The following is a 115,343-nucleotide window of genomic DNA, read 5'->3' as shown; positions in this document are numbered from 1 at the left end:
CGTAATTGAGCAACGCAGGGATGGCCCGCTTGATCATCAGAGGGACGAGCACGCGCTGCCATGTAACAAATGAGCTCAGATTAAGCGCGACACACGCGTCGCGCAGTTCAGAGGGGATCGTGATGAGACTGCCTCGGTAAACCTCCGAGCAGTACGCGGCGTAGACGACCCCCAATACGGCGATGCCAATCGGTATTGCCGGAAGAGTGATTCCCACTTCCGGGAGCACATAGAAGGCGAAATACAACAGTACCAATGTTGGCACACCACGGAAGAGTTCGAGCCAGAAACGAACGAAGGCCCTGCCGAACGTGGTACTTACACTCTCCAAGATCGCAAGCAGCAACCCTCCAACTAGAGCAATCGCCGAAGCCGCAAGGGTCACCAGGACGGTGTACCAGACACCCAACATGAGATCTGGCAGGATCTGCAGAACGAAGCTCCAATCCCACGTCATCGAGCAGCTCCAACCGCACCACTTGCCGCGGATGTGACCTGAACAGGCAAGCGCGCAGCACGCAAGGCGCGGTTCAGCGGGAGGATCCGCTCAAGCGCATGAAAAGCCGCACCACAAAGCAGGGTCAGAATCCAGTACAGGAATGCAAGCAAGCAATAAACAGCGACCGTGTCGTACGTTTGCCCGCGAATGTAGTTGCCGACATAGAGTACGTCCTGGACACCGATGAAGCTCACGATCGCGGTCCATTTGACCATGCTCCTCGCCAGACTGCCGAAAGCGGGCACGATTTGCGCGAGCGCCTGCGGCAGAACAACCTTCTTGAAACCCTGCAGTTTGCTCATCCCAAGCGCGTGACACGCATCGGTCTGCCCACGATGCACGGCCTCTATGCCAGAACGAACGATCTCAGCCCCATACACGGCTCCATCGAGCGCCAGCACAAGGATCGCCGCTGTCAGTGGGCTCAAATGCGGCATCCCCGGCAGGAGCGGAAGCGCATAGAATACCCAGAACAGCAGAATTAAGGCAGAAGGAGCGCGAATGCATTCGATGAAGAGCATCGAAGCCACTCGTATCGCCGCCACTTCCGAGAGCCTGAGCGCACCGAGAGCGAGCGCACCAAATGCGGCACCGAGGATGATGCATACCGATATCCATACGGTGACCCACAGGCCCTGCGCGAGTACAGGCCAATACTCAAAAACGGCCTTCACTGCGGGCGCTCCCTACTCGCAGACCGGGAATACGTCACTGGCCTTGCTGAACCTTGAGAGTAGCTTTGCGACAGCCTCCCCGTTGGACAGGCCGTACTTCGCGTAAAGCTTCTGTATCGTGCCACTCCCGATCAACACGTCGAGTTGCTTGTTGTAGGCGTCGCGGAATCCCATGTTCTCTTTGCGGAACGTGAATGCATATGCCTCCACAGGCGAGCTCTCGTCAACGATTATCTCGATACCCTTCTCCGCCGGATTCTTGATATTGAATTGATTAGCGATAAAGGCGTCGGCCCGACCACCTACGACCGTCGCGATACCAGCCTGAACGTCAGGGACGGTAACGATTTGCTCGGGCTTGACACCCTGCTTCAGCGCATAGGCTTGATAGGGAGTCGGCACTATCGCCGCCAGCTTGATGTCAGGTCGGCGCGCAGCCTCCGCGACGCTTGTCAGGCGCTTCGGATTTCCGGGCAGGACGTGCAGCCCGAGCTGACCAGCGGCATAGGGAGCCGAAAACAACGCGACTTTGCAGCGAGCCTCCGTAATCGCAAGTCCAGCGCCTACGTAGTCGAATTGACCGGCCTGCAGTCCCGGCATCATAGCATCCCATTGCGTGAGCACCGGCGTAAGCGCCGGCAGGTTCATTGCATGAAGCACCATGTTCTGCAGTTCAATGCTGGCTCCAGTCGCCTCTCCGCTCGGAGACACGATCATGTAAGGGGGGAGCGAGGAAATCGCCACCGTCACCTTTCCGGTTTTACGGATCGAAGAAAGAAGAGGATCTTCGGTTTGCGCAAACGCGGCGAACGAATAGCTGGAAAATGTAAGCAACAGGACAGACAGCGAGAGCTTGAAGGTCGTATGCAACATGTCTCCTCCGTTGATATTTCATCAATTGTTGATCTCAATTTCTGCATTGCAGACTGGAGCTAGGCCAATACCAATTTCGGCGATATCTATACCAGATTGGAATTGCATCGCCTGATTTACAGGTTGAATATCACTCCTCTTGTCAACATCTGACTCAACATTCCCGTTCCTGAGGCGAGCGCCATTCTAGATTGATGTCGCCTGAGTTCTAGCGGCTGCCCTAGGGATCTTGCTGACCAAAGATGTCTCCGCATGGAGTTACTTCCAGCATTGATAGTGGTCTTTGACGTTGCGAAGGCTGGACCTTGGGGTAGCAGACTCGCGCTGGCGGCTTGTCTGGACGGTTCCGAGTTTGGGCAAGGAGACTCTTCGCGCCGTTGGTCGGAGCGACCGCGTGTTCGGCCCGGTTGCGCAGTTCAAAGGACCGCTGGCGACAATGCTCTCCGCGGATCAGATCCCGAACAAGTGCACCCGAAGATGCTATCGCCCTTTGGTTTGGGCCAGATCGCGTGGGCATGCATGAAGTGCCGTCCGTGCTCCAACCGTTAGGTCACACCGAATTTTGGGTGTAACCTCGTCTCGTCATTCGGCCAAACAATCGAGCGAGTCTAGGTTGGTGATCAGCGCCAGGGATCTGTGCATAGCGGATTAGCGACGAGCACGCGGCTGTGAACAGGCTGGGTAAATACCGATCACCTTGGCTGATATTGCCAAGTTATGTCCTTGCCAGCGCTTGAGTTCTGCTTCAGGCCGAGAAGTCTCGTTCCGATCGGGAGACCTTGGGACCCGCGATGCTGCGACTAGCGCTGTTGCCAGCAGCGTTTTTCAGAAGTTGCCGCGATACCTGCAGTGAGGAACGTGCGACTCTGCATCATGTCACGCACGTCTCGCGAGCTTCTAGGAATAGATGAATTGAAAATCTAACGCGCCAGAATCGTTCCAGTCTTCACAGCACGAGCCTTTCGGATCACCAAATCCGCGACCGCGAGATCCGCAATCGCGAAACCCCGGAAGCTGAACAAGGCCCTACTTAGCGTATGCGGACTGGGGCGCGATGAAACGGAAGCGACATGTGCAAGATCGTCCTGGAACTTTATGGATCCGATGGGGCGTTCCGATTCATCCAGAGGCGATACGGTTTGTTTCAAAGAATCCGTAACGAGCTTATCGAATGCGCTGAAGGAGTCAGGGTACCAAGTTCATCCGGATTCGACAGACGAAGCAAATGACGGCGACGGTAACAATCGAGCGTCTAGGAATGGCTTCGAATCAGGCAAACGCGGAGCCATGGACACAACGATCTCGCTCTGACTAACTAGCGTACCAGGATCGTTCACGATCATCGAATTCAGTCCCTTTTTCGACGCCGCAATTGCAACCCTCTCGGCCGATGTGGCGCTCCGACTCAGGAGATAGATCCTGCGCAGCGACGGAAAAAGGTCAACAAACGCATCGAGGTGGCTAAGCGCCTGTGCACCGCATCCGACAAATCCAATGGTTGTCTGGGCCGCAGGCGCGAGATAGTTGGCTGCCGCAGCCGACATCGCCGCCGTCCTTATCAGCGTGATCCAATTCCCATCGAGATCCGCGATGGGAATCCCTGTCTTGCAATCACTTGCACAAATTAGAGCGTTGATTGCATAGGTACCAGGCTTGCCTTGAATCGGGTCACTCCGACCCACTTGACTGTGGCGATACCCCGGACCTCTGATGCCGAGGGCATGGACTGAAAGACGTGGCCCAGCCTCATTTCGATGCTCACTTTAGGCAAGCTGATATTCCGGCCAGCCGCGTTGTCACGGAATGCAGCGAGGACCGCCTCACGCGCTTCCGAGGCGAGATGTTGAGGTCCTGGATATTTGCTGTCGACAGGTAAAGCAGCTCGGAAGACATTAATGACCCTTTCACATAGGGGATGGCTCGCGGCCCGCTCCAACAAAAGCAATGCGTTCGTTCGCCTTGGATATCGCGACTAATACGGACGCCGCTACGCATGACCTCGGCGCCGTACGAGCTCCACCGACGCCGATAAGAGCCGCTGTGAGCGAACTCAGTTGGAGAACCGGAGCGCCGGGTCCACGTATCGGCTCAATGGGGGGCATTAACGTTGCTCGTATCGCTGAGTTTTGGACAGTCTCAGTGGGCAAAGAACGGCCGCCGAATGCTGCACCGAAGATAATGCCCACCCTAACCTGCCCCATAGGCCCTGCGCGAGCAACCCAGTGCTCCAGAAGGCCTTCACCGCGCCCTTTCGTCACTCGTATCTCAGCGCAAGAGATCTCCTTCCTTTACTATTGATAAAATTGTGATGGATTGCCGCCCATCCGCCCGGACAGTTCCGACCCGGCGTGATTGACGGCCCCGCTAGCCTAGTAAGCCTTGGTCACGCACCGCGCGAAGGGCTCCTTCGGCCTGCTCGAAGAATAAGCTATGCACCTCGTCAGTGTGCGCAATGGACACGTAGAGCTTGGTAGGCCCGAAGAACACCCCGCGCCTGGTCATCTCGGTCGCAAAGTGGTCCAGGGCGGCGCGTGGCGCCGCAGCAAGAGCCGCGACGCTGTCGATCGATCGCTCCGTGAATACCACTTGTTGAGCGGCCGGAGGGCCGATCGTCTGTAGGGGGATTGAAAGCCTGTGGGCGATTTCATGCAAGCCAACGGCCACGGCTTCACCCGCTTTTTTGAGTAGTGCAGGAACCCCCAAATCCTCGACCACGGCAAGGGTAGCAAGGCCTGCCGCACAACCTAGTGGATTGCCATTCAGCGTACCACTCACCATGGCCGTCCGGCCATCCTTGCGACGGCCACTGATCGCGAGTTCCAGAATATCGGCCCTCCCCGCTACGGCGGCCAGCGGCGTTCCGCCGCCCAGGATCTTACCCAAAGCGCAAAGGTCTGGCGTTACGCCGAAGTGTTCCTGAGCGCCCCCAAGCGCAAGCCGGAATCCGGTCACCACCTCGTCGAACACAAGCAGGGCGCCTATGCTATCTGCCAGCTCCCGCAGGCCTTCGAGGAAGCCCGGCGCAGGCATCAACGCCCGCTGAACCGGCTCTACAATGATCGCAGCAATCTCGTGCGCGACGGGCTCAACAATTAGCCGAGTCCGCTCGATATCATTGTAAGTCGCGAGGACGACCGTCTCACTAATCTCGGGCGGAATACCCGCCGATTCGGCCACTGGACGCTGATCATTGCAACAAGATTCGGCGCGACGCTTTTGCTGACCGTAGTCACTATGTCCGTGAAAGCCGCCATCGAATTTCAATACCTTGGTGCGTCGGGTGAAAGCTCTAGCCAATCGTAGGGCGTAAAAATTTGCTTCCGATCCATCGCTGCAAAATCGCACCAGCTCGGCGCAGGGCACCAACCGACAGATCTTGGCGGCGAGCTCTTGAGCCCGCTCGTGTACAAGAAAATAATGCGTTCCCCTGGTAGCCTGCTCGGTGATCGCCGATACGACGTTGGGATGCGCGTGCCCGAGCACCATCGGGCCCGCCCCCATTACGTAATCGGCGTACCGCCGCCCGTCGGACGACCAGAGCCATGGCCCGCTGCTGCGCGCAACGGTGAACGCCACCTCGTCAGTTAACTTGAACATCCCGAGACAGTTGCCAGCCAGATATCCCCTATTCGCAGCAATTTTCATTGGTTTCCGCCCTTAATGATCTGGATTTGATATAATATAAAATCTGCTCACGCAACCTTCTTTTCTTTTTCTGATGTATGACTCGATGGCTTTACCCGGGGATCACCTTGAAGGCGCGAAATGCGTCGCCGCATTAGAACGCAACATCGACAACACCGTCTTAAAGATCAACCTAAAAGGGTCAGTTGCACTGCATGAAACGGCGAGGAAACTTGAGCGAGTTAGGTATCCATAGTTTTGCTCGTGCCTAAGACCTCTGCAGCACATGCACATAACAGACTGCACCGGTGCCAATCATGTGCGCCAAACCGATTCTTCGTACGCCGGCACCAACTTCGCGGCGCAGCTGCATCGTCAGTTCGGCAATCTGGCCGATATCAGTAGGCCCCTCCGGATGGCGCATGGCAATCAGACCACCCGAGGCACTGACGCCAACTGTCCGCCCATATGAACGCCCTTTGTTGAGCTAGTGGATAGCACTGCCCCTGCCAGACGCCCATCGCCCGGATGCACTGCAATTCTTCGATGATCAATGCATCGGCGATCTCAAGGGTATCCACGTTCGCGCTTCGAGTCCCGCCTGCCGCCGCGCATCCGAGAAAGTGCCTTTCGTGATTTTAAACGTCGGTAGCTGAGTGCAATCCCGCCGTTCGCCGGAGGGGTCGATCCTGCGACACGCTTAGAGCGTCCTGCGTCAATACCAAGACGCTTGATGGCCTCTTCGGACCGACGATCACGGCTGCCGCGCCTTAGCCGATCAGGCAGTACTGCAGTTTAGCTAGATTGCCGGACATCGGTTTGCCGCTCAGAATCTCGCTGAGCGACGCTTCTGCTAACGATGTGCATTTGGATTCAGTGAGCCGTTGCGATCGTTTTTGACCGCGACCGTGGCGATATCTTCTGGATTGAACCCGCGTTTGTAAGACCATTTCGTTTGTCAGGAGCGCAAATGAGTAAACTAGGAGATCGCGATCATGCAGAACGAGCACGGGGCGGCCATCGGCCTCGATGCCCGTGGCCTGAAAGATCGCCAGGCTCGGACCTTGGCGCTGTCTGCCGACGCCGGCGACGATGTAGGTCAATGAAGGCATCCTGTCTCCTACGTGCGCCGTCACCCTACCTCTTCACGCGGTCAGAAGGGCGATCTGGCCCGCTGCTACAAGCCGGGCGCCAGTAACCCCTTGCAATTTTGCAACGGTCATTCCCTCGACCATCTCGCATATCTGAAGGCCCCAAGGTGTCACGTCGATGACGGCGAGGTTTGTGAAAATTCGCTTGACCACGCGCGGTGCAGTTAACGGCAGCCTGCAATCGGTGACGATGCGGGGATTCCCTTCCTTCGTCGTGTGTTCCATGATCACCCAGATCGATCGGGCTCCCACTGCAAGATCCATTGCTCCACCAATGCCTGGTAGCGCCGCGGCGTCGCCGGTAGACCAGTTTGCAAGATCTCCGGACTCCGAGGTTTCGTAGGCGCCCAGCACCGAATAATCCAAGTGCCCGCCACGCATGATCATGAAGCTCAATGCGGAATCGAAGTAAGAACCACCACTAAGCAGAGTGATCGGCTCCTTTTCCGGCGTTAACAAGATTCCAGTCTTCTTTGCCTTCGGCAGGCGCTGGGCCGATGTTGAGAATTCCGTTCTCGCTGTGGAGAAGCACCTCCCCGTCTACCGGAATGTAATTGGCGATCAAGGTGGGCAGTCCGATGCCGAGATTGACAAACGAGCCCTCCGGAATTTCGCGTGCGACACGGCGAGCCATCTCGGTTCGGGACAACGGCTTCATGCGGGCGCTCCTGCTTTCACGCGCGTTTGACGAAAATACCTGGCGTAATGATTTGCTCCGGATCCAGTCCGCCAATCGCGACGATTTCGTCGACCTCAGCGACCGTAACGCGCGCAGCCGTTGCCATGACCGGTGGAAGTTCCGTGCCGACTTATCGTACGTGAGATTCCCGTAGCGGTCGGCCTTCAACGCGCGCAACAGTGCGAAATCGCCGCCGAGGGGCAGCTCGAAGACGTATTCCTTGCCGTTGATTGTCCGAGATTCCTTGTTCGCTCCAACCTCGGTACCTACTGAAGTCGGCGTGAAAAATCCTCCGAGACCCGCTCCCGCGCACCGGATTCTCGATGAATGTCCCTGAGGTATCAATTCGAGCGCTACTTTGCCGCGTCGGTGTAGTTCGGCGACATCGGAGTTTGCCTTGGAACGAGGGAACGAACAGATTACTTTGGCTACTCGGTTCTCGCGAAGAAGCCATGCGATGTCGTCGTTTGAGGATCCCGCATTGTTCGAAACGAGTACGAGGTCCTTCGCCCCGGTGTCGAGCACCGCCTTAATAAGTCCAAGCGGAACGCCCGCTCCGCCGAAGCCGCCGACGAGTATGGTTGCACCATCGCACATGCCAGACACGGCTTCAGAATAGGATTGTACGCAACGATCAAGCATCTATAGTGCTTGCGGCAATGGAACGCCAAGCTCTGCCCGCGAGGGGGCAGATAAAAGAAATAGACAACGCAACAGGCCGGGAAACGAGGCCGGGCGCGACATAGGGCGGGAAATGCACGAGAGCATACGGCTGCAAGTCAGACAACCGCAGCCCAGTGATTGCGCTAACGGCTCCGATACTCCCAATCCACAAGTATCAAACGGGTGGTGAAGCAGCCCGATGTCGACTTCACCGGCATCAGGCAGCCGCTGCTGTTCGGACGTGCCCGCTTCAGAGATGTTCACCTGTACGTTTTCACGACGCAATCTGTTTACGACATCAAGAAGCTCGCTCCGGGACGTCTCAGGTGGTAGAGCAATCCGCAGACATCTTAACTGGCTTGATAAAACCCTACGCGCCACGTTCACCACGGAATCGAACGCTTGCACGGCAGCGCGGGCTTGCGGCAATAAGCTTTGACCCGCCGCAGTGAGCGCCACCTTCTTGCTTGAGCGGTTGAACAGTCGAACGCCGAGTTCTCGCTCCATGTCGGCGATCCGCTTTGAAAGCGGTGGCTGGCTCATGTGCAAGTCGCGGGCTGCCTTTGCGAAGCTCAGCGCCTCTGCCACAGTAACGAAGTAGCGCAGATTCCGAATGTCCATCCGTCGCCCCCTACAGAAGGTTTGGACAAGTCGGTATCTGGCGTGCAGGCGGCCGACCTTGCATGGTTTAACCAGCCCCGGTTACATCTCATTGGTCGGATGATGCACGTTCATCCCATTGATGTGCATCTTTAGTCGGTTCGATGATACAGCCCCGCCTAATAGGCATCGCTACTCTGGAAGAGCTGCCGACCTCTCGTTGAGGACCAGCGGTTGCCCTCCGCGAAGTTCTTGAGTACGTTCTACGTCAATGCTGCGCCCGTCCTGCGAAATAGCAACGGCATACTCCTGCTCGGCTGAGCCAACACTCACGATGCCGTCGCGCGCGTCGCGTAAGACGCTTAACGGGTGGCGCGCTTTCGGATCGCCAAATCCACCACCACCCGGTGAGAGGGCGTGATACGTCGCCGGCCCGTATTGCTCGAGGCCGTATTTGGGGGGGTGGATGATCCTGCCTTCGGCCAACGAAATTACCATTTCTCCCCCTGCGCCCGCTTTGCCTCCGGCAATGCCGAACCCCGACGGCGCCCCCACACCCTCGCTGCAGAAGGCATAGTCTGCCGGCGTGAGGATCTCGACCTCGTAGTCACATCCCGCTCCGCCGCGAAAGCGCCCAGGACCGGCGCTGTCACAGCGCAACTCTTGGCGGCGGAAGCGGACAGGATAGAGATGCTCGTAGGTTTCGAGGTTTGGTAACGTGATCCCGCCCAGCGTGACGGTGCCGCCGATCAGGTGGAAGCCGTCTCGGCCTTCAATTGCGCCGCCGGCCGGGGCTGCGGGCCACTGATACATGACGTACCGGGCGCCGCTGGGGCGCACGCCAGCCGTGATGGAACGCACCCCCTTGGACCAGCCGGCAGTAGCGCGTTCAGGCAAGGCTTGTCCCAGCGCGTTCCAGATTGCTTGCACGATCTCGTGTCCCGGGAAATTCGTGTTCATCGTCATGGGCGCGGGCGGTCGCGCGTTCACCAATGTACCCTCGGGCAATCTGATCTCGACACGGCGGAACGTTCCTTCATTCTTAGGGAGGTCGGGCTCAAAGAATGAAGCCAGCCCCATGTATACCGCCGACGTACTGTTGGCGATCGAGCTATTTTTGAAACCCCGTATTTGAGGTGACGTCCCATCGAAGTCGACGATCAGGTCGGACTGACCAACCGTCAGCATCATGGCGATACGAGCCTCAATGGGTTGGAAGCAGTCGTGGTCAATCGGTATCTCAACTCTCCAGCTACCCTTCGGAAGACGAGAAAGACAGCTTTGGAAGCGCCTGTCCGCGTACGCCAGAACGCTCTCGAAGAATCCATCCGCAAGATCCGCAAGACCTGCCCCCGCCTCCTGAGCCAATAGCGCAACGCGTTCCGCACCGATTCGGGTCGAGCCAATCATAGCACGTAGATCTCCGTCGACTGCTTCGGGCAGACGCGTATTAAGGAGCAGGAGACGCCACAGGTCCTCGCGCGCGCGCCCGGCTTCGATTAGTTTTAGAACCGGCAGTCGGATACCCTCATGAAAAATCTCAGTGGCAAGGGGGTTGTAAGTGCCGGCCGCGCCGCCGCCGATATCCACCTGATGCGCCCGATTGCACGTGAAGGCTAAAAGCTTGCCCCTCACGAATACGGGCTGGGCGATGACCCAGTCGGGCAAATGATTGCCACCTGCCGTATACGGGTCGCTCAGCACGAACACATCTTCCGGCGCGATCTCGTCCTTGAAATCACGCAGAATCGCTCGAACGGCGAAACCGCCCCCGCCAGTATGCATAGGTATGCCGTCCGCTTGGCTCACCAAATATCCGTTGGCGTCGGTAATGAAGCAGGAGAAGTCGTGACTTTGGCTGAAGATTGGCGAGCGGGCGGTGCGCATCATCACCCATCCCATCTGATGCGTGATGTGATCTAGGCGATTCTGCACCATGGCGAGCGCCACGGGGTCTAACGGGAAATTCATATGACAGCTCCGATGGTGACCAGGAAATCGTCTGCCGCGTTCACTTCGACTATGTCCTTGGAAGCAACAAAGCCGGTAGTCGTGCGTTCTTCGATCAACAGTGGCCCCTGCAGTTTGCAACCGGGTCGTAGGTCCACTCCGTCGTACACTGGGACATCGCCCCAGCCGCATGTCGCATCAATCCACATTCGACGCCTTTGTTTGGGAATTGGACGGTCTTGCTGTGCTGCCCGACCGGCTGACCGTGACCACTCGACGATCCCACGCGCGACGACGCGGAGCGTCGTGATCTCAAGGCGGCCGTGGGGCTGGATATGGCCAAAGAGGCGTTGATGCTCAGCTTCAAAGGCCTGCCGCGCCGCAGATACGTCGAAGCAGTTTGCTGTCAACGCGACGCGTACAGACCATTGCTGATCCTCATAACGCAGATCAATCTCTCGCTGAGTCGAGCCACTATTTCCAAAGCCTTGTCGTATCAGCGCTGCGCGAGCTTTAGCTTCAAGCAGCGCAAATCCCCCGTCAATTGCCAGGTAATCCACCTTGTCGAGATCAGCTGCAAACACTTGCAAATAGTCCTGACGCACATCAGATTGCAGCGTACCCATGGCGCAAAAGGCGCCCGCTGCGCGCGGTAACAACGCCTGTTTGCATCCAAGGGCGCGCGCGACGGCGGCGCCATGCATCGGGCCAGCGCCGCCGGCAGCAACCAATGTGAAGTGCGCCGGGTTATGCCCGCGCTCGATGCTTAGTCTCTCGACCGCATGCAGCAGGTTCTGCTCTAGCAGACGGACCACGCCGGCTGCCGCCCCTTCAACGGAGAGGCCCAGCGGTCGCGCTAGCTTGGTCTCTACGGCCCGCCACGCCAGATCGCGGTCGAGCGTAACTGCGCCTCCGGCCAGTGGCCCTTCTCGCAAACGTCCGAGGACCAACAGCGCATCCGTGACTGTGGGATCCTGACCGCCCAATCCGTACGCCGCTGGCCCCGGCTGCGCGCCAGCCCCCCGTGGGCCGACATTCAACAACCCTGCTGAATCGACGCCCGCGATAGTACCCCCGCCGGCGCCGACCGTATGGATCTCGACAGACGGCACTGTGAGATGATAGCCATCGATCACTAGCCGATCGCTCACAGGCACTTCGCCATTCGCCATCACCATCACATCGCAACTCGTCCCGCCGATCTCCATCGAAATGAAGTTGGCAGGCCCGCCGGAAGCCATACATCCGTTGAGAGCGCCGACAGCCGCTGCCGGTCCGGACAAGACCAGCATCACAGGGCGATTAGCGACTTCGGCTACCGAGACAGCACCACCGTTGCTTTGCAACATGAGCAACGAACGCGGCAGGCCGAGCTCGCGGAGTCGCTCGTCGAGTGCTCTCAGATATGTTGCGACTTTTGGCGCGATGTATGCATTCACAACGGCAGTCGAGCCGCGCTCATACTCACCCATCGTAGGCATGATTTCACTCGAGAGCGAAATCCAATCGCTATGCCAATTCCTTGCAAGCACCTCTTGGGTTTCGCGCTCGTGTTTGCCATCAAGAAAGCTGTTGAACAAACACACAGCAATCGATTCGATTCCTTCTTCATCGAATAGCGCGGAGGCCATCACCACATCCTCAATCACGAGTGGCGAAAGTTCCGCACCGTCTGCGGCGATGCGCCCGCGGACGGGCTGCCGCAGATAGCGCGGCACCAACACTTCCGGGAAAGGCGCTCGGGTGTCCCATTGATTCTGGCGCATACCTCGGCGGATCTCCAACGAATCGCGAAACCCCTGTGTGGTCAACATCCCGACCCGCGCTCCCTTCTTCTCCAGTATTATGTTGGTAGCGACTGTCGAGCCGTGCACGAATAGCGAGCAGCCGCGCAACAGGGCCGCGAGCGGCAGAGCGAGCTCTTTTGCTGCCAGCTGCAGGACATTCAGCACGCCCTCGCTCGGATCAGCAGTTATCGAGGGCGCTTTGAAGATGCGCACAAAACCCGCTGAGTCGCGCAATACCATGTCAGTGAACGTGCCGCCGACGTCTATGCCTATACGCCAGGGGGCCACCAAAGGTGTAAGGTTACTGGTCATCACTAGAGGAGAAGGGTTACCGGTCATGCTCGCCCTACGATTTGATATTTTATCAAATTTATTCATCTGACGCGCTTGAGTCAAGCTGCCCCGCGCTCTCGCACGCAAGCTGATTGGCGCCGAAATCACACCATCTGGAAGCGGGCGCTGCGCCTATTTCCGCCGCCTGTGGCTTTGCCGTCCGTTCCGAGGAGATCGGCTCGCACGCACGCGGATCGAATTGCTCGGCCGCAGAGCGGATGGTCAAAGACCTATTTGCTGAGGCTTGGAGCATTGCATCTGCAATGCTCGTCCGCGGACGGTAGCGCGGCCAGTGACGGCCCTTGTTAGGTCATCTTGAGCGGATGGCTGACCGAGCTTATTCGGCGTGAGCGACGTTCTGAGGGCGCCAATTCCAGGGCATGAGTTCGTGGATGCGCTTGGCGGGATGATCCGGCAGGCGGGCCAGCAGGTCGGCGAGCTAGCCTGGGGACCGATGTCGTTGGGCTTGGCGATGGCGATGAGGCTGTAGATGGCAACCGCACGCCGGCCGCCCTCATCGGAGCCGGCGAAGATCCAATTTCTTCTGTCCACGGCGACCCGCCCGAAGCTCGCGCTCGGCGGGATTGTTCGGCATGCAAAGCCGTCCGTCATCAAGGAAGCGGCTAAATGCATCCCAGCGGCTGAGGCATTAACTGATGATGAGGGGGCGGCTACGCTCCTGGCGCACACGCAAACGCTACTGCGCAGTAAGACAGTTGATCTCGCGCTCGATGGCGAACAGGACATCGAGGCGCTTGACCGCCTCGGCCGCGATCGACGCCTTGCTGAGCCGCGCGAGATCAAAGAATTTGCGCCTGCCGTGCGCCCAGCACGCGGCTTCCATGATTAGGCTGCTCTTGCGATTGGCCTCGTAGAGCCTGCCAAAGCCGGCGTAAGCGTCGGCTTTGCATCAGTCCCGGTATAGCCCTCCAGATGCTGCTCCGGATGCGCACCGCCACGATAGGGCGAGAAGAACACGGCCCCCGCCGGCGAATTGGACGGTCGTCGCGCACGTAGGTCCAGAGCTGGCCGATCCGGGTCTTGCCTGGCCAGGACCGGCACCGTGGGGTGAGTAGACCGGAGGGATTTCACCTCCAGCCTCTCGCAGAACCGGGCGTGAGACTCTCGCCTCACCGCGCTTGCTGCCATCGCCAAGTCCAATGCACAAAGAACCTGCGGTTCTCACGCGCGATCTTCTCCAGGAAGAGACGCGCGCGTCCTAAATCGGTGATGGAAGCGCTTGTACTTTCGCTTCAGCCAAATAGCTAACGTCTGGTTGATGTAGCGTGCCGAGGGATAAAGCGCTGAGCGGGTGTATTGCCCATAATAAGCGATCCACACTCTAATCGTCCGGTTTAGCTCGCGAGCAATATCGTCCAGCGTCACCTCGGTTCGCCTGCGAAGTTTCAAGCCCGGACCGTCGTCTGCATGGGTTCAGCGCTGGTTTGCTGACCGCTGGGGTGAACCCACAGAACATCTTCTGCGAATGCGGCGCCAGGACCGATCGTGCCCGGAAGCAATAGCCGAGAAAGACAAACATGACCGACTCGCTTTTGCTTTGGCGTCGATCATCCTTGCAGTAGACGATACTCGTCTTCGTAGGATGCAATTCCCCGCGGCACTCCGCCAGCCGAGCCTGGAGCGCTTCGCGAACACTTTGCGCCTTCATCTCATTCCGACAATGTACCAACCCCGTCATCCGCATACCGACGCCACCTGAGATCAGGGAACACCCGTGCCATCCAGAGATCAAAAGCATAGTGCATGAAGAGGTTGGCGAGGATCGGGCTCACTACGCCCCCCTTGTGGGGTACCGCGGCTTCGCTCAATACGTTCCATCCTCTTGCACCATCGGCGCTGTCAGCCATCGTTCGATGTAGAGCAGCGCCCCTGCGCACGTTACATGTTTCCGCGCGGCCCGCAGCAAGAGCTCGTGGTCGATATTGTCGAACAATCCCTTGATGTCGAACTCCAGAACCCAATCGTACTTCCAGCACCGCTGTCGCGTGAACCCCTACCGCATCAAGATTCGATCTGCCGTGTCTGTAGCCATAGGACTCTGCCAGAAAGACTGCGTCGAGAGCCGGCTCAATAAGTTGCTTAACAACCGTCTGTGCCACGCAGTCTCCCACAGTGGGCACCCCGAGGATCCTTTGGCCCGCACTCTTCTTTGGAATGGACACGGCGCGAACAAGGGGGTGAGAAGTAAGCGCCTGAGCTCATTCGCTTCCAAATCTTGTAGAGATTGCTCTTCAAGTCGGATTCGAACTGCTCAATCGTCACTCCGTCGACACCGGCTGCGCCATCATTGGATCGCACCTGCAGATATGCTTCGTACACCTCATCTCTTGTCGATACTGAACGGTGTGCTAGGCTGATTCACTGTCGTCCTCCTGTTGTCAGTTGCGACGGTGGCCAGCCCACCTGATCCGGTCCCTTCGCTCCGGCCCCATTACCCGCCTTCGCGCTATTACGGACCGGTCCGTCCCAGTGCTCCGCGTAGGTAATCCGCCTCGCGGTCTTCTCCGCTTGTCCTTCTCCCTTTCCATCGGAGCGACTGGTTCCTGCAGTTCCGCGGCAGCGCCCTCATCCGATTCACGGACCCTCAACGCCGGTCGCCGCCCGCCCGGTCATCAGCCTTCCGGCGGGCTCATCCCAGAGGGACGACACACCTCTGGTTTTGACGACGATTTCCACGTCACAGCGGTTCATCGGCGGGTTCATTTTCATTCGTCTCTCGGACGCGTATCCGTTCGGGTATCCCCGACCGTTAGCTTCAACAATCACGACCGCGCCCCTTAAGCGAAGCCGCTTGAAGTGATTTGAGACCTACTCCTGAAAGTGGATCCCGAGGGGCCTACCCTCATCGCTGCCACAGCTTGTGCGCACAGATTGTCCGATCATTTCGATCGTCCTTTCTGTGCGCTTCTACAGCACACACTGTCATCCGCGTGGATGCGCTCTGCGGCGGAGACGTGTCCCTGGATAACATCTACCAGCGGCATCCGGATTGCCGCAGTTGCCCACCCAGTCCGCGAGCGTCGATACGTCGAGGCCGATGCCTTCGCGCTAGTGAACGTCGCTCTGACGATCGAGCGGCAGGTGCAGGCCGTGCTTGGCAAACAGAACATAGGCCAGCAGCTTGGGCCCTGCACGCCCGCGCGCAATCGGATGCGAGGGGGCCGGCGGCCGGGTGATCGCTTCGCAAGCTCGGCAGACTAGCTTCTCGCGCACTTGCTGGATCACCTTCCACTGGCTCGGAATGAGTTCCAGCGTCTCGGTCACGTCCTCGCCGATCTTGCGCAATCGACTGTCGCTGCAGCATGGGCAGGCCACCGGCACCGGATAGACAATGCGCTCCCGCGGCAAATGCTCCGGCAGCGACCGACGGGCTGGCTTGCGGCGCTAGAACGATGGTACTGCAATCTTCTCGGCTGCCATCTGTGCCGCAGTCTCAGCTTGCGCCGCGTTCTCATCCAGGTCGGCGAGCTGTAGCTAGAGCTGGTCCAGCAATGCGCCCCGCTCGGAGGAACAGTCCGAACTGCTCGTGCCGCAGCTTCTTGATCGTGAGGTTGAGCTTCTCGATCAGCAGTGTCCGCGCCTGAGCTTTCGCCTCCGCGGACAATCGGGCGGCTCGCTCGGAGCGCAGCATCGCCTTCAGCGTGGTCACACCTCGGGGAGAGAAAATCGGTGCCCATCGTCGACGAGAGACTCACAAGTCGCGCGGCTCTGTCCGAACCGCTGGTCGAGCGGTCGATTCAAATCACAGCGGTCAGCCGGCCGCCTCGTGTGTTGCGGCATTCGCCAGTCGCGCGGCCTTCAGCGTCGCCGCGTCGACCGTGCCTGAGATCCGCATCCGCTTCCCGGCCGCAAACTCGATCTCGATCGTGCGGGCGCCGGCCGGCACGACCGGGCCAGGCGTCGGCCTCGATCCCGCGACCACCATCACCGGTACGAAGCCCGTTTGATGGGCAGCAGCCTTTGACTCGGGGCGAATCGACCATGAGCGCGAAACGCCCTGCATCCCTGTGGCAAGGTGGCGGCGTGCGTCGTCGAAACGGAGGTTCCCATGTCAGGAGTTGGCAGCCGCAGCGACTTGATCTCACCCGACTGCTGCAGCGCCTTTCGGTCCAGCTTGAAGCGCCCACGTATGCTGGCGACCACGAAGTCGAAGCGGTCGACCTCGTCCGGATGGTCCAGCGAGCCGTTCGCCAGGATGTCGGACTCGATGCCCTTAAGGACTCGGAAGTCCATGCCGAATTTCCTGGTTGGATCTTGCGAAACACATGTTTCAGGTACATGGCTCGAGCGTTTCAGGAGCCGTGATCTTCCTCAAGCGGCTGCGACGAGATCAGAAACTCAACTTTTTGGCTACCCCGCCGGCCTCTACGGTTGCCATGTAAGCCTGCGCGAGCAGCCATCATTCCGGGCGAGAGATCGCAAAATTGGGAGTCAGGTTCACCGCATTGCACCGGCTTACGTCAAGTTTGTGAAGCCGCAAAAGAACGACGCAGCGATGCGGAAGCGATCTGTGAAGCCGCACAGCGGCCAGCATGCGTTTCGGAGCGGTAAAAACAGAAGAGCAACAGGCAGCGTCTCTAGTATTTCGCGCTTGCGATCTACTGGTTCGCCAACAAACCCAAATCATCAATGCAAGACGAGGCCATCTGGCTGAGTTCGGGATCGTCGCCGCAAAGGGCTCTGTCACGTCGCCAAACCTACTGGATAGGATAGCAGATACCCCGCAATGGCTTGTCGACCGGTTGCAGTCCCTAGATGAGAAGATCGCCCATTTAGACTAAGAACTCGCATATCGTGTTAAAGCGGAACGGAAGCCAAGCGATTGATGACCATTCCCAAGATAGGGGCAGCGCTTGTTGCGTTAGCCCCGACTGCTCAGGCCTTCAAGAAGGGCCGCGACTTTGCAGCTTGGCTCGGTCTAACACCGCTGCAGCGCTCAACTGGGGGAAAGCAGCTGGTGAGATCTCTCCAATGGGTGAGCGAACATTACGTAGATTACTGACCATCGGCGCAAGTGCTGCGGTGCGATGAGAAAAGTGCAAGGGCTCTTCCAACTCATGGCTCATGAACATGGTGTATCGTGAGCCACCCATGCTGATGACGGTGGCGCTTGCCAACAATATGTCGCGCATAGTCTGCGCATTTAGGCAAGAGGCGGAACGTATCGAGCTCCGGCTATGGCGGGCTAGCTTCACCACTGCCGGCGATGCGAGAGGATCGAATGGAGAGTATGGCGCAACGGTGGTCAGACACGGGATCGGGAAAACCAGGTTATGGACACGCGCCCCGAGCAGTGCCTCACTGAATTCAGCCCGCTCCGCGAACTCCCATACGGGCCGGCGGCACATAGTGGCCGCATCAGAGGCCGGACACATGTCAGCACCCGACCGCGATCCTTGCTCATTCGAAAGATCCTCCTTGCATCATAGGGGGCGTCCACACATGTCCATAAGAACGGTTCTCAACAACAGGCCTCACTCGGCAAGGCGGCCTTCATCGGGCTTCACCGAGCGGATACCGCGGACGATTCGGAGCTATAGTTGATAACGGCGTGATGATTGTTGCTTCCATCTTGGGATGATCTCGTCAGCATAGCCGAACCACAGGCCTTCACTGCGCAGCAATTGTCTTCGTGCGCGCCGTACGACTCAGAGTCTAGTAGGTCAGTTTTAACCAATAGCCCCGATCGGAGATTAGTCGCTGCTCGAAATCATCATATCGATCGAGCGCCCGTTCGTTGACCAGTCGATCAATTTGATACTATATCGATATTTGACGATTTTTGGATGTGCCTGATGAAGATGAAGATGCCGTCCACCAAGGCGGATTATGTCTACGACGCGCTGAGGAATGGGATCCTGGAAGGAAGGCTCGCTCCTGGCACGCGATTGCGCCTTGCTGAACTGGCCTCTCGCTACGAAACCAGCATGCTGCCGGTTCGAGAGGCGCTCTTTATGCTCCGCCGCGACGGGCTTGTAGTTATCGAGAGCCACAAGGGGGCAACCGTTACCAGCGTATCGCTCAAGGAGCTGTACGACGTTGTCGTAACGGGGACTTACCTTCAAATGCTCGCATTCACTGAAGCGGTTCCGCATCACACAGAGCGCACGATCTCGATGTTGACTGCGCTGCACGAGAAGATGAAAAGGACGAATGTCGGCAGCAAATACAGTGAGTTGAACGATGAGTTCGATCGGCTGCTTCGGGCACCCTGCGGGAACGAGTTTCTTAATAAGAAACTTGACGAGATCGCGGCCCACTTCTTTAGGCGCCAATCAAGATCAATTTTCGAGATGCGGCCCGAGCGGAGGACAGGCTGCAACAAAACGCACGAAGCCATGCTCGATGCTTTGAAGGCAAGGTCGGCATCCAAGTTCAAGAAAGCAGTTGAGACACATCGCAACGAAGCGATTCGGGTATGGCGAGAAGTTGTCGCTGAGGCAGAAGGTTCGGCAGAAGGTCATCCGTGAAAGAGCGTATTCATCATAGGTGCGGCAGCTTCCGCAACGGCCAATTCGCTATTCAAGGCTGTTAAGGGGCAGCTCGACTGCTGACGTCGGCGCAACCAGCCCGCCAACGTGATCAGAGGCGCAAAACTCTCGTTCTGAGTGGTCCAAACTTTGTCTCGTCGCAAACGACTCCGAGACTCCAACCGCAGTGGATGAAAGTTCGGTGGCAGGTCAAACAATGTGTCGACGTAGTTACCCTTTCCCACAATCTCCCCAATGGCTTTTCCAAACGGCGCACTCCCTTCATATAATCGCCGTATATGGTCGCGTCGTTAACATCGGGAAGTCGGCCCCAACATTTGAAATTGCTTCGGTCTATTACACCCCTGGTTCCCAATGACATTACATAGTGACCCTTCGACTCGTCAGAAATGACGCCGATCGCGTTACCCTGCTGCCATAAGCATGATCAAGGCATCCTCCGGCCTCGGCATGGGCGTATCAACCACCACAATTTGCATCGCTTTCTCTGGATCCACATGGCCGTTCTCGGCGTCTTTCCAAGCATACATGTGCTTCGGCACATGACCCATTGGTGGACTTTTCCCAATTTCGTAAAGATCCATTGCGACATTTTCCTCGGCGCAGCTCGTGACGACCGGATAATGGGAGCTGTGCTGATCGATTCCAGTCATATTTATCTCGCTGCAACTGAAGAAGAAGGAGGTGCGACAACGAATTAGCCGTGTCGACGGGACGCCAGCCCGTGAGCTCGGGCGCTATCCCGACTTTACCACCCCTGCCGTAGGATTTTGCAGTCGACTGCTCATTGCTGTGCGCACCCTCAAGTTCGACGCCCCGAAAAGTTTGCTCCTAACATGCCTGCCGCCTTCGGTAGCTGCGCGAAGAGTGTAGTTGGTCTGGAAGACCCGACAATGTCACGAGATCCGGAGCACGCGAATACACCAGAGAAGATTGGCAGCGCGTGCCATCAGATCCGAGCTCTCCACTCGGCGCCTTCCATCTCAAAGATCAACCCGCGTAAGGATGTACCGCTGATTGCATCTTGGGCACCTCACATCCTTGCTCCGATTCATCGTATCGCACGGTGTTCCTGCTCCCATGGAATGTGCATGGTTACGTCTCCGACATGAGGCCTGAGCTGCCGGCTCGAGAGGGACTCTTATGTTGAATTGCGTTCAACCTATGCGAGTGCGTGGAACAGAAAGATTGTACATCCTTTATAAGAACTCTTCAACAAGAGAACTGCATCTATTATGAGAATTGTATAGTTGTATCGGCTTTGACAATCGATAAACTAAGGGCCTGCGGGGGTCAGCCCGCAGTTTTCATGTTTGCTGGGGCAGCGCTCCGCAGCAGAAACAATAACATCCCACTCACACGAGATGCACATGACAGCACTGAATGTCTACACGAGGGAAAGCGTCCTTGTGGCGCAGTTCAACCGCGAGAAGTCCGTGAACCCGCTAAATCGAGAGCTTGAGCGATCCATCGTGGAAGCTTGTCGATTGGCTCAGGATGATCCCACCGTAAGAGCAATGGTCCTTACTGGCGGATTGCACCGGTCCTTTTGCGTGGGCGACGATTTCAACGAGGCAAGCGAAATTAAAACGGTGACGGAAGTTGAGGAGCTGATAGATCGTATAATAGGGCTTTACATCGCGGTTCTCGGCGTAACAAAGCCTACCATTGCTGGGATTGATGGATATGCTATAGGCGCGGGGCTCGATATGGCGCTTTGCTGCGACTGGCGTGTGGGAACGCCGATGACAAAGGCTCTCGCCTCGGAGCTCAAGCATGGTCTGGCTTGTCCAATCGGCGCCTACATGCTGGAGAAGTCGCTTGGGCGCGCGGCCATGACGGACATTATCTTCGGCTGCGAAGTCGTCCCTGTTGAGTGGGCTGCAGAACACAAGCTTTTTAATGAGGTTGTTGAGCCGGAGAACGTCGTCGAGAAGGCTGTTTCGCGAGCTGCGGTCCTTGGCGCCTATCCTGAAGTCACTTATCAACGGACCAAGGAATTTGTGAACCGTTCGTTCATTGCGGGGCTGCGGGACCTTGGACCCACCGCGAAAATTGTCAATTTGGCGGGTTTCCTGGGCAGCTCCGCCCAAGCCCATTTTGCACAAGTATTGCAATGATCGGCGGGAGCTCGGAAGATAAGCGTACCGGCAGTCCAACAAATGTGATGACGGCGCGTATGGTCTTATGCAGTCCGTGCAGCGCAAGCCGAACAACCTACTCCCGTGGCGGAAACCTAATGCGCATCCATGAATGCTTGTTTCGGCGCGGTGCAGATTGTCTCCGATCGCAGGTCCCTCTGGAAGCGAAGTGACAAGTAAGATGAACTCAAAATTGAGCCTGAGGAAAGGCCCGCCTGGGGTGGCTCGAACAAAGATGCTGGGGCTGAGCTGATCAGAGTAGCCCGGCTTTCCACTTCTCCACCCAGTTGAAGTAGAAGGTCGGTCTGCACGGGTTCATCTAGCCCGCCTTTAGCCCTCTGTTCGCTCGCGCGCCTAGCACATCTATGACCTTCATGGCCCGCGGATATGATCAAACTTGAACCTCCTCCGAACGAGTGGACGCCTGTAGTAGCCTCTGAGAGCCCGAAGGTGTCGAATGGAAGTGCGTCAACGTCGGTCGTTCACGGACGACTACAAGCGCCAGGCCGTTGAACTGGTCGTATCGAGCGGTCGATCGATCGGTCGATCGCCAAGGAGCTCGGTCTGTGCGACTCGGTGCTGCGACGCTGGGTCGATAAACTCCGGCAGGAGCCGGCATCGGCGGCGTGGCGCCCCACCACGCAGGCGACGCCGGTGTTGGTGGACCAGGCTTCGGAGATCGCTCGGCTGTGCCAGGAGCACGAGCGGCTGCGCATTGAGCGCGACATTTTAAAGAACTGTCCAGCACAGTGGCGCACCTGTGGGGCGAAGAAACAGCCTTTTGCTATGCTTGGCGGCTGGGAGGTAGCGGCGGTTCGATTATTGTAGGCGCAATCCCCGTTAAAAACATGGTCCATGGGTGCGTGCGAACTTGAGAGTAGTGACGTCGCCCTGGCGACGATCCCGATTAGGAAGATGACAATTGGCATAGCCCAGACCCTCCTGCTCATCATTGAATGGAGGATTGCGATGCCGAGGACGGCCGGCAACCGTCCGGAACTGAGGCCGGTCAACGTCGGGACCGCCGCCATCGACATCGGATCAACGATGCACATGGCTGCGGTGAACCCCGCTTGCACCGACGTGCCTGTGCGCCCTTTCGGCACATTCACGCGAGACCTGCATGAGCTGGCAGACTGGTTTAAAGCGTGCAGCGACGAGCGTCGCGATGGAATCCACCGGGGTCTATTGGATCCCGGTCTACGAGTTCCTAGAGCAGCGCGGGTTTGAGGTAATTCTGGTCAATGCGCGGTACGCCAAGAACGTGCCCGGGCGCAAGACCGATGTCAGTGATGCCGCGTGGTTGCGCGAGCTTCATCCCTATGGCCTGTTACGCGGCAGCTTCCGACCTGATGCCGAGATCGCAACCATGCGCGCGTATCTGCGCCAGCGGGAGGGCTGGTGGAATATGCCGCGGCCCATATCCGGCATTTGGAGAAGGCCCTGATGGAGATGAATCGCAGCTCCATCATGTGGTCGCGGATATCACGGGCGCAACTGGCATGCGGATTATCCGAGCCGTTGTTGCACGCGAGCGGAATCCCGAGGTCTTGGCAACCTGTCGAGACGTGCGATGCCATTCATCCATCGCGACGACCGCGCGGCACTGGTGGGCAACGACCGGTACGAACATGTCTTCGCGCCGCCGCAGAATGGCTTCGTCGAGAGTTTCAACGGCTGGATGCGCGATGAGCTACTCAACGAGACTCTGTTCTTCGATCTCGATGACGCCCGCGCCAAGATCGCCAATTGGGTCGCCGACTACAATCTCCAGCGTCCCCACTCGTCGCTGAAATACCTGACCCCCGCGGCCTACGCCGCCCACCTCACCGCAACGGACGATCGGCTGCGCAACCCCGACCAGCTCCGCCGATCGTCCGTTGCTCCACCCGCGCCACTTGGCGTACAAAACCCCGAGGCTCTAACTGCCGCTGGATGAAAATTCAGTGGCAGGTCAGTCGTCGGCATCTTCCCCAATGAGGACGCCATCGTCCGTCTCATCGGGGCAATCCTGCTCGAGCAGAACGACGAATGGGCCGTCCAACGTGCCCGCTACATGACGCTGGAAACCATCGCGCCATTGAGCGATGATCCCGCCGTCAGCCTCACGGCTATCGCCAGCACCAGCCCGGCTCTCGCCGGCGAACGTGGTGACCCGCCAGCTACACCACGCCAGGGGACACGATCTCGGCATAGCCGCACTGCCATTTCATATTCTGGCGCGGATGGCAGGTGAAGGCGAACTCAAGGCGTCTTCTATCCGAGCTGCGAGTGTGGTCGTGCATCGTTGCTATCGGTCCCGCCAGCATCCGAGCGCAACGCGCGGGTAGAGCGAACTTCAACCTGATTGGAGCCGTGCGGCAAGGTCATTCGCGATCGAAAGTTGACTCTGCTGTTTCGGCGGCGGCACGCATTCCGCCAAGGCGACGTTTCTTGACCGGTGGCGGCGCAATGCTTTGAAAGGCTGCCTGCTTTGCCCAAGCCGGTCACATCAGGTCAGACCGCTTTGGGCCAAGGAAGACTGCCACCTGCCGGCAATCGCGTTGCATCCTCCATAACGGCCCCACTATGAATAATCTGCGTGCCACCGCGCAGTTCTGGTCGCCCCTACGTCTCAATCGTCCGAAATCAAGGAGGACGGCCGCCCAAATGGCACATAAGCAACGCCGAGTCACAGAAACTACCAAGAATAGTAGGTTTGCTGTTCCCAATTCTCAAGTAAGAAAGTGGAATTAATTCGGCCCGACACCTCGTGCAACAGAAGCCATGACACCTCGGTCAGCTGCGTTCCATGGGCGAGGAAACGGAGCTACCCTATGTCGGGTGGCGCTAACCTGATAACGAAGCATGAAACCCTTTATTTCACATCGCGGCTCCATCGCCCTGGATCTTACGCCATTCAACTACCCGGGCGCGAAGCAGACCATCAACTTCGGGTACGGTCTGCCGGACCCAGTGACGTTTGGAGAACTGGTGTGGCCGGACGCATTTAAGCAAGGGACCGGAATCGGTGCGACCGATCTGCCGCAATATACAGATGTGCTGGGCTTGCCCGAGCTCGTTGCCGAGCTCGCACTGCGTTACGGCGTGCGGCACGACCAGGTTATCGTTACTGCAGGAGCTTCACAGGCTATACAATTGCTGGCCGAGCTTTCGATCGATCCGGGTGACGTCGTGTTGACCGAAGATCCGTCCTACTTGGGCGCGCTGCGCACGTTTTCGCTAACGGGTGCTACCGTACTCCAGCTGAGTATGAGCGCAGACGGAGTCGATCTCAACGAGCTCGAAGCAATATTACAGAGTAACTTCCGCGTGAAGCTGTTCTACACCACGCCAGCATTTCATAACCCGACTGGGCGCGAGTTATCGCGGGCTCACATGGAACGAGTAGCGGCGTTGCTAGCCGACCACGGTCTGCCCTTGCTCCAGGATCTTGTGTATGCGGAGTTGCCGTATAACGAAGACGTTGACTGGTTGGCGCCGGGTAAGAATGTGATCAATATACATAGCGTCTCCAACATTGCGGGGCCGGGATTGCGAGTAGGCTGGATCCTTGCAGAGCCGGACATCATCAAAAGACTTGCACGGCTTAAACACGACGGCGGCGTAAGTCCCATTGTCAGCAACATCGTATTGGGGCTTTTGCAATCTCGCGATCTTCATCAGCACATCAATCGCTTGCGCCAGCACTATCGTGACAAGCGAGATACTATGCATATCCTATTGCAGGGCAGCCGCATTTGCGAACAAGAATATATCGTACCCAGCGGCGGTTTCTCGTTTTGGGTACGGCTGGCCGCGGGCACTGACGCCGAGACTTTCATTACGGCCGCGCGCGAACTTCATGATGTTCACCTTATACATGGTCGCAATTATGGCCCGCGAAGTGGCGGTCATCTACGCTTGTGTTTTAGTTATCTCCCTAAATCTTCGCTGGAACAGGGCCTGGCACGATTGGACCATTTGCATGCTGAGCTCTGCAATCAAAGCCGCCTGCTTGCTCCGAAGGTTGAGGATCCAGATAACGACATAGGCGGATTTTCTGTCTAACTCCAAGGCGATGTCGCCTCGCTTAGTGATTGCCTGAAGTATCGAGTTGATGAGTGCGGACAACCACGGCGGCGCACCCTCATTCGGACCAGAGCGGGCCATGAAGAAATAGTACACCGTCGGTGACCCAGCCTGAAATTCGCTGTTCGTTGGTCGGATCCGCTACGATTCTCCCTTCAACCTGCAGCGAATGTAGAGGCGCCGATCGCGCACTTATGTCGGCAAATTTGGCCATAACCGCCTTACGACATCGCCACCCCGTCGATATGCGTAGCAGCTATCGATCAAGCCGGGGCGAGGAGCCTCATCGAACGTTCCTTTATCGTACAGGAAAGGCAAGATTGTCTGGAACGTCACCGTCCCAATAGGCCCTAGGAGCTCAGCGAGGTGAATGCAGCTCGCACTTTGGCCGACGCGTTCTTTTACTTTCTTTTTCCAACCGGGCCCTATCGCAAGGCCGACGAGCTGAGCGAAGGCGGCAGTTGCCTTCGAGCAAACCGGATAGGGATTCTTGTCGCTTGCAACGTCAATCGCACAGATCTTAAAGCTGCTGTCGAGCGTCAGCCGCAACGACATATCGTGCACGGGCTCGCCGGGAAGCACCTGTCCACCCCAAGGATTCGTGTATGTGTTCGTCTTTGCGTCGACTAAGTGAGCCTCGATGTCCCAGAGTTGATCGTAACGAACATAGCCAAACACTTCTATAGTGCGGCGATGAAGGACTTTTCGTTCGGCAGGGGAAGAAAGCGCCATGTAATGCCTAACTCCATGAGAATGTAGCGACAGGGTAACTGTGTGCCGGTCGACTGCAATTTGCAAGCTCAAAATTCTCAATATGGATGTCTTTTTAAAATGATATAATCTCTAAATAGGTGTATAAAGCGCGACAAGCGAGGCACGACCATCGCAGATGCACGAGGCCGATTTGGGGGCAGCATGGCTATTGTAGAAAAGGAAGCTCGAGACGCGGTTCTTGTCGCGAGCTTCAATCATGTTAACGCCCATAACCCGATGAGTCTTGAGCTTGAAAGCGCCATTCGCTCAGCGTGTCGGGAGACACAGGACAATCCTGCGATACGGGCGTTAGTGTTGACTGGAGGCAACAACCGATCCTTTTGCGCGGGGGGTGATTTTAGCGAAGTGAGCCAGCTTTCCGGACACGCGATGGTCGAGGCATATCTTGATCGGATGATCGATTTCTATTCAACGATACTCAACGTCACGAAGCCGACTGTTGCCGCAGTCGGCGGATACGCAATAGGCGTCGGTTTTCAGATCGCTCTATGCTGCGACTGGCGCATCGGATCGCAGGAAACTAAGCTGGTGATGTGGGAATTAAAGCATGGAATTGCTTGTATAATCGGCGGCTATATGCTCGAGAACTTCCTGCACCGAGCGGCGATGTCCGACATCATTTATGGAAGCGAGGCCGTTCCAACTTCCTGGGCGCTGAATCACAAACTACTTCATGAGATAACTGATGGAAGAAGCCTTGTGGAGACGGCTGTTGCTCGAGCACAGATACTCAGCGAATTTCCCGAAACCACTTTTCGGCGAACAAAAGAATCTATTAATCAAGCCTTGATCACTGGTTTGCGCGACATAGCGCTGGAGGCGAAAGACGCACATGTTGCCGGCGTTGCAAGCAGGGCCGCACAACATCACTTCAAACGTGTCCTACGCGAATAGCCGATGTCGAGGTCGTCGTAACGCATTGCACGGGCAATGTGATGGCTGGCTGCCCCCATCTCTATCGTCTAGCTTTTGATCTCGATAATCTTGCGACCAATGAAACAATGTCCGCTCGAGCATCCTCATCCTTGATCTGTACGAAAGCCGTGATAAGCTGAAGGGCTTGCTTCGCGAGCTTGCTCTTTTGTGCGCCGACTATTGCGGAAACATCCGGAACTGGCAACGCACTTCGGTACGATTCACGACTATCGACGTCAAAAAAAACGGAGATCGGTGTGTTCAGGGCGCGGGAAATTTCATAGAGCCGACTGGCTGGGACTCTACTTGTGCCATTCTCGTGCTTCTGAAGCTGTTGAAAAACGATATCCAGTCTACTCGCAAGCTCCTTCTGGCTGAGGCCCATTCGCTTTCGCTGGCTTCGAATGCGTTCCCCAATCTTAGCGTCAAGATCGTTATATGTCACTCTGAGTCCAGCCCTTTGCTTCCTGTAGCGACAATTAGCATTTGCAAGTAATTTGTTCAATCGATCCTCTGGTGCATGGAGTGATGGAAGAAGCGCCTGGCCGACTCCAGCGATCTTCCCTGAGGCCACTTGGCCTATACAGAGCGATTTTTCTGATGCGGCCCCTGCGGCCTCCGACGTCATCCGCCAGTACTGGATGCCGATTGCGCTACGCGCGCGCCCGCTGACCCATGGCACGTACCCGCGAAGGTGAGATGCTCCCCGTCGACAAAGAGCGAGGAAGTCGCCATCCCAGATCTCCATCGCTGCGCTCCGGCAGCGGCCGGCAAAGATTTGACGAAGCCGGCCATCAGCTGGTCGCCGCGATCAGCTGGGCAGCCGCGCCAGATTGCAGGCGGCGGCAGCAAAGTAAAGGCCCATGCGACGTGGTCACCGCTACGGACTGGTCACCTCTTGCGCCGCGACTAACTCGATCGTATCCGCTCCGCATCGGAGTCCGGCCCGGCCGGCTGGCAAGATGCCGAGGTGGCGGCGGCGAGTCTTCCGGATAAACGTTTGCAACGTCGTTTACGGCGGCTGCTGGAGCAGCTTTGCTGCGCCCGTCCCGGCGGCGTGCGGCGATTGGGCTGCGACGAAGGCGGCCTATAGATTTTTAGACAATCCGCGCGTCACCGGACACGGCGTCATGGCGGGATATTTCGCTGCGACTGCAGCGCGTTTCAAAGCCGGGGATATGTGCCGAACGACAGGATGATCGCGCCGAGCGTGTCGCGCTGGCAAGATCCAGCTCGATGTGCTCAATCAATGATCGGCGTACGAGACCGCCCTGCTCCCGTGCCAAGTTCTCGGCAAATTCCTGAACTCGGCTGCGATGCCGTTGAAAGAACGAGCAGAAGAAGCTCTCTCTGCTCCCTTCGGTGCGCGGCTCTGACGAGCTCAGAAGCGGACTGCAATGAGCACCATTCGGGATCAGTGATTCAACACGCATTGCAAAAATGAGCGCGTGCGATCGGAACAAGGATTGCTGAAGATCTTGTCTGGTGAGCCCTGTTCGATGATCCGCCCGGCGTCGAAGAAGGCTATGCGGTCGGAGATCTCGCGTGCGAATCGCATTTCATGCGTGGCCACCAGCAGAGTTACGTTCGTCTCTCGTGCAACACTTCGCACGACGGCGAGAACTTCTCCGGCGAGCGCAGGGTCGAGCGCCGAGGTAATTTCATCGAGCAGGAGTATCTCAGGCTTCAAAATTAGCGCTCTCGCGATCGCAATGCGCTGTTGTTGTCCGCCAGAAAGCTGGGCGGGATACGCATGCACCTTGTCTTGGAGGCCCACCATCTGAAGATATTCAAGCGCGCTCTTGCCAGCCTGCTCCTTGGACTGACCCAACACAGTCGTTGGCGCCAAGATCAGGTTCTCGAGCACAGTTAGATGCGGAAACAGATTGAACTGCTGGAAGACCATGCCGCAGCGGTGATGGATTTGCGCCTGTCGCGAGCCCAAGAGCGGTTTGCGCGCTGGATCGAAGATGATGCTGTCACCGAAAACACGAATATCGCCAGCGGTGGGTTTCTCTAAAGTCATCGCCAAGCGCAGCACAGTTGTCTTTCCTGAACCGCTCGGGCCGATAAGCGAGACTTTTTCGCCTGGTCGCACCTGCAGATCGAGATCGACAAGCACTCGGTGATCACCGAACAATTTCGAGACTTTCTCAAATTCAATCGCCCAAACGGGATCTTGCGATTTAGGAGCGGATGCATGCGCCGGCCTCGCGCCGGCGGCAGCCTCGGGTGCGTAAGATCCTGTGTGGCTAAAATCCAGGCTGCTAGACATACATGTCCTTGAATCGGGAAAGGAGGTACAGAAATGGCAAATTCAGGCCCAAGTAGATGACGCCCGCTAGCGTGAAGGGCTCAAGATAGCGGAAGTTTTCGTAGCCGATCACGTTAGCCTGGCCCATCAGCACCGGCACCCCGATCGCGAAAAGTACTGCGGTTTCCCGGAACAAGCCGAGTACGTAATTGAGCAGAGCGGGCATAGCCCGTTTAATCATCACCGGAACGAGCACGCGCCGCCAAGTAACCTGCGGGCTCAAATTGAGCGCCACACATGCGTCGCGCAGTTCTGATGGAATTGTGATCAGGCTGCCTCGGTAAACCTCCGAGCAATACGCCGCGTAGACGACTCCTAATACGACGATGCCAATGGGCATTGCCGGAACAGTAATTCCCACCTGGGGTAGGGCGTAGAACGCGAAATAAAGTAGCACGAGAGTGGGCACACCTTGGAAGAGCTCGAGCCCGAAACGCACGAAAAATCTTCCAAATTTGGTACTCACGCTCTCCAGGATTGCAAGCAGAAGGCCCCCTACTAGCGCGATCGCCGAGCTCGCAAGCGTCACAAGGACGGTGTACCAAACGCCCTCCATGAGGCTCGGCAGGATCTTCAAGACAAAGCTCCAATCCCATGTCATTGGGGGACTCTTGCATGAGCATACACGTCGGCTGCTGGCTGAACCGATAGGCGCGCGGTTCGCAACGCGCGGTTCAGCGGAAGTACCTGCTCAAGTGCACGAAAGGCAACGCCGCAAAGAACGGTTAGGATCCAGTAGACGGCGGCAAGCAGGCAAAAGACAGTGATCGAATCGTACGTTTGGCCGCGAATGTAGTTCGCGACATAGAGCAAGTCCTGCACCCCTATAAAGCTCACAATCGCGGTCCACTTGACCATGCTCCTCGCCAGACTGCTAAAAGCCGGAACGATTTGCGAGAGCGCTTGTGGCAGGACCACCTTCGTGAAACTCTGCAATTTGCTCAGCCCAAGTGCATGACACGCATCAGTTTGTCCGCGGTGCACAGCCTCTATGCCAGAACGGACGATCTCGGCGCCGTACACGGCTCCATCGAGCGCCAGCACGAGGATCGCGGCCGCAAGGGGGCTAAGACGGGGCATCCCCGGCAACAGCGGTAGCGCGTAGAACATCCAGAACAGAAGTACCACGGCCGAAGGCGCGCGAACGAATTCGATGAACAGCGTTGATGCCACTCGTGTTGCTGGCGCATCAGAAAGCCTCAGGGCGCCGAGGACGACGCCACCGAGTGCTGCGCCGAAGATGATGCATATCGATACCCATACGGTGACACACAAGCCTTGCGCGAGTACAGGCCAGTACTCCAGAACAACCTTCATCGCAGCTGCCCCTTACTCGCAGCCTGGCACGACATCACTGGCCTTGGTGAATTTGACGAGCAACTGGGCCATCGCTTTTCCGTTGGGAATTCCGTACTTCTCGTAGAGCTTCTCGAACGTTCCATCTCTGATCAACGGGATCATATGCTCGTTGATTGCGTCGCGGAACGCCTTGTCTTCTTTGCGGAACGCCATACTCGCTCCATCGACCGGCGACTCCTTATCGACGATCACTTCGACGCCTTTCTGCTCCGGATTGGGGATGGTGAATTGGCCAGCGACAAACGCGTCGGCCCGCCCGCCGGTGACCGTCGCGATGCCAGCCTGATTGTCAGGGACGCGCAAAAGCTGCTCGGTCCTGACTAGTCGCTTTAGTACGTAAGCTTCCTGAGACGACCCTGTTATTACGGCTAACCTGACGCCTGGGCGGCCCGCAATCTCCGCGATGCTCGTCAAATGGCTCGGATTTTCGGGTTGAACAAACAAACCGGTTTGAGCCGCGTAATATGGCACCGAAAACAGCACGATTTTGCAGCGTTCTTCCGTGATGGTGAGGCCCGAGCCAAGGTAGTCGATCTGATGGGCCTGCAATGCGGGGATCATCGCACTCCAGTCCGTGAGGACCGGCGTAAGCGCGGGCACCCCCATGACTTTCAGCACCATATTCTGCAGCTCAATGTTGCTACCCGCAACTTCTCCGCTTGGCGACACGACTATGTATGGAGGTAGCGACGCCACCGCCACCTTGACCAGGCCGCCCTCGCGGATCGAGGCGAGAATAGGGTTCTCCGATTGGACAAAGGTCGGAAGCGAATAAATGGCCACCGTGAGCAGCAGAACCAGCAACGAAAGTTTTGATGCCGCTCGCATAAGGCCGCCTTGCTTTTCCAGGAAGGAGATCATCTATCTGCTTTCATGCCTAGCAAACGATCTTTCTCAAGAGATAATTCTCAATTGGAATGATGATGCGCAACCCACCAATTCTGCCAGTCGACAGTTCTTCTGGTCGCTGAACGGGATAGGGCTAAGTTGAATCGATTTGGGATTCCCAAATCAGTGGTTTCTGATTCACCATTCTGGCTGGATTAGAGGCCAGCATGGATGGGCAAGCCTTACTCACTGGATCTTCGTAAGCGTGTGGTGGCCGCGATCAAGGGCGATGTCCCGCAATCAGGCGACCAAACAGTTCGGAGTGACGATCAGCACGGCAATCGGCTGGATGCAGCGTGTTGAGGAGACCGGCAGTTCCCCACGGCCGCTAGAAGACCATGACTTTCCCGGCGGCCCCGCGCCATGACCGGATCGACGCGCCATGGAGGGGCCGATCGATGGCGTGAGCTTTCGCACCTATGTCGTGAAGGTTGTTCTGCCCGTCCTTCAACCCGGCGATATCGTAGTCCTGGGTAACCTCGGCAGCCATAGGAGCAACGCAGTTCGCCAGCTCAACCGTTCGGTCGGCGCCAGCTCTTCTTCCTGACAAAATACTCACCCGACCTGAGCCCGATCGCACAGGTCTTTGCCAAGCTCAAGCACCTCCTCGGCAAAGCTACCACGCGAACGTTCAATCGGGTTTGCGCCGCGATCAGCCTTGCACTCGATGCCTTCACCTCCGAGGATTGCGCTAACTACCTCAAAAATTTAGGCTATCGAACCTAATGCCATCACGCTTTAGCGGCCGGTCTTGAGACGGTCCCCGTAACGAGCAACGTACCCTTGGAAGGTCTCAGACTCATGGAGGCAGCGAACACAGAGGAATACAGGCGGGGGAGCCGAGCAGATTTTCAGCGCATAGTCGATGTGGCAAGCACGTTTCACTTCGCTCACCATAGAGCTATCAAGGACAGTATCATCCGATGCTCCATCATGATTGTCCCTTCGATAGCTACGCCCTCCAGGAGGCGGTTGAGCGAGCGCGGTGCATCCACCATCGTGCTTTGCACCGTCTGTCTTTATCGTTGAGCCAATGTGAGTGCTATGAACTGCAAGTCTGTGAACTGAACCGATCTTCTCGCGCGAATAGCAATTGCGGATTGTCCTGGCCGACGACGCCAAAGGCTGCTTGACGTCGGGCTCAGGCAACCTCAAACAGACCGGCAGCCACCATTCAACCTACGACGCACATCGCTACCACGACATATTTCGTTCGGCGATAATTGCCTTCGAACAGAGCATCTCATACCAGTCGCGGCTTGCCATAGGGATGGTCGACTGAGATACTTCCGCCATCGACGTTGTAGATGCTTGGGCCGAGCGCGAGGTAGTCTCGGCAATGAAGAGCCTAGCAGGCAAAAGCCTGCCGATGTCATCAGTCTTCAGCCCATGGAATTTTAACAGCTTCGGAACGGCGTAGATGGGACCTATTCCCACTCTTCCGGAGGCATCCGGCCACTGCGATGCGGCGGTAAATTCCGAGCGGCTGTATGCCGCGCCTCTCGGCCGCCTATCGGTCCATTACAACGCATGCTGAGGCGCCATCGGAAAGCTGGGTCGCATTACCACGTGCGATGACTGCCCCTCCACCAAAGATGCCTCGTCGCAATGTCTCGAACGTCGTGTCCGGCCTGTTTCGTCTTGCATAACGGCCTTGTCGAGCACTGGCCCCTTTATACCATCGCTTCCGCTCCTAAAGGACATATTCTCACCTTCGGCATCAATTCAAGCCGCCCGGGTTGGGCTATTTTGAATACCTTAGACGCTCTACATACGCCGTCACTCCGCGAAGCGTTCGCGCAGTTTCACTTTCGAGAACTTGCCTGTGGACGCTCGCGGTACGGCGTCGATGAACTCGTAACGATCGGGCAACTGCCACTTCGCGAAGTTGCGCGCGAGCAGATACTGATCCAACTCCTTTGTGTCCACCTGCTTGCCGCCCCTGAGCACGATGCAGGCGAGCGGTCTCTCGTTCCATTTCTCGTCGGGGATCGCGATTACCGCAGCTTCGGCGACTGCCGGATGCTCCATCAGTACAGTCTCGAGGTCCGCCGAACTGATCCACTCGCCTCCCGATTTGATGAGGTCTTTGGTCCGGTCGGTGATACGCACGAAGCCGAGCGGGTCAACCGAGGCAACATCTCCCGTGCGTAGCCAGCCGTCCCCGGTGAACTTGTCACCGGTGACGGGTAGCTCGTGGTAGGATCCCGTGATGAAGGGTCCCCGTACCTGGATCTCGCCGACGCTCTTCCCGTCCCACGGCTGCTCGCCTTGCTCGCCCCAAAGTCGCAGATCAACAAGCGGCACGGGTACGCCGGCCATGGCAGCGCGCCGGTACTTCTCGTCGGCACCGGCGGCGCGCAATTCGGCCCGACCATACGATCTGGTGCAAACCGGTGAAGTCTCGGTCATGCCCCATCCTTGATCCAGCCACACGCCGCGCTCGTCGTAAGCGCGGATCAGAGACTCGGGCACCGCAGCGCCGCCTGTCATTGCGTGCATTGCCTTCGGCAACTTCCATCGGCCCCGGTCAGGTGAGGCTTCGGATTGCGCCGCATCGAATGTCTGCATTAACGTCATCCAGATCGTCGGCACACCGACGGCCAACGTGGGCGATTCGAGCTGCATCAGATCGAGAAGGTCATCGGCATGCAAATGCGGCCCAGGGAACACGAGCTTCGCGCCCGCGTTCACTGCGCCGTAAGGAATTCCCCAGGCGTTTACGTGGAACATCGGCGTGATTGGCAACACAACGTCTGTGCTACGCAGACCCCAGAAATCGCCGAGGCTCGCGACGAGCGTGTGCAGGATCGTCGAACGGTGGGAATACACGACGCCTTTCGGGCGGCCTGTCGTACCAGACGTGTAGCACATCCCGACTGGATCGGCTTCATGGTGGGCGGAGTACTCGAAACCGTCAGGGTCCGCGCGCTCCACGAGCGCATCGTAGTCGTGCATTTCGGCCGAGACCGGCGCGCCGGAGAATGGAAACACGATCACGTGTTCGAAGTGATGCAAGTGCGCGAACTGCTTGTACAAGGGCAGCAGGACGTCATCGACGATCAGGAAGCGATCGTTGGCGTTGCCCGCGATCCAGCCGATCTCGCCGGGCGCCAGGCGCAGGTTGAGCGTATGCATCACCCCGCCCGCCGCGGGGATGCCGAAGTAGCACTCCAGGTGAGCATGGTGATTCCAGCAGAGCGACGCGACGCGGTCACCTTTCTCCAGACCAAGCCCCCGCAGCGCCGACGCGAGCGAGCGCGTGCGTCGGTAGAAGTCGCCATAAGTGTGGCGGCGAAGGCTTTTGTCGGGCATGCGCGAGACGATCTCGTTTCCGGCGAAGATTTTTCCTGCGCGCTCCAGCAGATGGTTGAGCGAGAGCGGCACATCCATCATGGTGCTTTGCAATGTCTGTCTCCCTTCTGGTCAACCAAACTGCGGTGGTACGACACGTTAGACGCTATGCCCCCGCGCGCCGCTGCCCGAACGACTCATCGGAGGTGCGAGTCCATCGCAGCCTTCGACGCAGGCACTCAGCTGAGGGAATCGGCGACATTGCGCACATTGGTGCTGGCGTGGCAGAAGCGGCTCGCATTCCTGCTGATGATATGATCGCGATTTGATGTTCCCGCTACTATCACCTTTCAGAGTGATCGCTGGAGTCCTGGACCCATTCGAAATTTGAAATTCCATATCGGGCGCCTCAGGCGATTTCGAACAGGCCGGCAGCTCCCATGCCGCCTCCGACGCACATCGCTACCACCACATACTTTGCACCGCGCCGCTTGCCCTCGATGAGGGCATGGCCCGCCAGTCGCGCCCCGGTCATGCCATAGGGATGCCCGATTGAGATGCTTCCTCCATTGACATTGTAGATGGCGGGGTCGATCCCAAGATGGTCCCGGCAGTAAAGAGCCTGGCAAGCAAAAGCCTCATTGAGCTCCCACAGCCCGATATCGTCAATTTTTAGCCCATGGAGCTTTAACAGCTTCGGTATCGCGTAGATCGGACCAATCCCCATCTCTTCCGGAGGACACCCGGCGACCGCGATGCCCCGGTAGATTCCGAGCGTCTGTATGCCTCGCTTCTCGGCGAGCGATCGCTCCATCACTACGCAGGCTGAGGCGCCGTCGGAAAGCTGGCTTGCATTACCAGGCGTGACGACTCCCCCCTCCATCACTGGCTTAAGTCCTTGTAATGTCTCGAACGTCGTATCCGGCCGATTTCCTTCGTCCGCAGCGAGAGTGACCGTCATGTAGCTTGTCTGACCTGTCGCCTTGTCCTTCACCGCCATCGTGGTCGTGAGAGGAACGATTTCCTCATCCAGTCGCCCGGCTTCCTGGGCTGCCGCAGTACGCTGTTGGGACCGCAGGGCGTACTGATCCTGGGCCTCGCGGCTGATTTCGTATTTTTTCGAGATGAATTCGGCGGTCTGCAACATGGGCATGTACGCGTGGGCTGCCTGCGCCGCTACGGCCTCATCCTGCGTGCGGCCCGACCATTGGTAGTACTCGTTCTGAACGGCTGAGATGTTCTCGACGCCGCCAGCAACCGTGACACTCATGCCATCAACCATAACCTGTTTGGCCGCCGTCGCGATCGCCATCAGCCCGGACGAGCATTGTCGATCGATGGTCTGGGCCGAAACTTCCGCAGGAAGGCCCGCGGCGATTACGCCGAGGCGAGCAACATTCATGCTCGAGGTGCCCGCGGCAAGACAACATCCCATCACAGCGTCTTCGACCTCCGCTCCATCGATTTTCCCCCGGGCGACTGCGTGTCGGATCGCGTGGCCGAGAAGCGTTGGCGACTTGACGTTATTGAAAGCGCCTTTGAAAGCGCGCCCGATCGGGGTTCGTGCGGTGGAAACGATGACTGCTTCGCGCATCATGGGGTATCCTGTCGATGGGGATTGGGTTTCAGGTCGATGGCCGCTTCATCATCTGGTCCATCCGCCTATGCGCTGACCGGTGACTACAAGCGATTTGAGAAGGTTGCTTGGCGTCCAGTAGCCGAACTGGTTTCCTCGTACGCGACCGTAATGCTCGAGCGTGCTCTCGATTTCAGACAGTCCGATCTGGTCCGCCATAAACATCGGCCCGCCGCGGTAATCGGGAAAGCCGTATCCGGCGGTCCACACAATGTCGATATCACCAGGCCGGTACGAGATCCCCTCGTCAAGAATTTGGATGCCCTCATTGATGAGAGTGTACATCAGCCGCTGGATGATTTCCTGATCCGTGATGACGCCGCGGCGCGCAATTCCATGCTCCCGTGCCAGATCCGCGCATATGTCCGCGACAAGCGGATCGGGCAGCGGGGTGCGGCCCTCATACCGGTAATAGCCGGCTTGGGTCTTCTGACCATGACGTCCCAGCTCGAAGAGCCTGCGCACCACCACTCGGTAGCTCGGATCCGGCGGTAACGCGCCTGCTTCGTACTGGCCGATGACGACCTTTGCGCCGATATCCACGCCGGACAGGTCGGACATCCGGCAAGGCCCCATTGCCATACCCAGAGATTCAACAGCGCTGTCTATCTGTCCGGGATGCGCGCCTTCGAGCAACAGGAATTCTGTCTCGCGCATGTAAGGTTCGAGCATTCGATTTCCGATGAAACCATAACAGACGCCCGACACCACCGGGACCTTTCCGATGCGGCGCGCGACCTGCATTGCCGTCACCAGCACATCGGGAGCCGTCCTGGCGCCGCGTACCACTTCCAGCAGGCGCATCACGTTTGCGGGACTGAAGAAGTGCATGCCGACCACGTCCGCTGGCCGGCCGGTTGCCTCTGCCAGGACGTCGAGATCGAGTGTCGAGGTGTTCGTCGCGATGATTGCGCCGGTCCTGCACACCTGCCCCAGACGTGCGCAGACGTCCTTCTTGATCTGCAAGTTCTCGAATACGGCTTCAATGACCAGGTCACAGCTCGCCAGCGAGGCGTAGTCCAGTGATCCGGTCAACAGACCCATCCGTTTCTCGACCTGCTCGCTGTTCAGCTTGCCCTTTGCAGCGCTCGTCTCATAATTCCTGCGGACAAGCGAGAGGCCGCGTCTCAGCGCGTCGTCGCTGGTTTCGACGATCACAACGGGAATGCCGGCGTTGGCGAAGTTCATGGCAATGCCGCCGCCCATGGTGCCGGCGCCCACGATCCCTACACTGTTCGGCCCCCGGGCAACATCACCCTTGAGGCTCGGGATGCGCGCTGCAGCGCGTTCAGCAAAGAACAAATGGCGAAGCGCTCGCGAGGTACTGCTCAAACGCAGTTGATCGAACTCGCGGGCCTCCACCCTCTCACCTTCTTCGAACGGCAGATTCACGGCTGCCTCAACAGCACGCACGATTGCGCCGAGCGCCGGATAGGCCGGCTTTTTTGCCGCCGTGGCTGCTGCTTCCGCCAGGGCCTGCGTCGTCGCTGCGTCGATCGCAATTTTCAAGCCGCTCGAGCGCCGCAACGGCGCCTTCGCCTCGACCAGGCGTTCGGCCGCTGCTATACCGAGCGCAAGCGGCTCTCCTTCCGCGATCTCATTGATGATGCCTGCGGCGAGCGCATCATTTGCGGAGACCGACTGGCCGGTAAGGATCAGACTGAGCGCGAGCGACACTCCGGACAGACGAGGAAGACGCTGCGTGCCCTGGGAGCCGGGGAGCAGGCCCAGCCTGACTTCCGGCATGCCGAACCGCGTGTCCGGCAGCGCCAGACGATAGTGGCAGGCCATCGCAAGTTCCAGTCCACCGCCCAGGACCGTCCCATGCAGCGTCGCAACAACCAGGCGTGGGGACGTATCCAGCCGCGTAAGCAGCGAACTGAATGGCCGAGTATCAAACTCCGGAGACTCAAAGCTGGCGATGTCTCCGCCTGCAACGAAAGTGCGTCCTTCGCAATGAATGACGAGTGCTTTCGCTTGGGCATCGGTCTCAAAGGCGGCGAGCGCTTCACGCAGGCCTGCCACAACTTCGGGCGAGATGGCGTTGACTGGCGGATTGGAGATGATCACCAGCCCGATGCCATTACGGTTCTCATAGCTGACGGGGTTTACGGACATTCTCTCACTTGTTCTGTTGGATTCTGTACAGGTCATCAAAGGCGAGCTTCCGGCATCGGATCGCCCGAAAATTCAGATCGCGGCAGGTATGATCTTGCTGGCGCGTCGCGACGGAGGAAGGCATGAGCCCGAAGCAGCGGTCGTAACCCCGAGCTGCTGCTCTGGTCCTGGCCAAGGCCGCTGAGCTCTACGGGGGTAGCCGCACCTCGGTCTCCGCTTCGGACACGAGGCGGCAGTCGCTCGTGAGGCGCTGCGTTACGACGACGGTAGAGCTGCGGAATTGCGTCACTTCACCTTCCACGCGCAGCGTCTCGCCCGCGAAGGCCATCGCCTTCATCCTGAACGACAGTCGCGCGACGAAGGCTCGCGGTCCGGCCCAATCCATGATGGCACGCGCGAACAGTGCACCGAAAGTCTGCCCGTCAATGACGACATTCGGTAGTTTCATGGCACGGGCGAACTCGATATCGTAGTGGACGCGGTGCCAGTCCCAGGTGGCGGCGCCATAGGCCATGAGGTCGACCGTCGTGAAGGTCTTCTCCAGTGCCGGTAGCGGCTCGCCCGGCTGGACCATCGCCACGCTCCTGGTCGGCCTGATCATGCTTTTCCAATCGGCTGGTAGACGACCGTCTCGCGGTTGATGGCTACCGTCTCGCCCGTTGCGTCCCTGTAACGGGCAACAGAACTGACGAACAGCTGCGGGCCGCCACGTGAAGAAGCGCGTTCCACGATGTCTTCCAGCGCCCAGGTAACCGAGATGCGATCTTCCGGCAGAATCGTCCGCATGAATTCATAGTCGTTGCCGGCACGGATCATGCGGCAGCCTGTGATCGGCAGATGCCACTCGTGTCCGATGTAACCATTCGTCTCTGGCCTCTGGTGGGAGTATTGGCAGGTCTCGCAGACGAGCGTCGGCGGCGCGATCACGGACGGATGGCCAGCCTCCCGCGCGTAAGCGTCGTCGAGGTAGAGCGGGTTCTCGTCACCCAGCGCGAGGACGAAGTAGCGAATCAAGGCACGGCCGAGCTCCTCGCGAGCCGGATAATGGACTTCGCGACCGATCCAGTCCTTGAGTTCGTCGGTGAGCAGCGCCATCACTCAGTCCAGAACGGCAAGGGCATCGACATCGATCTGCATGCCCGGATGCAACAGTGCCTCGCTGATGATGCCGGTGGAGGCGGGAGGCGGCTCCTGGAGCATCCTCGAGCGCACGCCGGCGACGTCGCGATAACGCCCGAGCGAAGCTGGCGTCACGTACTCGATCGTCTTGATCAGGTGGCGAGGTTCGCCTCCGGCGGTCCGGACCAGCTGGAGTACCTTGTCGTAGATGCATTCGGCCTGGGCCACAACGTCCGCTTGGTGCAGAACACGCCCGCTCGTCGGATCAAGCGAGCCCTGGCCCGACATATAGAGCAGATTTCCAGCTCGCACGGCCGGGCTGCAAGCTAGGTCGTCGTAGCGCTTCCAGCCTGGGTTCACCGCCACCGGCATATCGCGAGTGGCGATGAAATCGCACTGAACGATCGCTTTCGGATGGAGCAGCCGCGGCATTACGATGTCCACGGCTGCGGGAAACACAGGGCCGAGCCGCTCGTGCCGCACCCGCACCGCGCGCTCATAGCCAGGTAACCCGCGCGGCGTGATATACGTGGCGACCTTCACTACCCGATCAGGGCCAAGCCCCAGCGCTGCAAGCATGCGCACGGCACGATCGTACACTGCGTTGGTCTGGGCTACGAGATCGCCGGCGCCCACAATGTTGCCCTGCCCGTCCACAGGCTGGATCGACGGCAGGAAGACGGCGCCCGGGGCAGCACCAGGTGCGGACGCCGCCGTCACTTCGATCTCGATGAAGGCGTCCGGCCTGAGCAGGCTCTTCACCGGGACGGTATCGATTACGGGCTGATATGCGCCGAACAACTCCCGCCGCACGGCCGCCGCTTCTGCATAGCGCTCGATGCCCTCGGACCGCACGTACTCGACGATCCTGGCCACATCGCCGTATCCGAGGCCACCGGCTTCCAGGATGGCCGCCACCTTGGCGTAGACTGCGCGTACCTGTTCGGCCATTCCGCCTCGCACGACCATGCGCCTGGTTGCTGGCTCGAACTCGGAAGCCGTATGGCCGGACAGATACGTCCCCGCCGACGTCTTCAGCCCGAGGGAGAAGGAGTAGCGCTTGTAGTCATACCAAGGGAAGCGATCCGGATGTATGGGCGTAATCGTCATGATATCGTCCAACTCTTCCGTGCTGTCGCCGAAGCCGGCACTCAGTAGCTTCGGGGGAGTCCCAAACGCTCCCCGATGAAGTTGCGGACCATCTCGTTGGAAATCGGGCTGAACGGCCCGAGACGCGCATCACGGAACAGGCGCTCCATTGGCGACTCCTCGACCATTCCGAAGCCGCCCAGCACACGCATGCAGCGGTCGGTGGCGCGCACCGCGACCTCGCTTGCCGCGAGCTTGGCCATCGCGGCCTCCATCGCGCATTCGCGCCCGTTGCTTTGCAGCCAGGCAGCCTTCGCGGTGAGCAAGCGGATCTGCTCGAGCTCGGAGGCAGTGTCGGCCAGCGGATGCTGCAGCGCCTGGTAAGCACCTATCGGCCGCCCGAAAGCGGTGCGGTCCTTCGCGTACTGCAACGCCAGGTCCAGCGCGGCAGCGGTGATGCCGACGTACATTGCCGCGCACAGAATGCGCTCCTCGTCCAGCGAGCGCAGGAGCGTGTGCCATCCACGGCCCCGTTCTCCGACCACCGCATCGGCCGGCGCACGGGCATCATCCAGGAACACTTCACAGGTACAGGCGGCGCGCTGGCCCATAAGCTCGAGGCGACGCACCTGTACCCCCTCCTGATGCCGCGGCGTCAGCACCAGCGACAATCCGCGCGAGCGCTTCGCGCCCTCGGCGGGATCGGTGCGGCACAGCACCAGAATTGCGTCGGCATCATCTGCAAGGGAAGTGTAGAGCTTCTGGCCGCGCACCAGCCACTCGTCCCCAACCAGCGTGGCGCGTGTCTTCAGTCCAAGGACGTCGGTCCCTCCACCCGGCTCGGTCATCCCGAAGCTCATCAGGAATTCGCCGGCGGCAAGCCTGGGCAAGAGCTCCGACTGCTGCTTTTCCGTGCCGGATTCGCGCAATACCCTGGCGGTCATCGAAATGAGCAACCAGTCGGTGGCCAGCGACGGGAAGAACCGTGCGATCTCCTCGCACAGGATCGCACCGGTCATCACGTCCGCGCCACTGCCACCGTATTCCGTCGGGACTGACAGCCCGGGCCAGCCGAGCTGGGCGAGACGCTTCCAGAGATCGCGCGGGATGCACCGGGAACGATCCATCGCTCTGATCTTCGGCTCCTGAAGCTCCCGATTGAAGAAATCGCGCACGCTGTCGCGCAGGGCCTCATGCTCGGAGACGCTTTCGAAGTTCATCGCCGGCCCCGAAGCAGAAATTCCTGTGCCGTCATTTCCATTGCGCTTCCCTTCGATCCGGCCGAAGCCGCCTTGACAAGCCGTTCCGTTTTTCGGAATGATATACCGATATACGGTATAGATGCACGTCCGGGCCATGAAAGTCAAGCGATGCTTCGTTTGCTTCGGAGATAGAAAAATGGATTCGCAAAGTTTCCCCGGAGGTCCGGCAGGACCACTCGAGCGGTACATGCAAATTCTCGAGGTGCTCGCAGCCTTCCCGGGTTCACTTACTCTGGCCGATGTCGCCGCCCTGCTCGGGCTGCCGAAGACCACGGCGCATCGCCTGCTGAGAGGTCTAGCTCGCTCCGGACTTGCCAAAAGGGGGAGGAAATCGTCCTTACGACTTGGCGAACGGCTGATGAGGCTGCTTCACGCTTCCGCCGACGACGGCTGGCTGAGGTCACTTGCAAGGCCTCATCTTCGCGCATTGACCGACCGCACCGGAGAGACCTGCTATGTCACGCGTTTGGTCGGCGCGCGCGTTGTCGTCGTTTCATCTCTTTCACCCGACGCAAGATGGCGAGGTTACGTCCAGCTTGGCATCGAAATGCCGATAAACGCTGCAGCATCGGCAAAGGCGATTATGGCATATCAGGAGAAGGCAGCGATCGAACAGGTACTCTCATACGAATTGCCGATGTTCACGGCCAGTACACGAAGCGACCGGCAGTGGATCGAACAGCAGCTTGCCGAGACGCGAAGCCGAGGTTACGCAACCTGCATCGGAGAGATAGATGAAGGCCTCGCTGCGATCGCCGTGCCGGTAAGGCTTTCGAGCGGCATGGTTCTGCACTCCCTCGGCATGACAGGCCCTCTGCAACGCATCATGAACGACGAGCTGGCTGAAAGGCTGGGAGCCTTGCGCGATGCGGCCAACGCTCTCGCGGGCTCGCTCTCAATCGGAGAGCAATTAAAACGGACCCAGGAAACGAGCCGTCCGTGAGCAGGCTCTGCTTCTTTTCGCCTGTTTTGATAACCCAATACCGTTACCGCGAGCGGGAATTTCTCCGAGCCTTCTCGCATCGCAGCAGGTAATTCGGGGCTGGTCCGGGCGAGAGTGGAAAAGCGATGGCACCCCGTCCATTCTTTGCGCACAGGCCACCGCCTCTCGCCTGCAGGCCAGGCCTGTGCTCCTCGCGCGGGCGATATCGGCACCGCTGCATGACCTGCGGCATGTCTGAGAGCGGACCCGTCATGACCGTGATCCTGCGACCAGGCTAACAGGATGTCAGTCATGCTCCTCAAGGATAAGGCCGTCCAGGGCGGCGAGCCGGCGCAAGTGATGGCTGGCATCGCCGAACAGCGTGTCGATCGTGGTGACGCGCTTGAAATAGTGCCCGATGCGGTACTCCATCGTCATGCCAACGCCGCCATGGAGCTGGATCGACTCACAGCCGATCGTCTTTGCCGACTGGCCGATCTGCGTCTTCGCCGCTGACATCGCCCGCTCGCGCGCGGCCTGGTCATTTGCGCCCGCCATCATCGTGGCGTACATTGCCATGGAGCGCGATTGCTCCAGTTCGACGAACATGTCGACGGCCCGGTGCTGCAGCGCCTGGAACGAGCCGATCGTCGCGCCGAACTGCCTGCGGGTCTTCAAATAGGCAAGGGTGATCACCTGCATTTCAGCGAAGCAGCCGATCGCTTCAGCGCAAAGAGCCGCAACGGCCTCGTCTGCTACTCGAGCGATGACCGGAGAGGCGCTCGCCGGATGGCCAATAACGCGGTCTGCTTCGACCCGCACGTTATCCATCGTAATTTCGGCTGCACGTAACCCATCCTGGGTCTGATAGCCGCGGCGCGTGACGCCAGGTGCATTGCCTTCTATCAGGAATAGCCCGACCCCGTCCTTATCGCGCGCTGTACCGGCCGTCCGCGCCGACACGACGATCTTGTCGGCTGCAACTCCGTGGAGCACGAGGCTTTTGATGCCGTTGAGTGTCCACCCGTCACCATCCTTCTCCGCCCGCGTCTCAACGTCAAAGAGGTCGTACCGGGACTGCGGCTCGGCACAGGCGAATGCGAGCTTCAAACGGCCTTCTGCGATCGCCGGGATCAGTCCAGCCATTTGCGCTTCGCTCGCCCCGTGTCGCAGAACGCCGCCGGCAAGTACCACGGTTGCGAAATAGGGTTCGAGGATCAGCGCCCTGCCAAATGCCTCCATGACGATCATCGACTCGACCGCGGTGCCGCCAAACCCACCGTACTGCTCGGGAAAGGGCAGCGCCAGAAGCCCGAGCTCGGCATAGCGCGCCCACATCCTCTCGCTGAAGCCCGGGCCCTCGTCCTGGTACTTCCGTCGGTCGTCGAAACCGTAGCTGTCGAGCATCAGCCGCTCGACGCTTTCCTTCAGAAGCCGTTGCTCCTCGGAGAGATCAAAGTCCATGTGCCGAATGCTCCTGAAAACAATGCCGTCCCAGTGGCCGTCCCGTGCCTTGCAGAGCGACCTCTTCCCCGCGTTCGCGAACTGATGTGCGAGCGTCAGAGCCCGAGGACCGCCCTTGCGATGATGTTCTTCTGGATCTCATCGGAACCGCCATAGATCGATACTTTTCGCGCATTGAAATAGGCGGGTGCGATTGTCGCCGCCCAGTCAGGACCAATCGGCGGCCGATCCGTAAGTTGAAACCTCTCCTCTGGCTCGTACGGCAGGGCATAAGGACCGACCACGTCCATCAGAAGCTCCGACGTCGCCTGCTGGATCTCCGCTCCCTTGATCTTGAGAATGGAGCTTGCCGGATCCTGTGCGCCTTTCTGCCGTTTCGATTCGTTTGCGAGCACGCGAAGCTGTGTGATCTCGAGCGCCTTCAGCCGGATCTCGACTGCGGCGAGCTTTTCGCGGAAGTGGGCCTGGTCAATCAGCCGCGCGCCTCCGGCACGAACGCGTGAGGCGAGGTCCTTGATGCGCCGGATGCGCTCCTTGGAAACGCCGACGGCGGCGATGTGGAAGCGCTCATTGCCGAGCAGATATTTCGCATAGTCCCAGCCACGGTTCTCCTCACCAACAAGATTCTCGGCCGGCACCCACACGCTGTCAAAAAAGACTTCATTGACTTCGTGGCTGCCGTCAATCAACTGGATAGGACGAACGGTGATACCAGGCGACTTCATATCGATCAGGAGGAATGAAATGCCCAGCTGCTTCTTCACCTTCGGATCCGTCCTCACCAGACAGAAAATCCAGTCCGCATATTGTGCGTGCGTTGTCCAGGTCTTCTGGCCGTTGATCACGTAGTGGTCGCCATGACGCACAGCCCGCGTCGTGAGCGAAGCGAGATCGGAGCCGGCCCCGGGCTCGGAGAAGCCCTGGCACCACCAGTCCTCCAGCGTGACGATGCGCGGCAGGAAGCGCCTCTTCTGGGCATCGTTACCGAAAGTGTAGATGACCGGTCCCACCATGTTCACGCCGAAGGCGAGCGGGGCCGGCGCCGGCGTCTGGCTCATCTCTTCGGTAAAAATGTACTGCTTGACCGCGCTCCAGCCGGTGCCGCCATGTTCGACCGGCCAATGCGGCACGCCCCAGCCCTTGTCGGCAAGTATCCGCGTCCAGCACACCATATCGTCCTTACTCGGGTGAATTCCCGCGACAAGCTTTTCACGAATATCAACCGGAACGGCGGCGCGGAAGAACGCCCGGACCGTCTTGCGGAAAACCAGTTCGTCGGCAGTTAAGTTCAAATCCATCGTTGCTGCCTTGTTAAAGGGTTTCTTGAAGATACCTGCAGCACCCGTGCCGCCGCCGATTACATTCCGATCGGATACCTTGCAGCATCCAGACCTGCCTTGCTCTTGACAGAGTTTTCGGCCGACATAGATATCGCCTGCCGAAATCCCTTCGATGTTGGCAGTAATCAGGGGGCCAACAACGTAGTCACGACAAGGATGATCATTGGGACGACGACTCCGTCAAGGGAATGGCGCCTGCGCCCGCACTTGCGAACCCGACACTGATCTGCAGCCCGATCAACACAAGACGCGACGTAATTCTCTTGCTGATACAGCCGCGTCAAATCGTGAACACCGCGCCTTGTCTGCCGAGCAAGGACCCTTCTGAAGCGCAACGATCGAATGCTCTGTGCACCAAATTCCCGCTTCGAGCTCTCGTCCCGCAATCCGATCGCCAGTGCGCCGTCGATGATCACCAGTCAGAAAAGCCGTATGGTCACCCACATCCCTTCAGCGCAAGCAGATTGTCCTTCCAGATTCCATCCGCGTGGGTTTGCAGAAATTTATTACCAGCAGCGCTGGTACGCACGCCGACCCAGGCTGTCGCCCCACCTTCCGTCGTGTAGAAGCCGTGCGCGCCCTCCTCGATGAGCCGAACCACGTTCGGAACCGTATCCTTCCAACGCCCTAAGCTGTCCGGCCTGGGACCTCCCACATGCGTGATGTGTTCGTGTGGACTGTTACGGTCCGGCTTATTGACACAATCAATCCTGTAGTCAGCCATTGCTTGTCCTCTTTCATAAACACCCGTCCGAAGCACCGGGCTAGTGATTTCCATGCTGTCTCTGGATTGCAATGCTCGGGCTGAATGGCGGGGGCTCGACCCTGAGCTGCAAATCATTTACGGCGCCGCCTGGACAGGCTGTCCCGTCCATCGAAATGCACAGCCACGCATTGCCGCCCTCCTTCCCAAAACCTTTATCTCAACGAAAAGGCGGCAGAGCCCCTGATCCAGCCGCCTCGCTCGACCACCGCGCCGGACAATCGCCCGACGCAGCAGTATCTCGATTCGAGAGCGTCGGCCCAGAACAGCTGAATGCTCCGCGAGCGCGCCCAACCGGACAAAGAACGAGCACGGAGCAGCTGGACAGAGAAAGTCGTCATGGCGGGGAGAGATATCATCCAATGAATTCGCCAGGCTCTCGCTTGTAGGGCCATTGATTTCGTGCCGCGCCGTCGTTCGATTTCAGCCGTCGCACAATTTGTGTCTGTATCTCAGCTAATCGAGCTCGACGCCCCGTCAAAGGGACAGATCTGTACGTAACGTACAGATCCGTTTCTTGTCTTGTGAGCTGTATCGCAAATGCACCACTTTCGTCCGAAACGGACCAACTAAACTCCTCTGGCCGCTTGTCTCCTCCAAAGGTCACTTGAGCCCAGGCATGTCAGTCGCGCGCTGCTCCGTTCCCCAGAAGCACTGACCGTTGCTCTGCGCGAGTGGGTTGTCGAGCGAGCCCGACTGATGCAGCGCCTGCTATTGTGCAAAGAGATGTGGTTCGGTTGGCGAGAACGTGTGCGGCGGCGTAAAGGCCTGCCTGACTTCGCGGAATCCTCATGGTCCAGTCCGATGGCGCCGGCCAGCTGATCGGCGTCATTCATCCAGAAATCCTCACGAGAGAGCAACAGCATCGAGCTGCCGGGCTCATAAAGAAGATATCGCGCGCATCGACCAACTCGCCTCAAGTCAACATAGGCAGTCACGAGTCAACGTCGCAAAGCAGGCGCCGAATACCAATCCGGCCATGATCCTCAGCTGATGTTCGGCAAAGTTGCTGCGCGAAGTATCATACAACGAACGAACGGCCTGCAGAGCCGCAACCTCTTTTCCCCTTCGAGGCCGTATCAGAAGTCATAATCTGACTTGCCTGGCCACCTCGGCGGCAAAACGTTTGGATGTTAGTTTCCCGCGAGCGAGGGGGTCTGAGATCAACGCGGAAGTCCTGAAAGTCAAACCTTGTCGAACGCCTGGTGACTATTATGACAGCTTGTTATCACATTCTTGAAGAAAGTGGAGATCACAGTGAACCTGCCAGCCCCTTCATTGCTGCATGTTATCTTTGTGTGACGGATCGCATCGCCGGCGCGAACGCCAACTGCGGCGGATGGCATGCCCCCACGTCTCTTCACTACCTGAGGAACACTCACCAGTTGGCTAAGTCTGACCCGGTCTCCCTCAGCGCTTCCGCCAAAGACACTTCGAATATCTCAATACCCTCGTTTAGCGTCTCCAGATCGATCGTAAGCGCTGGCAAGAACTTTATGACCTGATCAATGGGCCCGCATCGCTCCAGCATCAACCCCTTCTCGAAGGCCTTCCGGGTCGTCGCCTCCGCAATTTCGGCCCTTTGGCAATCAAATCCAAATGCCATGCCTCGTCCTCGAACGGCAAAACTGCCTGCCTGCCGGGACGCAATGGCCTCAAGCCGGCTCCGCACAATTTCTCCCATACGCTGCACTTCCTCCGCGAACGTTTTGCTGCGCCAATAACTGTTGATGGCCGCGGTGGCAGATACAAGCGCAAGGTTGTTTCCCCGGAACGTACCCGTGTGTTCTCCTGGCCGCCACGCGTCGCGCTCCTCCTTGATCAACAACATCGATAGTGGCAGGCCATACCCGCTTAGTGATTTCGACATGACGACAAGATCCGGCGAAAGCCCTGCGAACTCAAAGCTGAAGAACTCGCCCGTGCGGCCGCACCCCATCTGGACATCATCAATTATGAAGAGCGCACCAACATCTCTCGCTATGGCCTGAACCGATCGCAACCACTCCTTGCTAGCGACATTCATCCCCCCTTCTCCCTGCACAGTTTCGACGAGAATGGCGGCCGGAGCATCGACACCGCTGCTCTCATCGAGCAACACCTTACGTAGGTAGTTTGTGGTATCAAGGGCAGGTCCAAGATAACCGTCATAGGGCATGAAGGTCGCGTCAGCCAAGGAGACGCCACTGGCGCTTCGATAGAAAAGATTGCCCGTCGCGGCCATCGCCCCCAGAGTCATGCCATGATATCCACGCGTGAATGAAATGACATTCTTACGTCCGGTGATCTTGCGCGAAAGCTTTAGAGCCGCCTCGACGGCATTGGCACCCGTTGGTCCCGTGAACTGGAAACGGTAGCGCAAGCCCCGTTCGCGAAGTATGGCAGAATCAAAGGTCTCCATAAATTCGAGCTTGGCAGGAGTGGCCATGTCAAGCCCGTGGACGACCGCATCGGATGCCAGATACTCGGTGATGGCAGCTTTGATCAGGTGATTGTTATGTCCGTAGTTCAGAGCCCCTGCACCGCAGAGAAAGTCAATGACCTTCCTGCCATCTTCCGTCAGCATGACGGATCCGCGCGCCCGGCTGAAAATGGCTGGTAGCGACAATGGGTATGAGCGCACATTCGATTCCAGGGCTTCGAAAGCCCGCATGCCACATGGCTCGCCAATCACTCGACCCAAGATCGCCTCCGCAAAAAGTGGTTCGTGACAAGCACGCTCCCGCGACTTTCGCGAGCTGCGGACATAGCGAGCCTAACGCGTGCACGTCTGGCAAGACTTATGTTGCGTGAAGCGTGTCTCCCGAATCACTCAGATATATGAGCAGCGGGAACAACCAACCTGCCAATACTGGTAGTTTCTGGTGCTTCAGAATGTTCAATTGTGTCCTGTCATATAAACGCGCGGAGTCCCCCCGAAAAACTCCGGCCCGGCGCCTAAATAACGACTCTCCGAAATATGAGATCTGGCGCTGTAGACGCGCCAACGTGGAAAGTATTGAACGCCGAGTGTTTTGCCCGTCTTGAAAATCACAGGAATGAAACTATCCTGGGCTGCCAGATCTAACGGTCACCTCTGTCTGAAGAGAGAAACCAAACTTTGTTTGAAGGATCAGATTATTGACTCTGAAGGACGCGTCTGTTTGCGAGAATTATGAAACGCAACACGAGGAGTCCCGCGTAGATGGTGGTCCCGGTCGACAGGCCGATCCAGATACCAACGATGCCAAGTCCCATCTTCAAACCAAGCAGGTAACTGAGAGAGAAGCCAATCAGCCAGTAAGCAATTCCAATGAAGAGGAGCGGCACCCGCGTGTCTTTCATTCCACGCAGACTTCCCGTCGCAATGAGCTGCGCGGCATCCGTGATGAAAAAGCTCGCACCGATCAAAAGTAGTTTTGCAGCCAGTCCGATTGTCGCCTTGGCATCGCCCTGTGATTCATCCAGGAACAATCCAGCAATCTCAAGACGCGCGGCGATCACGGCGAGCGTCAGTATCGCGGCGATCACGACACCGAGCAGAATTGGAGCCAGACCTGCGCAATTGACGCCGGAAAGGTCGTGGCGGCCAACCGCATGGCCGACGCGCACGGACGCCGCCATGCTGATACCGAAAGGAATCATGGACAGGATCATGGTCACCTGAAGAGCGATCTGATGAGCAGCGAGTGCGCTGGTACTGATCAGGCCGGCCAGGAGCGCCGCTGCCGAGAACACCCCGACGCCCATCAACGAGGCCATGGAGATCGGAGCTCCAATCACAACCAGTTGCCGCATGACGCGCCAATCAAAATGCGAAAAATGTGCAAGTAGGTTGTAGTCGCGGAAAGGACGACGCATTGTCGCGAACCACAGAATGGCTAGGAACGTCATACAGTTCACCAAGGTGGTCGCGAGTCCGGCCCCGAACAACTCAAGACGCGGGAACCCGAGCTTTCCGTTTATTAGCAACCAGGCCAGAAGAGCATTGACGGGAATTGCCGCGAGCGTGATCCACAAGACCGGCTCCGGCCGGTTGACCGCGCCCATGAAACCGCGGAGAGCCAGAAAACCCAGTGTCGGCGTCACACCCCAGGCCAATCCGAACAGATATTGCTGGGCGAGCCGCGCCGTGTCGGGCGCCTGGCCGAAGGCCAGCAGTATTGGCGCTCCGCGCGACGCAAACGCCATGATCGGTAACGACAGCATCATCGCCGCCCACAATCCCATGCGTACCGAGCGGCGTACCACGGCAAGATTATTTGCCCCAAACGCCTGTGCCGCCAATGGTGCAATTGGCGCCAGCAGACCCGAGCCGAAGGTGAACGCAAGGACATAGATTCTGCTGGCCAGCGCTGCCGCGGCAAACGCCTCCGCACCGAGGTACCCGATGAACGCGAGATCAGTTGTCATCATGACGATCTGGGCGATCTGGGTCAGCCCCATCGGCCATGCCAGCTTTGCGGTTTCGCTGAGCTCGACAGCGACGTGGCGGCTCATCTGTCTTATTCGTAAAAGCGGCGAGACGGATACCGGCATTTTTTCGGCTGTCTTGTGCATGGAAATTATTGCTGCCCGATTAATCTCGAGCGTTTCCCTTTCCGGCCTTGAATTCGAAGGTTGCGACTTGCGATACCCCCCGGCGAAGTGTTGATGCGAGGTGCGCCGGAACCCGGCGTGCCGTTGAGCTCAGGTCTGGTGCATCTTCGCCAACTGACGAGATATCTGCCTGCCGCTGCCCGGCGCCGACGCCATGGCTTGGCGCATGTCAGGCGCGAGGAATGAGGGTGATCCGCACACCGGGCCAGTCGATCACAGGGATCGCGTCATGGATCGGGTACGAACCGCGACCTGGAAGTGGGCGATCACGGCAACGGAATCGTACGCCTCCGGCAACCAGGACGAGAAAGCAATGCGCTGCTCGACTTACCCTGCGATGCGACGAAAACTGACGGGCAATATTCCGATCAACCATCACTTGAATTTCTTGAGCCGCGATGCCGAGTAGCATCTGGATGGCATGTTCTCTTCAAAGATCGTGCCAAATGCGAGAGCCTGGGTTGTCACCACTATTTCGGAGCGGACGTGTCGCGACCCCAACAAGGTCGCAAATCCGAGTGTCCCGATATTGCAGTGATCACACGACCGTAAGATTGGGGGTTCGTCGCCCGGATCGTAGATTCTGCAATTGCCGATCCAGCCATTCGGGCGGGCCGGGGCGGTCGAACATCGAGTACCGAAGAGATGTAATCTAGCGCGATCGCACCAGGCTGCCGCAGTGCGAGCCGATTCGAAACCGGAATCGAGGGGTGACGGTGTGGAGCTTTCGCCATCGGCTTCCCGCGGTCTTCCATTGCCATAGCCTCGGTCGATCGCCACGCCCAGCGCCATACTCGACTGCCGCTGATTCACAAGGCTCCATCTTCTTCCGCGGCCTAGAGCCTTGCTACCGGTTCAAGCCTTAGACCAACCGTGACCGAGGCACCCTGGCTCCTTGCGCAACTACCGTTGTGTGAACCCGATTGCTGACACGAGAATTTTCCTGACGCGGATCAACCATTGTATGGAAGGTTACAACCGACAGGACCATTCCCGCCTGAGCTACCGCTCACGACAGGAGACAGTGCATCAATCGACCAGCCGCGCCTCCGGTCTAACTGGTCAAACTCCACCCTGACCGAATTCCGATTGCGGGCCTGACTCGCACCCTGCAAGCGGGCCGCTTTGAGGAACCTCTTTCAATGTGCACACGTCACCAGCAGCGAACACTTAGTCGAGAACTGACTTGCTCGAGCAGAGCTGTCCATCATTAGTTCATTTCCAGGCCGCCCAATCCGAAACGCGACTGCGAATCTGCGACTATTGATCTTGGTAGTTTCAGAGCCTGGCTAGGGTATGTAGTCTGCCCGATCTTACTAACCAACTTTGATGGTGTGTTTTTCGACGATTGAGCGTATGGAGCGTGATTTTCATGCAGGATAGCCACGCTTTTAGAAAAGGCGGTGACAATGGGCGAGGTGCAATGCCGAACATTGTGGTGACAGACGTAGTTCCGCCTTCCATCGTAAAGGCAATCGAGGGACGCCTTGACGATCCCGATGTTGTTATCACTAGCACCGGCGACAATCGTCCTCTTGTTGTGGCGTTGCAAGATCCCAAAACTCAACACGTCGTCGGAGGTGCGATCGGACTTTCCTCAGTCGGGTTGCTATTCCTGGATGCACTATTTTTGCCCAAGCCATTCCGCGGAAAGGGCTTAGGAACGATGGTCTTGAACGAATTTGAAGACGAAGGCCGGCGGCGTGGCTGCCGATGGGCTTTCCTCTACACCATCAGTCTTTCAGGTTTCTACGCTCGAAATGGATGGAAGGCCCTCGGGCGAACACCTTCCGACAGGCCCGGAACATTCCGGACTTTCATGACCAAGAGCTTGGAAGCATGTTCATAGGTCCTCATCCATGTCCTTCAACAAACTGCCGGCCTACTTGACCCGGAGATCAAGCGCAGTCGGAGCGTGGGGCCCCCAGTGGAGCTCGGCTTGCCGCCAGCGCAAAACTGTCGATCTGCAATCCGACTGCCCCTTAATTCGTCTCGCTCGGCAGGGGGTCACGCGCTGGAGCGCCGGCGGCCATGGTGATGTCCCGCATTTGGTTCGCCCTCCACGTAACTTGATCGACTGATAGAGCACATGAGAATAGCACAGCCTGGCTTTATTGAAGTCGCCTTCAGAGGTTCTCTCGCGGGCACTCCGCTCGATGCCGAATTCAGCGTGCCGGCTAATGGAATAACGGCTATTTCAGGTTGCGGCAACACAACAGTCGCGCGCTGCGTTGGCGGTCTCGAGCGTCTGCCGACTGGATTCTGTGCCTTGGATGGCGAGGTTTGGCAGGACGAAGACACTTTCCGCCCGCCGCATCTGCGTCGCATAGGCTATATTTTCCAACGGCCGATCCTTTTTTCAGATCTGTCTGTCAGGCGTAACTTACTTTACGGCGCGCCAAAATTTGAACCGACTCCGATAGAGCTTGACGCGGTAATCGAACTGCTCGATCTGGCGCCGCTGCTTGACCGTTCTCCCTCACTTATTTCCGACGCCGAGCGGCAGCGTATCGTCATTGGCAACGCGTTATTATCCCAGCCTCGACTACTTGTGATGGAGGAGCCGCTAGCCGGGCTCGATCGCTCTGGCAGGCGCGAGCTTCTGTCATTCCTAGAGCGATTGCATGAGAGACTCACGGTGCCAATAATCTATGTCAGCAATGACATGGCTGAGATAGAACGCCTAGCCGATCATTTAGTCATGATGAAACACGGTATGGTTACAGCGGCTGCGCCGCTGCATGTCCTGCAGAGCGACCTTGCGTTGCCGCTTGCCACACGCCAAGAAGCCGCCGTCAGTCTTGATGCCGTCGTCAGCGGCTATGACGAGAGCTATGGATTGCTCGTCCTCGTCTTTAAAGGTGCACGCCTGTTGATCCCAGGCAAGCCACTCGCATCGGGCACGCAGCAACGGCTTCGCATCGCAGCCTGCGACGTTAGCGTCTCGCGCGAGGACCCACGCGGGAGCTCCATACTCAATGTGTTTCCGGCCCGCATCAAAGCCTCGGTGCCGCTCGGCGGCGCAGAGGTCACGTTACTCCTTGCACTCAAAACCAGTGGCTCCGGCGCGCAATTTTTATCGCGTGTTACGCGCCGCTCCTTTGACGTGCTGGAGCTCGAGGACGGGATGGACGTGTTTGCCCAAGTCACGGGCATCTCGCTGGTCCCGCCTTCTGAAGGGCTACTGCGAGGGCTGCCAACTTACACGAGAGAGGAAGATCCTGCACCAAAAAGGAAGGAATGGTTGAGTCTATCAACATTTGAAGGCGGCATAGCCTTCTAGGCGTTTAGTCCGGGCATTTTCTGGAGCGGATTGAGTTTGGATCGTTCTGGCTGGGAAGTCCAGGATTTGCAGATGTATTCGTAAGGCGTGAAGCCCTTCAGGGTCCTGAGCTTGGCGAAGACTTGTTCGCTCGGATTGAGGTCGGGGCTGTAGGGCGGCAGGAAGAACAGCTTTGCTCCGGCGGCGCGGATGGCGCGCCGCACGGCCTTTCCCTTGTGGCTGCGGAGATTGTCGATGATGACAATGTCGCCGGGTCTGAGGGATGGCACCAACACCTGTTCGACATAGGCTAGGAAGCTGTCGCCGGTAATCGGCCCGTCGATCACGCAGGGAGCGCTGATGCGGTCGTGGCGCAGCGCCGCGAGGAAGGTCAAGGTCGGCCAGCGGCCGTGAGGTGCCTTGGCGACCAGCCGCTCACCGCGGCGCGCGCGACCGTGAGTTCGCGACATGTTGGTCTTAGCCGAAGGCTCATCGATGAAGACCAGGCGAGCGGGATCAAGCCGCCCTTGGTACTTTTTCCATTGCGCCCGGCGCCGTGCCACGTCGGGGCGATCCTGCTCGCCGGCGTGCAGGCCTTTTTTTGAAGGTGATGCCTCGTGCTCGAAGAAGTGCCACACTGCGTAATAGCTGACCTTGATTCCACGCTCGCCAGCAAGCAGCGCGCAAAGTGATGTCCGGTTGCTCAGCAAGCCGCTTGAGAAGCCAGTGCCGCTCGCAAGACAGCACGTAGGGACGATTACCGCCCCTCGGCCGGGGCCGCGACGCTTCCAGTCGCGCGAAACCGTTGCGACCCTTTCACTACGCTGGCAACGCTGACCTTAAAGGTTGCCGCCACTGACCGGCAGCTCTTCCCAGCCGCCACCACAGCAACCACCCGCTCGCGCAAATCAAGCGAATAGGCTCGTCCCATGAGATGCTGGCCTCCAGCCCAGCCAGCATCTTGATCAGAACCCGCCTGATTTGGGAATCCCAATCGATTCAGCCCCAGACAATCACGCTCTAGGGTGAGCGGATAGTGAAATACGCCACCTTTCGCGCGCAGGCGGCTCCGGGCGTGGCTGGTCCCAGTAGCGAGATAACGGTACGCCTTCCTGGATATCACTTTCGATAGAAGTGACCGCTTGGTTGCCAGCGCTGGCCAGCAGTATGGATATTGTAACGCCTCCAAGACGGGCACACTTTGAAGCTATTGAGCTCGTTGGTCGGAGTTATTGTCAGGGCTTTATCCCTGGTCAGGCGCGGCTGCAAAGAGCAACGTAGCCGCAATGACGTTATCCGCGAAAACAGGCGTCGCGACCCTCCGCGTCAGTGTGTATTGTGCGACGCATGATCTCAGGCAGAACTCCAGTACTTAGATGAGAACCGAAATCCTGCCTACCAAGGCCGGCAGTATCGCTGAGAAATTCACGCGCGGTAGTCTCCACGAGCAGAACAGGAGAGGCCCGTCTATAGCTATGATGCAGCGAAATGCTCAAACGCGACTCACTTCGATCGGCGGGGCTATCACTTGCGGTTCCTCCGAGCCTCCGAGCGGAATTAGAATTCCCACGGTGAGTGGATACTGGCCTGTCTCATACCCTTGGTCCGTCAGATGTGATCGAGAGGATCCCATCATTGTTGATGGGCTCTCTCCGCCCTATCCGGACGAACTTCTGGTCTGTAATCAATCGCCGCTGCCGCAGGCGGATATCCTCAGCGGGGCCCGATCGATGGGTCGCCTTCGATGGCAGCTCTTCAATAGGCGCCTGACCACGCGCCTTGGGAGTCCTGTGCTCGTGCAACACTCCACTGCCGGCTGCAGCACGAAACGCACTTTCAAGGTGGGGCAGATTACGTGGCCGGGTACCCACACTCTCTGTTGGCTTCAGGGTTTCCCTCCCAACGAACGCAATGCATCAAATCGAAGTTGCAGGGACAGAACAGTGCAGACCGCCATCTCAAGGGATTAACCTGTCAGCTGTTGTTTTCGGCGGCTACCGTGAGCGGCTTTCGCAGCGGGAGCCCGTCGCCTCCCGGCAGACCCTATTCCAGATCAGGAGCTGAATCATGGACATCGCAGCACCGATTCGTTGCACCAGCTACAGCCTCACCCCGGGTGACGAGCTGAACGACCTTCGCATGTCCGAGGGGGTGCGGCCATTGTACGAGCGGGTGCGCAAGTTCATCCGCGAAACCGTGGAACCGATTTCCGCCGAGCTCGAGAAGCTTCCCGACGAGACAGCCGACCGCTGGAGCTTCACGCGGACGCAGCTTGAAATGATCGAAAAAGCGAAATCGAGGGCCAGGGCGGAGGGCTTGTGGAACTTCTTTCTGCCCAATGCACACACTGGCGAGGGAATGAAGAATCTGGACTTCGCCTACATCGCCGCCGAGCTTGGCAAGGACTTGCTTGCACCTGAGACCCTGAACTGCGCGGCGCCCGATACCGGCAACATGGAGGTGCTGGAGCGTGTCGGCACGCCGGAGCAGAAGGAGAAGTGGCTGAAGCCGCTGCTCAACGGTGAAATTCGGTCGGCTTATGCCATGACCGAGCCAGACGTGGCCTCATCGGACGCCAGGAACATCTCGACAAGCGCAAGGCGTGTCGGTGACGAGTGGGTGATCAACGGCGAGAAATACTTCATCTCCGGCGCAGGTGACCCGCGCTGTAAGATCATGATCGTGATGGCGAGGACCAGCCAGCATGCACCGCCCAGCAGGCAGCATTCGCAGATTCTGGTGCCGAAGGACACGCCCGGCGTCGAGATCCTCGGACCCATGCACGTTTTCGGGCAAGACCACGCGCCGCGCGGCCACATGCACCTGCGCTTCAACAATGTCCGGGTACCAAAGGAAAATATCCTGCTCGAGGAGGGCCGCGGCTTCGAGATCTCGCAGATCCGCCTCGGTCCGGGGCGCATCCATCACTGCATGCGCGTCATCGGCAAGGCTGAGAAAGCACTCGACATGATGGTGCGCCGCGGGCTCACCCGCGAGGCCTTCGGCAGGAAGATTGCCCGTCTCGGCGGCAATCTGCAAATCATCGCGCAGGCCCGCTGCGAAATCGAGGCCATGCGGCTGATGGTCCTGAAGGCCGCGAGGGCCATGGACGTGCTCGGCAACAAGGAGGCGCGTGTCTGGGTCAGCATGATCAAGGCTATGGTACCGGAGCGTGCCTCCCGAATTATCGATCAGGCGATCCAGATGCACGGCGCGACCGGCATTTCGAACTGGACCCCGCTCGCCGAGATGTACACGGATGTCCGCCAGTTGCGCATGACCGACGGTCCCGACGAGGTCCACTGGATGGTTGTGGGACGGCACGAACTGAGCATGGAGTAAAGGACGGCGCGCGGCCGAATCTGACCTGCCGTTGCACGATTCTTTCGGGATGCTGTCTTGGCGCGCGCAAGGAAGCCGCCTCACTCAACGCCCGTCAGGCAACAGACCTCCCCGTTGTGGGGCGAAGGGTGACTCAGGTCAGCGTCTTTCGGCTTTAGCGCATTCGCGCGTCGGGAGGAAAGATGCAAGAGCCCCAAATCGACAAGAAAGCTCGCGAAGGCGAGCGGATGCGGCTCGTAGCTCTCTTGGAAAGGCATCCTGGACAGCTGAACGTCCGCATCCTGCGCCTCGCGGAATTGGGCTTCCGCCACGCGTTCCTGCGTAATCAGATGCTTCACTCTGATGCAGCCTGCTTTCACGATGATTTGCCCGCCAGCGGTCCTTAGGTCGTATTCGCAAGCATCCCGTTGCCCTTTTGCGCAGGAAACGCCCTGTCGCCAATAAGCAGCGCATGAGGGAAACAGAGGCATGCCGGTTGTTCGCTTCGATGCAGGCTGGGGCAGTGCTCGCCCTCAAGATATCTTTCTCAAATTCGTCGCGCCAAATTCCGCTGTGGCAGCACTAAGCTGTTGCGCCTTCGTCTTCGAGCACGAACGTAAATACTGCGAGCGCGGCCCGCGCTGGTGGATGTCGTGACGGGATCGGGATGTTGAAGCCATCGTCAGTCCTTTCCCAAGGGCCGCAGGGGCTGTGCGGCCGCAAAGTTAATCTGCCGGAGCGGAAGTGAGCGGTTTGTCGAAGGCTGGGCGGAGCGCACCGGCGAAGCCGACGCGGAGCTCCACGAGCTAAAAAAGAAAAGGTTGCGAGGAAGCGAGCATCCTCGGATAAGCCACGGCGCTCCGACAGATTAACTTTGAAGTTGCTCATCTGCGCTGCGCCCAAAGAGGCCATGCCAGATGTACATCCCCACAATCGAGCAACTGAAATATCCCACTGGATTTGATCGCGCTGACAGGCGGGGGTATCTTGAGGCAAAGCCAGCACTAGGAGACGGTCGATGGAGCACGAAGAATGTCCCTTTAAATGGGGAGACCGGGTCAGCCACAAGCTGTTTGGATTTGCCACCGTGAACGGCGAGCCAACAGCCGTTGTTGGGCCTGATGCCACGCTCCGCAGAACGGTGCCCAGGGGCTGGACCGTTCCGGTTGAGTGGGATGATAAGGGGCAGGCGCCGGCTCGTGTAGCCAGTGACCACCTCACCAAAATATCCTCGCCCGATGCCAAGGGTACTCAGTACTGGCACCAGGAATGGCAAAAACGCGTGAATGTGCTCGCGGAACTGCGGCGCAAGACCGACGCGGCTATCAGCAAGAGCCTTCGCTCAACGCCAACGATAACGTCCGGCGATCTGACCGAGTTGATCGCCCAGGAGCAAGCGGCATTGAAGGACCTGATGAAATTCCTGCGCCAAGATGCTGCCGGCGAGCACCAATAACTCGATCACGAAGATCTGGCCCCTCGCAGCTGCCAAACTCTGCGCGCAAGCCGGGAACAATCGCATTTTTTTTGCGATCAGGTCATCAGCCTGAGCTCTACAGTGGCTAGTCGACTGTGGACTTTGCCGGCTGCATGATCCGCACGGTCGTTGTTTCAGAACAGCGGCTGTCCTGAATGGCGTGATCAATGGCGCAATGCGGACAGGTGCTGGGCAAAAGCTGGCGGAGGCAAGCTCATTATCCCTATGCACACCCCCGTCTCCGACGCGTTTTTCCCATCAGAGATGGAACGCCGCAGTCTCACCAGCGGGTTGCCTGTTGCTCTCAAGAAGCACCTGCATCATCTTAAAAGCACGCCGGGATTGGGCTGCGCGCCTGCCGCGCAACCAACCTTCAGCGCGAGCCAATTGAAGGCGAAACGCCTCGCGAGAGCTCGCAGCGACCAGTCGACGCTGAAACAGCTTTCAGCCAATGGCTGATTCCCTTGAGAGCTCATCGAGCACCTGCCGTGTCGCCCCGTGCGCCAGTTCGACAATCTCGTCTATTTCGGCTTCGGAGACAACGAGAGGCGGAGCAAAACCAAGAATGTCGCCATGCGGCATCGCGCGAGCAATGAGCCCGCGATCCCGTGCAGCTTTCGAGATGCGGGCACCGATCTTGAGCTGCGGATCAAATCGCCGTTTCGTATGGCGATCTGCAACGAACTCAATCGCGCCTAGCAAGCCGACGCCTCGCACTTCCCCGACATTCTCGAGCTGCGCGAACCGCTCCCTGAGTCTGTTCTGGAAATGCACGCCGACGATTCTGGCACGATCGCTTAGTTGCTCTCTTTCGACGATATCAAGAACCGCGTTGGCGGCCGCGGCGGCAATCGGGTGGCCTGAATAGGTATATCCGTGCGAGAAAGCCCCCACTCTGTCCGCGGCTTCCTCCATGACAGCGTAAACCTTTTCACCAACGATGGCTGCCGAGAGCGGCACGTAGCCGGAGGTCAGGCCTTTGGCGACGGTCACGAGGTCAGGCTCGATTTCGTAAAGCGTGCTGCCGAAATCCGCCCCGGTTCGCCCGAACCCACAAATCACCTCATCGGCGATCAGCAGCACGTCGTAATGACGAAGCACGGCCTGGATTTCACGCCAGTAGGCCGCCGGCGGCGGGGTGATACCGCCCGTCCCCAGCACCGGCTCGCCGATGAAGGCGCCAACCGTTTCGGGCCCCTCCCGCAGGATCAGCTGTTCAAGCTCGGCAGCACGCCGGCGAGAGAAGACCTCCTCGCTCTCGCCTTGCTCCGCGCCCCAATAATGGTGGGGTGCACCGGTATGCAGGATGCCCGGAAAGGGAAGGTCCATATGATCATGGTAGAACGACATTCCGGTCATCGAGCCGGAAACCACCGAACAGCCATGGTAGCCGCGGTCGCGAGAGATGATCTTTTTCTTCTTCGGCTTGCCACGCAGATTATTGTAGTACCAGACGAGCTTAGCCTGGGTTTCATTGGCGTCCGATCCTGACAAGCCGAAGAACACCTTGGCTGGCTTGCCCGGCGCCATTCGCACGAGACGATCCGCCAGCCTTGCCAGCTCCTCAGTCGTGTGGGCGGCATATGTGTGGTAGTAGGCCAGCTTATGAGCCTGCCGCGCGATGGCGTCAGCCACTTCGGTCCGACCGTAGCCAATGTTTACGCAGTAGAGGCCGGCAAAGGCATCGATGTAGCTGCGTCCACCGGCATCTTCGATGCGGATGCCTTGACCGCCCGTGACGATCGTCGGATCACCGATCTTGCCTGTGGCGAACTCCTTGAGCTGAGTGAATGGATGCAAGACGCTCGAGCGGTCCCGTTCGGCGATGGTTTTCATGTCGATCATTCCAGTTCTCCTAAGCTTCCAGATCGCCGAAGCAGACGTATTTGAGTTCCGTGTATTCCGCCAAACCGTGCCGCGAGCCCTCGCGGCCGAGGCCGGACTGCTTCCACCCGCCAAACGGAATCGGCGGGCCCGTGAACGAGGCCGTATTGATACCGAGCATGCCGCACTCGATCTGCTCGGAAAGGCGGAGCGCCCGACGTAGATCGTTCGTGTAGATGTACCCGGCCAGCCCCATTTCGTTGGCATTTGCCCGGGCGACGACCTCTTCTTCAGATTCAAACGGAAGTACGGCAGCTACTGGTCCAAACGTCTCCTCACGCGCAATGAGCATGTCTTCAGTGACATCGCCTAGCAGCGTCGGCGGAACGAAGTTCGGACCCAGACTGGCGCCCTGATGAGTGCAAAGAATGCGGGCGCCCTTTTTCAGGGCATCATCGATCTGGATCCTGCACTTGTTGGCGACTGACAACCTGGTCATTGGTCCAATGTCTGTTGCAGCTTCGAGACCGTGACCGACTTTCAGTTGAGCCATCGCCGCAGCAAAAGCCTCGACGAAGGCGGGATAGACCCCTTTTTGAACATAGATGCGGTTGGCGGCGAGGCAGTCCTGCCCTGACGTAGCGAACTTCGCGGCCATCGCGCCGTTGACGGCCTTCTCGAGGTCAACGTCATCAAAGATGAGGAAAGGGGCATGTCCGCCCAGCTCCAGCGAGACCTTCTTGATCGTGTCGGCCGCCCCCTCGAGAAGCAGGCGCCCGACCTCGGTAGAACCGGTGAATGAAACGGCGCGTATCCTCGTATCGCGCAACAGCGGCGTCGACAGTTCGACCGGATGACCAACCACCACCTGAAACACGCCGCGCGGAATACCGGCCTCTTCCGCCAACCGGGCCACGGCAAGCGCAGAAAGCGGCGTCTCCGGCGCGGGCTTCACAATGGCCGGACAACCGGCCGCAAGAGCGGCCCCGGCCTTTCGGGTAATCATCGCGACTGGAAAATTCCACGGAGTAATCGCCGCCGCCACGCCGATTGGCTGCATTCGCACCTGAAGCAGGCTTCCTGCCTTGTGGCTCGGTATTGTCTCGCCGTATGCACGCTCGCCCTCTGCGGCGAACCAGTCGAGAAACCCAGCACCGTATGCAATTTCCTCGCGAGCCTCCTGGAGTGGCTTGCCCTGCTCGCTCGTCACCAGGACGGCAAGCTCTTCCGAATGGTCGAGCATCAATGACGCCCAGGACCTGAGGAGCGCTCCACGCCTTGCTGGCAACAACCTTCGCCACGCAGCAAACGATCGATCAGCTGCCGCGATCGCAAGACTCATATCCGAAGCTGAGCAACGAGCCACATCCGCGATCGCTTCCCCGGTCGCCGGATCGACCACCACGTCCCTGTGGTCGCTCGAAACCCAGCGGCCATCGATCAGCGCGTCTCCTGCCAGAAAATCGCGACGATGCAGATCCTGCAGGTAGCTGGCTGCAAGACCGGGCAAATTAGGGCTTTTGTGCCGGCTGGTTTCAAGGGCCATTCGAAGGTCCGAAGCGTACAGTTTGTTGAAGTTTCCTGTGCATTCAGGATACTGGCGCCGCAGGAGACATTTGCGTCGCATTACCTGACGCTAGGATGATTTCCTGCACCGCGCAGGCATTTTGCGACGAAACTCACCTCAAGGCTGGAGACGACATGCAGTACGATCGGATAGACGCTCGAATCCTCGAGGTCGTGCAGAAGAACAATCGTTTGACATCCGAGGTGATCGGCGAAATGGCAGGCCTTTCCGCGACCGCGTGTCAGCGACGACTGAAGAGGCTCCGTTCGGAAGGTATCATCGAGGCCGATGTCTCCATCGTTTCTGCGAAGGCGGCGGGAAGGCCCATTCAAATGCTCGTGCTGGTCAACCTGGAGCGGGAGCGTTCGGATATCATCGACAGGTTCAAGAAGGCGATCAAGTCGTCTGTTGACGTCGTCAATGGCTTCTACGTCACCGGCGAGGCCGACTTTGTCCTGTATGTCACCGCCCCTACCATGGAAGAGTATGAGCAATTCACCCGGCGGTTCTTCTATGAGAACCCGGACATCAAGGGCTTCAAGACGATGGTCATCATGGACCGCGTCAAGGTAGGTTTTGCTGTTCCAATTGCGGCTCCGCCCGAGGATTGATGTGGCTGCCCCCTCTCGCGAAGCGGTGCATCGAGTGCTCTTCATCCGGTGCGTGCCGATTCCTGGATGAGCCGCAGATCTTGGACGCGACAAGCTTGGCTTGACTTTTCGTATGACCCGTGGAGCTCAGTGACAAACCGGGCTGCGCCTCCAGCCCGACGAGATAGAAAGCGTGTACACGTGAGGAGTGCTCAGCTGGTCGTCATGCAGTGCGCACTTTCGTACGTTGCGTACGGATTAGCGCCGTCGAAAATGATGCTGCCCGACCATCCGGAAGTGTTCGGATGTCCGGAGCTGTCACAGAAGGCAGATAATGTCACAACACCAATCGGCTGCGCGCATTCGACGCCGCCGCAAGGCAGTTTCGTTCAGAGTCGAAAGGCTGGAGCAGAACGTCTGCAGTGACTTTGTCAGTCGGCTGCCCCCTCCCCTGAGATCACGGACCCGGACGAACAATAAGCCTCCGAAACAAGCTTGTAACAGCCACACGCCGTCCGTTCGAGATCGCTGCGTTCATCGATGTGCAAGATTCCGCGCATCTTGCGAATCAATCCCTGTTCTTCGAACCGGATCAGGGTTTCCGTTACGGTGGCGCGGCGCAATCCCAGGAAAGACGAAAGGTACTCATGGGTAACTGGAAGTACTTGAGTGCCAGCAGCGTCACTCGCCAGACATAGCCAGCTCGCGAGCCGCTCTTCGCGACGGTGCCGAACGGCGCATAATCCTGTCTGGGCGCAATGCAGGGCCAGCGCCTGAGCGTACCGAAAAAGGCTTCTCCGGATTTCAGGACGCTCGTTCGTCATTCGACGCAAGTCCTCGACACGAATTCTGTGCCCGCTTCCAGGAAAGAGAACAACAGCTTCAAGCGTCGAAAGATGTCCTCCCGTGAAGAATGAGGCACCGACCACCCCCTGATATCCGATCACTGCAGTTTCAAGGATGCTTCCCGCTGCGACAATTCTCAGCGAGACGAGCCCTGACTCGACGAAGTAAACATACTCAGGAGGCTTTTTCCGCTCCTGCAGAACCATGCGCTCGTTCAGGACGACCGGCTCGAGGAACTTCGCCATTGGCGCGAGATCCTGAAGGGAGACTCTCGCCAGCACCGCATTTCTGACACAGGGGTGCGTCCCGGGACCAGGCCGCTGAAGCAACCGGTGAGTGCTGCGCCCCGGCTTGAGAGCTGCATCTGCGGAGCGATCACGTACGTCCAGGCGGGCGGGCACGCGGTCAGCCATGGTACGTCCGTCTCCTGACATCTCGATCCTTGCGAGCTAAGCTCGCCAAGTGTCGCAATGTCTGAATCTTGATAAATGCAAAGAGCCTGCCGTCGCCACTCAAATCCCGCTTTTTGGGCGTCCTTTTCGATGGATTTCGACAAGCCGACCCTTTTCTGTCTCTGGCTTGAAGCAGGCGCCGTCAACTTGCCTGGGCGCAGCCAAAAGCGGCAATTTGCGAATCCGGTTGTCGTGCACGTCACGCTCGCCTGTGATGGTCTTGCCATTGAAGACCAGCTGTCTCGGGGCATGTTCGCCAGTTACTCTGCTTGGCTGGTCCTGCTCTGGACCAGACAAACGCCGTCAGCTGACCTCCGAGTAAAGTCAGGCAGTGATCCTGTCGTTTGTGCCGCACGCCACTCCGCTGATGAAGTGACTCCGCCGCAGCACGGAAGTCGAATGGCGACTTGGACGCACGATCGGCAAAACGACAATACCTGTTGGTCTTCATGACCAATTGTGCCGCCCGCGAAACGTCGACCGCGCACGTGCAATGACCTCGGACACATCTGCGGCAACAATACCGAAGCCGGCGGATGTCCTTCGCCATGGAGGCTGAAGGCATGAACAAAAATTCTCAATCAAAGTCAAATTATTTTTTTCGTTTGACTATTTATTTTCATGTTCGATAGTGTCCGAAGATGGGCATCCCATTCTCCGCCAATCAACTTCTGCAGCCATCATGACCGTGCGTGAAACAATAAGGCGTGAAAGCGCCAATCTGACCGCCAGCGAGCGCAAGATTTCCAATGCCGTGCTCGCGGACTATCCATTCGGCGCCCTCCAGACCATCCAGGAGCTGGCCGAGCGTACGGGGGTTAGTGCGCCGTCGATCACGCGCTTCGTCACCAAGATTGGCTTTGCCGGCTATCAGGAGTTTCAGCGCCAGTTGATAGCAGAATTGCGCGAAAGCCGACGCTCGCCGCTGGAGCTCAAGGCTACTGAAAAGCCGGGCAGCCGTCGCGCCTTTCTGGCCGACTACGCCCGGCGGGCTTCCGACCGGCTACATGAGATGGGCGCCAGCGTTCCGCAGGAGCAGTTCGACCGGATCCTTGGGCTTATTGCCGATCCCACCCGGGCCGTTTTCGTGCTTGGCGGGCGCGTCAGTGACAGCATCGCCCGCTTCCTGTCGGTGCACCTCAAGCAGATTCGACCGAAGGTCTATCATTTTCCACCCAATCCCGAGCACTGGCCCGACCAGCTGCTGGCGATCCGCAGGCAGGATGTCCTCGTCCTGTTCGACTTTCGCCGCTATCAGCCCGACCTGCAGACGCTTGCCGACATCGTCGCAAGGGAATGCCGGCCGTCGATTGTGCTGATCACTGACAAGTGGATGTCGCCAATCGCTCGCCATAGCGACCATATTGTTGCCCTGCCGATCGAAATTGAAACAGCGTGGGACACGCTCGTCTGCGCACTCACCCTGGTCGAGGCCTTGATCGTCAAGGTATCGGAATCGAATTGGTCGACGACAAAAAAACGGCTGGAGGCCTGGGACAGACTTCGTCTGGTGCCGCCGGGTCAGCCTTCGGAGGAAAAAGATGATTGCTGAGGAAATGCTGATCGCATGCTGCACGGATCTTGCCGGCAAGGTTCGTGGCAAGGCGTTTCCCGCTTCGCAGCTCGACAAGCGGGCAAAGCGGGGCATTGGCTGGACGCCGACGAACGCCCAGATCACCTGTTTCGACACCATTGCGGAAAGCCCGTTTGGCTCGCTTGGTGATCTCGTCCTTATTCCCGATGAAGCTGCAAGGGTGCGCGTACAACTGAGCGAGGATTTGCCGGCCGAGCATTTCGCGCTCGGTGACATTCGTCACACTGATGGCAGGCCTTGGGAATTCTGCACCCGTTCGATCCTGAGGGGGGCTCTCGATCGCCTCGATCGGTTGACAGGCCTGACGCTATTCGGGGCTTTCGAACACGAATTCCAGTTCCGAAACGATGCAGGCCACATTGGAGAGGCCTACAGCGTTAACGGCTTCCGCATCGAGCGACGCCTGGCCGAAGCACTTGTGGCAGCCATGCGCGCCGCAGGACTAGAGCCGGACACATTCATGAAAGAATTTGGCGCGGGGCAGTATGAAGTCACGATGGGACCGTCGCGGGGGATCGCCATAGCGGATCAGTCTACGATCCTGCGCGAGCTCGTCCGCCTGGTTGCCAACGCATTCGGTAAGAACGTCACATTCACCCCGATCAGGGACCCGGCCGGCGTGGGCAACGGGGTTCACATTCATCTCAGCTTCCTCAATGACGACAGGCCGGCAACGTGGGATCCAAACGGCAAACATGAGCTTTCCAGGACCGCAGGCCAATTTGTTGCTGGCATCCTCAAGTACCTTCCCGCGATCGTCGCGATCACAGCGCCGAGTGTCGTATCCTACCTGCGGCTCACACCACATCGCTGGAGCGCGGCCTTCAATAACCTCGGCTTCCGCGACCGTGAGGCTTCAGTACGCATCTGCCCCGTTTCTGATCTGAGTGATGTTTCCAAAGCGGCCCAATTCAATTTTGAATTTCGCGCTGCCGACGCCACCGCGAGCCCACACCTGCAACTCGCCGCCATCGTACACGCCGGTGTGCAGGGCATTGAAGACGAACTGCCGACACCGGACGCAACCACCGAGGACCTCTCGCTTCTCAATCCATCGGCTTTGGCGACACGTGGATACTGCCGCCTGCCCACATCGTTGCCCGAAGCGCTTGATCGCTTGCTGGCGAATCCCACGGTAATCAACTGGTTTCCGGTCGGGTTCGCCGAGACATACGCAAAGCACAAGAAGGGAGAGATGGCGTTCGTGGAGGGAAAAACTCAACAGGAGATCTGCAGCTTGTACGAGCAAGTCTACTGACGGATCAAAAGCTGCATCATCAGTCCGATCGGCGATTCCCGCATCAGCCTTTTGTCACGGGAATGATAACTGGCAACGCTGCATGAGCGCAACTGGACAGGGGAGTCCACCTGAACGTTGCAGCCAGTGTTGGGCTCGTTGGCGACGCGTTCGCTGTCACGATTGAGCCCATCAAGAGATGACCGGGAGGACGCCAGGGGGAAGCACCACATGGTCTCCCGCCCGGGCAGCTCGTGCACGTCTGGTACTGCTCGGCCAGTACACGGCGCATGACGGCCGAGAACTCTTCAGGAACTTTCTGCACCTTGCCATCGCGCTCCATCGTTCATTTGATCCGCAGGCCATCGGAGGGGCTGGTAGGGCCGTCTTTCCAGTCCGAGCGCACATAGCCTGATCAAAGCCATGCCCGGGCATGATCACAAGTCACGCTGCCGCAGCTGAAGTGAGGAGCCGTGCCAAAGGCGAGCAGGACTGCCGCAACGATGCGGAGCCGACCGACCGCATTCTCGATACTGCGAGTTATCTGGAGTTCGCGCGGCATACTAGGTGCCTTCTGTTCGGAAACAGACCGGCGACCGTCAGTAATCTGACAATTTGTTGCAAACGCGACAATTACCTGGACGTCTCGCAGCAGTTTTCGTCGACATACCTGGCCCAACTCATGCACTGGGTAACTCAGGTCAATCCGTCATCGGGAGCGCCGCAGCCCTTGAGCCTTCTCGCTAAAACCGGATCTACATTCGGGCGCCTTGTCGATGCGATCCCTCTCCGCATCTGCGCTCGTGATGCGAGCGGAGCCGTGGAACGAACGCTCCCGCTTCGCTTCGCAACGGCGATCGCCGGGTCCACGTCATGTTGCGTTACGAGAGATGGCGCCACGTGCAGACCAAAACAGGCGCGCTCTGCAGCGAGTTCTGTCCGCAATTGCAGCAAAAGGACACGCTGGGATCGCGTCAGGGCCAGGCTGCGTCACTACAGCAAGCTCGCGACGCGCCCCAACGAGACCTGGGCGATGGATGTCGTCCTTGGATCAGCTGGCGAGGCGGCGTTTTTCAGCAAGACCACCGGCTCAATTGCCGGTCGTCGATGGGGGCCGCTCTTCATTTCGGCATCTGCGCCAATCCTCCATTTTTTCTCGGCATCCGAATGTCGAGGCAAAGAGAGACATAGGGGGCATCGCGCCATGGGGCAGAACACAGTCCAAAGCGATCGAGTGCCTGCTTCCGAGAAGCAAACCGATATGCGCGCGGAAAAAAGTACGTAAGGAGAACTGGTTCCCATGATGATTGAGACGGTTACAGGGACGATCCCGGTCGAGAGCCTCGGACGCACCCTGATGCATGAGCACCTGTTCATCGCCTTTCCAGGCGCCTGGTTCGATCCGCTCGCCAGATTCAGCCGTGCGGACTTGATTGCGGAGGCCGTCCGGCGGCTGGTGCAACTGCGTACTGATCATGACGTACGTACCTTCGTCGACCCCTGTCCAATCGAGCTCGGCCGCGACGTCACCCTGATGAAAGAAGTTTCTGAAAAAGCCGGCATGCAGATCATTTGCACCACCGGATTCTACTACGAGGAGAGGGGGCTGCCGTTCTACTGGCGCGCCCGCACCGAAGATGAGATCGCGGAGCTCTATATCCGCGAGATCACCCATGGGATCGGCGAAACTGGCGTGAAGGCGGGCGCCCTCAAAGTCTCGACGAGCGCGCCGGCTGTCACCGATCAAGAGAAGAAATTCCTCGCCGCCGCCTGTATCGCACAGAGGGTAACGGGAGTGCCGATCATTACCCATACCACGGATGGGTGCGCGGGGCCCGAACAGCAGAAGCTGTTCGCGATCGGCGGCGTTGCCGCCCATCGATGCCTCATCGGGCATTGCTGCAGCAACGCCGATCACCTTTACCATCGACGGATCGTCGATGGTGGTTCTTACATCGGATTCGATCAAATCGGGGCAAACCACTTCCAGCCTGACGAGGTTCGCGCCAGCAATGTGGCGAAGCTCGTGCGCGATGGTTTTCGCTCGCAGGTGATGTTGAGCATGGATCGCCTCTGCGGTCACCTTGGCAAGCCTTCGGCGCTCCGGCTGACTTCCGAGGAGATCGCCAGAATCGAAGAATTGAAGTCACGAAGGCTTTGGAAAGAGCACACCTATATGTTCACCGACTTCATCCCGATGCTACGTGCCCGCGGCGTCAGCAAAACGGATATCGTCTCAATCCTGGAGGACAATCCTCGACGTTTCTTTGCCGGTACGGTTTTGCCGGAAAATGCAGAGAACTAGAGCGCACACTACATTGCATCATGTAACGACGGACCGCTTTCGTCGGCGCTTTTGGTTTGATGATTGCAGTGCAGTTGCACGAATGCATGCAGTTGAATGGCTCTGCTTACGGCCAGCTGGTGGCCGATGCCGGCGCTGGCAAATGGGTCGACGAAGTCACCGCGCGTGGCAGGTTCCCGTTTGCAGACAGCCTCGCCTGAAGTTTGATAGGACGGCCAGGCTTCCCTCGAATCGATCAGCGACATCTCTCAGAATAGGGGTCGCTTCCCCACTGAGCGAACACCGCAGATCGCATCCGTTCCCCTTGATACAGAGCGTTCCAGCGCCATGCAGTTCATGCCGGATTCTGCAAGGCGCATCGGAAAACGATACTCACGCCATGCCCTCCTGAGGAGCCCATGGACCAGAACGTTAACCCGATTGACGTGGACTTCATTCCTGCTCGAAGCCGCGCTGACTACCATCGGCGGTCATTACTCAGGCTATGGCACAGGGCAATCCGACATCCTAGCACGCGCCATCAATTCCCGGCAGGGTCCGCGCAACCGACATTGGCCGACATCGATCTGTCCTGGGAAATGGTGGGCGTGAGCGACGTCTGCGATCACCTCAGGCATCTGCGTTCGCCCGTTCCGCCGGAAGCCGGCCGATCATTCCCTGGCTCTGACGTTATCCTTTTCACAGAAGGGACGGCAAGGAAACGGAGGCCCCTGATCGGAACGCATGAAGAGATGCTGTACAATGCATGCTTCGATGGAAAGGCGTACCATCTTTCAGGCATCACCAGTGACGACAGGGTGCTCGTGCTATCGCGGAGCACGACCTCTCACACAGATTATTGCAACCTGTACGCCTTGTCACGAACGGCGTGCACGATCATACCCGTCGAGGATTGCAAGAGAGGACGAGAGAATACTGAAATCATGCGAGCGGTGCAGGCAACCGCAATCCTTGGGTCTGTGAGCGCTCTCCTTCCATTGCTGTCGTACATGGAACTTGGCGGTCTGACTTACGCTGGGATCAGGCACATTGTCCGAGGCCGAGAGCCCTTGTCCGAACAGCTTCGATCGAGACTCGTGCAGCGATTCGGGGAAGATCTGTCCTTCCACTCGGTATTTGGGACGCCGGACCACGGTGCGCTGGGCTTCCAATGCTCCTCGTGCGGCCCTGGCGAGTACCACCTTCATGAAGGCCTTGTCTACGCGGAGCTCAGTCCGCGGAATGATGAGAGAGCGACAGAGCTCGTTATTTCAAACCTGCACCGCTCCCGCATGCCCGTCGTCCGGCTCCGGACCGGCGATTACGCTGAATGGGCTGATCCGGATGGACGCTGTCCGTGCGGGCTGACCTCCAGAAAAATACGTCTTCTGGAAAGAATCGTTGACCACGCGCCATAACGTGCGCCGTGCGCAGCTGATTTTGCGCAAACCGACGAACCGTCTTGGTGGTAAGCGTCGATCCTGGTCGAGCGCTGCCGCAGCAGTCGTCATCATCGAGAGCATCGCAGTTGAAAGCGCTGCCTGGAAAACCTTGTTCCTGATCGTGAGCGCCTGTTGCCGGGCGCCGCAGGTCAGCAAGCCGCACCGACTTCATCAATCAGCGCGTTCGTGTAGACCTGACGGCAATACCCCTCGGTCACCCGCAAACTGTTGTCATGCCGCTCCTGGCTGTAGGTGGCGCAGGCATCTGGCACGAGCGTCACGAGATAGCCAAGGTCGCAAGCGTCACGCACGGCAGATTCGACGCACTCGTCCGTAACGAGGCCCGTCAAAACCAGCTGTTTGACGCCCAGATTGCGCAGCAGGTAATCGATGTTGGTGGATACGAAGACGCTCGAAGACGATTTCGGCAACACGATTTCGTCATCGCCAGGCGCAATCTCGTCAATGACCTTGGCATCCCATGAACCTCTTGGGACGTTGAAGCCGACGATCTTGTAGTTCAGACCACGATCACGGCCATCCTTTGTGAGATTCTCGATCGTTGTATAAAGTACTTCTATGCCCGCCACACGGAACGCCGTCTGCAAGCGCTGCATGTTGGGAATGGCAACGCTTTTCAAGCGATCAAAATAATAGCCGTACTTGCCGGCAATCTCGGCGCCCGGCACATCCTTGAACTCGCCGCCATCACGTCGAACGCAAAAGTTCTGTACGTCAATGAACAACAACGCCGATTCCGGCGGTTTGAGTGGCACCTCGCGTGTTGTCGGGCGTTCAGCCGTTGACATCCTTTTTTCTCGCACGTCGACCAGCCGGGTTCGCGTTCAAGACCGCATCTGCGCTGTCCTCCCAGATCACTGATCAAGAAGTTAGCCGTTTAGAACAGCAGGTGCGGCAACTTGCATGCTCAGGATCGTTGGTAAGACTAACGAAGGCTACGAGTTCTCTCATCCGAGACCTGCAATGCGAATGGTGCTGCCCCTTTCTTTTGGGCGCGAGGACTGGTCAGATTTGACTTCGCAAGGCGTTTTATGGATGCCGATGCGCCGACGAAGGTCACGACGCGAGCAAGAGCCCGGACTTTTGCTCACGAACAACACGGCTCCTTAAATCGTCGCCGGTCAGCCAGATCAGCCAATCATCGTCGATGATTTCCTCTTCCACCAGCCGCAATATCGACCCGCCTCTCTCATGGTGTAGATATCCGTATTGTGAAATGACGCCCTTATCGATTATCCAGCGCGCGACCAGTCCACATATGAAGTCAGGAGCCCACATGGCAAAGGACACTCCGAATGCTATTGCTGCCATGATCCTGGACACCCCCTTTCCTCTATAGTCCTGTCGGACCCAGCCGTCGCCGTGATAGGCCACTTTGCCGGACATCGTCCTCGCACTCGGTGCAACACAACTGCACACGTCCCGACGATGGGCATGTTTGGCCGGGTCTGCGTAGAACGCTTTTAAGGATTCGAGATGCTCTGCAAAGTTGCTGCGCGAAAGGTCATAAAGTCGAACAGCCTGCAAAACCGCTACCTTGTTATTCTTGTCAACGCCTGCCATCCAGAAGCCCTCGTCTGATCTGATTGGCGAGCGGTCCGGTCGGAAATTGGGATATGTGGGCCCCTTCGTCGGAGTCGCCTGCGTAATCGAGATATACTCGTGAAAGTCCGCCCCCAACGAAAGCCTGATGCCTTTTTGGGCGGCAGCGGCGTCATAGCTGCGAATGAAGCGCGAGACGTCCAGCAGGTCCGCTACGTTCATCATTCTGCACTCCTCCATTGTAGTGCACCGAGCGCCTTAGGCTGCTACAGCATTGACGAGGATCGAGACACTATCAATTCTGGTAGGAAGAACGGCGCGAACTTCGTTGAAGTGGCATTCGACAGGCAGCGACGCCATCGCCCGATATGACAATCGGACCGTGAAGTACTATCGAGATATCATCGATCTCGTGAAGATCAGCCTCTGGCTCTGCCACAATCTGATCCATCGCTCTGCGAGCGTATCGATCAGAGTGGTGCGAAAAGCCTGTTCGACAGCGACTATCTTCTGGGGATGTCTAACTTCTTCGCCCGAGTGTCCGCGTCAGACACTTCACAACATCCGTCGACATTCTGGTTTGACATTTACAAAACGCTCGAGTGCCTCATGACGAAAGTGGGCGAGGTTGCATTCATCGCGCGTGACTAGGCTCCACCGCGATGTGAGCGGCTGAAGCAGACCAGTAATCGGGCTGGCCGGCCAAAACTTAGGACCCAATGGGAAAGATCGGGCGTCCCTCTCGGGCCGCGAATTCGGCTTCCTGCCGGATGTGCTCTGGCGGCCCGCACTGCTGTGACTGCGCAATCCGGGCAAAAAGGAGGGATCGACCGGGTCATTCGAACCGAACCGGCAGGTCAATTCTCCTCGTGCTCAGGGGGGACGCACTCGGTAATCCGCGGCGACGGTCACCGAATGCCCGAAGCGCGCGATGGGAACGGTCCGCGCGGTCCGGGGCCCAAGCCGGCCTTGGTTCCTGCCCCAAAGGGCAGCGCGAAGCAGTTCCGAACAACAAGTTGAGAACCCACCAAGGAGACGGGAACGGCCGAGCCTTCGGGGAGGCTGTTAACCTCTTGAAAACTAGCTGAAAAAGCCAATGTTACGAAAGGAACCTACCATAGAAGGCCATCAAAAAATTCCCTTGGAGGAACTAGGATGACCCGTAGGGTTATGTGTATGGGAAGTGATTTGAGGTGAGAACGGCCTCCTCACGCGCCTCGCGGCTGCGAGGCAAAGTAACCGAAAGGTGAAGAGATCCAGGTTGGCATCTGGCAAACTTCATTCCCCAACTTCTAACGATCTAGGGCCCCACCGAATGGCGGGGCCCTAGAGGTTTGGGACAACCTTCAGAAAATCCTTCTGCCGCCGGCTTTCGATTTTCTGCCTTCACCGGATAGAAACTCAAGACGTGGTAGCGACCCTGCTCGTCCCGGTCGAGTTTGATCGCCATGAGAACCATGCTATCGGCCGCAACAACCCGGCTGATCAGCTCGATTCCAGGGTTCTTGTGATCATCCCCGATATAGAGCGGGTCGGTCACGATCCCAGATAGATATGGTAAGCAGAGTAGAAACGATCATCGATCAAAAAGCCTGCGCAGTTGTTTCAGCCTACCTCACGGGTATCGCATGCTGCCATCGCCGACTGCGGGTAGCTCGGGTCGCATGACTGACTCGCGCATCCTCTCAACGCTTCTGCCGGAAGCCACTGCGGCGACTTAGGCTTCTCGTGCCACGCGATGAACTATCTATCTCTAGCGTGCACGACAAGGAGAGAAGGGCGAACGTCTCAAGCGGCTCTTTCACGATGCCAATGATCCTCCCGATCACTTCGAAATACCTGATCTACGGCCGGGTTCAGCATGAGAATCGCGTCCGTTGCCCAGTTCCCCGACCAGATTCCAAGTCGGCCATAATCTGCCGCCCCCCTAGCCGCGGCAAGAAGCTCAGGGGTCGCCGCCTCACCAAGATCTCCGGGGACGTCGTCCCACTATCCGTGGAAGTTCTTGCGATCATCAGTGATCAGGTTACCACCCGCCGTCTCCACGGCGTGCGTCACGTCCAGGTCGACAACGTGACCGGCAACTATCCAGATAAACAGCTCCGACGTGCAGTGGCTGAGCAGGTCACCGACCAAATGTGACAAGACAAACAATGCCTTTTGTCTTCGACGGCAAATGGGCGTGGCGATGGTCTCCCAAGCAGCACGGCTATTGCAGCATTCACGGCCCGTTCGTACCCTGATAGTTTCGGTCGAGGCGATCACGCTGCACGCCGACATCATTAAAACAATAGGTATTGTGGCATCCGCGCTCCACGCCAGACGTCATATAGCTGCATTGTGCCCAGTTGCACGTGACGTAGTCTTCCATCCGCTGCTGCTCATCCGGCGTCCTGAAGGACGTGCACGGGCTTCGTATTCCGGATGATTGGGATCGATAGTATAGGAAAAAGTACCGTGGGCTTGCACATGACGCCCTTTACGCAGTCAAGCCATGGGCCTGCCGTTTTCAAGTCGAACCCGAGGATCTGCGCGACATGCTGCTTGGCGTTGTCAGTCAACAGCTGATCACAATTATCCGACCACGCGATGACCCTTGCATCCTCAAGCTAACGAGAAAATTGGGTGCAGGACAGTCCAAAGCAGTGCAAGCAAGCCAAAGTACCTGCAGGCGCTCAAGAGGGAGCTGAGCATGATGAACACAAAAAATTCGAGTAAAGAAACGGACGATGAGGAAAAGCACGTATCGGACAATAATTCTACTTGAACTAGTACCGTGGTTTCATAACTTGAGGCGGAGCATGGCACAATCTTGATGTCAGCAAAAGCCGCCGTCAGTCTAGCGCATCCGGGTATTCGTGTTGTTCTTTCGACGTTGAGAGGGGTGGGTACGCAGTTTTTTTGCGGGACCAGAATATGTCGGGGGTCTTTCGCGCAAATCGTTGAGCAGACGATCCGTTGCACTTGGCACCGTTTGCTCAATTCGGTTTTGAATGTTGGGTTCGGCTCCGCCGACAAGCGGATCGGCCCTGCCACTGTCTGCCGTCCAAATCCAGGCCACGAGCGCGAGGATTATCTGTACGCGTCCTTGATAGTTTCGCGAACGTTGTTTCAAATTTTTCCAGGAGTCGATCATGCGCTGCACGTTCATATTACTGGGTTCAATTGCCTTGCTGGCCGGTTACTCTACCGCCGCGACTGCCCAGGTCGACCCGAATCTACAGGTCCGCATCGAGAATTTGACACCTCCCAAGGATCGGAAGCCAGACCTCCCGCAGACCGAAGTCGTAACAAAAACGAGGGTTCAGACCTACACGACGACCGAGACCGTTGCCGTGCCTCCTGCGGAGCGACGCCGTCGCCTTGAAAAGATCCTCGCCGAGAAGCAGCTGATGCTACCTGCGGACGCTGAGGCGGTTCAAAGAGCGTACGAAACGTACGGTATCAAGGACCACGAAACCCGCAAAGTTCAGAAGAAGAAAGTGATCACTGAGCACGTCGTAACGACCAAGCCGCGAGAAACCACCGTCACGGCATCTGTTTCGACACAGTCAGTGTTCGACAACAATGCCAGCAAGACCCCTATCCACGTGGGCGACACAGTTTTTGGCACCACGGGTCTACTTACCGTCAATATCCCTGTCGGCCTTGCCGATAGCTTCATCTTGCAGAGCGGCGTGAGCGACCAGCGTTATGCACGCTTGTTCACAAAGAACGTCGACATTCTGGTGAACAACGCCACTTACAACCAAGTTCTCCATCTGGTGGTTCCGGGCAAGACGATCGGCACGACGACGTCCGACGTGATGAGCTATTCGGTGGCCTCTAGCACCGTCTACGGGTCTGGATTTAGGCCCTACCAAGTGGAGCTTTTCACGCCTTCGATCGCCTGGGCTCGCAACAATCAGGATCTGGCCGGGACAATCTGCGGGCCGAAAGGTCAGGAAGCTTTTTGCGTCGCGGGTACTTTCGTCGCAGAGGGCGAATTCACGTTCTCGGATATCGCCAGCCAACAAAATTTCTCCTCCAGGCTGTCTGGCGGCGTAACTTGGCAAACGCCAGTAACCGGCCTGACCACGTCAGCCGGCGGCTACGTTCAAGGTCGGCATTTCACAGATTTTCCCGGGGGTCGTGACGATCTTATCTTACAGGCGTCAGCTCGAGCAGACTGGACGCCAAACAGCTACGTCCAACTCAGCGGCGTGCTTCAGGTCACACAACAGTTTTCCACTGTGAAGGCCCTAGAATGGAACGGCTTTGCAGCCTATCCGTACCTGAAGCTAAGGGTCACGTTTTGAGAGGCTACCAGGGTTTGAGCCTACCTACCGTGGCTTCGCACTGAGGTCGAATAGCTGCCGTCATCAAGCCGCCGCCTTACTGCTGCCCGCCCCCGTCGCCGGTTGCACCTCCCGTCGCCACCTCGCGGCGCCGGCGAATGGGTTCCAAATCCCCCAACCACGGAAGCCTGGACTTGTCCAGCGTTGCTAGGGGCTCGCCGAACAGTCTTCGCGCCTCCCGGCGATCCGAGGCCAAATTGATGAAGTTGATTGGGACTGGAAGCAACTGGCGGTCTCGTGCAGAAGCTCCAGCTGGCTCGCCGCGAACTCAACCTCGAGGCGCCATCAACGCCTTGATAGCTTCGATCTCCTGATCCTCGATGATCTTGCCTACGTCACAATGGACCAGGCCGAGACCGAGCGGCGCTCGATGCTGATCACCACCAATCAGCCGTTCGGCGAATGAAACAAGGGCTCTGCCGGACCCCGCCATGACGCTCGCCGCCATCGATCGTCTCGTTTACCACGCCACCATCGTTGAGATGAACGTCGAGAGCTATCGCAGACGCGCCCCGCTCGAGCGAAAACGCGGTCCGGGACGGCCCCCTCGCACGAACACCCAAAACCGTCGCTGATTGACACGATGCTTCTCTCAATCGCAAACCGGCCCTCACAGAACGAAGAGTGAAACGGTCGATCAGGGCCGATCGCCCACTTGGCCCAACCGCTTCCGGTTCACCTCCAATTGCGGAGGTCGGCCCGCGGGGTAGAGCACACAAAGATGACCGCATCAGAAACTGTCCCGATGGACGCAGCGTACAATTGCAGGCGTCCCATTCTCTGGTCCTGACGTGCGATAGGCTGCGGCGTCATAGCGCTCCACGGCGAAGAATTAATATCCGTCTTAGTCGGCCGTGGCGCGTTTTGCGCAGCCCGTGAACACGTCGATTGATGCAGGTATCCTGCCGACCAACCGGCCCAACCCTAAATCCATCGCTCCCTGCGATGCGCTCAGCTTCAGCTCCGCAAAATCCGAGGATCCCTAGCAGGATGACGTGCGGGGCGGACCACCGGATCTAGGAACAGCAGGTACACACCTAAGTTCAACGTCGAGCCATCCCAGCGCATTGACTGTCGCACGATTTCCACTATTGATGACAATGGTCGTTGTCTCCGCTTCGATGATCGCGGGGCCTTCCAGCACGTGCCCGGAACTCAATTTCTCCAGTGCATAGACCGGCACTTCGCGCCAAGCACCGAAGAAGACCTGACGTTTGCCTGCAGGCGATAAGATTGGTTCGGACGTGGGCATTGGCATATCGGATCGTTCAATTCGAGGAACGGCACCAACAGCGGCAAGCCGTGCGTTGACGAATACGACCTCCTGATCGCGCGAGGCGTAAGTATAAAGTTCCTCATGACGACGATGAAAGCGTTCTTCGAGCTCGGCGATCAAGGATGGCGCGTTAAAGTCGACGCCGCTGAGCGGTACATCGACCTCGAACACCTGCTCGCCATAGCGCATCTCGGCGGACCGCTCCGTCATAATGGGCCCGTCGAACCAGCTACGGAGCCGTTCGGTTGCCTGCACGTCCAGATCGGCAAAGATCTTTCGAATCTCAGTGGCGGTCGTCCGGGCGCCTGTCTCGAGGTGAGTGCGGCTGACCTCATACCGCAAGTCGCTGGTAAGCATCCCCCACGCCGAGAGTACGGAGGCTGCCGTAGGCACTATGATGCGCGTGATCTCCAGCTCGCGCGCGACCTCGGTTGCGTGAAGGCCTGCGGCGCCGCCGAAGCTCAGGAGCGCGAACTTGCGCGGATCGACGCCGCGACGCAGGGTCATCAGTCGGATGCCGTCTGCCATTTTCAGATTGACGAGCCGATAGATGCCGGCAGCCGCCTCGATGCGTGTCACGCCAAGCGAAGCTGCGAGGCGATCGATTGCTGCTTCCGCCGCCGCACGATCGAGCGGACGCCGTCCGCCCATGAAGGCGGTCGCATCGAGATGACCCAGCACGATATTCGCATCGGTCACGGTCGGCTGCGTACCACCGTTGCCATAACAGGCTGGGCCCGGGACCGCGCCGGCACTTTCGGGGCCGACATGGAAATTGCCGCCGGCGTCGACGCTGGCGATCGAGCCCCCGCCCGCCGCAATGCTGGCGATATCCAGACTGCGCAGCGCGATGCGTTGGTCCGCCAGCCCGCCATCAGCCGACAGCGTCGCGCCTCCATCCGCGATCAAGGAGATATCGGTGCTCGTGCCCCCCATATCGAAGGGCACCAGATCCGGCATTTCAAGCAACTCCGCACAGCGCCGGGAACCTGAGATGCCGCCGGCTGGACCGGATAGCACGGTCGCCGCAGCAAGACGCCCCGCCTCCTCGACCGGTGCCATGCCGCCATGGGAGAGAATGATGAACAAGCTCCCGTTGAATCCCGCTTCGGCCAGGCGGAGCTCGAGCCGGGTCAGGTAGAGCCGCACGGCAGGACCGACATAGGCATTCACGATTGTGGTGGAGACGCGCTCGTATTCCTTGATCTGTGGCAGCACGTCACTGGAGCGCGACACGCTCACTTCGGGCAGCTCGCGCGCAAGCCGCTCTGCTGCTGCGATTTCATGGGTGGGATTACGATAGGCATGCAGGAAGCAGACCGCGACCGAGGTTGCGCCAGAGGCGCGGATCGCCGCGATAGCCTCGCCGAGTGATTCATTATCGAGCGGTAGGAGCACGTCGCCGTTCGGCCGCAGCCGCTCGCGAACGCCGAAGCGCAGTTCGCGGGGCACCAGCGGCTCTGGTGGCGGGGTCCGCAGATCATAGCGGTTGTTCTTCAATCCCTCTCGCATTTCGATGACGTCGCGGTGACCCTCCGTGGTCAGCAGTGCGACTTTCGCGCCTTTGCGTTCGAGCAGCGCGTTCGTCGCGACCGTGGTGCCATGCACCAGCCGCTGCGTCCTCGCCAACATATCAGCGCGCGACATGTCGAGCCGCCGCGCGAGCTCGTTGAGCCCCGTCATCACACCGATCGACTGGTCCTGCGGCGTGGAAGGAGATTTCGCGAACACGGTACGCCCGCCAGCGTCGATCGCGACCAGATCGGTGAACGTGCCGCCAACATCAATGCCAATCGTCAACATTGTTACTGAACCACTTCTGTCGTTGTGCCCGAGTTAACGAGGCCCTGTACTACATCTCGCTGGCGCGCCTGTTGTGTGCGTCGCTCGGCTGGACCCCACCCTCCGCCACCGGATGAGCGCACTTCGAGGCAATCTCCCGGATGGATCTCGATACCGACCTCTTTGGTTCGCAGCACACGTGGCGGCCGGCCCGCCGAGACCAGACGGTAGTGATGCGGCGCCCCATCCTTGCCGCCGAGCAACCCGCACGCGCCATGACGTGTCCCATCACCTGCGGTGTTGCCAAGTGCGGGCTTGCTGGTTTCGAAGAGGAGATCGAGGTCGACGCCGAGACCGCCGCGGAATTGACCGTCGCCGCCTGAGTCGGGCCGAAACTCATGATGACGGAAGTGAAGGGGGAAGCGAGCTTCCGCGACTTCGATGCTGCCGAACTTGAGGCCACCGACGGTGTGCCATTCGCCGATCGAGGACCAGCCGTCACCGCGCGAAGAAGCGCCACCGCCCGGGCGTGCCTGAAACATATGCCAGATGAAGCTGCGCCCGTTGCGAGGATCCTCGCCCTGCACAGCGATGCGGAACCGCCGGCTCCAGCCAGCCATGGTTCGATCCGGACAAGATCCTGACAATGCCTTGATCACCGCCTCCACGATCTCGTTGGAAGGATGGCTGGTGCAGAGCGTGACGGGCCGGCCAGGATCCGCCCACACGATGGTGCCCTGCTTGGCAACGACGTTAAGCGGCCGCAGCGCCCCATCGTTTTTGGGAATGTCGGCGTCGATCAGATAGGCAAAGGCCATCACGACCGCCGCTTGCATATTGGCGTGCGACGAATTGACAAAGCTCGTGCTCTGCGGGTCGGATTCCGACAGGTCGACCTCGATCTGGCTGCCTGTCTTCGTGACCTTGGCTGCAATCCGGATATCGTTGCGTCCGTGGCCGTCGTCGTCGAGGAAGGCCTCACCGTGGAACACGCCATCCTTCCAGGTTGAGACCACCGTGCGCGCCTGTTGTTCGGCGGCATCGAGGATGGATTCGATCGCGGCTTCGACCACCGGCGCGCCAAACTCGGCAAACAGCCGCCCCATCCGCCGCTCACCCATGTGCGCGGCTCCAATCATTGCAGCAAGATCACCGCGGAAATCGTGAGCGTTGCGCACATTCAGTGCCAGCATATCGAGAATGTCCTCACGCAGTCGGCCGGCTTCGTAGAGCTTGATCGGTGGAATGCGCAGCCCCTCCTGCCAGATTTCGGTCGCGCTGGGATTATAGGCGCCATATGTTGCGCCGCCGATATCACTCTGGTGCGCGCGCACGATGCTCCAGAACAGCCTGCGGCCGCCGTCAAAGATCGGCACGAATGCGGTCAGGTCGGGCAAATGGCTGCCGCCGTGATAGGGATCATTCATCAGGATGACGTCACCGGGCCCGACATCCTTAAAGCGCTCCTCCACCGCGCGTGTCGCCCAGGGCAACGCGCCGACATGGACCGGAATGTGGTCGGCCTGGGCGATCAGCCGGGAATTGACGTCGCAGATGGCCAAAGAGAAGTCCCGGCTTGAGTTGAGGATCTGCGAATAGGATGTGCGAAGCATTGCTTCGCCCATTTCCGCAACGATCGAGCTCAATCGATGCTGAACGACTGACCGCGTGATGGGATCAACCTTGTGGGCCATTCTTGCACCTGTTTCAGACTATAGATTCGCGGCGTGATGACCCCAATGGCCTCACGCGAGACTTACCAAATTCCAAGGACTCAAGGACGCGTCAGGTTTTGGACGCGATCTGGGCAAGTGCATCCGAGGCCGCGCGGACGATGCTCTCTATATCCGTATCCGTCATCGGCAGCGACAGCGCCATCAAGCCATAGCTGGCGGCGAGAATGCCGCGGTTGAGGAACTCCAAGTTGAACACACTTTGCCGTTTGGTCTCGCCTTCGCTCATGTAGGCCGAGCGATAGTCGCGGACCGGGCGTTCGGAGAAGTGCAATTTCAAGAGCGATCCAAGGCCGAGGCTGTGCCGGGCACGCCATGGCGACATGCGTCATTGATGCCCTTTCGCGCTGTCTCGCCGGTCGCATCCAGCCGCGCGAACGCGTTGCGGTCCAGGGCTCCATCGCCGCCAGCCCGGCGCGCATCGTGACCGGGTTGGCCGAGAACGTGCCGCCATGAGGCAATGCCGGCTTGCCGTGGCGCGGATCGAAAACGGCCATGATCTCCTTCTTGCCGGCGATTGCACCGACCGGAAATCCACCGCCGATGATCTTGCCAAGCATGGTGAGATCAGGATCGATTGCCCACAGCCTGTCCACTAGCGTTGCGGCGAGGATCCAAGATAGCGTGCGACTGCCATCCACGGCATTGCGGTCGCCGCAAACAAAGCATTCAAAAACTCCTGCCTCGTCATTTTCATGATGTGCCTCGTGACGCTTCCCCGTTGCGGTGGCAGGAAGTGCGCTACCCCGCAAATCGCTATTGACTTCCTTCCCGTTTTTCGGAACATTATCCCGATATTGCGTAACGCTAATGTGCTTCTACTCGCGGAGTCAAGCGGCTCGAGAGGCACGCATACACAAACTTTCCGTCTGGAAGGCGCCCTGAATGATAATCGCAGATGAAACGGCGGGTCCTCTCGATCGCTATATGCAGGTGCTCGAACTCGTCGCGACGTTTCCCGGCGCGCTGACACTGGCAGACGTGTCCTCCTTGCTTGATCTTCCGAAGACATCTGCACACCGGCTGTTGAAGGGCCTGGTACGCGCTGGACTTGCAAAGGACAACGTCGGCGGGCGCGCTTATCAGCTCGGCGACCGCTTGTTGCGACTCCTGCACGCAACTGCGGACGATGGATGGATTGCCGCCCTTGCTCGCGGGCACCTGCAGCAGCTGACCGACACGACGTCAGAGACCTGCTACCTCACACGCCTCATTGGCGCGCGCGTCGTCGTGGCGATTTCGATTTCACCTGATGTGCGCTGGCGGAGCTACGTGCAGCCCGGGATCGAGATGCCAGTGCATGCAGCAGCAACGGCCAAGGCGATCATAGCCTATCAAAGTGAAGCGGTGCTGGCCGAAGCGATGTCCACCGACCTTCCTCTGCTCACGGCGAACACACGCAAGGACCGTGCATGGATCAAACAGGAGCTCGCTGCGGTCAGGACCCGAGGCTATGCTACGTGCATCGGAGAGATCGACGAAGGATTGGCCGCTATCGCGGTGCCCGTTTTCCTGTCCGACCGGCGTGTGTTTTACGCTCTCGGAATGACCGGGCCTCTGCAGCGGATCATGAACGAGCAACTACCGGAGCGTCTGGCAGCACTACGAACTGTAGCCGAAGCATTGGGGCGATCGCTCTCAATTGGCGAGAAACTGAAATCAAAGGATATGTCGCCAGGCTAATCGAACATGACCGCGCATGCTTGATCGCGGAACAATGACTGCGGCTAGCCATCATCTCCTGGCCTAGCTATGGCAATCGGCACGCCTCTCCCCCCGTCTCAAGCGCCGGGCAGAGTGTAAGAGGTAACGAACCCGCCGCGTAGACCGCGGACGGGATCATCATCGAGGCGCTCGAGGATGGCACAATTGTGCGATACGAGTCCGCGACTCGGGCAGACAACGGCGAGTCGAACGATTTCAACAACGATGAACGCAGGATACACCATGCCCGGCCGCATTGACGACGACGGATATTGACATATCGCCACCGCCCGCGACGCTCATGCCAGGCCGGCATCGAGCTGGTGCCACCATGTTTACGCCGAAGGAGAGCGGCGCAGGTGCCGGTGTCAAGCTCATCTCCTCGGTGGAGCCGTACTGGGTGCCGCCATATTCGACCGGCCAGTCCGGCGCGCCCGCCCCTTCTCTGCGAGGATCTCTGTCCAGCGCACCACGTCACGCTTGGTCGCCTGCTCTCCGGCCAGAAGCTATTCACGCATATCGGCCGGGACCGCGGTGCGGAAGAATGTCCTCACTTCCGCACGGAAGGCGAGTTCGCTCTCAGTGAAACTCAGATCGATCGTTGCCCCTTTTAACAGATCCCGAATAAGCCCCGTCACTCACGCCGCCGCCGACATGCATGGTCTCGACGGTTTAGTTGCAGCGCGTATGGCCAGCGAGGCGCGCGATCTGCCGTCGCGGTCGCTGCCCGACATCGCACTGCCGTTGACGTTGAACCTGACAGATTTGGTGCCGAGCTGGTCGTGGCCATAGATTATATGCCGGTGCAGCGTCGCGAACCGATGCCGGGAGAACCACTACAAATGTTGGAGGGATCTGTCAGATTGGAATTGACTTGAATGTGCTGCCCTGTTGAGGGGACGGCTTGCTGACTCGTACCGCACTCCCGCTCTGCGAAGTGTGGCATGCAAATCTCGCGGAGGGACACTTACTGCTTGTAGCTTCTGCGCTGGGCCCAGACTTCCTGAGTAGCCAGGATCGGAAGCCCATTTCGCGCACGCGGCAGTCGGCCTTCTCCACACACGACAGAACGGTTTGATATCTTCACGAATAGCCGATTCTTTGCGGTGTGAATCGCACATTCAGTCTCCCACTGGAGCTGGCCTGGTCGAGAAACAATGTCGACGGCAGCTCACGACTCTCGTCCACAGATCCCGTACCCACGAACTGCTATCACCCTCGATCGGAAATCGGAGTTGGACTCTAAAAGGCCTCCGGCGGGCATGCCGGAGGCCTTCTTGGAGGTTAACTTAGATCTATGAAGTCGCTATTTGTCTCCTTCCGCTGGTTTGACAGTGATTCACCAGTTGCGCTGGGCGCGGAGCAGCAGCGTCAGGCTGCCCTGGTCCTTCAGCTCATACGCAGTGCCCGGCTTGGCAATCGTCGACTGCAGCGGCAGCGTGACCGTGCTTCCGCTTGCGTACTTCTGGTCAAGCATCGTGTAGGCGAGGTCGGCCGAGAAGGTCAGGTTCTTGACGGGCGTCCAGCGTGTGATCACGCCGACAACCGAATAGTTGAAGTCGGGGTTGCAGCCGGCAACACCGCTCGAAAGGGCGAGGCCAGTAACGAACGCGCCGCAGAGGTAGCCCTTCGCTGTGTTGTTATACCGCACAGCAGCCCATGCACCGTAGATCGCCGTGTTCCAGTATGGATCCCAGTTGTGGGTGTAAGCACCACGGAACCCATAGGTCGTGGTCAATTCCTGACCGGTCCCAGTCACGAACACAGAGTCGGACAGACCACCGAGGCCAACGCTTTGGTAAGCACCCGCCAGACCGGTACCGCCGTAGATCGCGTAAGTGCTCGCCATCAGGTCCTGAAAATTGTAACGGCTAGCACCGTTCGTGTACACACCTGACACGTTGATCGTGTCACCCGCGCCCGTCGGGATGTTCTTGATCGACAAGGCCAACTGAGCAGCCCAGCCCCACTTGTCGCCCGGATGGCCCGTGGTCTCGTCCGCACCGTAGTAACCAGCGTGGTTGTCGTGCGCGGCAACGGACGCCTGGACGAGACCCCAGGCCTGATCGACGCGAACCATGGCCACGAGGTCCGGAGAACGTGAACCGCCGATGTCGTTGGCGCCATAAGCGCCGGTCGCAAGTCCAGCGACCGTCGCGCCACTCACATTCCAAATGTTGCTGGTATAGTAGGCCACCTGATCCTGCGCCGAGAAGGCCGCGGTAATGCCCTGGCCGAAGTCAGCAGTATAGGTGAACTGGTTCACACCGGTGACCGCGCCACCGCCGCCGGGCAGACCATCGAAGTTGTTGCCTGGATAGTTGGTCCAGGGAGCAGAGAACTGCGAGATAGCTTTACCCAGAGTAAAACCAGCGAACTGGATGAACGCGTAATAGACACCGAGCGAACCACCGGCGACCGAGCCAGAACCGCTCGTCCCCGTCGCTGCCCCGGTATATGTCGTCGCGCCGTTGACGGCAGTTGTGCCGGCCCCCGTATAGCCACCCGAGGTCCAGGTGAAGGTTGCATCGAAGAATGTGCGGACCACGCCATACTCGGTCGCGGTGCGCGTATCGATGTTCAGATCCTCACGGGAACGCGCCGTGTAGTAGTTGCTCAGGCGATTTTTCGCGCCTGCCACACTGCCGTTCGCAGTGTCATAGACGCCATTCGTACCCAGGGCGACCTCGGCCCGGAGGTAGCCACCAAGCTTGATGCAAGTGTCAGTACCGGGAATGTAGTAGAAGCCGGCGCCATACAGCGAGCAGATCTTCACGTATTCAATTGCCTTAGCCTTGACCGGCAAATCCGCAGCCTGCGCTCCGCCTACAGCGATCAGACCCGCCGCCGAACCGAGCAATAGGCTCTTCACCATCTTCATAAGAGTTCTCCGAATTGTTTTCGCCTCAAAGGCAGTTTCTCAACCGATACGGAAGAGACCAACCACCTTTGCCCCCAATCATTGTCGACCTGCAGGGCCCTCCTCGAACGCCAACTGATAGAGTGAACCAGCGGACGTCGCGGTGCGGATCATTCCGCCGCTCGCACATTGATGTTGACAGATTGCGTTCACAATCGGCGCGCAAACATTGTACGCATCGGACCAACACGCGCGCGCCCTTAGCAACCGTGTTTTAGGCGCGTCACAACAGTACGCTTCGCACCATTCCTTTCTTTGGGAGTGCGTTTCGTACGTTGATCAAGCGAACTGACCAGGGCCAACCGCCTGGGAATTTTCACGCGCACACAGCGAGCTGCGCAGGTCCATCCCGACTTACGAATGCGCCGTTGAGTATCTTGGGAATGACTTCGGAGACGAATCAGACGACCAGGCAGCTTTGCTAGCTCGCCGGCGTCACAGACTCGGGCGCGGCGTAAGTGCCTGAAATGAGTCGGTAACAGCTACATGCCTTTTGCGCGAGGCACTTGCGCGCCTCGATCTGCAAAACGCCGCGCGTCTTGCGAATCAATTGCTGTTCTTCAAACCGGTTCAGCGTCTCCGTTATCCCAGCACGGCGCAGCCCCAGAACTGATGAAAGGTAGTCATGAGTAACGGGAAGGACATCGGCGCCAACAGCATCACTGGCCAAACAGAGCCAGGATGCGAGGCGCTTTTCACGAGCGTGCCGAACGCCGCATAGGCCTGACTGAGCACAGTGCAAGCTCAGAGCTTGAACGTATCGAAACAGACGTTCTCTGATATCGGGGTTCTCGTTCATGATCCGACGCAGATCCTCGACGCGGATCCTGTGCGCGTTTCCAGGAATGAGTACAACGGACTGATGAGTCGGCAGATGTCCTCCTAGCAGGTACGACGCGCCGACTGCGCCCTGATATCCGATGACTGCCGTTTCGAGGATGCTTCCCGCCGCAACTATTCTCAGCGATATAAGACCCGACTCTACAAAATAGACGTGATCAAGATGCCTCTTTGGCTCCTGCAGAACCATACGCTCTCTCAGGACGATAGGTTCTAGGAACTCCCCTATTGCCGCGAGGTCTTGCAGAGAAAGACTCCCCAATATCGTATTCTTGACAAAGAACCGGGTATTCGCACGCACGGTATAGGGCTTATAATGCACTGGCTGCCCCCCGTACGCGCACTCCGTTAAGGGACTCCCAAGCTTCGACGAGCGGCTCAGTAATCTCCGGCGAGACTTCCAATTCGTCCCTGGTCGTAACTGATCTCTCCACCTGATGAGGATCGAAGGCGGAAAGTATTTTGAATGGTCGTACGAAGCATCCGGCGGAAGTTCTGGCGCTCACGTTCATCTCCTGAGTGCCTCGATCAAGGCATCGAAGCGCACCTGGCAGTATTCAGTTTGCAGCGGATTACTCTTTCGGCTTTGGACACACGTCTTGTCGATCGTTGCACCCGAGACCTTGAGATTGCTCGAAGAAACGAATTAGGGTGGATGTCGCTGCTTACGCGGCTCACAGCGATGGTGAGACACGCGCTCAGAGTCCGCTAGCTAGAGAAACCTTTGAACCTCTCGCTCGGTTACACGATCTCCAACTGAAGGCTTGTGATCGAATCCTGGTAATTGTGGGTGAACCTTGAAGCCAATACCAATTTCGGACTGATCGACACCAGATCGGAAACGATACACGCCGGCCGTGTTAACGAAACACTCGCGGCTAGTTCAAGCCAATTGCGAGCAGATCGGTGTGGTGCCACCGGAACAGAAAAAAGCCGCCCCTGACGGGGCGGCCAGTGATGTCCGTCGCGGGAGGAAAAATACGACGAACAACGCCAAACGGCTATAAGAAGCGACTTGAATCCAAGCAGCTCTATTTGAGCTGACACGCCTCGATGAGAGATACATAAAGCGACAGTTCAGACGCTCAATCGTCCGCCGAGCCGCTGGAGAGGTAAGGGTAGCGATAGTCTTTCTGCGGGACGAACGCTTCCTTGATACTTCGTGGCGACGCCCACCGAATCAGATTCCAGATCGACCCAGCTTTGTCGTTGGTGCCTGACATTCTTGCTCCGCCGAATGGCTGTTGGCCAACGATCGCACCGGTTGGCTTGTCATTGATATAGAAGTTTCCGGCGGAAGAGCGCAGACCATGCAATGCGCGACCGATGATGCGACGATCAGTCGAAAATATCGCGCCTGTGAGGCCGTAAGTACCCGATTGATCTATCTTCTCCAGAACAGATTCAAACTCGCTGTCGCGATAGACGTAGGCCGCGACGATTGGTCCGAAAAACTCCTCACGAAGCACTCGCGATTCCAGATCGTCCGTTTCGATCAGGGTCGGTGCAACAAAGTAGCCGGTCTTGTCATCACCACGTCCTCCGGTGAGGATTTTCGCGTTGGAGGATTTTACTTCCTCGAAAATCCGCATGTGCTTGCGCCATGCCCTTTCATCGATAACGGCGCCCATAAAGTTGCCGAAGTCGGCGACATCGCCCACTTTGATGGTCGCAATTTCATCACACAAGACCGTCTTTAGTGACGGCCACAAGGAGGCGGGTATGAAGATCCGAGATGCCGCAGAACACTTCTGCCCCTGATATTCATATCCGCCGCGGATGATTGCTGTAGCCAATGCGGCAACGTCAGCGCTCCCGTGAGCCAGAATGAAGTTCTTTCCCCCAGTCTCCCCCACCAGCCTCGGATAATTATGATACCGGTCGACATTCGATCCAACCGTGCGGACAATCGAATTGAAGACCTGTGTTGATCCGGTGAAGTGAACACCGGCGAGGCGACGATCGGCCAGTGCGATCTCGGCGACTTCCGCACCGTCTCCATAAACGAGATTGATGACGCCATTTGGAAGCCCCGCCTCCTTGAGGAGCTGCATGATGAGTTGCGCAGAATACTTTGCAGTTGCTGCCGGCTTCCAGACAACCGTATTGCCCATCAATGCCGGCGCGGTCGGCAAATTACCGGCGATCGCGGTGAAGTTGAAAGGCGTGATCGCAAGCACAAAACCTTCCAGCGGCCTGTAATCGCTGCGATTCCAAACGCCGGGAGCCGAAATCGGCTGGTCCTCGTAAAGGCGTCTCATGAACTCGACGTTGAACCGCCAGAAATCAATTAGTTCTGCTGCAGAATCGATCTCCGCCTGGTGAACTGTCTTGGACTGACCGAGCATGGTCGCAGCATTCAGACGGTCGCGCCATGAGCTCGACAGCATCTCGGCAGCTTTCAAGAAGATTGCCGCCCGGTCTGTCCAAGGCCATTTCGACCAGTCGTGCCATGCCCGGGCGGCAGCATCTATGGCAGCGTTCACCTCGCTCTTGGAGGCCAGATGGGCATCACCGAGAACATGACCGTGCCGATGAGGCATCACAGCCGCCTCACAACGGCCCGTCCGTTGGTCAGCACCATTGATAATAAGCGGCAGGTCGACACGCTCCCTGCTCATTTGCGCCAACGCAGCCTTTAGTGCCGATCGCTCCGGGCTGTTTGGAGCATAGTCGTGCACAGGCTCGTTGCGTGGAAGTGGCGAACGCACGTTAGCGGCTTCAGCAACCGAATTCATGGACGGAACCGTGTTAAGCAGAAAGATGGGTGGAGTGAAGTTCGCAGCCGGACTCGCGAGCCAAGTCCCGCGACGGCTTGGATTTCACCGTGCATTGAATGCCTCCATCCGTTGTCCCGCGGGCGACCCCGGTGAGGCCAATACCAATTTCGGAGCGATCTATACCAACCTGGAATTATTTGTACCCGCTGGCCAAGCAAAAGAATCCGGTGCGCTGCTGCGCGACAAATCGAAGGCGATGAACAGGGATCAAACGTGGCTTAGCTGTGGAGCCTCAAGATGTTGTCCTCGGTCAGACCAAGGCGGCTGATCGGCGGCTGTGATTTTATACCACCATGCGGCCGGTGCCGGTTGTATCGGTCCAGCCAGATCGGCAGCTCTTGGGCGCGGCGATCGGAGGTTGGATACGCTTTGGCATAAGCCCATTCGCGCCCGGGGTTTTGCCAAAATTGCATTGCCATATCGGCGCAACTCAGGAAGAGATCGACTTTCAACTTCAAGGGAAGACTATGTTGAAGAATATTGGACTGCTTTCGTTTGTTCTCCTTTGCTCAATATCCGTTGCCCATGCCAGAGGCGGACACGGAGGCGGCGGGCGCGTCTCCTATGGGGGTGGTCATCATACATCTAGCCATGGGGGCCACTATTCGGGTGGCGTGGAATCCTCTCACAAAGGCGGCAGCTATCGAAACGTGACCACAGGCAATCGTTACGGAACGCACCAGTAAGAACATTGGGTCAAGGAAGACGTGACAACGCGCCGAGCGATAGGCCCGCGCGTTGATTTTGGTTGGAGACGTTCTTCATGCAGACTTGGATCTTTCAGGCAATCGAGACGAGTACGACATTGACGCCTAGCTAGCATCGCGACCTGCGCAAATCGTTTGGCTTCACCCGTTACGGCACAGAGATCGGTGTAGGTGGCCGCGTCTTCTTGTGGCGCAACCAAGGCTCGCAGAATGCTATACCGGGCATTGTCGCTGAGGCGATTGTCACCTCCCCTCCAGAACTGCGAGGGGGAGACCCTGAAGGCGTTAAGTTCTGGGAGAACAAGGTCCCGCACGAACGCCTCCCGGGTGCGCGCGGCTATGCGGCTGTTGAAGATTGAACTAGGAGGGAAGTCCTTCCGGCGCGATTGGTGTCTGGAAGATCCTATGCTCCGAGACCTTCCTAACCTGAAGATGCAAGCCGCTAAGAATTATCGGCTTACGCCGGATCACGCTGCCCGACTATTCCGCGTCGATCACGAATCCCGTAGTCGCAAACTGCACCAGCTTTTTCGGTCGCCCATTTGCGAAAGAGTGCCGCCTGAGCAAACGACACCCCGTATCCGGCCGATATCACCATATCGAGGCTGTAAAGGGCCGCCGGTCGCCCTGTGGAGTTTGCGCTTTTTGCAAAGAAGTCTCCTCGGAGAGCTCCCCCTCTTCGAGTATGTTATTGATACGTCGAGATATTGTTGAGACTTCACGGCCAAAAAGCTCGGCGATCTGGCTCTGCGTCATCCACAGATTATCGCGGTCGGGACGCGAATACCCTCTCGGTTCCATAAATGAGCAGGCGATCGCCTGTGGGGGCATCTTCGACCAAGCTGACGGGGTCTGCGGGAGGCGGGGTCATCGGCTGCGATTGTACCACGCAAGGGCTTCGGACACCTCCGCGCTAATATTCCGTCAGCGACCTATCCAACGATGCCTTTAATTTACTTCAAGTCCTCAACGGCACCATTACCCTTCTCGGCCGACCCGTCGGCGCAGAACGGCGCCAGCCCGCCATCATGCGCCGGGCTTCCCCAGCCTGTCGCCGCGGCGATGGGCTATCTCCACCGTGTCGGACACGCTGTGCGCCAGAACCATCTCGGGCATCTCATTGGGGTGGCCGGTCTGCTCAGTGCCCCAACGTCGATCGGAGGTCCTGAGCACCATCCACCGCCGCCGGCCCAGACCCGGGCGTTGTTCATGCGATCAATCACCGCCGCCAGAGCGGACCGCGCAGGTGGACTCACCGAGCCGCCGTGCGCCTCTCGTCCGTGCAAGGCCAACGGCCAGCGGATAGAAGCGCAAATGAGCCAGTTTCGGGATGGATCGGGCTTCGCGTTCATACAACGGGTCATGTCTCGTTCCTGAGTTCGAATCCTGGACACGCGCGCAGCTAATTTGGCCCTCACGACCGATGTAACGACCGGTTGGCAGCGTTTGCAAAAGTCCGCACGGCGGCGCCTTACGATCGTGATGCGCCACGAGGCCATGCCCGGCGAAATTCCCGTCAACCCGGCCTCGATCAATCCCCGGACAACCACGCAATTCAGATCGCCGCTCCGGTCCGGGGCTCCAATCCTGCCTCGCTCCGCTCCGAATATAACTTCGGCCGTTAAACGGACCAGGAGGGACGTTCAATGGACCCCGGTGGGACTGGCAGCTCCGGCCTCATTCTCTTTGTCCGTCGAAGTCATTAGAGCCTGGTCTTTCGAAGACGTCAGGGGTTGTCGCGATCGCTTTTGATTTGCATTGCTTGCAATACTTGCAGGCACTGCGGAGGCAAGCCCCTTCGGAAAGAACAGGAGCACGACGATCATGGCCAGAGCAACCAGCATGAAGCGGCCTTCGGCGAAGTTGTTGATGCTGGCGAGCCCTTCCGAGATGAAGGTCAGCAAGAGCGCAGCAAATAGCGGCCCGTAGATACTGGAGGTGCCCCCGAGCAGTACCATGCTCAAGATGAGCGACACGGTCGAGAAGTCGAAGACCTCCGGCGAGGCAACGCGCAGATAGATGACGTAGAATCCACCCGCCAGCCCGGTGAAGAATGCACTTGCCACGAGGGCTTTCAGGCGCTGCCACGCAATCGGAATACCGCGGGAGACTGCGTAATCGTCGTTGTCGCGCATGGCCCTGATCGAGAGGCCGAAATCGGAGCGGACCAGCCAGCGCAGACAAATGGTCGTGGTGACAAGCAGAGCAAAGGCGACATAGTAGTAGCCGAGCTTGTGGTCGCGCAGGAAATTGTAGCCCGGCAGCGATATTGTCGGCACGCGCACCATGCCTTGCGTTCCTCCGGTCAGATTTGACTGATTGATCACAAGTTGCATTACAAGCTGGCTGAAAGCGAACGTGACCAGCACCACATAGACGCCCTGCAGTCGTACGACGGGGAGAGCGACGATGGCAGCGGCAGCGGACGCGGCAAACCCGCCGAAGAGCATCGCAACCCATGGATCAATCCCGAGAAGCTTTGCGGTCAGTCCCGTCGCGTAAACACCGACGCCGAAAAACGCGACATGGGCAAAATTGAAGATGCCGGCATAGCCAAGGCTGAGATCCCAGCTCGCTGCGACAATCCCGTAGACGAAGGAGATGATGAAAAGATGCCGCAGATAGCTGTCCTGGACGAAGATCGGCACAAGGAGCCCTGCCATCAGCAGGACGCCAATCAGCCACGTCTTGCTGTTGCGGATCCTGGCATTGTGGAGGCCTATCATCAGCGCACCACCTTTCCGAGGAGCCCCTGGGGCCGGACGAGCAGCACAAGGATGAGCAGGAGAAAGATCATTGAGGGTGCCCAGTAGATGCCTACGAAAAACACAAGGGCCGCCTCGAGGATACCCATCAGATAGGCGGCGAGAATCGTGCCGCCCAAGGAGCCAAGCCCGCCGAAGATCACGATGATCAATGCCTTGACGAGCGGCTCGGAGCCGAACTCCGGCGTGAGCAGGCGGATCGAGCCAAGAAGCACGCCCGTGAGCCCCGCGAGGACTGCCGAGAGGGCGAAGGTAATGATAAAAAGACGAGAGACGTCGATGCCGATCAGCCTCGCGGCGTCCGGGTTCTGGCCAACTGCTCGTATTCCGCGTCCTGTTCGCGAACGATCGAGGAAAAGCCAAAGCGCACCAAGCAACAACGGCGCCACGACAACGATGAGCGCCTCTTGCGCGGAAATCGTCGTTTGCCAGATTTGAACGTTGCCGGTTGCGACCGGAGATAGCTGCTTGAGCCTTGCTCCCCAGATCAGCTGGATCCCCTTCTGCATGAATATCATTGCGGCAAGGGTCGTCATGACAGTGATGAGCAGGATATCGCGATGGTCGTAGAAGGGCCGAACAATGACCCGCTCAATCAGAATGCCTACTGCGATCATGACCGCTGCTGAAATGGCGATTGCTACACCCAATCCGAAATTGAGCCCGGCCGCGTCCGATACGGTCCAGGCGATGTAGGCGCCGAGTGTCATCAGCACACCATGAGCGAAATTGAAGATGCCAAGCGTGGTCCATACCAGGGAAAGTCCGCTCGCCATCAAGGCATAGCCCGAGCCGAGCACGATACCGCTGACGAGAATTGCGCTGAGGATGTCGCTCGTGATCATGCGCCCTCCGATCCGAAATACATGTCCATGATTTCCTGATGGTCGACCTCTCCGCTCCGGTTGATTTCCCGACTGATTTCGCCGTGGTCGACAAGGTACATGCGGTCGACCAGGGACAGGATAAATGCGATATCCTGTTCGACGAGAAGAAGCGGAATGCCCCGCGCCGATATTTCCGAGATTGCCCCGGCAAGCTCGTCCTTGAGCTTCGGAGACAACCCGAGCGTCGGCTCGTCCAGCATCAGCATGCGAGGCGCGCACATCAGCCCTGCGCCGATCGATAGCATCTGGCGCTCGCCACCTGACAACGTCTTGCATTGTTGCCGGCGGCGCTCGGCAAGCCGGGGAAACAGGTTGAGCACATAATCGAGGTTTGTCTTCAGCTCCTTACGCGCGCGGGGCGTGAAGGCCGCAAGCTGGAGCGTCTCCATGATCTGCATGTCGGGAAAGAGGCGATTGGCCTGGGGCACGTGTATCAAGCCGCGGGCAACGATCTTCTGGGGCTCGAGCTGGTCGATCGGCTCGCCCATGAAGCGGACCTCTCCTGCCCGCGGACGGATCACCCGAGAAATCGTGTTGAGAAGCGTTGTCTTGCCGTGGCCGTTGGGTCCAAAGAGCCCGACGCGCTCCTGCGGCCCGACGTGGAGGCTCATGCCGAGCAGCACATCGCAGGCATCGTAACCGGCGCGCAAGCCGGCGATTTCAAGCGCGTTTGTAGTATTGCTCAAAGTCTCGCCTCCCGTTTGCCGAGATAGGCTTCGACGACCTCCGGGCTGCGTACCACCTCTGCCGGACTTCCCGAGGCGATGATGGCGCCGTGATTGAGGATCATCAGGCGTTCGGACACGTTCAGGAGAAGCGGCAGGACGTGTTCGATGAGCACGACCGTGATGCCGCGTCGGTGCACGCTAAATATCAGGTCGGAGAGGCCAGATATTTCGGGCCTGGTGAGGCCGGCGGCAGGCTCATCGAGGAGGAGCACCTTAGGTCGCCCCGCGATTGCAGAGGCAATCATCAACTGCTTGCGCTCGAAGACCGAGAGGTCGGAGGCGGCTTTCGACCGTCGGTCAACCGCCAGCGATACGTCGTCCAGCGCCTGTTCGGCGGCCTCCCTTGCTTCCATCGAGGTCATCCGGGCGCAATAAGCGGCACTTGCATAAACATTCTCTCGCGCGCTCAGCGTTGCAAACTCTGCATCTTTCTGAAAGGTGCGAAGGATGCCGGCGCGGCTGATCTGGTGCGGGCTCAGCCGATGGATCGGCTTGCCGGAAAGGAGCACCTCGCCTTCGCTTGGGGGAAATGGAATCCCGGTGATGACGTTGAAGAGAGTGCTCTTGCCGCTGCCGTTCGGGCCGGCAATGCCGAAGATCTCACCCTTGCGAATCGAGAACGAGACATTGTCGATAGCGACCAAGGCACCGAAGCGTCTGCTCACCTGACGTATCTCAAGCAGCGGCTTGTCATCACTGAGGTCTGGCATCGTGTGCTCTTCGCTCGTCGCGGAAAAAGGGATCAACGACTACGCGGCGATGCCGCGCGGCCGCAAAGGTGCCGGTCGGGCTATTGTCGCATCCATGGAGGCATACGGAACTCTCCGTCCGCATACTGCCTCGGGTAAAACAGAACCCGTTTGCCGTCCCAAATCTGGAAGAACTGAATTGGAATTGAATTGTCGCCCTGGTCCGCAAGATGCGTCTTCGGATCAAAGGAGAGCTTGCCACTGACGATCTGTTTGCGGGTATCGCCAATGGCCTTGCCGATAGCGAGCCGTTTGGCCGGATCTCCCACCCTGGCGAGGGCGTCGGCATAAACCATGACCTCCTCATAGAGCGCCGGCCCATAGGTACCCGGCTCGTGGCCATATTTGTCCTGATATTTCTTGATCACTTCGGCAGCCCGCGGGTTCGCGGGCGTATTCAGCGTGCCGCCCAGCAGGTTATAGACGACGCCCGTGGCCTGCTTGCCCGTCAACTTCAAAAATTCGGGGACCGAAGGTGCATACTGGATGAAGACGAGGCTGTCCGTCGGCTGCTCCAGGAACTGGGTCAAGAACTTCCCGGCATTGCCCGGCTGATAGTCCGTGTTGATGATGACGGCTGGATTATCCTGACGAACTTTAGCAAGAAACGTTCGCCAGTTGTCGATCTCACCGAACGGCAGAAGGTCTGCCGACGTTACGGTCCAGCCGGCATCTTCGAAACTCTTCTTCAGCCCGTTCATGATGGTCTTCGAATAGGGATTGTCCGAAGAGATCAGGGCGACCTTCGTATTCCGCAGCTTGAGCTTGCCATCTGCAAGAAGGCCCTTAACCACCGGCACCATGGCCGTATTGTATTCATCCAGGGACGGGGCCATTGACCAGACAGTCGGGAACTTGTCCGGATGGGGCGCGATGATGTCCCGCGTCTGAGCCGAATTCGCCCAGATCAGGTAGGGCATCTCCTGCTCGGCCATGGTCTCGATTTCGAAATTGCTGCCGCTGGCGTAGCCGGTGAGGATGGCGTTCAGGTCACGATCACCCGCCAGGCGTTCGATCGCACTGGTCACGGCATCGGCGGACTGGTTCTGGGTGTCGCCTACGACAACCTGCAGCCTGTAGCCTGCTACCCCGCCAGCTGCATTGAGTTCGTCAACGGCGAGCCTGGCGCCGTCGATCATTTCGTTTCCATCCGCAGCTGAGTTACCGGTCAGCGGCGCGAGGACACCGATCTTGGCGATTCTATCAGCTGAATGGGCAGGCGCCGCCGCGGCGAGCGCAGCGAGGACCAGACTGGTCCAAAGACTAGCAAAGTTCATGGTAGCACTCCTCTTTCACTGCACTGGTTCACTGCATTTGCGATCAATCACTTGATTCCACACCAATCGATGATTCCGGCGGCTAGCGTTTTGGTTGTCTCCTCCAGCGAAACAATGTCCACGTACTCGTCGGCGCCGTGGAAACCATCGCCCGTTGCTCCGCAGATGACAGCATCAACTCCCGCGCCGGCGTAGTGCGCGGCATCGACGACGGCAATCATTCCCGAGATCTTCGGCTTGCCGCCAAGTTGGGTTCGACGCTGCAAGAGCGATTGCACGAGCGGGTGATCTGGCGCGGTATCCATAGGCGGGAAATGCAGGCCACCGAGCTCCCACTGGACCTTGATCGGATTCTTCTGCAACCAGAGATCCTGCTGACAGAAGTGATGCACGAAGGCTTCGAACTCGGACCGGATCTCTTCCTTCGTCTGGTTGGGCAAGAATTTGTAGTCGAGGTCGATGACCGCCACATCCGGAATGATGGCGGGATTCGTCATGATGAGCGGCAAACCGTCCGGCCCAAGCCCGGCGCCAGCACGCATTGCTCCGACATTGATCGTATTCATGCCGGGCGGCAGCAATGGATGCTGACGAGCGCGGCACCTCGAATATTCGAAATTCCTGAGGGCTTCCAGAAAACGACCTGCGATATCGATCGCATTCACAGCTGGCCGCAGCCGCTCAGGTGCGTCGCGCTGCGGCCAGATCTCGTTGTAGCGCCACGCCGAATGGCCTTGGCGGCCCGTGATGGTGATGCGTATCCATTCCAGACCGCCTTCGCAGATCTGGATATCGCCCATCGTCAGTTCGGTGATGATCGCCGCCTTGGCAAGATAGCCGCGCTTGACAGCGTCTATCGCACCAAAGCCGCCAGCTTCTTCATCGACCACCGAATGGAGAGCGACACGTCCCTCAAGTTCGATACCTGCCGCCCTGATGCCGCGGATGGCAGCAATGGCAGCTGCGACGCCGCTCTTCATGTCGATGGCACCACGCCCGTAAAGCCTGCCATGCTTGATCTCACCCCCGAAGGGATCAACCGTCCAGGTGCCGGCCTCGCCGACAGGCACCACATCGATATGGCCGCACAAGAGCAGGCTACGCTCTTCCGAGCCAGCGAGCTGACCGATGACGTTTGGCCGGTCCGGAAAGACGTCCCACCGGTCAATCGACATACCAAGTGACGTCAGTTCCGATTCGATCAGGTCCTGGACGGCGCTCTCGCGGTTCTGGTCTGGATCATTGACGAACTTCGGATTGACTGAAGGAATCCGGACAAGCCTTTGAGTGAGCTCAGTCGTATAACTCCGCTCGCGGTCGATCGCGCTCCAGGCGGCCTTCACTGCAGCGTCTAGTTTGCCCATTTGAAATTCTCCCTAACTCTTGCATAGACTATCGCTTAGCAATGGCAGCCGGTCTCGTTGGTCTGCGTGTCTGGCGGGCCACGCGGAAATGCCGCTTGGCCGCAACGCTATTGCTTCATCCAGAGCGGCATGCGGAATTCGCCATCAGAATGCTACTTCGGAGAAGACAGGACCCGCTTGCCGTCACCGACCTGCTAGAACCGAATGTGCGGGAGCTATTGGTCGGCTGCTCGATAAACCGGGTCAGAGACTTCGCCGCGTGGCCGGCCCTTGGGGCAGTATTTATGACCACTGCCTGGTTATCCAGGCGGACCTTGATGAGGAACGTTCGCCAGTCGCTGATTTCGCCGGTCGGCAGAACGTCGGCAGATGTGGCTGTCCGGCCGTCTTCCTCGAAGCTCTTTTTCAATCCATTGATGATCGACTTCGAGTAAGGATTGTCGGTGGAGATCAGAGCGACCTGCTTGTTTTGCAGCTTCGACTTGCCGCTCTTTTCCAGACTGTGCAGCACTGGAATCATCGCCGTCTTGTAGGCGTCATAGGAAGTGTTGGACGACCAGATGGTCGGGAACTTGTCCGGATGGGGCGCAATGATCGTGCGCGTCGAATCCATGCTGGTGTAGAGCAGGTACGGCATATCCCGCTCGGCCATCAACTTGATCTGAAAAATGCTATAGTCCGCATATCCGTTTATGACGGCATTGAGGTCCGGGTCGTTCGTCAGGCGCTGGACGGCGCAGGTTACCGGCTCCCGTGACATGTTCTGCCTGTCGCCCAGGACGACCTGAGGCTTGTAGCCGGCAACGCCCCCGGCTGCATCGCTTTCGTCGACGGCGAGCCTGGCGCCATCCACCATTCCGAGGCCGTCGCCGGCGCTGGCGCCAGCGAGCGGCGCAATCACCCCGATCTTCTCGGCAGCATGGGCTGGGTTGGTCGCAATCAGAGCGGCAAACCCCAGACGCACCCAAAGACCAGAAAATTGAATGACCACAGTCGTATTTCCCTCTCCTTGATGGTATCTGCTGAACCTCTTTGAGCGGGAGCAATCGATGATCGCGGCCGCCGCGTTTTGGTTCAGGCGGCCGCACCTGAGCCGCAAAGACTGGCGATTGACTCGCTCTTGTTCACTTATCCCGCGCACCTTCCGATCTCGCCGAGCAGCGCGTCTGTGCCGACTTGGCGACAATACCCCTTGAGCGCTCGCAGAGTGTTGTCGTGACGGTCCTGGCTATATGTGGCGCAGGCATCTGGCACGAGCGTCACGAGGTAGCCGAGATCGCAGGCGTCACGCACCGCAGATTCCACGCATTGGTCCGTGACAAGTCCAGCCAACACCAGCTGCTTTACGCCGAGATTGCGCAGCAGGTAATCGACGTGGGTGGACACAAAGACACTCGAGGACGATTTCGGCAGCACGATTTCATCGTCGCCGGGCGCAATCTCGTCGATAACCTTCCCGTCCCACGAGCCCTTTGGGACATTGAAGCCGCTGATCTTGTAATCGAGGCTGCGATCGCGACCATTCTTGGTAAGACTCTCGATCGTGGTGTAAAGAACTTCTATGCCTGCGCTACGAAACGCCCCCTGCAGCCGCTGCATGTTGGGGATTGCAAGGTTCTTCAAGCGATCGAAATAGTAGCCGTACTTGTCGGCAAACTCGGCGTCTGACACATCCTTGAACTCGCCGCCATCGCGTCGCGCGCAAAAGTTCTGCACGTCGATGAACAACAGCGCCGACACGTTCGGATTGAGCGGCACCTCGCGTGTCGTGGGGAAATCAATCGTTGACATGATCTTTCTCTCGCGCATCGATCAGCCCCTGGGCGATCAAGCTCGCCCATCGGTGCTGTCCCTCGGGATCGCCAATCAAATCGTTACGAATTTCAAGCAGGAGGTGCAGCAGGCCGCGCCCCTCCCCATGCACTGGGATCGTGTAGTCGCCCTGATCGTCGACGACATACGGCTCGTTGTGCGCACAGATCGTCCCCGGGTTGCGCTCCTGAAAGGAGCCGAGGAAACGCCCGGCAAAGCGACGGTCACGGTTGGAGAGCACACCGAGTTGCCAGGGGCGTCCGGGCCCTCCTGCCAGCCGTCGCGTAAAACTGTGCACCGCGACCAGGACCGCCCGCGAGCCGGCCATCGCGCGACCATCTAGAAAAAGCGCCACTTCCCGATGGAATGGCTCGTGAATCTCCGCATAACGCTGCCGGCGCTCATGTTCCGCAAGATTCAGATTGCCCGGGACAACTGTCCCATCGCTCACCTCCGGAATGCAGTCGGGCGCGTTAAACGGACGATTGCAGTCGACCACCAGCCGACTATAGCGCTGCAGGAAAAGCGGAGCATCGAGTAGATCCGCAAGTCGACGGGCCACACCTTCGGCGCCGATATCGTAGGCAATGTGCCCAAGCGTTTCGGCCGCGCGCAGACCAAGGTTGTCGAGCCGCCCTGGAACAGCGGTCCCGGCGTGCTCGCAAACCAGCACAAAGTCGGCACGCCCGCTGGCATTTACCAGTTCAACCGGGCGCGGGTCTAACGGCGAAAGCACATTTGGCACGGTTTCTGGGTCCTGCAACACGTCACCCGAAGCTGGTAATGGCACACATCGCCATACCGAGTTCCCCAAAAGAACGAAATTCGTACATCAAAGTCAATTATTTTATTCGGTTTGACATATTTTTTTCATAGGCCTATTGCCGGAACGCGGCTTTTTCCGAGCCGGATTGCTCAGGTTAGGTTGCGTGACACGGCAAGAGACAACAGGGCGCGCTGCGCCAGCAAACCCCGCAACCGGGCGCAGAGCCGGTCGGACCGGCGTTCGGCCGCGTCTGAACTTTCAATCAATGAAGAAGATGGCGAGCAGCGCCTCAGCACAGGCTGGCTGGTTCGACGGCACCGTCACGAAGACTTCGCCGAAAGCCGGAGGCTCGCTCGCAACTGCTCATCCCACTTACCGACTGCGCGAGAGCATCTGCCCCGGCCTGCCCACACGGAGCACGCGCGAGGCGCGAGCAGTCAGTATTTGCGCTTCTATTTTGTGCCCATCGCCGACACTGCCAGCTTCCGGGAATTGGCCAGCGCACTCGCTTCAAGACATGACCGGACGGGCGAAAGGCGCACCGGTACGCCTCAACGTACCGGCTGGTCCACGGGTAGGACTGAAGAACATGACCGACGCACCGTGGAGCCGTCCTTGGAAACACGACGAGGAGCACAGCAGAAGGACGCGTATCGCCCGAAGCTCAGGTCAGCAGGCTTTCTCAGATCGGGACGGAGGACAAGTAATGCTGAAAAAGGCAAAAACTTTCGACGAGGTTCGAAATGGGTATCGGTGGAATATCCCCGATTACTACAATATCGGTGCCGACATATGCGACAGGTGGGCCGATAAAGAGCCTGGTCGATTGGCGATCATCGACGTAGAGCCTGGAAAATCCACTCGCGAATACAGCTTCGCCGACTTGAAGGCAATGTCCAACCGGCTGGCCAACGCCTTGAGCGCGCGCGGCATTGGCCGGCGTGCCGGCGAGATGGGCGACCGGGTTGGTGTTATGCTGCCTCAGCGCTTCGAGACAGCAGTGGCGCATGTTGCGCTCGCAAAACTCGCATGCATCTCGATCCCGCTATTTACACTGTTTGGACCCGATGCCCTTCTACATCGCCTGGCAGACTCCGGCGCAAGAGCAATCGTAACGGACGCCTCAGGCGTCGAGCGAATAAAGCCTCTTCTTCAACAGCTCACCGCATTGGAGCTGATCATCTGCGTCGACGGCGCGATTGGACCGGCCAGAAGTTTCGCTGCACTTTGCGCGGCAGAATCACCTGCCTTCGAACCTGCATCGACGCTCGCGGATGATCCAGCAATTCTAATCTACACGTCAGGCACCACGGGGAACCCTAAAGGCGCCCTTCACGCCCACAGGGTTCTGTTGGGACATCTTCCGGGGGTCGAATTGAGCCACGAATTTCTCCCTCAGGCCGGAGATCGTTTCTGGACTCCTGCAGACTGGGCATGGATTGGCGGTCTACTCGATGTGCTCATGCCGGCGCTTCATCATGGCATCCCGGTTGTCGCCTGCCGGTTTGCTAAATTCACCGCAGAGGCGGCTTTCGACCTGATCAAAACCTGCCGAATACGCAACGCCTTTCTGCCTCCCACGGCTTTGAAGATGATGAAGCTCTTGCCCCAGACCGAAACGCCTGAGGTGCGCCTTCGCTCGGTGGTAAGCGGCGGCGAACCGCTAGGTGCAGAATTGATCGAATGGGGGCGCACGACGCTAGGGGTTACGATCAATGAATTTTATGGCCAGACCGAGTGCAACATGGTGGTTTCTTCCTGTGCAGCGCTAGAGCCCCCCTTGCCGGGGACAATGGGCCGGCCCGTGCCCGGCCATGTTGTTGATGTAATCGATGCCGCGACCGGGATTCGCCAACCTGAGGAGACGGAAGGCGCCCTTGCGGTATTATGCCCCGATCCCGTGATGTTCCTAGGCTATTGGCAAAATTTCGAAGCGACCCGCGAAAAATTCGTAGAAGGGCCGGATGGGAATTGGCTTCTCACGGGTGACCAGGGGGTACGCGATGCTGAGGGACGGCTTCGCTTTGTCGGACGCAATGATGATGTCATTGGCTCCGCCGGCTACAGGATTGGCCCTGCAGAAGTGGAGGATTGCCTGCTTGCGCACCAAGCTGTCCGTATTGCCGGGGTTGTCGCCAAGCCGGATCCGCTCCGGGGTGGGGTCGTTGCCGCATATGTCGTGCTTAAAGATGGATATGTTGGATCAGATGCATTGGCCGACGACATTGCAAGTTTCGTCAAGTCACGCCTGGCAGCGCACGAATATCCGCGTGTGGTACGATTTATTGATGAGATGCCCTTAACAACCACGGGCAAAATTATTCGTGGCGCTCTGCGCAAGATGGCGCAGGATGAGGCTGCAGCAGAGCATGTCGCAGCGAATCCATGAGAGCCGCAGAGCGATTCCTCTGCTCAAAATGGCCCCAATTGCGAGAATTACTTTCGAAAGCGAGCCTTAATAAGCGGGGGACATAATCCGGGCGAATTAAAGCAGGCCCTGAGCTCGAACGTAATGGCCGTCGCCCCAAGATGACCTAGGTTCTTTCAAACCTTCGCAATCGCATGGAATGACAAGCTTCTCAAATCCACCGCATCATCGGCGCGTCCACATTCTCACTTTCCCTCGAAAACGGGGATGGATCTGACGCAGGGAGCTGTGCACAACCTGACGAAGGAAACGTTCCGCGCCCAACCGGCGTGATGCTCGGCCTGCGCCCTAAAAGGGTGAAGCGGCACCGGATCGGACAAAAATTTCATCGCTGCTCAGTGATGCAGGTTAGATGAGGACCGAAATGATGGCCAGTACGGGTCCAATCCTTTGCGATAGCCGGAATAGCGCGAGCGCCGCAATCCCTAACGTCTTGTTCAGGTGGGCCCAGGAGGAGACCGCCGACCGGGCTGGTCGTCAAAAAACTAAATTGCCATCGCGTGTCGCTCTAGCCACAAATGGCGAAACGCTGACGGGGATCAGTGATGAAGCTGTCGCGGAGCCATCAGTATAGGCTCGTCCGCGCGAACTGAGGCCTAAACTGACAATCGCGGCGACAATCTTCCATCGTTAGCTGATGGTGCAAGCCTTAACAGGACGATGCGGTCGGCACCGGGCCGCTTCTCTCGACGACAAGACACAGCAACGCCGGCAGGGGTCATGGGCCCGGCTGGACTCCGGCGAGGTGATCAATGTCACGAGGCGTTGCATGCCCCTGATACGACGAACACGGCATCGAAAGATGCCTCGGCCAGTGGCACGTGCTGTGCAGTGCATTTGTTGCCTGGGACTTTCAGTGTCCCGATTCAGGAACAAAGCGTGGACGTGTTTTCCTGACGAATGTCGTCTTTGCTCGGGACATCGGGGGCGATTTCGCAACAGGTCAAGGTAGGAGGAACTATTGAGCCACGAATTAGCTCCGCAACAGTCCCGGTTCTTTGTTCGAATGGGGACCACCGGCTGGATGGTTTATGATCGAGAACGCAAGGGGCCGGCACTGTTAAAGGATCACAGCTTGGCCGAGAAGCTGTCCAAGGAACAGGCCGAACAAATAAAGCAGGCACTTGTTGATGGTTCGATTGACTGATCAACATGATCCCTTGAGGTGAGCCTTCGATTCGGAAAATGAAAGTCTACCCTAGGGATCGTCTTCAGATCGACCGCCATAATGGTTATGGCTAAAGAGCCCGGGCGGTTGTTATCCTGCCTTGAAGCGCGCGTTGCATGCGGATAGCAATCAACGACTTCATCTTTAGCGTCGTGGGTTGAAATCATCGCGCCAGAAGGAGGCCTTGAACGCAGCTTGCAGAGTGTCTGCCGACAAAGGCGCAATCCAGGGCAGTCGCCCTAACCAACGCACCCGTCCAATCTCGCAAATTGCTCTCACAGCATCCGAATTCTTTTCTCCAACGAAAGCGACTCCAAGAATGTCGATGTGACGCCTTCGCAGCGCCTCTATGGACAGCAGTGAACAATTGACCGCGCCCAGCGTTGTGCTCGCACAGAGCACGACAGGAAGTCGCCATCGCTCCAAGAGGTCAATGTAAAGCGAGCCGCAATTCAGCGGCTCCATTAGTGCGCCGGTACCCTCGATCACGAGCGGCTGCCCTCCGGTGTCCGGCACGTCCAGCGCATCTGTGTTGATGCGAACCTCGTCAATCTCCGCGGAGTGGAGCCAAGCTGCCGTTTGCAGTCGGTAGCGCTCAGGCACGATGCGATGCGACGGAAGATTGCCAAGCCGAGCGACGCGCTCTGTGTCCGTTTCTCCTTCGAGGCCGGCTTGTATCGGTTTCCAAAACTTCGCACCGAGGAGATTGACGAGTCCTGCGCAGAACACCGTCTTTCCGATGCCGGCGCTTGTACCGGTCACCACAATCCGCTGCTGGCTCATTGAGCTTGGCCTCTTGTCTCCCACCGCAGTGTACGCACCCCGTGCTCCACTATTTTCAGTGTCAGTTCACAAACGTGCGCCAGGCGTAAAGCCCGCCTCGCGCTTGGGAAGATCGGCGGTCTACGTTGGGCGTACGACCCAACCTTTCAGCGAGTCCAGCAAAAGGCTGCTCAGCGCGCTTTCGACCATTTTTTTCTTTCTCAACTCCAAGCAGCGCACAATCATGCAAGACGCCGATGGCGTTTGTTGCCGACGCCACTGGCCTGAAAAGGCCTGCTCCGCATGGCCACCTGATAGATTGACCATAGAAGTTTCGCGTGCGGACCATCGCGCTTCCCTGAGTTGCGTGTCATGCGTTCTGACAGGTCAAGATTGTTTTTCGGCGCACAAATACCGTCCGGATCGGACGAAGGCGTTCACGTCCCGCACGATGTATCCTAATAGACGCAGAACTGTACGTTTCGTACAGCAACGATCAGTGACTGAGTTCAATGGTACGGCGCAGTCGAGCTTCGCATCCTCAGGCCGCGCAAGGGTCCTACTTTCTGGAGCCGCGCCGCATGGCCGCGAAGGCGCTTACCGACGTGGTACAGGAGGCCTTACGTGCACGGCTTTTCGACCCACTCAGTGGACGATGAGGTGCAGGCGATGGGTATGACCGGCATCTCCAAGAGCCAGGTCTCGCGCTTGTGCGCGGAGATCGACGACAAGGTGAAGGCCTTCCTCGGCGGCCCGATCGAGGGCGACTGGCCGTATCTGTGGATCGACGCCACCTACGTGAAGGTGCGCCAGCAGGACCGCATCGTCTCGGTCGCGGTGATTGTCGCGGTGGGCGTCAGCAGTGACGGCCGGCGCGAAGTGCTCGGCATGGACATTGGTCCATCCGAGGCCGAGACGTTCTGGACGGCATTCCTACGCAAGCTCGCCCGCCGCGGCCGCGCGGCGTCAAGCTGGTCGTCTCCGACGCCTAAAGGGCATCAAAGCCATCGTCGCCAAGGTGCTCAACGCCAGCTGGCAGCGCTGCCGCGTCCACTCCACGCGCAACCCGCTGGCGCATGCCGGCAAGAGCGGCCGGCGCATCGTCTCTGCCTTCGCCACCGCGTTTGACCTGGATGATGCCCAGACCGCACGAGCGCAGTGGCGAAAGGTCGCCCTCCACCTCCGTCCCAAGTGCCCAAGGTTGCCGACTTCCCCAACGAAACGGAGCCTGATGTGCTCGCCTACATAACGTTCCCGCCCCAGCATCGGACGAAGCTCAGCAGACCGCAGACTCGATCCGGAGCCGGCTTTGAAGTTCGGCATATCGCGAACGCAATTATCGCACCGGAGGTATATGTGCCGGCAGGACCAGAAAGCGTCGGCATGTCGAGCTCAACAGCGACACGTTGCCGCGCGTTCTCGTGAATCAAATCTACTGCAAGGAACTGTCGAAGACGATCGACAAGCATGTCTTCATTGATCGTCTGAAGTACGTGAAACCAGCCAACGATTTGTGAGGGCTAGATGCTTTGATTCAGTTTTGACCGGCGGCGTCATCGAACGTTCCGAGCACCGCGACGATCGACGTAGCAGCGATGTCAGCTTTCATCCTGATTTCCGCGCGGCGGAGCAAGATCCGTATGGGTTTATCGGAAAGCATGCCGGCTCATGGTCCCGCCTGAATGCGCTGGCGCACGAGCCGCCTGCGGGATCCCAACTCGCCGGTCAGCTCGCCGCCGATCTGAACGTCGGCCAACTGACTCATTTCGGACAGCTGCGCGCACACTTTGTGGCCGCTCCTGCCCCTTGTCGCGGCTCACGGTCCAGCTTGCTCGACCCGCGATTCGCGCCCCCTCATCGGCAGCATATCGTCCAGCGCCTGATCAATATCATTGCAGATGACCGATTTGCCGCCATCGCGCGCGATCGACGATTGCGCGATGCGCCGCATGAACTCCTTGATGAAGGCGGCGCTAACGCCCTCGCTCTGTCGCACGGCTTCATTGACAACAGCCTCAGTGAATGGCAGGCGTTTGCCATAGAGCCGCACCAGCTTGTCGCGGCCATGAGCATCAGGTAAAGGCACCTCGATGACCTGGTCGATCCGACCAGGCCGCGCCGCGAGCGCGCCCTCGAGCTCTTCCAGTCGGTTGGTGGTAAGTAAGAACAGGATGTCGGCGTCCTCCTTCAGCCCATCCATTTCATTGAGCAGCTTGTTGAGCAGCAGTTCTTCGCGCAAATCTCGCATCTCTTTGCGGTCGCGCGCGATCAGATCGACGTCCTCGATCACCACTAATGCCGGCTGCAACAGCCGGGCGAGGTTCATATATATACCGAGCGCACCGACCTCCTCGGCTGCCATTATTAGAGTGGTCTGATCAGCCAGGTTGGTTGCGAGGTATCGGATCGTGTGGGTCTTGCCGGTGCCGGGCGGGCCATAAAGCAAGATGCCCTTGCGTGTCGATTGGCCGAGCCGGCGCAGCGCATCGCGCATTCCTACAAAGCTCAATACATTTCCATCGAGCAGTTTGAGCACCTTTTCGGGCAGGATCACGTCCGCGCGGTCTACCCGGGGCCAACGATGCACCGTAACGCCGCTCGAACGGCCGCTGTAATTCGGATCGCTCTCGAGGGACAGGATCTTGCCGCGGTACGATCCGGCGGATTGTACCGCTCTCTCCAGTTCAACGAAGCAGTGCTGCGCGAAAGACTCGCCGGCCGCGCCGGCGGGCACCGCGACCTCAATGTGCATCATCTCCTCTGGGTTTGTCCCGCATTGTTGCGCTTGCTCGCGGTAATAGAACAGCACGACAGCGTAACGAAACTCGTTCGCCTCGGATAGCCACAGCCCATTGTGCAGGCATTTGACTGGCGTAGCCTCGCCGATGTCGATCTCGCGGTATTGTGGCGACGCCAGCAAGACGGCATCGTCTCCGGCGCGCCGGAGCTCCGCGAATGACAGCTTCTCCAAAACCCATCGCTCGTGCAGGCCAAAGAAGCGGACCGGCGAAGCGAACAGCTTGTCGATTGCGATCTGGATGTCCGCGCGCATGTGGCCGGGAAATTGCCGCTGCATAGTCACGAGGCCGTTCGGCGGGATATCAGCGAAATGCCAGGCAACCGCGTCACGGGCCCATTGGAACTGGATCTCGGACGGATCTGGCGCCTCGGTTTCGCCAGCAGGTTCGGAGGTGATTTGCAACGTATGTCCTTCAGCTCGAATTTGTTTCTGCGCCGCATCGAAGAGCGCCTTTGCAACTGACGGTGGGAAGGGACCGCACGCGGCCCTTGTCCTGCCGTTCGATCAACATGGAAAGGGCGTAGGCATCGCGCTGGTGTCTACCGAACACCTTTCGGAATAGATCCACCACGAAACCGCGCGGCGTCTTACCGCCATCTTGAAAAACCAGCTGTACTTGATGATCCATTTGAAGTTTCTAATATGAGTGAAACGGTTTGCCGTTGGCCTTACTTCGCCTGATGCGCTCCATTCGTCGCACGGTTGCTAGAGGAACTTGCGCTTTGCCGTCCAGGCGCCATTCAGCCGCATGGACTGCCGGCGAACTCATTGGCGGCTCACGGTGCGCCCCATCAAGGCCGGCGTCGATTGGGCCGAATGGCGCAATCGACTGCGATAGCCAAGTAAGGACACGCAGGCCCCAGCGGACCAAACGCACAATCGCGTCGTGGACCTGGGCGACGGCACCTTTCGGCTTTGTCAGTATCCTCACAGTTGTGCTCTCTCCTACAGTCCTTACGCGCCCGTGTTGGTGTAAAGGACGAATGATGTCACTGCTTGTCATCCAGCCTCTCTCGTTTCCGGATCTTTCAGCAAATTGCATGCCGGCCGCGAAAACGACTCTCAAACTGTTCTTTGCAGGAGACTCGGTACCTGCCCAGAAGCATGAACTTCGCTTCTTGAAGCTCGCCAGTTGCCAAATTAGCGAGCGGAAATTCACACGCATCGCGGTCCTGCCAACGGCACTACTAGCCACCTCTCCGGCCGGACTGCTCGCAACCGCCCCCCTTTCGATAAGCGCTATAATACTTGGGCTGCGCCTCATCACTGCTGATGTGGCGGATAGTAGGGGGCATGGGGCCGCGGCAATCAAGAAGAGCTAGCAGTATCGGCAGACGCGGTGCCGAATAATGCACCGACAGCTGCGGCATTTTGGTACTTTGTGCTGAACATCGCCAGCATTCGGGAGTGCGCTGAGAGGCACGCCACCCTCAAGGCGTTTGCGCGGCAATGCGAGAGTGCATACGCCGGGGGGACGAGAGTCGACAAGCGACATCCGGATTAAGGCGGGATTGCGCCAAGATGTCACCGGACAACCTTCCTGTCGTGTCTGGGCGGAGCTGCCGAACCAATTCGGTGGCGGCTGTGCAGTAAAAATCAACACGCACGCAAAGCGCGAGATCACATCAGCGCAGGCGGAACGAGCGAGCGGGCACCTCGAGAAGGAACGGATTTTGGACGAGTGCGGCGTTACGGGACGGCGTCGTCAGCACGCGATCTGAGCACTGTCGGGATTCGATGCCACGGCGACGGCGCCGGAGCTGCCGAGCTTCCATTCGCGTTGCACTAATTGTGCTATGTAACGCCTCTGACCGGCTCTGCAGTAAGCGGCTTGTCGCGATGATCCCGTTCCGGATCTCGATCTGCTGTTCAATTCATCCCACACCTCCTCTCGCATTAAGGCGTCCTTCTTGATGTGTCGAGCGATCAACGTCTGCCTCTGGCCATATTAAGCGTGTCAGGATCAACTGCTTTGAATTTCGCTGACGGATTCCGAACAACGCCCTAGATTCCTCGCTCTCGCGGTCGCCAAGCGCGATTACGACACGCCGCGTCGCCTCGGATCGATCCCAGTCAATGCAGTGGGCGTGCCGCGGCACGTCAACGAAGGAACGGACCTTCGGGATGCATACTCTCGGATCACCTTAAGTGGAAAGAACGCGACGCTCCGCGGCGCCAAGTCCTCCACCGCCGCACACCGCAATCCGAGAAGCGCGAATGCGTCATCTGCTGTTAGGTTCCCAGCCATGGGATCCTGTTGAAGTGCAACGCCCTCAAGATGCTTATCTATGAGTTCGTGCGAAGTACTTGGTACATCCCCCACTCATGTTCCGTTACATTCAACAGGTAAAACACTCCTCTTTCTCCTGTTGAGCTGCTACGCGGCGTCTTCCGATCTGCCCGCGAACTGAAGGCGCCCATGACCCACCGTCATCCGCGCTTTCACACGAACGCTGAATCGGCCAAGTCGTCCGGCCGTAGAACGCGGACATCACTTGTGAGATTCGATCGAGCTAATTCGTTTTTGGCCATCACGTCCTCGCATCCAGCACCGGCTCAGCGGCTCGATCGAAGCCGCGTTCCAGTTAGGCGGTGTCTGCCAAAAAATGTTGCGAACGAAGAAGTCCACGAGCTTTAGTTCGCAGTAATTGCCTGGCACTCCGTGGTTCGCGTTCGGCACCACAAGCATGTCGAAGAATTTTCCTGCGTCGATAAGACGGTCGGCAAGCTGAAAGGTGGATGACGGATCGACGTTTTCATCCAGTTCGCCGACAATCAGCAACAGCTTACCTTGTAATCGGTGCGCGTTGTCGACGGAGGAGGATTGTGAATATTCGATGCCGACCGGCCAGCCCATCCACTGCTCATTCCACCAGATCTTGTCCATTCGGTTGTCATAGCAACCGCAATTAGCGACCCCAACCTTGTAGAACTCAGAATGGAAGAGAAGTGCGCTCACCGCATTCTGACCACCGGCGGACGCACCGAAAATGCCAAGGTTTGAAATATCGTACCACGGATAGTTTGCGCTCGCCGCCTTGTGCCACAGGATTCGGTCGGGAAGCCCACCGTCCTTCAGATTTTTCCAGGCGACGTCGTGGAACGCTCGCGAGCGGTTGTTCGTCCCCATTCCATCGATCTGTACAACGACGAATCCAAGTTGCGCGAGCGGCTCGGCCGAGGCTGAGAATGACTTCGGAACGAAAGAACCGTGAGGGCCAGCATATATTCTCTCAACGACCGGATATCGCTTGGTTTGATCGAAATTAATGGGAAGGTGAATGACGCCCCAAATATCAGCGTCTCCATCTCTCCCCTTCGTATGAAAGCTGAGCGGCGGCGTCCAGCCAGCGGCCACGAGCTCCGAAATGTCGGCGCTTTCGACCTGCATGAGCTCCGAATTGTCAGTGGTTCGATATAAGACCATGCTCGGCGGAAGGTCGATACGCGAATATACGTCTACATAGTAGCGGCCATCTGGCGAGAATTCGATGTGATGATTTTCCGCTCGAGGCGTGAGCGCAGTCAGGCCTGTCCCGTCAAAGTCGATTCGGTAGCCATGGATGAAGTAAGGATCTTCGCCTGCGTTCATTCCGCTCGCGCCAAACCAGATCTGGCGCGTCACTGGGTCGACAAAATAGACCGTGCGGACCACCCACTTGCCTTTGGTGATCTGATTTTTAAGCTCGCCGGTTCGGCCATCGAAAAGGTAGAGATGCTCGTGTCCGTCGCGCTCGGACGCCCAGATGATCTCCTTACCGTCTGCAACGTTATACTGAAAGATTTTGCCAGTGCACTCCTGGTCCATGTTCAGCGGCTGATAGTCGACGAAGGTCTTGCTGCACTCATCGATCAGCGAGCGGACTTCTCCGGTGGCTGCTACCACTTCTAGAAGGCGATAGAGCTGATGACCTCGCTGATTATACTTAAAAGTGAAACCTCGACTGTCCTCCCACCACTCGATCGGAGAAAGTTCGTAAGGATTTTGGAATAGATTATTGTCGAGTTGGATCTCGCGCCGGCTACCGATCTCAAAGAGCACCGGATGCGATACTGTCAGAAGGTCGCCAGGTTTAGGATACGTCATGGTCCGGCGCCTCGGATGAAGCTGGTCGGTCGGTGACGATTCGACGAAATGAATCTTACGCTCGTATCCGGGGCGGAACCGGTATCCCGCAAGATAGCGCGAGTTCGGAGACCAACTCAGTGTGGACAACCAGTAGTAGTTGCTCTCGGAGCCGTCCCAGGTCAAGGGCATGTCCTGCGAGCCATCCTTGCTGCAAAGGAATAGATTGTGCCTATTGATATAGGCCAGCCATTTACCATCAGGAGATGCGGCTTTTTCCTTCGGATCATTTTCTACCGGAGGGCTGCCATAGGGGTTCTCCTCATGGACTTTGGAGGAAGGGTTCTGGGCTAGACAAGTGTAGCTCACAAGATCGCAGCTCCACCTGGTGCTATCGATCTGGAAGCTGATCTCGCGACCATCGCTAGCCAGGTCAAAACGACGGAATGGCAGATTGTCACCGTCGCAATGCCGCTGCGTTGCTCGGGTCAGGGCGGCAGCCAGCTTATCATGATCAAAGGCCAGCTGTTTTGCGCGCGTGACAGCGTTCACGAGGATGAATTGGCGCCGGCCCCTTACCATTCGGCAATAAGCAAAGGCCTCGCCATCTGACATCCAGAACGGCACGCCCGCGACATTGACCGTGAGCTGAGCATAGTAGCCGTTGATCGAGAGCGCTCGTTCGTAATCCGCTACCTGCAGGATCTCGTGTCCCAGTGTGTCTTTCCGGCGGTTCACGGCTTCCTCCTCCTCTGAGGTAACGGAGCGATCGTTAAGGTCCTCCGTATACGAAAGGAGCAATAAGGCTCGCTGATAGGGTGCGGCTAAGTCGTGGGCCGAAAGATCTCCAGTGCCCTTTCGGTTCAATCCCCGCTGAGCTCCGTTCCAAGTTCTCCCTGCAGAAATGATGCCATCGAAGCTGCAGGCGTTATTACGTTGTTATCTGATCTCCTTGTCGCTAGAGCACAAGAAGAGTAGCGCGAACACGAATGTGTAAAATCAAACACAGAATCGAGTTCGGCAGTAGCGGCAGGTCGAGCGAACAACGTGGGGCAGCGGTCATCGCCCGAAGCCGTGGCTCTCGAGAAATATGAACCTGCTTCGGACGCGAGTGCGAGAGCATACAAGCACACGCGACCTTGCACAGTTGCGCCACAGCACGCGGTTTCAAGTGGCAGGTAGGTTGCCAGAACCTCCGGGCCGGCGCGGATGTCGGCTGCGGTCTCGTGGACAATTGTTCGAAGGACATGCAACGTGTGTTTGATGCAATCTTGGCTGAATTGCTTCAATCCTGTCGTGGGCGCTACTCTTGCCGCGGGTTACGCTTAGTGAGCAGCGATTTCCACCAGAGTTCTATGGACCGGCCCAGGAACATATCTCCTTGAGAAACTGAACCCGAGCGCTTTTGCCCGTAAGCTCGCTAACGAGGCGACGATTGGTTAGTTTATTCAACGTCCTCGGCCTTCCCTACCGAACATTCGGCGACAGGCAGCTTGACCGCAGCAGCTAGGCGAAGACAGGAGGCTTGAGGATGTGGGTTGTCGGCATACCGCCCAGCGCCAGCCCTATTGCGCCATCCGGATATTGGACCACGGGCAACTTGTGCTGAGCGCCGGTCAACGACATGTGGATGCCCTCTTCTCCAACGAGGAACGGCCTCCGGGAGCCTTTGAACGGTTTCTGTAAGCTCGGCTTCGGTCAGCTTCCGATACTCGGAGCGCTTCGGGCTCTCGTCCACAGGACAGGTTATCTCGAGTGCCCCCGGAAGTTCTTCGCCCATCTCAGCAGAGCGAAAACGTCCGTTTCGGCGATGCGAAGGATCGCACCGATCGTCTGGAGCGTGCGGACCTCCGGAAGCAGATTGAGTAACCAAGTATAGACCACGTGCGGGTCGTGCAGGCGACGAGCGAGCGGCATGCGTGTGGAAACCGGAATACCATTGGGGTCCGACATCCACACTATCGTCCTAGACAAATTCGATATTTTGGACGGACTCGGTTCGTCGGCGGATGCGACTGATCAGCTTTTCCTCGTACCGAACGTCGAGACTGTCGCCGACTACGGCCGGAGCATTTTCCTGGATTCTCATCGAGATGGAGCCATTATCGGGGTCGAAGATGCCGCTGCCGTCATTCGCCGGTTGGTAGGCGACGGGGGGCTGGCGCCATATTGGGTTGGAGCGATATTCCAAGCGCCTTGAGTAGCCTGAGGACCAAGCCGATTTGGCTGGTTTCCTTTCCGCTCTCAATTTCGACTATGAAAACGCACGCTTACGTCGGCGGCCAATGCAAGGTCCTGCTGCGGTAACACAATGCATTCCGGGTTCTGAGAGCGGTGGTATCCGGAATGCTGGCGATGCTGACTTTCCCGAGCGGGAATAGAGAGTGAATCGCTCCCAAAACCTCTTTTTACCGATCGGCAAGACTGGGGCTAGTATTCCAATTAGCGGGATTTACCGATCGGGAAAAACCCTGCCAGAGGCTAAATTTTACGGCCCCGGGAATTCCGCTTTGCTGGAACGGCCAGCGTCCAGCCGCTGAAGGCCACTCCACGAACTGTAGTGGATTTCTGTGAGCTGCTGATGCTGCTTCGGCGTGACAAACATCGTGCGGGGTGACCACATCCCGTGTCAGTCACCGGCTTTTCGACTTCGTCCGCCGCCACTTGTTTCGAGTCGTTCGTCTGGCCTGCGGCTACATGGCATCCTCGCAGGGCAGTTCAAGCCGGCGAGCGATTCGATGAGCGCGGAAGCCTTCTGGATCCCCTCGCGCGAACTGGCACACCGCTGAGTGCCGTCTAGCCGCGCGCGACATCGCGCGCGACCACAAGCTGATCTAGCAG

86 protein-coding genes and 14 pseudogenes (1 of these 100 only partly in view) are annotated in these 115,343 nt (G+C 58.4%); 30 read left to right on the top strand and 70 right to left on the bottom strand.

Translation table 11 applies throughout. The features are described from left to right. From GGD67_RS13785 to GGD67_RS40095, 18 genes and pseudogenes are all read right to left on the bottom strand, one after another. Positions 1–457: the 5' portion of an amino acid ABC transporter permease gene (locus tag GGD67_RS13785; protein WP_179733465.1), read on the bottom strand. Its footprint begins 191 nt before the window's first position; the window shows 457 of its 648 coding nt (coding positions 1–457); the start codon lies at positions 455–457; its stop codon lies off the left edge, out of view. Further along, positions 454–1,173, bottom strand: a complete 720-nt coding sequence (locus GGD67_RS13780) for an amino acid ABC transporter permease (protein ID WP_179733463.1) — start codon at positions 1,171–1,173, stop codon at positions 454–456. Before GGD67_RS13780 ends, GGD67_RS13785 begins: the two co-directional genes overlap by 4 nt. Before the next feature lie 12 nt (positions 1,174–1,185). Further along, positions 1,186–2,046 (bottom strand): transporter substrate-binding domain-containing protein, encoded by an 861-nt coding sequence (locus GGD67_RS13775; RefSeq protein WP_179733462.1) that lies wholly within the window; start codon positions 2,044–2,046, stop codon positions 1,186–1,188. 1,199 nt (positions 2,047–3,245) lie between these two features. After that, positions 3,246–3,728: a hypothetical protein gene (locus tag GGD67_RS40110; RefSeq protein ID WP_179733460.1), complete on the bottom strand. Its 483-nt coding sequence runs from the start codon at positions 3,726–3,728 to the stop codon at positions 3,246–3,248. Positions 3,729–4,410: 682 nt separating this feature from the next. Further along, the gene (locus GGD67_RS13765) at positions 4,411–5,691 is read right to left on the bottom strand and encodes an aspartate aminotransferase family protein (RefSeq protein ID WP_179733458.1); all 1,281 of its coding nucleotides are present in this window, start codon (positions 5,689–5,691) and stop codon (positions 4,411–4,413) included. A 749-nt stretch (positions 5,692–6,440) separates the two neighbouring features. Beyond that, positions 6,441–6,773, bottom strand: a complete 333-nt coding sequence (locus GGD67_RS13760) for a hypothetical protein (protein ID WP_179733456.1) — start codon at positions 6,771–6,773, stop codon at positions 6,441–6,443. A gap of 42 nt (positions 6,774–6,815) precedes the next feature. Then, positions 6,816–7,479: pseudogene (locus GGD67_RS13755) on the bottom strand (3-oxoacid CoA-transferase subunit B). Between the two features lie 16 nt (positions 7,480–7,495). After that, positions 7,496–7,606, bottom strand: a complete 111-nt coding sequence (locus GGD67_RS39295) for a CoA-transferase (RefSeq protein ID WP_246790808.1) — start codon at positions 7,604–7,606, stop codon at positions 7,496–7,498. A gap of 65 nt (positions 7,607–7,671) precedes the next feature. Further along, positions 7,672–8,097: pseudogene (locus GGD67_RS13750) on the bottom strand (3-oxoacid CoA-transferase subunit A); the annotation flags it as partial. Positions 8,098–8,142: 45 nt separating this feature from the next. Then, positions 8,143–8,784, bottom strand: a complete 642-nt coding sequence (locus GGD67_RS13745; protein ID WP_179733455.1) for a LysR family transcriptional regulator — start codon at positions 8,782–8,784, stop codon at positions 8,143–8,145. A 171-nt stretch (positions 8,785–8,955) separates the two neighbouring features. Next, a complete protein-coding gene (locus tag GGD67_RS13740) occupies positions 8,956–10,734 on the bottom strand; it encodes a hydantoinase B/oxoprolinase family protein (RefSeq protein WP_179733453.1) in 1,779 nt (592 codons plus the stop codon). Next, positions 10,731–12,878: a hydantoinase/oxoprolinase family protein gene (locus tag GGD67_RS13735; RefSeq protein WP_179733451.1), complete on the bottom strand. Its 2,148-nt coding sequence runs from the start codon at positions 12,876–12,878 to the stop codon at positions 10,731–10,733. Before GGD67_RS13735 ends, GGD67_RS13740 begins: the two co-directional genes overlap by 4 nt. Positions 12,879–13,170: 292 nt before the next feature. Further along, complete coding sequence (locus GGD67_RS40105) at positions 13,171–13,251, bottom strand: hypothetical protein (protein ID WP_409411365.1); 81 nt, start codon at positions 13,249–13,251, stop codon at positions 13,171–13,173. Positions 13,252–13,347: 96 nt separating this feature from the next. Beyond that, a pseudogene (locus tag GGD67_RS39290) lies at positions 13,348–13,677 on the bottom strand (transposase). 338 nt (positions 13,678–14,015) lie between these two features. Next, entirely contained in the window at positions 14,016–14,219 is a 204-nt protein-coding gene (locus tag GGD67_RS39285) for a group II intron maturase-specific domain-containing protein (protein ID WP_312013682.1), read from the bottom strand. A 1,683-nt stretch (positions 14,220–15,902) separates the two neighbouring features. After that, positions 15,903–16,139, bottom strand: a complete 237-nt coding sequence (locus GGD67_RS40100) for an IS66 family transposase zinc-finger binding domain-containing protein (RefSeq protein WP_409411350.1) — start codon at positions 16,137–16,139, stop codon at positions 15,903–15,905. Between the two features lie 466 nt (positions 16,140–16,605). Next, entirely contained in the window at positions 16,606–16,782 is a 177-nt protein-coding gene (locus GGD67_RS13710; protein WP_179733449.1) for a hypothetical protein, read from the bottom strand. 161 nt (positions 16,783–16,943) lie between these two features. After that, positions 16,944–17,099 (bottom strand): annotated as a pseudogene (locus GGD67_RS40095) (DNA polymerase/3'-5' exonuclease PolX); the annotation flags it as partial. A 20-nt stretch (positions 17,100–17,119) separates the two neighbouring features. On the opposite strand from GGD67_RS40095, the pseudogene GGD67_RS13700 reads away from it, so the two are divergent. Together GGD67_RS13700 and GGD67_RS13695 are read left to right on the top strand one after the other, a co-directional pair. Beyond that, positions 17,120–18,043: pseudogene (locus tag GGD67_RS13700) on the top strand (IS110 family transposase). 606 nt (positions 18,044–18,649) lie between these two features. Continuing rightward, a complete protein-coding gene (locus tag GGD67_RS13695; protein ID WP_179733445.1) occupies positions 18,650–19,324 on the top strand; it encodes a GntR family transcriptional regulator in 675 nt (224 codons plus the stop codon). A gap of 425 nt (positions 19,325–19,749) precedes the next feature. Here the strand turns inward: GGD67_RS13695 and GGD67_RS13690 are convergent, their stop codons facing one another. Beyond that, positions 19,750–19,998: a hypothetical protein gene (locus GGD67_RS13690; protein ID WP_179733444.1), complete on the bottom strand. Its 249-nt coding sequence runs from the start codon at positions 19,996–19,998 to the stop codon at positions 19,750–19,752. Positions 19,999–20,715: 717 nt separating this feature from the next. Here GGD67_RS13690 and GGD67_RS13685 point away from each other — a divergent pair. The 5 genes and pseudogenes from GGD67_RS13685 to GGD67_RS13665 all read left to right on the top strand — a co-directional run bounded on the left by GGD67_RS13685 (position 20,716) and on the right by GGD67_RS13665 (position 25,536). Further along, the gene (locus GGD67_RS13685; RefSeq protein ID WP_179733442.1) at positions 20,716–21,465 is read left to right on the top strand and encodes an enoyl-CoA hydratase/isomerase family protein; all 750 of its coding nucleotides are present in this window, start codon (positions 20,716–20,718) and stop codon (positions 21,463–21,465) included. Between the two features lie 1,144 nt (positions 21,466–22,609). Further along, on the top strand, positions 22,610–22,933 hold the full coding sequence (locus GGD67_RS40090) for a transposase (RefSeq protein ID WP_409411349.1): 324 nt from the start codon (positions 22,610–22,612) through the stop codon (positions 22,931–22,933). 195 nt (positions 22,934–23,128) lie between these two features. Continuing rightward, a pseudogene (locus GGD67_RS13675) lies at positions 23,129–23,425 on the top strand (integrase core domain-containing protein); the annotation flags it as partial. 18 nt (positions 23,426–23,443) lie between these two features. After that, a pseudogene (locus tag GGD67_RS13670) lies at positions 23,444–23,608 on the top strand (transposase); the annotation flags it as partial. Positions 23,609–24,333: 725 nt separating this feature from the next. Then, positions 24,334–25,536, top strand: coding sequence for a PLP-dependent aminotransferase family protein (locus GGD67_RS13665; protein ID WP_179733440.1), 1,203 nt, complete (start codon positions 24,334–24,336; stop codon positions 25,534–25,536). 213 nt (positions 25,537–25,749) lie between these two features. On the opposite strand, the gene GGD67_RS13660 is transcribed toward GGD67_RS13665, so the two are convergent. After that, a complete protein-coding gene (locus GGD67_RS13660) occupies positions 25,750–26,289 on the bottom strand; it encodes a DUF2889 domain-containing protein (RefSeq protein WP_179733438.1) in 540 nt (179 codons plus the stop codon). Between the two features lie 183 nt (positions 26,290–26,472). Between GGD67_RS13660 and GGD67_RS13655 the strand changes: the two genes are divergently transcribed. Continuing rightward, entirely contained in the window at positions 26,473–27,225 is a 753-nt protein-coding gene (locus GGD67_RS13655; RefSeq protein WP_179733437.1) for an enoyl-CoA hydratase/isomerase family protein, read from the top strand. Positions 27,226–27,286: 61 nt separating this feature from the next. Here GGD67_RS13655 and GGD67_RS40085 read toward each other — a convergent pair whose 3' ends face one another. After that, positions 27,287–27,874, bottom strand: coding sequence for a helix-turn-helix domain-containing protein (locus tag GGD67_RS40085; RefSeq protein WP_409411364.1), 588 nt, complete (start codon positions 27,872–27,874; stop codon positions 27,287–27,289). A 294-nt stretch (positions 27,875–28,168) separates the two neighbouring features. Here GGD67_RS40085 and GGD67_RS39915 point away from each other — a divergent pair. Then, positions 28,169–28,445 (top strand): annotated as a pseudogene (locus tag GGD67_RS39915) (transposase DNA-binding-containing protein). Positions 28,446–28,660: 215 nt separating this feature from the next. Here GGD67_RS39915 and GGD67_RS13640 read toward each other — a convergent pair. From GGD67_RS13640 to GGD67_RS13625, 4 genes are read right to left on the bottom strand one after another with little or no spacing between them, the layout of a single operon-like run. Further along, a complete protein-coding gene (locus GGD67_RS13640) occupies positions 28,661–29,521 on the bottom strand; it encodes an amino acid ABC transporter ATP-binding protein (protein ID WP_179733433.1) in 861 nt (286 codons plus the stop codon). Further along, on the bottom strand, positions 29,514–30,137 hold the full coding sequence (locus GGD67_RS13635; RefSeq protein ID WP_179733430.1) for an amino acid ABC transporter permease: 624 nt from the start codon (positions 30,135–30,137) through the stop codon (positions 29,514–29,516). Before GGD67_RS13635 ends, GGD67_RS13640 begins: the two co-directional genes overlap by 8 nt. A gap of 20 nt (positions 30,138–30,157) precedes the next feature. Continuing rightward, on the bottom strand, positions 30,158–30,877 hold the full coding sequence (locus tag GGD67_RS13630; protein WP_179733428.1) for an amino acid ABC transporter permease: 720 nt from the start codon (positions 30,875–30,877) through the stop codon (positions 30,158–30,160). A 12-nt stretch (positions 30,878–30,889) separates the two neighbouring features. After that, positions 30,890–31,780: a transporter substrate-binding domain-containing protein gene (locus tag GGD67_RS13625; protein WP_179733426.1), complete on the bottom strand. Its 891-nt coding sequence runs from the start codon at positions 31,778–31,780 to the stop codon at positions 30,890–30,892. 409 nt (positions 31,781–32,189) lie between these two features. On the opposite strand from GGD67_RS13625, the gene GGD67_RS13620 reads away from it, so the two are divergent. Beyond that, positions 32,190–32,354 carry a hypothetical protein gene (locus GGD67_RS13620; protein ID WP_179733424.1) on the top strand — a complete coding sequence of 55 codons (165 nt, stop codon included), beginning with the start codon at positions 32,190–32,192 and terminating at the stop codon, positions 32,352–32,354. A gap of 1,232 nt (positions 32,355–33,586) precedes the next feature. Here the strand turns inward: GGD67_RS13620 and GGD67_RS13615 are convergent. The 7 genes from GGD67_RS13615 to GGD67_RS13585 form a co-directional block, all read right to left on the bottom strand. Continuing rightward, on the bottom strand, positions 33,587–35,215 hold the full coding sequence (locus tag GGD67_RS13615) for a long-chain-fatty-acid--CoA ligase (protein WP_210286459.1): 1,629 nt from the start codon (positions 35,213–35,215) through the stop codon (positions 33,587–33,589). A gap of 295 nt (positions 35,216–35,510) precedes the next feature. Beyond that, positions 35,511–36,695: an acetyl-CoA C-acyltransferase gene (locus tag GGD67_RS13610; protein ID WP_179733848.1), complete on the bottom strand. Its 1,185-nt coding sequence runs from the start codon at positions 36,693–36,695 to the stop codon at positions 35,511–35,513. Positions 36,696–36,746: 51 nt separating this feature from the next. Further along, positions 36,747–38,855 (bottom strand): 3-hydroxyacyl-CoA dehydrogenase NAD-binding domain-containing protein, encoded by a 2,109-nt coding sequence (locus GGD67_RS13605; protein WP_179733422.1) that lies wholly within the window; start codon positions 38,853–38,855, stop codon positions 36,747–36,749. Between the two features lie 187 nt (positions 38,856–39,042). Beyond that, positions 39,043–39,456, bottom strand: coding sequence for a MaoC/PaaZ C-terminal domain-containing protein (locus tag GGD67_RS13600; protein WP_179733420.1), 414 nt, complete (start codon positions 39,454–39,456; stop codon positions 39,043–39,045). Then, positions 39,453–39,950 (bottom strand): MaoC family dehydratase N-terminal domain-containing protein, encoded by a 498-nt coding sequence (locus GGD67_RS13595; protein ID WP_179733419.1) that lies wholly within the window; start codon positions 39,948–39,950, stop codon positions 39,453–39,455. Before GGD67_RS13595 ends, GGD67_RS13600 begins: the two co-directional genes overlap by 4 nt. A gap of 3 nt (positions 39,951–39,953) precedes the next feature. Then, positions 39,954–41,084 carry a RidA family protein gene (locus GGD67_RS13590; RefSeq protein ID WP_210286458.1) on the bottom strand — a complete coding sequence of 377 codons (1,131 nt, stop codon included), beginning with the start codon at positions 41,082–41,084 and terminating at the stop codon, positions 39,954–39,956. A gap of 41 nt (positions 41,085–41,125) precedes the next feature. Continuing rightward, entirely contained in the window at positions 41,126–42,421 is a 1,296-nt protein-coding gene (locus GGD67_RS13585) for an acyl-CoA dehydrogenase family protein (RefSeq protein WP_246790807.1), read from the bottom strand. 91 nt (positions 42,422–42,512) lie between these two features. On the opposite strand from GGD67_RS13585, the gene GGD67_RS13580 reads away from it, so the two are divergent. Continuing rightward, positions 42,513–43,268, top strand: coding sequence for an IclR family transcriptional regulator (locus tag GGD67_RS13580; RefSeq protein ID WP_179733414.1), 756 nt, complete (start codon positions 42,513–42,515; stop codon positions 43,266–43,268). A 285-nt stretch (positions 43,269–43,553) separates the two neighbouring features. Here GGD67_RS13580 and GGD67_RS13575 read toward each other — a convergent pair whose 3' ends face one another. The 5 genes from GGD67_RS13575 to GGD67_RS13555 all read right to left on the bottom strand — a co-directional run bounded on the left by GGD67_RS13575 (position 43,554) and on the right by GGD67_RS13555 (position 51,353). Continuing rightward, complete coding sequence (locus GGD67_RS13575; RefSeq protein WP_179733412.1) at positions 43,554–44,711, bottom strand: acyl-CoA dehydrogenase family protein; 1,158 nt, start codon at positions 44,709–44,711, stop codon at positions 43,554–43,556. A gap of 95 nt (positions 44,712–44,806) precedes the next feature. After that, on the bottom strand, positions 44,807–46,009 hold the full coding sequence (gene pimC, locus GGD67_RS13570) for a pimeloyl-CoA dehydrogenase large subunit (protein WP_179733410.1): 1,203 nt from the start codon (positions 46,007–46,009) through the stop codon (positions 44,807–44,809). 478 nt (positions 46,010–46,487) lie between these two features. Further along, positions 46,488–46,775 (bottom strand): DUF3892 domain-containing protein, encoded by a 288-nt coding sequence (locus GGD67_RS13565; protein WP_179733408.1) that lies wholly within the window; start codon positions 46,773–46,775, stop codon positions 46,488–46,490. A gap of 1,417 nt (positions 46,776–48,192) precedes the next feature. Then, complete coding sequence (ectB, locus tag GGD67_RS13560) at positions 48,193–49,467, bottom strand: diaminobutyrate--2-oxoglutarate transaminase (protein WP_179733406.1); 1,275 nt, start codon at positions 49,465–49,467, stop codon at positions 48,193–48,195. Between the two features lie 464 nt (positions 49,468–49,931). After that, positions 49,932–51,353 (bottom strand): MATE family efflux transporter, encoded by a 1,422-nt coding sequence (locus GGD67_RS13555; RefSeq protein ID WP_409411348.1) that lies wholly within the window; start codon positions 51,351–51,353, stop codon positions 49,932–49,934. Between the two features lie 268 nt (positions 51,354–51,621). Here GGD67_RS13555 and GGD67_RS13550 point away from each other — a divergent pair, with 268 nt between their 5' ends. The 3 genes from GGD67_RS13550 to modC all read left to right on the top strand — a co-directional run bounded on the left by GGD67_RS13550 (position 51,622) and on the right by modC (position 54,675). Then, a complete protein-coding gene (locus tag GGD67_RS13550) occupies positions 51,622–51,801 on the top strand; it encodes a hypothetical protein (protein WP_179733404.1) in 180 nt (59 codons plus the stop codon). A gap of 963 nt (positions 51,802–52,764) precedes the next feature. Beyond that, on the top strand, positions 52,765–53,241 hold the full coding sequence (locus GGD67_RS13545) for a GNAT family N-acetyltransferase (RefSeq protein WP_246790780.1): 477 nt from the start codon (positions 52,765–52,767) through the stop codon (positions 53,239–53,241). 240 nt (positions 53,242–53,481) lie between these two features. Continuing rightward, entirely contained in the window at positions 53,482–54,675 is a 1,194-nt protein-coding gene (gene modC, locus GGD67_RS13540; protein WP_179733402.1) for a molybdenum ABC transporter ATP-binding protein, read from the top strand. Here the strand turns inward: modC and GGD67_RS13535 are convergent. Then, a pseudogene (locus GGD67_RS13535) lies at positions 54,672–55,585 on the bottom strand (IS630 family transposase). The gene modC and the pseudogene GGD67_RS13535 sit on opposite strands and share 4 nt — an antisense overlap. Before the next feature lie 1,136 nt (positions 55,586–56,721). Here GGD67_RS13535 and GGD67_RS13530 point away from each other — a divergent pair. Next, positions 56,722–57,996, top strand: coding sequence for an acyl-CoA dehydrogenase family protein (locus GGD67_RS13530; protein ID WP_179733400.1), 1,275 nt, complete (start codon positions 56,722–56,724; stop codon positions 57,994–57,996). Between the two features lie 80 nt (positions 57,997–58,076). Here the strand turns inward: GGD67_RS13530 and GGD67_RS13525 are convergent, their stop codons facing one another. Then, entirely contained in the window at positions 58,077–58,334 is a 258-nt protein-coding gene (locus GGD67_RS13525; protein ID WP_179733398.1) for a hypothetical protein, read from the bottom strand. A 659-nt stretch (positions 58,335–58,993) separates the two neighbouring features. On the opposite strand from GGD67_RS13525, the gene GGD67_RS13515 reads away from it, so the two are divergent. Both GGD67_RS13515 and GGD67_RS13510 read left to right on the top strand, forming a co-directional pair. Beyond that, complete coding sequence (locus tag GGD67_RS13515; protein WP_179733394.1) at positions 58,994–59,431, top strand: hypothetical protein; 438 nt, start codon at positions 58,994–58,996, stop codon at positions 59,429–59,431. 150 nt (positions 59,432–59,581) lie between these two features. Beyond that, positions 59,582–59,911 (top strand): hypothetical protein, encoded by a 330-nt coding sequence (locus GGD67_RS13510; protein ID WP_179733392.1) that lies wholly within the window; start codon positions 59,582–59,584, stop codon positions 59,909–59,911. Here GGD67_RS13510 and GGD67_RS13505 read toward each other — a convergent pair. Together GGD67_RS13505 and GGD67_RS13500 are read right to left on the bottom strand one after the other, a co-directional pair. Then, on the bottom strand, positions 59,897–61,297 hold the full coding sequence (locus GGD67_RS13505; RefSeq protein ID WP_179733390.1) for an aminotransferase: 1,401 nt from the start codon (positions 61,295–61,297) through the stop codon (positions 59,897–59,899). The genes GGD67_RS13510 and GGD67_RS13505 overlap by 15 nt on opposite strands. A 10-nt stretch (positions 61,298–61,307) precedes the next feature. Beyond that, positions 61,308–62,786, bottom strand: coding sequence for an NAD-dependent succinate-semialdehyde dehydrogenase (locus tag GGD67_RS13500; RefSeq protein WP_179733843.1), 1,479 nt, complete (start codon positions 62,784–62,786; stop codon positions 61,308–61,310). Between the two features lie 191 nt (positions 62,787–62,977). Between GGD67_RS13500 and GGD67_RS13495 the strand changes: the two genes are divergently transcribed. Then, positions 62,978–63,454, top strand: a complete 477-nt coding sequence (locus tag GGD67_RS13495; RefSeq protein WP_179733388.1) for an Lrp/AsnC family transcriptional regulator — start codon at positions 62,978–62,980, stop codon at positions 63,452–63,454. A gap of 410 nt (positions 63,455–63,864) precedes the next feature. On the opposite strand, the gene GGD67_RS13490 is transcribed toward GGD67_RS13495, so the two are convergent. Continuing rightward, complete coding sequence (locus GGD67_RS13490; RefSeq protein ID WP_246790779.1) at positions 63,865–64,524, bottom strand: Crp/Fnr family transcriptional regulator; 660 nt, start codon at positions 64,522–64,524, stop codon at positions 63,865–63,867. A gap of 889 nt (positions 64,525–65,413) precedes the next feature. Here GGD67_RS13490 and GGD67_RS13485 point away from each other — a divergent pair. The 3 genes from GGD67_RS13485 to GGD67_RS13475 all read left to right on the top strand — a co-directional run bounded on the left by GGD67_RS13485 (position 65,414) and on the right by GGD67_RS13475 (position 69,867). Further along, positions 65,414–66,283 carry a MurR/RpiR family transcriptional regulator gene (locus tag GGD67_RS13485; protein ID WP_179733384.1) on the top strand — a complete coding sequence of 290 codons (870 nt, stop codon included), beginning with the start codon at positions 65,414–65,416 and terminating at the stop codon, positions 66,281–66,283. Next, entirely contained in the window at positions 66,273–67,583 is a 1,311-nt protein-coding gene (locus GGD67_RS13480) for a glutamine synthetase family protein (RefSeq protein ID WP_179733382.1), read from the top strand. The genes GGD67_RS13485 and GGD67_RS13480 overlap by 11 nt, the downstream gene beginning before the upstream one ends. Before the next feature lie 1,279 nt (positions 67,584–68,862). Continuing rightward, complete coding sequence (locus tag GGD67_RS13475) at positions 68,863–69,867, top strand: phosphotriesterase (RefSeq protein WP_179733380.1); 1,005 nt, start codon at positions 68,863–68,865, stop codon at positions 69,865–69,867. An 8-nt stretch (positions 69,868–69,875) separates the two neighbouring features. Here the strand turns inward: GGD67_RS13475 and GGD67_RS13470 are convergent, their stop codons facing one another. The 6 genes from GGD67_RS13470 to GGD67_RS13445 form a co-directional block, all read right to left on the bottom strand. After that, positions 69,876–70,112, bottom strand: a complete 237-nt coding sequence (locus GGD67_RS13470) for a hypothetical protein (protein ID WP_179733378.1) — start codon at positions 70,110–70,112, stop codon at positions 69,876–69,878. Between the two features lie 1,005 nt (positions 70,113–71,117). Continuing rightward, a complete protein-coding gene (locus tag GGD67_RS13465; protein WP_179733376.1) occupies positions 71,118–71,444 on the bottom strand; it encodes a hypothetical protein in 327 nt (108 codons plus the stop codon). Continuing rightward, on the bottom strand, positions 71,438–72,097 hold the full coding sequence (locus GGD67_RS13460; protein ID WP_179733374.1) for an isochorismatase family cysteine hydrolase: 660 nt from the start codon (positions 72,095–72,097) through the stop codon (positions 71,438–71,440). The genes GGD67_RS13465 and GGD67_RS13460 overlap by 7 nt, the downstream gene beginning before the upstream one ends. A gap of 268 nt (positions 72,098–72,365) precedes the next feature. Continuing rightward, the gene (locus tag GGD67_RS13455; RefSeq protein WP_179733372.1) at positions 72,366–73,076 is read right to left on the bottom strand and encodes a hypothetical protein; all 711 of its coding nucleotides are present in this window, start codon (positions 73,074–73,076) and stop codon (positions 72,366–72,368) included. Positions 73,077–74,151: 1,075 nt separating this feature from the next. Continuing rightward, positions 74,152–74,391, bottom strand: coding sequence for a hypothetical protein (locus tag GGD67_RS13450; protein WP_179733371.1), 240 nt, complete (start codon positions 74,389–74,391; stop codon positions 74,152–74,154). 449 nt (positions 74,392–74,840) lie between these two features. Then, positions 74,841–75,116 carry a hypothetical protein gene (locus GGD67_RS13445; RefSeq protein ID WP_179733369.1) on the bottom strand — a complete coding sequence of 92 codons (276 nt, stop codon included), beginning with the start codon at positions 75,114–75,116 and terminating at the stop codon, positions 74,841–74,843. Between the two features lie 869 nt (positions 75,117–75,985). Here GGD67_RS13445 and GGD67_RS13440 point away from each other — a divergent pair. Together GGD67_RS13440 and GGD67_RS13435 are read left to right on the top strand one after the other, a co-directional pair. Further along, a complete protein-coding gene (locus GGD67_RS13440) occupies positions 75,986–77,149 on the top strand; it encodes a hypothetical protein (RefSeq protein ID WP_179733367.1) in 1,164 nt (387 codons plus the stop codon). A 264-nt stretch (positions 77,150–77,413) separates the two neighbouring features. After that, positions 77,414–77,767, top strand: a pseudogene (locus GGD67_RS13435) (ATP-binding protein); the annotation flags it as partial. 403 nt (positions 77,768–78,170) lie between these two features. On the opposite strand, the gene GGD67_RS13430 reads toward GGD67_RS13435, so the two are convergent. From GGD67_RS13430 to GGD67_RS39270, 4 genes and pseudogenes are all read right to left on the bottom strand, one after another. After that, on the bottom strand, positions 78,171–80,267 hold the full coding sequence (locus GGD67_RS13430; RefSeq protein WP_179733365.1) for a hydantoinase/oxoprolinase family protein: 2,097 nt from the start codon (positions 80,265–80,267) through the stop codon (positions 78,171–78,173). A gap of 2 nt (positions 80,268–80,269) precedes the next feature. Then, on the bottom strand, positions 80,270–81,940 hold the full coding sequence (locus tag GGD67_RS13425) for a hydantoinase B/oxoprolinase family protein (protein ID WP_179733363.1): 1,671 nt from the start codon (positions 81,938–81,940) through the stop codon (positions 80,270–80,272). A 91-nt stretch (positions 81,941–82,031) separates the two neighbouring features. After that, positions 82,032–82,259: a hypothetical protein gene (locus GGD67_RS39050; protein WP_210286457.1), complete on the bottom strand. Its 228-nt coding sequence runs from the start codon at positions 82,257–82,259 to the stop codon at positions 82,032–82,034. A 175-nt stretch (positions 82,260–82,434) separates the two neighbouring features. Further along, positions 82,435–82,539, bottom strand: a pseudogene (locus GGD67_RS39270) (hypothetical protein); the annotation flags it as partial. A 325-nt stretch (positions 82,540–82,864) separates the two neighbouring features. Here GGD67_RS39270 and GGD67_RS13415 point away from each other — a divergent pair. Continuing rightward, the gene (locus GGD67_RS13415; RefSeq protein ID WP_179733362.1) at positions 82,865–83,662 is read left to right on the top strand and encodes an IclR family transcriptional regulator; all 798 of its coding nucleotides are present in this window, start codon (positions 82,865–82,867) and stop codon (positions 83,660–83,662) included. 1,360 nt (positions 83,663–85,022) lie between these two features. Here GGD67_RS13415 and GGD67_RS13410 read toward each other — a convergent pair. From GGD67_RS13410 to GGD67_RS13345, 13 genes and pseudogenes are all read right to left on the bottom strand, one after another. Beyond that, positions 85,023–86,564 carry a porin gene (locus tag GGD67_RS13410; RefSeq protein WP_179733360.1) on the bottom strand — a complete coding sequence of 514 codons (1,542 nt, stop codon included), beginning with the start codon at positions 86,562–86,564 and terminating at the stop codon, positions 85,023–85,025. A 460-nt stretch (positions 86,565–87,024) separates the two neighbouring features. After that, a complete protein-coding gene (locus GGD67_RS13405; RefSeq protein WP_246790778.1) occupies positions 87,025–87,633 on the bottom strand; it encodes a Crp/Fnr family transcriptional regulator in 609 nt (202 codons plus the stop codon). A gap of 895 nt (positions 87,634–88,528) precedes the next feature. Further along, positions 88,529–90,181: an L-glutamate gamma-semialdehyde dehydrogenase gene (pruA, locus tag GGD67_RS13400; protein WP_179733358.1), complete on the bottom strand. Its 1,653-nt coding sequence runs from the start codon at positions 90,179–90,181 to the stop codon at positions 88,529–88,531. Between the two features lie 260 nt (positions 90,182–90,441). Further along, a pseudogene (locus GGD67_RS13395) lies at positions 90,442–90,624 on the bottom strand (integrase core domain-containing protein); the annotation flags it as partial. 1,949 nt (positions 90,625–92,573) lie between these two features. Then, positions 92,574–93,656 (bottom strand): branched-chain amino acid ABC transporter permease, encoded by a 1,083-nt coding sequence (locus GGD67_RS13385; RefSeq protein WP_179733357.1) that lies wholly within the window; start codon positions 93,654–93,656, stop codon positions 92,574–92,576. Continuing rightward, positions 93,656–94,540, bottom strand: coding sequence for a branched-chain amino acid ABC transporter permease (locus GGD67_RS13380; protein ID WP_179733355.1), 885 nt, complete (start codon positions 94,538–94,540; stop codon positions 93,656–93,658). Before GGD67_RS13380 ends, GGD67_RS13385 begins: the two co-directional genes overlap by 1 nt. After that, on the bottom strand, positions 94,537–95,232 hold the full coding sequence (locus tag GGD67_RS13375) for an ABC transporter ATP-binding protein (RefSeq protein WP_179733353.1): 696 nt from the start codon (positions 95,230–95,232) through the stop codon (positions 94,537–94,539). Before GGD67_RS13375 ends, GGD67_RS13380 begins: the two co-directional genes overlap by 4 nt. A 32-nt stretch (positions 95,233–95,264) precedes the next feature. Next, positions 95,265–96,020, bottom strand: a complete 756-nt coding sequence (locus tag GGD67_RS13370) for an ABC transporter ATP-binding protein (protein ID WP_179733351.1) — start codon at positions 96,018–96,020, stop codon at positions 95,265–95,267. An 80-nt stretch (positions 96,021–96,100) separates the two neighbouring features. After that, positions 96,101–97,336, bottom strand: a complete 1,236-nt coding sequence (locus GGD67_RS13365; protein WP_179733348.1) for an ABC transporter substrate-binding protein — start codon at positions 97,334–97,336, stop codon at positions 96,101–96,103. Between the two features lie 47 nt (positions 97,337–97,383). Then, complete coding sequence (locus GGD67_RS13360) at positions 97,384–98,700, bottom strand: M20 family metallopeptidase (protein WP_179733346.1); 1,317 nt, start codon at positions 98,698–98,700, stop codon at positions 97,384–97,386. A gap of 115 nt (positions 98,701–98,815) precedes the next feature. Beyond that, complete coding sequence (locus GGD67_RS13355) at positions 98,816–99,691, bottom strand: ABC transporter substrate-binding protein (RefSeq protein WP_179733344.1); 876 nt, start codon at positions 99,689–99,691, stop codon at positions 98,816–98,818. A gap of 137 nt (positions 99,692–99,828) precedes the next feature. Continuing rightward, positions 99,829–100,491, bottom strand: coding sequence for an isochorismatase family cysteine hydrolase (locus tag GGD67_RS13350; RefSeq protein WP_179733342.1), 663 nt, complete (start codon positions 100,489–100,491; stop codon positions 99,829–99,831). Beyond that, positions 100,478–101,275, bottom strand: a complete 798-nt coding sequence (locus GGD67_RS13345) for an N-formylglutamate amidohydrolase (protein ID WP_210286456.1) — start codon at positions 101,273–101,275, stop codon at positions 100,478–100,480. The genes GGD67_RS13350 and GGD67_RS13345 overlap by 14 nt, the downstream gene beginning before the upstream one ends. Before the next feature lie 709 nt (positions 101,276–101,984). Here GGD67_RS13345 and GGD67_RS13340 point away from each other — a divergent pair. Beyond that, a complete protein-coding gene (locus GGD67_RS13340) occupies positions 101,985–103,667 on the top strand; it encodes an AMP-binding protein (RefSeq protein ID WP_179733339.1) in 1,683 nt (560 codons plus the stop codon). A 1,000-nt stretch (positions 103,668–104,667) separates the two neighbouring features. Next, positions 104,668–104,853 carry a hypothetical protein gene (locus GGD67_RS13335; RefSeq protein ID WP_179733065.1) on the top strand — a complete coding sequence of 62 codons (186 nt, stop codon included), beginning with the start codon at positions 104,668–104,670 and terminating at the stop codon, positions 104,851–104,853. Between the two features lie 165 nt (positions 104,854–105,018). Here the strand turns inward: GGD67_RS13335 and GGD67_RS13330 are convergent, their stop codons facing one another. Continuing rightward, positions 105,019–105,657, bottom strand: a complete 639-nt coding sequence (locus tag GGD67_RS13330) for a dethiobiotin synthase (RefSeq protein WP_179733337.1) — start codon at positions 105,655–105,657, stop codon at positions 105,019–105,021. A gap of 507 nt (positions 105,658–106,164) precedes the next feature. Between GGD67_RS13330 and GGD67_RS39910 the strand changes: the two are divergent. The 3 genes and pseudogenes from GGD67_RS39910 to GGD67_RS39265 form a co-directional block, all read left to right on the top strand. Further along, a pseudogene (locus GGD67_RS39910) lies at positions 106,165–106,764 on the top strand (transposase); the annotation flags it as partial. After that, the gene (locus tag GGD67_RS39700) at positions 106,655–106,885 is read left to right on the top strand and encodes a transposase (protein WP_312013681.1); all 231 of its coding nucleotides are present in this window, start codon (positions 106,655–106,657) and stop codon (positions 106,883–106,885) included. The pseudogene GGD67_RS39910 and the gene GGD67_RS39700, both read left to right, overlap by 110 nt. A gap of 36 nt (positions 106,886–106,921) precedes the next feature. Beyond that, a pseudogene (locus GGD67_RS39265) lies at positions 106,922–107,126 on the top strand (RNA polymerase sigma-54 factor); the annotation flags it as partial. Positions 107,127–107,170: 44 nt separating this feature from the next. Here the strand turns inward: GGD67_RS39265 and GGD67_RS39695 are convergent. The 4 genes from GGD67_RS39695 to GGD67_RS40080 all read right to left on the bottom strand — a co-directional run bounded on the left by GGD67_RS39695 (position 107,171) and on the right by GGD67_RS40080 (position 114,419). Continuing rightward, positions 107,171–107,296: a hypothetical protein gene (locus GGD67_RS39695; protein WP_283814110.1), complete on the bottom strand. Its 126-nt coding sequence runs from the start codon at positions 107,294–107,296 to the stop codon at positions 107,171–107,173. Between the two features lie 156 nt (positions 107,297–107,452). Beyond that, positions 107,453–108,838, bottom strand: a complete 1,386-nt coding sequence (locus GGD67_RS13320; protein WP_246790777.1) for an AAA family ATPase — start codon at positions 108,836–108,838, stop codon at positions 107,453–107,455. A gap of 2,089 nt (positions 108,839–110,927) precedes the next feature. Then, positions 110,928–113,240 (bottom strand): DPP IV N-terminal domain-containing protein, encoded by a 2,313-nt coding sequence (locus tag GGD67_RS13315; protein ID WP_312013680.1) that lies wholly within the window; start codon positions 113,238–113,240, stop codon positions 110,928–110,930. 1,008 nt (positions 113,241–114,248) lie between these two features. Further along, a complete protein-coding gene (locus GGD67_RS40080) occupies positions 114,249–114,419 on the bottom strand; it encodes a hypothetical protein (RefSeq protein ID WP_409411363.1) in 171 nt (56 codons plus the stop codon). On the opposite strand from GGD67_RS40080, the gene GGD67_RS13305 reads away from it, so the two are divergent. After that, positions 114,418–114,702, top strand: a complete 285-nt coding sequence (locus tag GGD67_RS13305; protein ID WP_179733063.1) for a hypothetical protein — start codon at positions 114,418–114,420, stop codon at positions 114,700–114,702. The genes GGD67_RS40080 and GGD67_RS13305 overlap by 2 nt on opposite strands. Positions 114,703–115,343: the final 641 nt, after the last annotated feature.

The organism is Bradyrhizobium sp. IAR9 (assembly GCF_013408065.1).
In the GTDB taxonomy this organism is placed as follows: Bacteria; Pseudomonadota; Alphaproteobacteria; order Rhizobiales; family Xanthobacteraceae; genus Bradyrhizobium.
The sequence above is the reverse complement of the archived record's forward strand: the minus strand, read 5'-3'. Positions and strand labels throughout refer to the sequence as shown.

Excerpts from the sequence above, each read along its gene's own strand:
- GGD67_RS13775 (WP_179733462.1), bottom strand. The coding sequence starts at position 2,046 with ATGTTGCATACGACCTTCAAGCTCTCGCTGTCTGTCCTGTTGCTTACA.
- GGD67_RS13765 (WP_179733458.1), bottom strand. The coding sequence starts at position 5,691 with ATGAAAATTGCTGCGAATAGGGGATATCTGGCTGGCAACTGTCTCGGG.
- GGD67_RS39295 (WP_246790808.1), bottom strand. The coding sequence starts at position 7,606 with ATGGCAACGGCTGCGCGCGTTACGGTCGCTGAGGTCGACGAAATCGTC.
- GGD67_RS13745 (WP_179733455.1), bottom strand. The coding sequence starts at position 8,784 with ATGGACATTCGGAATCTGCGCTACTTCGTTACTGTGGCAGAGGCGCTG.
- GGD67_RS13740 (WP_179733453.1), bottom strand. The coding sequence starts at position 10,734 with ATGAATTTCCCGTTAGACCCCGTGGCGCTCGCCATGGTGCAGAATCGC.
- GGD67_RS13735 (WP_179733451.1), bottom strand. The coding sequence starts at position 12,878 with ATGAATAAATTTGATAAAATATCAAATCGTAGGGCGAGCATGACCGGT.
- GGD67_RS13695 (WP_179733445.1), top strand. The coding sequence starts at position 18,650 with ATGAAGATGAAGATGCCGTCCACCAAGGCGGATTATGTCTACGACGCG.
- GGD67_RS13690 (WP_179733444.1), bottom strand. The coding sequence starts at position 19,998 with ATGACTGGAATCGATCAGCACAGCTCCCATTATCCGGTCGTCACGAGC.
- GGD67_RS13685 (WP_179733442.1), top strand. The coding sequence starts at position 20,716 with ATGACAGCACTGAATGTCTACACGAGGGAAAGCGTCCTTGTGGCGCAG.
- GGD67_RS40090 (WP_409411349.1), top strand. The coding sequence starts at position 22,610 with ATGAGCTGGCAGACTGGTTTAAAGCGTGCAGCGACGAGCGTCGCGATG.
- GGD67_RS13665 (WP_179733440.1), top strand. The coding sequence starts at position 24,334 with ATGAAACCCTTTATTTCACATCGCGGCTCCATCGCCCTGGATCTTACG.
- GGD67_RS13660 (WP_179733438.1), bottom strand. The coding sequence starts at position 26,289 with ATGGCGCTTTCTTCCCCTGCCGAACGAAAAGTCCTTCATCGCCGCACT.
- GGD67_RS13655 (WP_179733437.1), top strand. The coding sequence starts at position 26,473 with ATGGCTATTGTAGAAAAGGAAGCTCGAGACGCGGTTCTTGTCGCGAGC.
- GGD67_RS40085 (WP_409411364.1), bottom strand. The coding sequence starts at position 27,874 with ATGACGTCGGAGGCCGCAGGGGCCGCATCAGAAAAATCGCTCTGTATA.
- GGD67_RS13640 (WP_179733433.1), bottom strand. The coding sequence starts at position 29,521 with ATGTCTAGCAGCCTGGATTTTAGCCACACAGGATCTTACGCACCCGAG.
- GGD67_RS13630 (WP_179733428.1), bottom strand. The coding sequence starts at position 30,877 with ATGAAGGTTGTTCTGGAGTACTGGCCTGTACTCGCGCAAGGCTTGTGT.
- GGD67_RS13625 (WP_179733426.1), bottom strand. The coding sequence starts at position 31,780 with ATGATCTCCTTCCTGGAAAAGCAAGGCGGCCTTATGCGAGCGGCATCA.
- GGD67_RS13620 (WP_179733424.1), top strand. The coding sequence starts at position 32,190 with ATGGAGGGGCCGATCGATGGCGTGAGCTTTCGCACCTATGTCGTGAAG.
- GGD67_RS13610 (WP_179733848.1), bottom strand. The coding sequence starts at position 36,695 with ATGCGCGAAGCAGTCATCGTTTCCACCGCACGAACCCCGATCGGGCGC.
- GGD67_RS13605 (WP_179733422.1), bottom strand. The coding sequence starts at position 38,855 with ATGTCCGTAAACCCCGTCAGCTATGAGAACCGTAATGGCATCGGGCTG.
- GGD67_RS13600 (WP_179733420.1), bottom strand. The coding sequence starts at position 39,456 with ATGATCAGGCCGACCAGGAGCGTGGCGATGGTCCAGCCGGGCGAGCCG.
- GGD67_RS13595 (WP_179733419.1), bottom strand. The coding sequence starts at position 39,950 with ATGGCGCTGCTCACCGACGAACTCAAGGACTGGATCGGTCGCGAAGTC.
- GGD67_RS13590 (WP_210286458.1), bottom strand. The coding sequence starts at position 41,084 with ATGACGATTACGCCCATACATCCGGATCGCTTCCCTTGGTATGACTAC.
- GGD67_RS13585 (WP_246790807.1), bottom strand. The coding sequence starts at position 42,421 with ATGGCCCGGACGTGCATCTATACCGTATATCGGTATATCATTCCGAAA.
- GGD67_RS13580 (WP_179733414.1), top strand. The coding sequence starts at position 42,513 with ATGCAAATTCTCGAGGTGCTCGCAGCCTTCCCGGGTTCACTTACTCTG.
- GGD67_RS13575 (WP_179733412.1), bottom strand. The coding sequence starts at position 44,711 with ATGGACTTTGATCTCTCCGAGGAGCAACGGCTTCTGAAGGAAAGCGTC.
- pimC (WP_179733410.1), bottom strand. The coding sequence starts at position 46,009 with ATGGATTTGAACTTAACTGCCGACGAACTGGTTTTCCGCAAGACGGTC.
- GGD67_RS13565 (WP_179733408.1), bottom strand. The coding sequence starts at position 46,775 with ATGGCTGACTACAGGATTGATTGTGTCAATAAGCCGGACCGTAACAGT.
- ectB (WP_179733406.1), bottom strand. The coding sequence starts at position 49,467 with ATGCGGGCTTTCGAAGCCCTGGAATCGAATGTGCGCTCATACCCATTG.
- GGD67_RS13555 (WP_409411348.1), bottom strand. The coding sequence starts at position 51,353 with ATGCACAAGACAGCCGAAAAAATGCCGGTATCCGTCTCGCCGCTTTTA.
- GGD67_RS13550 (WP_179733404.1), top strand. The coding sequence starts at position 51,622 with ATGGATCGGGTACGAACCGCGACCTGGAAGTGGGCGATCACGGCAACG.
- GGD67_RS13545 (WP_246790780.1), top strand. The coding sequence starts at position 52,765 with ATGCAGGATAGCCACGCTTTTAGAAAAGGCGGTGACAATGGGCGAGGT.
- modC (WP_179733402.1), top strand. The coding sequence starts at position 53,482 with ATGAGAATAGCACAGCCTGGCTTTATTGAAGTCGCCTTCAGAGGTTCT.
- GGD67_RS13530 (WP_179733400.1), top strand. The coding sequence starts at position 56,722 with ATGGACATCGCAGCACCGATTCGTTGCACCAGCTACAGCCTCACCCCG.
- GGD67_RS13515 (WP_179733394.1), top strand. The coding sequence starts at position 58,994 with ATGGAGCACGAAGAATGTCCCTTTAAATGGGGAGACCGGGTCAGCCAC.
- GGD67_RS13505 (WP_179733390.1), bottom strand. The coding sequence starts at position 61,297 with ATGATCGACATGAAAACCATCGCCGAACGGGACCGCTCGAGCGTCTTG.
- GGD67_RS13495 (WP_179733388.1), top strand. The coding sequence starts at position 62,978 with ATGCAGTACGATCGGATAGACGCTCGAATCCTCGAGGTCGTGCAGAAG.
- GGD67_RS13490 (WP_246790779.1), bottom strand. The coding sequence starts at position 64,524 with ATGGCGAAGTTCCTCGAGCCGGTCGTCCTGAACGAGCGCATGGTTCTG.
- GGD67_RS13485 (WP_179733384.1), top strand. The coding sequence starts at position 65,414 with ATGACCGTGCGTGAAACAATAAGGCGTGAAAGCGCCAATCTGACCGCC.
- GGD67_RS13480 (WP_179733382.1), top strand. The coding sequence starts at position 66,273 with ATGATTGCTGAGGAAATGCTGATCGCATGCTGCACGGATCTTGCCGGC.
- GGD67_RS13475 (WP_179733380.1), top strand. The coding sequence starts at position 68,863 with ATGATGATTGAGACGGTTACAGGGACGATCCCGGTCGAGAGCCTCGGA.
- GGD67_RS13470 (WP_179733378.1), bottom strand. The coding sequence starts at position 70,112 with ATGTCGCTGATCGATTCGAGGGAAGCCTGGCCGTCCTATCAAACTTCA.
- GGD67_RS13460 (WP_179733374.1), bottom strand. The coding sequence starts at position 72,097 with ATGTCAACGGCTGAACGCCCGACAACACGCGAGGTGCCACTCAAACCG.
- GGD67_RS13455 (WP_179733372.1), bottom strand. The coding sequence starts at position 73,076 with ATGATGAACGTAGCGGACCTGCTGGACGTCTCGCGCTTCATTCGCAGC.
- GGD67_RS13440 (WP_179733367.1), top strand. The coding sequence starts at position 75,986 with ATGCGCTGCACGTTCATATTACTGGGTTCAATTGCCTTGCTGGCCGGT.
- GGD67_RS13430 (WP_179733365.1), bottom strand. The coding sequence starts at position 80,267 with ATGTTGACGATTGGCATTGATGTTGGCGGCACGTTCACCGATCTGGTC.
- GGD67_RS13425 (WP_179733363.1), bottom strand. The coding sequence starts at position 81,940 with ATGGCCCACAAGGTTGATCCCATCACGCGGTCAGTCGTTCAGCATCGA.
- GGD67_RS13415 (WP_179733362.1), top strand. The coding sequence starts at position 82,865 with ATGATAATCGCAGATGAAACGGCGGGTCCTCTCGATCGCTATATGCAG.
- GGD67_RS13410 (WP_179733360.1), bottom strand. The coding sequence starts at position 86,564 with ATGAAGATGGTGAAGAGCCTATTGCTCGGTTCGGCGGCGGGTCTGATC.
- GGD67_RS13405 (WP_246790778.1), bottom strand. The coding sequence starts at position 87,633 with ATGGTTCTGCAGGAGCCAAAGAGGCATCTTGATCACGTCTATTTTGTA.
- pruA (WP_179733358.1), bottom strand. The coding sequence starts at position 90,181 with ATGAATTCGGTTGCTGAAGCCGCTAACGTGCGTTCGCCACTTCCACGC.
- GGD67_RS13385 (WP_179733357.1), bottom strand. The coding sequence starts at position 93,656 with ATGATAGGCCTCCACAATGCCAGGATCCGCAACAGCAAGACGTGGCTG.
- GGD67_RS13380 (WP_179733355.1), bottom strand. The coding sequence starts at position 94,540 with ATGATCACGAGCGACATCCTCAGCGCAATTCTCGTCAGCGGTATCGTG.
- GGD67_RS13370 (WP_179733351.1), bottom strand. The coding sequence starts at position 96,020 with ATGCCAGACCTCAGTGATGACAAGCCGCTGCTTGAGATACGTCAGGTG.
- GGD67_RS13365 (WP_179733348.1), bottom strand. The coding sequence starts at position 97,336 with ATGAACTTTGCTAGTCTTTGGACCAGTCTGGTCCTCGCTGCGCTCGCC.
- GGD67_RS13360 (WP_179733346.1), bottom strand. The coding sequence starts at position 98,700 with ATGGGCAAACTAGACGCTGCAGTGAAGGCCGCCTGGAGCGCGATCGAC.
- GGD67_RS13350 (WP_179733342.1), bottom strand. The coding sequence starts at position 100,491 with ATGTCAACGATTGATTTCCCCACGACACGCGAGGTGCCGCTCAATCCG.
- GGD67_RS13340 (WP_179733339.1), top strand. The coding sequence starts at position 101,985 with ATGCTGAAAAAGGCAAAAACTTTCGACGAGGTTCGAAATGGGTATCGG.
- GGD67_RS13330 (WP_179733337.1), bottom strand. The coding sequence starts at position 105,657 with ATGAGCCAGCAGCGGATTGTGGTGACCGGTACAAGCGCCGGCATCGGA.
- GGD67_RS39695 (WP_283814110.1), bottom strand. The coding sequence starts at position 107,296 with ATGCTTTCCGATAAACCCATACGGATCTTGCTCCGCCGCGCGGAAATC.
- GGD67_RS13305 (WP_179733063.1), top strand. The coding sequence starts at position 114,418 with ATGCGTGTGGAAACCGGAATACCATTGGGGTCCGACATCCACACTATC.
- GGD67_RS40080 (WP_409411363.1), bottom strand. The coding sequence starts at position 114,419 with ATGCCGCTCGCTCGTCGCCTGCACGACCCGCACGTGGTCTATACTTGG.